Raw genomic sequence first — 115343 nt, forward strand, 5'->3', positions numbered from 1 at the left:
GTGTCCCGGTACCACCCCGTCTTCGACGTTCCGGACCTTCGGACGGGGTTCGGCCGGGACGACCACGTCCATCTCGTCCTCGGGGGGCCGGCCCGACGGCCGTGCGCTGCGGCTCAAGCCGGACGGCTCGGAGCAGACCTTCGCCCGGGTCAGGTACGCGGCGCAGGCGATCACGGCCGACGCGCAGGGCGTGATGGCGACCGCAGACGCCCACTTCCCGCACCGGATCACCTTCCGGGACGTCCACTTCAACGAGCTGGGCAGGGACGAGGGTGCTTTGGGTGCTGCACAGGCTAGGAACTGCTGCAGCGTCGCCCCATGGGGTGTGAACCCATACTTTGATGCCGTCTGGTGGTGCGAAGCGCTGTGGAGTTCGCCCGTTGGAACACCTGTCAGCACGCGTTGTCAGCGTTGGTGACCTGTACCGTGCTGGTTGGGCGGTTCGTGTGGTCGGCGTGGCCCCTTGCCGGAGGAGGGGGAGGTGGGGGCTGTTCGCGACTTCGAAGCGCGTTGCCGGCGATGTCGTCGCGCACGAGCGGCAGGTCGCTGACGCCTCGACTTCGAGTCGCACATGACTGACCGACCTGAGCCGCAGCGACGGCTGATCGGGCGGGTTGGCGAGGTCGCGCTGCGTGTGCTCCGTGCAGTGATGCAAGGGTCTTGTTCGCCGCCGAGGTGCAGCTGAGGGCGGTGGCGCGCACCGATCCGCGTCTGCGGAACGGTCGTTGAGCTGACGGTGCAACGGATGCGTGGCTCGCGTCGGGAGTGGCAGTCACGCGACGGTCCGGGACCTGTTGGCTGGGCTGGATGTCCAGGATGAGGATGGCATCGGATGCACCGGGGTGCCGGCACTGGACGACCGCGAGAAGGAGCAGTGACCAGCCCGTCAGGTCTTCGTTCACACCGCTGCGGGGACGGCGAGGTCGGCCCATACGGTGTGGCCGTCGTTCAGCACCTCGTGCCCCCACTCCGCAGCCAGCGCGTCGACCAGGTGGAGCCCTCGGCCGTGGCACTCGTCGGCATCGGCGAATGGGCTGCGAGGCGCGGCGCCGTCCCACCCGCGCCCGCTGTCGACGACCTCGACCCGGAGGCTCGTCGCGCGGTCCGGGAGAGACGTCAGGCGCAGTGAGTGCCGAACGGGACCTCCCCCGTGCATGATCGCATTGGTGACCAGCTCGGAGACGATCAAGGCGACATCGCTGATCAGAGTCTTCAGGTTCCAGGTCTGGAGTTGCTCAGCGACGTGTCGCCGGGCCATGGCGGGGGCCGCTGTCGCGGTCGCCAGCAGCCATACGCTCTCGGACGGGGCAGCGTCCGGAGATGCAACGCAGGTCAGGGATGTCATGGCGTTCTCGCAAGCATTCAGTCGTGCGTTCGTGCGGCTGTGACGGCCGGGGTGATGACGCGTGTCTGGCGATCCGACCGGGGTTGGTCCGGTTCTCCTTTCGGGGTCATCGCCTTTCGACTTCGATTTCGACGCTAGGTTTCCAAAACGTTTTGCACAATACCCAAAACGTTTTGCATGGAATTTCCACGAAGATCCGGACAGAAGGGTCCACGGCGGGCGGTTTCATTGTGCGGAGTGTCGGCGGATGATTACGCTCACTTGTGTGAGCAAGGGGCCACCGGCTCCGCCGGACAGGGTGGGCGGTGCAGCACCATGACCCCACAGAATGCCGCGCCGAGACGGGCCGCCGGTGGACGCCAGCCGGCGTCCATCAAGGATGTGGCGGCTGCGGCCGGTGTCAGTCCGACGACGGTCTCGCATGTGCTCAGTGGGAACCGGCCGGTCAACGAGCAGACAGCAACCCGGGTCCGGAGTGTGGTCAGCCGCCTCGGGTATGTGCCGGCCTCACTGGCGCGCGGCCTGCAGGCAGGTTCCACTTCGGTGATCGGCCTCCTGATCCCCGACATCAGCAACACGTTCTTCGCCGAGCTCGCCAAGGGCGTTGAGGATGCCGCGCACCATCTCGGTTACGGCGTCATTCTGTGCAACACGGAGTTCGACAGTGACAGGGAGGACCGTTACCTGGGTCTGATCCGCAGCCGTTTCGTCGACGGCGTGGTCTATGCGGCCGGCTCGCCCCCGTCGCGACAGCGGCTGGACGCCCTGGTGGGCCAATTTCCCATTGCCCTTGCCGACGAGGAGGTCGAAGGGCTCGAAGCCACCCTCATCACGACGGCCGATCACGAGGGTGGGGGGCGCCTGGTCGGAGAGCATCTGAGGACACTCGGGCATCGCCGTGCGCTGATGCTGACCGGCCCCAGCGACCTCAGGAGCAGCAGCGCGCGCAGCACCGGGTTCATGCAAGCATTCGAAGGCGAGGTCGTCGAACGAGTCGGCGACTTCAAGGAAGAATCCGGATACCGCCTGATAACGGAAGCTCTCGCGACCGGCCGCCTCGAACAGACAGCTGTCTTCGCCGGTAATGACCTGATGGCCATCGGGGCCCTCGCCGCACTGCGCGAGGCAGGCCTGTCCGTGCCGCAGGACGTGTCGCTGGCGGGTTTCGACGACATCAGGGCAGCCTCGCTGGTCTTCCCACCCCTGACGACCGTCCATCAACCCGCGTACGACGTGGGACACACCGCGACCGCACAACTTCTCAAGTACGTCGCACGGCACCAGGTACCGCCCTCGTCCCGGCACACTCTGCCTGTCGAACTGAAGGTCAGGGAAAGCACGGCGCCGCCCGCCTCCTGACGTGTTCGGCGGCTCTTCCTGCGATGAGCCGCGCCGCGCACGGGCCCCACCGGGAGGCGCCGCAGGGCGGGTCCGCTGCCGCCCTGCCGCCCCCCGGCCATCGGCGGCGCGCTCGTTCCCACGGCCCCCAACTCGCCCGGGCCCACCGCCGATGAAGCCGATACGAGAACTCCGTCAGGCTGTCACGGAAGTTCGGTGACGCGGTCGGTGCCCGGAGGGGTGACCGGGCTGCTGGCCGTGAGGTACTCGGTCAGGGCCGCGATGTCGTCACCGCCACCGACGGTGTTCTCGCCCTGGGCGAAGGTGGTGAAGCCGTCGCCGCCCGCCGCGAGGAAGGTGTTGGCGGCCACCCGGTACGTGGTGTCCGGGTTCAGGGTCTCGCCGTTGAGCTTGATCGACGCCGGGTCGATACGGTCGCCGACCGGGCCGCCGCGGGAGTAGGAGTAGGTCAGGCCCTTGGAGACACCGAGGACGAGCGTGGGCGCCCGGGTGCCGGAGTCGTTGAACTGCTCCTCCAGGATCTTCTCGATCTGCGCTCCGGTCAGGTCCACGGTCACCAGGGACCCGGCGAAGGGCTGCACGGCGAACGCCTCGGCGTAGGTGATCTCACCGGGTGCCTCGCCGCCCGTCGAGGTGGCGTACACCAGGTCCGCCCTGACCCCGCCCGGGTTCATCAGCGCGATCTGGGCCCCGCCCTTGTCCGTCGCCGAGGTCGCCGCGAGCTGGGCGTCGGCGACCAGGTTCGCCAGGTCGGACTCGGCGTCGCGGGTCTCGGAGCGGGTGATGTCGGCGGTGACGCTGCCGACGACCCGGTTGGCCAGGGGTGCCGAGAGGGCCTTCCACTTGGCGATGACCTCGGACTGGTCGGCGTCCTTTGCGCCGGTGCGGGTGACGAGGTGGTTCATCGCGGCGACCCGGTCGCGTACGACGTCGCCGGTGCGGCGGTCGACGGTCAGCCGGGTCTCGGTGACCACCCGGCCGAAGGAGGAGGCCGAGGTGACCATGCGCGGCTTGCCCGCCGGGTCGGGCAGCGAGCAGATGTACGGCTGGTGGGTGTGGCCGGTGACCACGGTGTCGATCGCCGGGTCCAGGTTCTTCGCGATGTCGACGATCGGCCCGGAGATTCCGTCGCACTGGCCGTAGCTGCCGGCCTGGATGCCGCCCTCGTGCAGCAGGACCACGAGGGCCTCGACGCCCTGCTCGCGCAGCTTCCTCGCGGCCGCGTTGGCGGTTTGGACCTCGTCGAGGAAGCGCACGGACTTGATCCCCGACTGGCCGGTGGCCTCGGGGGTGCCCTCCAGGGTCATTCCGATGAAGCCGACCTCGACCCCGTCGACCTTCTTGATCCAGGTGGGGGCGAGGAGTGGTTCACCGGTGGTGCGGTCGATGACGTTGGCGGCGAGCCAGGGGAACGCGGCACCGTCGTACGGCTCGTCCTTGATGTAGCAGCCGTCCTCGGGATGGCAGCCGCCGTGCTGCATGCGCAGCAGTTCCTCGGTGCCCTCGTCGAACTCGTGGTTGCCGACACTGGTGACGTCCAGGTGCAGCTTCTCCATGGACTCGACGGTCGGCTCGTCGTGGAACAGTCCGGAGAGGAAGGGACTGGCGCCGATGACATCGCCGGCGGCGACGGTCAGCGAGGCCTCGGTGCCCTCGCGGAGCTGGTTCAGCCTGGTCGCGAGGTACTCCACGCCCCCGACCGTGGTGGACTTCGGGTCCAGCTTGGAGCCGAGGTTGGCGTCCCGGCCGGTGGGCGGTTCCAGGTTGCCGTGGAAGTCGTTGAAGGACAGCAGTTGGACGTCGACCGTCCGCGCGGGCTTCGGCGCGGTGGGGAAGTCGCGGGTGTACGACGTCCAGAGCTTGCTGTCCTTGCTGTCCGTGCGGCCGTTGCCGTCGAGGTCACCGGCCGGGCCGGCACCGGGGAGGGCCGCCAGGTCCTTGGCGTTCACGGCGTTGTCGCCGTTGACGTCGGGGGTGTGGGCGGCGAGCAGCCCGGGGCGGACGGAGAGCAGGTGGAACTTGGTGGCGCTGCCGTTGAAGCCGAAGTTGTCGTCGGCGACGAGGACGAGGGAGCGGGAGCCGTCGGGCAGGGTCGGGCCCCAGGTGATGCCCTCGACGTTGTCGGCGTCGGTACCGGTGGTGGTGAAGTCGTACAGCAGCTTCTTCGCCATCGGCTTCTCGGAGCCGGACAGCTTCTCCTTGCCGCCGACGTCCGTGGCGCCGATGGTGCTCGTCCAGTACAGGCGGATGGAGAAGCCGACTCCGGAGGCGAAGGAGCGCTCGACGGTGATGTAGTCGGTCTCGTTGATCGCGAGGATCTCGGAGACTCCCCGGTCCGCGGAGTAGGTGCCGACGGGGGCGGGCAGCGGGGCGGTGGGCGCGTCGGAGATCGGGTCGACCTCGTAGACGTGCTCGGCCTCGGCGGCTCCGGTTTCACGGTCCATCACCAGCAGCCGGGACGGGCTCTTGGCCGTCAGCCCTGCTGCGGGGCCGTCCTGGACGAGGGCGTTCTCCGTGACGGTGACGGCCTTGCTGCCGTCCGGGGAGAGGGTCAGGCCTTCCAGGGCCTGGTTGTTGCGGACGCCCGAGATGAGCGTTCCGGAGGCGGACTTCACCGGCGCGTACGCCTTGGGAAGCGGCAGTTCACGTTCGTAGCCGCCGGAGGTGCTCGCCTCGCGGACGAAGGCGGGCTGTCCGGACGAGGAGGCACCCTCGCTCGTCCACAGCAGGCTCTTGCCGCCCGGTGTCCAGCGGATCGCCTCGGGGTCGACCTGCTTGGCCGCGAAGGGCTCGCCGGTGGTGTCGTTCAGCACCGTGAGGCCGTCGAGGTCGGGCTCGTCGTGCGCGAACCCGGTCCCGTCCAGCGGGAGTCGCAGGGTGTAGTAGCGGGCCTTGCCGTTCTCCGAGCGGTCGTCGCTGAGGGCGACGTACGCGTCGGACTTCCTGTCGTAGTCGATGCCGGACAGCCCCCCGAACGGCATGCCGAACTCGCTCGTCCCGGCGGGCACGGTCAGGGTGTCCAGCAGCCGTATGCCGTGCTGCTCGACGGCATCGGTACCACCGGGCTCCGCGGCGAACCCGCCGGCGACGGCCAGGCCGCCGAGGAGCGCGGCTGCGGTGAGACCGGCCACGAGCGTGCGTCTGCGACGCGTTCGAAGTCTGTGTCGCATGGTGGTCCTTCCAGGCTTTCCGAGAGGTGGTCGGGCAGGTCGTGAAGGGCCGACAGACAAGGGTGGGCCCAGCCCTCGGCCGTTGACCGGGGCGGACTGTGTCGGCTGGGGTGTGCGTGGGCCGCTCAGTGGCCCGTTGGAACAGCGTCAGAGCGAGGCGTGGTGTGCGCCGACGGCCGGGCGGGCGTACCGGTCCTCGGGCGCTCGTCCTGGGGTCGGGGCGGACGCCCGCTCATCCATGGCGCACAAGCTAGGTATCCAAAACCCTTTGCACAACCGTCGATCTCACGGACCTCGATCCGCAACGAACTCGTCCAGGCGCCGCGCGTACTGGCGTCGGGCTCGTACCATGCTTGCGGACGTTCGCAGGTGTGGGGACATCCCGAGTGACGTTGCCCGCCCGGTCGCGCTTGGTCGGCCCGCGTCACAGGCGAGGTTGCCCGGAGGCGGAGTCTTTGCGTGGAGTCGGCTGAAAGGGGCGCCGTAGGTGGGCGAGCACGGAACCGGTGATCCTCGGCTCGCCTTCGCGGCGGAACTGACCCGACTGCGTCGCAGGCTGCCGGACGTGCCGGACGAGGCGCTGGCCCGGCGGGCCGGCGCGGTGGTGCTGCCGTCCGGACGCCGGGTCACCGTTGACGCACGTCGGCTCGGCGAATGGACCAGCGGACGGTCGGTGCCCCGTCAGTTCGAGGCCGTGATGGCCCTGGTGCGCGCCGTCGAGCAGGCGACCGGTGGCGTTGCGGCCGACCGGACAGCTGTGGCGCGCTGGCAGGGCCTGTGGCGCGCCGCGCGGGAGCACCGCAGCGACCGCCTCGCCACCGGATTGCGGGAGCGCATCACCGAACGGCCGCAGGGTGTGCAGGCGCCGATCGTCATCGGGCGTCCGCCGAGCGACGCCGCCGCGCTGCGCCGGCGTCAAGAGTTCGCCGAGCGCATCGACGATGGCCTGGCGGACGATTCCGTACGGCGGATCTTGCTCACCGGTGCGGGCGGCGTCGGCAAGTCGCAGCTGGCCGCGGCAGCGTTCCACCGTGCCAAGCGGCGAAGCGAGCTTCTGCTCTGGGTGGCCGCCGACAACCGTGCTTCCGTGCTGGACGGTTATGCCCGCGCCTGGCGCGCGCTCTCGCGGGCGAGCGTCACCGGCGAGGGCGCCACGCCCGGCACCGACCCCGGCAGCGACGACGAGACGCAGGCCGACCTGTTCCTCGCCTGGCTGCGGTCGACCGCGACGTCCTGGCTCGTGGTCCTCGACGACGTCGACGACCTCGGCGAAGTGGCCGGGCTGTGGCCGGAGGGCGACGCCGGCCGGGCCGTGGTCACCACCCGTCGGCGGGACGCCGTACTGCTTCGTCCGGGCGTCCGCGTGATCCCCGTCGGTGTGTTCACCGCTGAGGAGGCCACCGGATACCTGGCCGACCGGCTGTCGCTGGATCCGGACACCGCCGCCGGGCCGGCCGGGCTCCCGGCGCACCGCCCGGAGGACCTGGTCGCCCTCACCTCGGTGCTCGGGCACTTTCCGCTCGCCCTCTCCCAGGCGGCGGCCTTCCTCATCGACACCGGCATGGACCTGCCCTCGTACCTGAACCTCCTGACCGACGAGCGGGAGAACCTCGCCGGTCTGTTCCCGTCGTCGTCCCCCGCCGACGAGCACGGCGGTACGGTGACCAGCACCCTCCAACTCGCCCTGGCGCGAGCGGAGTCACTGGCTCCGCCCGGAGCCGCCCGTGCCCTGCTCGAATTGATCTCGGTGCTGGCGCCCGACGGCATTCCGGAGGGGGTCCTGCTCAGCTCAACAGCCCGCGCATGGCTCGACGGTGACCGCTGCTGCGAGCGAGGCGAACCCCCCGAGCGGGGCGCACTGACTGAGCGGGGCGCCCTCCCCGCACGCAGCAACCTGCTCGCCTTGCGTGCCCTGCACCGGTTGAGTCTCGTCACCCACCAGGAACCGTCCGGCACTGCCGTCGTCGAGGTGCACTCGCTGGTCCAGCGGGTGGTCCGCGACGGCGTACGGCCGGACCGCCGGGCGGCGATCGCCACGGCGGCGGCCGATGCCCTGGAAGAGGTGTGGTCCGCGCCGGACTGCGCGCCCGAAAGCACGGCCGTGCTGTACCGCTGCGCCGAAGCACTGCTGGCCCACGCCGGCGACCACCTCTGGTACGACGCCGGCATGCACCCGTTGCTCCGCAGGCTGGGGACGCACCTGGCCGGCCTGGGCCGTCACGACGCGGCACGGACCATGGCGACGCAGCTCGCCGACCGAGCCCGGCGGCAACTCCCCGCCGACCATCGGGACCTGCTCACGCTTCGCGCGCAAGTGGCACAGGCCGAAGGCGACTTGGGGAACACGACGGAGGCCGTACGGCTGCTGGCGGACCTCCGGCGCGAGGCCGAGGACAGTCTGGGTCCGGCCGATCCGGACACGCTGTCCATACGGCTGCACGAGGCCCGCTGGCGGATGGAGACGGGGCTGATCGTCGCCGCCCTGGCCGACTTCGACGCCCTGGCCGCCGAGGCTCGGGCGGTGCTCGCCCCGCACGATCCGTTGGTGACGGCCGCCGAAGAGCATGTCGCCCTGTGCCGCGGCCTGTCCGGGGACGCTGTCGGCGCCCGCGACGCCTATGCCGCACTCGCCCGCGACCTGGAGCGCAGCCTCGGGCCACGGCACCCGTCGACGCTACGAGTCCTGTCCGACCTCAGCCGGTGGATCGGGGAGACGGGCGACGTGCGGACGGCCGTCGCCACCTACCAGAAGGCGGTCGACGGACTGGTCAGCGTTCTCGGCCGACTGCACCACGACACCCTCATCGCCCGGCACAACCTCGCCTACTGGCACGGGATCGCCGGAGACCACGACCTGGCAGTCGAGCAGTTCGTCACGGCGGCCGACGACGCGGAAGCCGGGCTTGGCACAGAGCACCCCACCACCCTGACCTGCCAGACAAACCTGGCCTTCTGGCGAGGTGTCGCCGGAGACACCGTCGCGGCAGTGGAACAACTCGGGCTGCTTCACCAGACGGTGGAGCGGGTGTTCGGCGCCGACCACCCGCGGTCCCTGCGCATCCGCCAGCAGCGGGCCGAACTGCTGTACAGCGGTGGGGACCACACCACCGCCGTGACCCAACTCACCGCCGTGCTCGCCGACATGGTCCGGGTCCAGGGCACCCACCACCCACGTACCCGCGAGACCGAGCGACTGCTGGCCGACTGGTCCCAGGAACCAACCGCCGCTCCCTAGAACCTCCCCCGACCGGGCGGACTTCGGCAGCCCGCCGGCGACGGACGGACAGGAGCGGCCACGTCAAGTGCCCGCACGATGCTTGGAACTCCACCTGTCGACCCGGGTTCATGCGCGGCCCTCCTGGTATCGCCCTGGTGCGGCCGGATGCCTCCCTGCCGGCGGGCACGTGAGGGTGCCTCGGCAGCGCCTGGATGCGGGAGAACGTACGCGCAGGGCCGGGCCGCCGCCTCCCGCCGAAGCCGGCGGCACGCGGGTCGGCCCGGGTTGGACGCCGGACAGCAGATCCCCGCTCCGGCCCGGTCCGGGAATCCGGGAGTCCCTGGTCGGACGGTGAGGCGCCGACGATCGGCGGATTCGGAGCGGCGCGGCTTCGGGCATGGTGCCCTTGGCTTCGGCCACGAGCGGGGCGCAGTACGCGGTCGCGGACCCGGAAGGCGAGGAGGCAGATGTCGGTGGCCAAGGCCCTGGAAGGGGCCCTCATGCTGGGCCGGTTGCGAGGGTGCGACCCGGTCGAGGCGACCAGCGCGGCCGACGTCGCGTGGTGCGGAAGGATCCTCGGGCGCGGGCGCCCCGTAGCGCCACGTCGTGGAGCGGGCGGCGTCTTGAGCATCAGGCAAGCGAAACGGGCGGATCGACATGGTGACGGACAGCAGGACGTGGGCGCCGGCACGGAGAGCTGCCGCTTCTTTTTGGAGGGCTGGGATGCGTGAAGCACCTACAGAGTCAGGGCGGAGAAGGCATCGTTGGACCGTGCCCCTCCTCGTAGGAGCTCTCGCCGTAGCCGGCTGCTCGACGGCCGGACCCGGTGGCTCTTCGAGTCAGGAGGGTTCGTCGAAGGCCGTGTCCGCTCAGCAGGCGAGCGCGTGTTCGCTGATGGACACGGAAGAGCTACCGGGGATCTTCGGTCGCTATGGCAAGTACGAGGCCTTCGTGGGCACGCGTCCCGACCCCGTCGACGGCAAGCGCCCATGGGGGTGCACGTGGGGCAACCCGACCTCCTATGCGAGCGTCCAGGAAGTCAGTCGAGAGGACTACCGGAACCGCCTGGGGGCACCGGGCGTGCAGTTGATCCCTCAAAACATGGCAAAAGGAGAGTCGTTCGGAGTCCGGCCCGCTGACGACGGACCCATGATGTTCGCTTTCACGGTGGGTGCCCGGCACTTCCTCTTTGACGTGGTCCCTTCCCGCGACGGCGACTACCCGCAGTTCGTGCAGGACGAAATCGGTCAGGACCTGCTCCGACTCCTCATCCCGGCCATGGAAGACGCCCTTACGTGATCTCGTTCCTCCGGCACCGCGAACCACCGACCACGGCGTTGCACTCGTCGAGCGCGTCATTGCGTCCGTCGAGGCCGACCCGCACCTGCGAGGAGCCCGTATGACAGCCCCTTCGGATCAGCTGCGTCCTGCTCTCCTGCCCGCCCGTGAGCGTTCCCGCGCGGTACTGGTCGGCTCCAGCTTCGGCCTGGGCTCTTCTGCGGCGGCGGACGTGACCCGCCGCTTGGCCACGGAGGCGCTCACCAGTGAGGGATCCGGTGGTGGCGCGTTCCGCCGGGAAAACACCACGCTGCTCCTGGACCCGGAGCGCCCAGCCGATGTCCTCGGTGCCGTCCGGCACGCCGCCGAAGCGGCATCAGACGTGCTGCTGTTCCAGTTCGCCGGGAAGGACTTCTACCACGAGGAACGTCTGTTCCTCGGCGTCGGGGGCACCGACCCGTGCCGTCTGGAAGACACCGGTGTCAGCCTGGAAGCGGTTGCCGACATCATGAGTGCCAGTCAGGCGGCCCGCCTCGTCGTCATCCTTGAGTGCGGCTACCCGGACGTAGCCGCGTCGGCGTTGGCCACGACGGCCCCCAGGGTGTCCGTGCTGGCCGGACCGTTGAGTTTCGGGTTCAGCGATGATCCCTTCACCGAGACCCTTGTGCGCGGGCTGGTGAAGGGAGTTCAAGGGGGGCCCGAGGTACTGGACCTGCTCACCCTCAAGAACGCGATGGAGGGTGCCTATGCCGAGACCCGCTATTGCGTGGAGAACGAATACATCGGAGCACCGTCTCGTGTGGTGCTGCGCGGCGGCGGGGACGTTGCCCTGGGCGTCAATCCGGCCTTCGGAGCCCCGAAGGGCAACGGCGCGCTGCCCCCGCATCCGGATGCCGTCGACGACTGGTGGCTGGGAGACTGAAAGACCTGTTGGCGGCAGCGACCCCCGACCCGGCCCTGGTCGGGGCGGCCCGCCGCAGCTACCAGCCGTGCGGCAGCCCGCGGGTGCACGGCGTCCGCCGTGAGCCGGTCATCAGCGCCACTGGTCTCCACTGACGCCGATCCAGCCACCGTCGCCCAGCCTTTGGGCGCATCGCCTGACGCCACGGCGATGAGAGTCGAGAGGTTGACGGTAGGTCAAAAAGCCTTGCTGGTCGGGGCGCCGCTGCTGATCGTCCGCCGCTCTGCCGAGGTGCCGGCTCTTCCCGCCGTCGAGGTCACCGAGGTGGCGGCGGACGGGTCGGGTGAGGCCCCCCGTAAAGGACGCTTCCGCCCCTGGCAAGGCGGCCTTCGCTGCCTCGGCCAGTACGAGGACGGTACGACGTGAGCTCAGGAGGGTTGACCATGCGGGGTGCCGTACGGTGGCTGGCGCGGGGCGCGGCCGCGGTCGGAGGGGTGGTGAGCCTGGCCCTCGCCGGGTGGCTGGTCTGGCTGGTGTCCGGACCGCAGCTGTCCGCGGTGCTCGGCTTCGGGCCCGTGGACGGTGTCGTGTTGATCACCGAGTGCCATGACTCCCACGATGTGGACGGGAACGTGTCCGGCACGGACTGTACGGGCTCGTACGCCTCGCGCGGAGCGGATGAGCCGGCCCGCGGGATCCTGCTGCAGTCGGCCGCCGAAAAATACCCGTCCGGTACGGCCGTGGAGGTCCGGACTGCGAGGGGACGGGCGTACGAACTGTCGGGCTCCGCCGTCCAGGATTTCGGTACCGTCGCCGGGCTCCTGCTTGTCCCGTTCCTCACTCTGTCGGCCTGGCTGTTCGCCTGCGCGCGGCACGCCAGGCTCGAGAACGCGGAGGGATACCTGTTCGCGGGGCTGGGCGGGCTCGTCGCCGTCCTGGTGCTGAGTCTCGTGACCGCCTTGCTGGTGGGCCTCGTCACCGCCGTCCTCTGACGAGTGTCCGGCCTGGCCGATCGACGGCGCGTGGATCGACCCGGATCCTGTCCGATCCGCCTGGAAAGTGATGGGTTGTGCAAAACGTTTTGCATCCCTAGCTTGAGTGCCATGAGCAAGAAAACGGCCGCTGTGTCGGGTGGCCTCGTGGTAACCGGGTGCGATGTGCTGAGCATCCCGGCGGAGGGCGAGTGCGAGATCCTCCGGGCGCACGACATCGTCGTGGCGGACGGCCGTATCCAGGAAGTACGGCCGACCGGCGGCGCGCATCCGAACGACGCCGCCGAGGTGATCGACGGCCGGGGTCTGCTCGCGGTACCGGGCCTGGTCAACGCGCACACGCACAGCCCGATGGTGCTGATGCGGGGCGCCGCTGAGGACGTGACGGTCGAGGGCTGGTTCAACGAGCGGGTCTGGCCGATGGAGTCCAACCTCACCCCCGACGACGTGCAGACCGGGGCGCTGCTGGCCTGCGCGGAGATGATCCGCTCAGGAGTCACGACCTTCGCCGACCACTACTTCTTCCCCGAGCAGATCGCCGAGGCGGTCGCCGAGACCGGCCTGCGGGCCGACATCGCGCCCACCTACTTCAGCAGCCACGGTCAGGAGGCCCTGGAAGCCACCGTGCGGTTCGCGGAGACCCGGCACGGCACGGCCGGGGGCCGAGTCACCGTCTCGCTGGGGCCGCATGCCCCGTACACCGTGGACGACGAGGATCTGCGGACCCTGTCCGGGCACGCCCGGCGACTCGGACTGCGCCTGCACATCCACGCCGCCGAACACCTGGAGCAGACCGAGTCCAGCCTCGCGCGGCGCGGTGCCACACCGATCCGGGTGCTGCACGAGACCGGGGTCCTGGAGGCGGGCGCCCTCATCGCCCACGGCTGCGGCATCGTGGAACAGGACCTGCCGCTGCTGGCCGAGTACGCCAGTACGACCGCCGTGGCCTGCTGTCCCAAGGTGTACCTCAAGCACGCACTGTCCCCGCTCACCCCGGTCCGCGACCTGCTCGACGCCGGAGTCACGGTCGCGGTCGGCACGGACGGCGCCGCCGGGCACAACACGCTTGACGTGTGGGAGGCGCTGCGGCTGGTCGCCCTGACCCAGAAGCAGGCGGTGCGGGACGCCACCTGGATGACGGTCTCCGACACCCTGCGCCTGGCGACGCGCGGCGGGGCCCGTGCCCTCGGTCTGCAGGACCGGATCGGGGCGCTGGAGCCGGGCATGCGCGCCGACATCGTGCTCACGGATCTGTCGGGCTCGCACTGCCGTCCCCTGCACGACCCACGCGCCGCACTCGTCTACAGCGCCCGCGCCAGCGACGTACGCACGGTCGTGGTCGACGGCCGGGTTCTCATGCGTGACGGACGTCTGCTGACCGTGGACGAGCCCGCACTGCTGGCGGAGGCCGATTCCCGGGTGGCGCGGATCCTCGACACCTCCCACGGACGGGTGGTGCAGCACTATGACCCGTGAGCCGTACGGGCAGCGGAGAGACGATGATCGGTCGGCGGTGCGCAGGCCCGCCTCCATCAAGGACGTGGCCGCCGCCGCGGGGGTCAGCCCCACCACCGTCTCCCATGTCCTCAGCGGCAACCGGCCGGTCAACGAACAGACCGCCGCCCGCGTCCGCAGCGTCGTCAACCGGCTCGGATACGTCCCGGCCTCGCTGGCCCGCAGCCTTCAGGCCGGCTCCACCTCCGTCATCGGCCTGCTCATCCCGGACATCAGCAACGCCTTCTTCGCCGAGCTGGCCAAGGGCGCCGAGGACGCCGCCCACGACCTGGGGTACGGGCTGATCCTGTGCAACACCGAGTTCGACGCCGAGCGCGAGGACCGCTACCTCGGCATGATCCGCAGCCGGTTCGTCGACGGCATGGTGTACGCCTCCGGGTCCGCGCCGTCGCGTCGGCGGCTGGAGGCGCTGATGGGCAAGTTCCCCATCGCGCTCGCCGACGAGGAGGTCGACGGCCTCGAACGTGCCCTCATCGCCACCGCCGACCATGAGGCGGGCGGCCGGCTGGTCGGCGAGCATCTGCGGGAGCTCGGCCACCGCCGGGTGCTGATGCTGACCGGTCCGCGCGGGCTGCGCAGCGGCGTCGCACGCGCCACCGGCTTCGTGCGGGCCTTCGGCGGTCACGTCGTCGAACGCGTCGGTGACTTCAAGGAGGCTTCCGGCCACCGCCTGGTCGCCAAACTCCTCGAGGAGGGCGGCCTGGACTGCACGGCCGTCTTCGCGGCCAACGACCTGATGGCCTTCGGTGCCCTCGCCGCCCTCACCGAGGCCGGACTTTCGGTCCCCGGGGACATCTCCGTGGTCGGTTTCGACGACATCCGGGCCGCCTCTCAGATCAACCCGCCCCTGACCACCGTCCATCAGCCGGCCTACGACGTGGGCCGCACCGCCACCGCGCAGCTCCTCCAGTACGTCTCCCGGGGCGAGGTCCCGCCCGCATCCCGGCACACCCTCCCCGTCACCCTCAAGGTGCGCGGCAGCACGGCGCCCGCCGCCCGCTGACCCCTTCCGCCCATCCCGCCCGTCCCGCAGGACGCGGTGTCGCACCACCCCTGTGCCCAAATCCCCCTTCCGAAAGGCGATTTCACCATGCCCAGAGTCCTCGTCGTCGGCGAGTCCTGGTTCACGTACACGGTCCATCAGAAAGGCTTCGACGCCTTCCACACCGCGGAGTACACCGAGGGCGGCCACGTCTTCCTCGAGGCGCTGCGCTCGCGCGGGCACGAGGTGAAGTACGTCCCCGCGCACGAGATAGCCACCCGTGTCCCGGACTCTGCGGACGGCTTCGACGCCTACGACGTCGTGATCATCAGCGACGTCGGAGCCAACAGCTTCCAGCTGCCGCCGCAGACCTTCGGCCACTCCATCCCCTGCCCCGACCGTACCGAGCTGGTCCGGGACTTCGTGGAACAGGGCGGCGGGGTGCTGATGATCGGCGGCTATCTGACCTTCAGCGGCATCGACGCCCGCGCACGCTGGGGGCGTACACCACTGGCCGACGCGCTGCCAGTGGTGATGGTCGACCGGGACGACCGGGTGGAGCTCCCGGCCGGGGCCGTGGCCGAAGTGGTGGCCGATCACGCTGTCGTACGAGGGCTGGAGCGGCTGTGGCCCGCGCTGCTCGGACTCAACGAGGTCACCGTACGGCCGGAGGCGTCCTTGCTGGCCGAGTGCGCCGGGCATCCGCTGCTCGTCGTCGGCGGGCACGGCGCGGGCCGGTCGGCGGCGTTCACCTCCGATGTCGCACCCCACTGGGCCCCGCCGCCGTTCCTGGAATGGGAGGGCTATGCCGAGCTGTGGGACCGGCTGGTGCGCTGGCTCGCCGGAGCGGAGCTGTGATGCCCGCACACGGCACACCGCACATCGCCGCCGCGCCAGGCGACTTCGCCCCCCTCGTGCTGATGCCGGGTGACCCGCGCCGTGCGCGCCGGATCGCCGAGACGTTCCTGGAGGGCGCCCGGCTCGTCACCGACGTGCGCGGAATCTTCGGCTACACCGGCACCCATCAGGGCGAGCCCATGTCGGTCCTCGCCTCCGGCATGGGCATCCCGTCGGTGTCGATCTACGCGACCGAACTGCTGCGCCACTACGGCGTACGCAGGATCGCCCGGGTCGGTACGGCAGGCGCGATCCCGGCATCGGTTGCGCTGCGGGACGTGGTGATCGCCTCCGCCGCGCACACCGACTCGCAGGTCGGCCGGCTGCCGGACAGCGGCGTCACCCTCTCCCTGGCCCCGTCCCATCGGCTGCTGGGCGCCGCCGTTCGGGCCGCGGAACAGGAACAGCCGGACGGCGGGGGAGCCGTGCGCATCGGACCGGTGTTCAGCACCGACCACTTCTACCTGGACAGGCCCGCCGTCTTCGACACGCTGGAACGCAGGGGCACCCTCGCCGTCGAGATGGAGGCCGCGGGGCTTTACGCCGTCGCCGCTGCCGAGGGCGGGGAGGCACTCGCCGTTCTGACCGCGACCGACCACCTCCGCACCGGTGAGCAGCTCACCGCCGCCGAACGGGAGACGTGCTTCGCACGGGCCGTGCGCATCGCGGCCGACGCCCTGCTCGCCGACTGAATTTCTTGCTTCAGAAATCAAACGGAAACCGGACCTCGTAGCCAAAACGTTTTGCACTTCTTAGTGTTCAACGCAATCACTCACCCCTAACCGGCCCACACACGACACATGATCAGGAGAAGGCAGATGAGGAATGGAAAGAGCGCCGCCGCGGCGCTGGTGGCGGGAATGCTCGTACTCGTCGCATGCGGTGGGTCGGACGGGGATTCCGGCTCCACGGGAGCCTCCGGCAAGCCCCGCGTCAAACTGGTGATCAACGGCGGGCTGGGCGACAAGTCGTTCTTCGACTCCGCCCACGAGGGTCTGAAGCGCGCCGCGAAGGACCTCGGCTACGAGCTCAAGGTGGTGGAACTGGGCTCGGACCGCACCAAGTGGGAGCCCGGTTTCGAGGACGCGGCCGCGGCCGACGACTACGACATCCTCGCCGCCGGCACCTTCGACGTCACCGACTACATCGGCGATCTCGCCCCCCAGTACCCGGACAAGAAGTTCTGGGTCTTCGACGCGCCCGTCGACTACAGCGGCAAGAACGGCACCTGCTCCAACAAGTGCGAGAACGTGTACTCCGTGACCTTCAAGCAGAACGAGGGCGGATATCTCGCCGGATTCCTCGCCGAGAAGCTCATCGCCGCGAAATCCCTGAAGGGAGCCGAATCCCTGAACAAGGCCGGCGTCATGGGCGGTGTGAAGATTCCCCTCATCGAGGACTTCGTCGTCGGATTCAAGGCCGGATTCAAGGCGGCCGGCGGCAAGGACTCAAACGTCCTCGTGCAGTACGTCGGCGGCGACAAGCCCTTCGGTGACCCGGCCAAGGGCAAGGAGATCTCCAACGCCATGTACGGCCAGGGTGCCGCGCTGGTGTGGCCGGTCGCCGGGCTCTCCGGGCTCGGCACCTTCGAGTCCGCGGCCGCGGCGAAGCGCTACGCCTTCGGAGTCGACTCCGACCAGTACCAGACCCTCACCGACCCGGCGCAGAAGAACACCGTCGTCACCTCCATCCTCAAGAACGTCGGCAACGCCCTGTACAAGGCGGCGCAGGACGACCAGAAGGGTTCCCTGAAGTACGGCACCGTCGAGACCGTCGGCCTGGCCGAGGACGCCGTCGGCTACGTGAACGACGACCACTTCAAGGAGCTGGTGCCGGAGAAGATCCGTACCGAGCTGGAGGCGGCCGCCGACCAGGTGAAGTCCGGCTCCGTCAAGGTCCCCAGCGCCCTCTAGCCGCCCGAACCGAAACGGTCCCGACGATGAACGAGTCATGGCACGCCGCAGGTCCGGCCGTCGCCGCCCGAGCGGTGACGAAGACCTACGGCAACGGGGTGCGCGCGGTCCGCGGCGTGGACCTGACGGTCCCACCCGGTGAGATCCGGGCGGTGGTCGGTGAGAACGGCGCGGGCAAGTCCACGCTGATGAAGATGTTCTACGGCCTGGAGCAGCCCTCGTCCGGCGAGATCCTGATCGGCGGACGGCCGCGCACCCTGCGCGGCCCGGCCGCAGCGATCGCGCTCGGCGTGGGCATGGTGCACCAGAACCTCATGCTGGTGCCCTCCTTCACCGTCGCCCAGAACGTCGTCCTCGGCGTCGAACCCGGCCGCCGCGGCCTGGTCGACGCGAGGGCGGCGGTCGAGATCACCGCCCGGCTCGCCGAGGAGGCCGGACTCGCCGTCGACCCCAAGGCGCGCATCGACGAGGTGTCCGTCGGAATGCGCCAGCGCACCGAGATCCTCAAGGCCCTGCACCGCCGGGCGAAGGTGCTGATCCTGGACGAGCCGACCGCCGTACTCACCCCACAGGAGACCGAGGACCTCTTCGCCGCCGTACGACGGCTGCGCGACGGCGGGATGACGGTGCTGTTCATCTCGCACAAGCTGCGCGAGGTACGGGAGATCAGCGACCAGGTGAGCGTGATGCGCGCCGGCTCCCTGGTGGGCACCGTCCCCACCGCCGACGCCACCGAGCGCTCCCTGGCCGCGATGATGGTCGGCCGCGACCTGTCCCTGGACGTCGACCGGGCCGCGGCCCGCCGGGGCGAAGTCACCCTCCGTGTACGGAAGTTGGGATACGAGGCGCCCACGGGTCAGTCGCTGCACCGCCTCTCCTTCGACGTCGCGGCCGGGGAGATCGTCGGAGTGGCCGGCATCGAGGGCAACGGCCAGAGTGAACTCGCCGAGATCTTGGCCGGGTTGCGCAGCCCCACCGCCGGCACGATCCACGTCGGCGGCACCGACACCGCCGGGCTCGGCGTCGCCGGTCACCGCAGGGCCGGCGTGGGATACGTCCCCGAGGACCGGTTGCACAACGGCGCCGCACTGGACGAGTCGATCGCCGACAACCTCGTCGTCGACCGCCACGACCGCCCCCCGCTCGCCCGCCGCGGAGTCCTGCATCCCAAGGCCGTGCGCGCCCACGCCGAGCGGCTCATCGACCAGTACGCGATCCGCACCCCCGACCCGTCCGTCCCCATGCGCGCACTGTCCGGCGGCAACGTGCAGAAGGTGATCGTCGCCCGCGAACTCTCCGCCGGACCACGGCTGTTGATCGCCTCCCAGGTCACCCGCGGGGTCGACATCGGCGCCATGCGCTTCATGTACGAGCGTCTCGTCGCCGCGCGGGACGACGGCGCCGCCGTCCTGCTGATCTCCGCCGACCTGACCGAACTGCTCGCGCTCTCGGACCGGTTGCTGGTCCTCAAGGAGGGCCTGCTCGTCGGCCGCTTCGACGACACCGCCGGCCTGACCGAGAAGCACGTCGGCCTCTACATGCTCGGCGTCGAACACCACGACGACAAGCACCTGACGGCAGGTCTCGCCGCCGGTGAGGAGCCCACCCCATGACCAGCACCCTCATCGAGACCGAGGACCGCCGGGAGTACCGGGCGACCCGGCGCCGCGGCCTGGCCGTCGACCTCAGCATGACCCTGGCCACCGTCCTCGCCGCCCTCGCCGTAGGCTTCCTAGTCATCCTCGCCACCGGCAAGGATCCGGTCGCGGCGTACGAGGCCCTGCTCACCGGGCCGCTGGAACGCTCCTTCCGGGTCGGCCGCTGGCTGGAGGACGCCACCACCCTCACTCTGCTCGGCCTGTCGGTCGCCATCCCCTTCCGCGCCCGGCAGATCAGCTTGGGCGCCGAAAGCCAGCTGTACGCCGGTGCCTTGGCGGCCGCCACCGTCGCCATCTTCCTCCCGCTGCCGCCGGTCGCCGCCGTCGTCGTCCCGCTCGTCGCCGCGGCCGCGGCAGGAGCGGGCATGGGCTTCGTACCCGGATCCATGAAGGCGCGCCTCGGCGCCAACGAGATCGTGGCGACACTCATGCTCAACGCCATCGTCGTCCGCGTCTACGACTACCTGGTCAACGGCCCGTTGAAAGAGCCCGGCAGCAGCGCCGTGCACTCCGAGCGCGTCCAGCAGGACTCCGTGCTCACCCCGCTGACGGACTGGTTCGGCATCCCGTTGGGCCGCTCCAACGTCGGCCTCTTCCTGATGCTGCTCACCGCCGTCGCGCTGTGGCTGCTCATCACCCGCACCCCGCTCGGCTACCGCATCCGGATGACCGGCGCCAACTCCGACTTCGCCGAGTACGGCGGCATCCGGGTGCCCCGCGCCATCGAGTGGAGCTTCGTCATCGGCGGCGCCGTCGCGGGCCTCGCCGGAGCCCATCTCGTCCAGGGCGTCTACGGCCGCCTCGAACCCGGCATGGCCGGAAGCCTCGCCTTCGAGGGGATCGTGGTGGCCCTGCTCGCCCGGAACAACCCGCTGGTCGTCGTGATCGCCGGACTCTTCTACTCCTACCTGCGTGCCGGGGGAGACATCATGGAACAACAGACCGACGTCGGCACCGAGATCGTCGTCGTCATCCAGGCGGTCATCGTGCTCCTGGTCACCGCACAGGCCCTGCCGGACCTGCTCAAGCGGCGGATCGCCCGTAAGCAGGCGGCACAGAAGCAGGTGGGCGCCCGATGAGTTCCGTATTCGACGTCGTCTTCAGCAGTGCCTTCCTGGCGGCCGCGCTGCGAGTCGCCACGCCGTACCTGCTCGCCGCCTTCGGCGGACTGGTCGCCGAACGCGCCGGCATCAGCAACATCGCCCTGGAGGGCCAGATGCTGGCCGCCGCCTGCACGGGCGCGCTGGTCGCCGGCTACAGCGGCTCCGTTGCCCTGGGAGCCCTGAGCGGGATCGCCGTGGCCACCCTCCTCGGCCTGCTGCTCGCCGCGCTGCGCCTGGAACTCGGAGCCGACGCGATCATCGCGGGCATCGGCCTCAACCTCCTCGCCTCCGGTGCCACCGCCTACGCCGTCTACACCCTCCTGGACGACAAGGGCGGCACCTCCGGCCTCGACAGCGGCACCCTGCCGACCGTCCCCCTGCCCGGCATCGAGAGCATCCCGGTACTCGGGGACGTGCTCAGCGGCCAGAACCTGATCACCTGGCTGGCCTTCCTGACCGCGCCGTTCGTCGCCTGGCTGTTCTACCGCACGACCTTCGGCTTCCACCTGCGCGCGGTGGGGGAGATGCCGGACGCCGCCGCGTCGGTCGGCATCCCGGTACGACGCGTCCAGTACGCCGGACTCGCCCTCAGCGGCGCGCTCGCCGGACTCGCCGGGGTCTTCCTCAGCATGGGTTATGTGTCCTTCTTCGTACGGGACATGACGGCCGGCCGCGGCTTCATCGCCCTCGCGGCGGTCTTCCTCGGCGGCCTGCGCCCCTGGGGCGTCTTCCTCGCCGCCCTCGGCTTCGGCGCGGCGGAGGCCCTGGCCGTACAGCTCGGCACCCTCGACGTGCCGCCCCAGCTGGTGTCGACGATCCCGTACGCCATGACGCTCGTCGCACTCGCGCTGTACGCATGGCGCCGCAAACGCCGGGGCGTGGGGGAGGCGACTCCGGCCTCGCTCTGACAGCTGTGGCAGTCGCTCACGAAGACACGGTTGGGTCGTGCGGCGCGAGTGCCGCTTCGTCCGCCGTGCGCAGCTCAGCCCTGCCGCAAAGCACTTGCGCAGCGTGACCCGGTCCGGCGCGAGCGCGGTCGTGTCACCCCCAGGGGTATGCGGAGGCGGCGGGCGCATGGTCCTCGCGGCGATCAGCAGGCCTACGGCCAAAGGAGGTCAGCCGAGCACAGCGGCGACGTTGGCACCCTCGCGGACGAAGACGGGAACGCGCTCCAGTGGGGCGTCCACCTCGAGTGGAGTACCGCCCTCCAGCATGTGTCCGGTGACCGGGTCGAGCCAGCGGACGCCGGCCGGCAGGTACACCTGGCGGGTCCGCGCGCCCGCCGCGTACACGGGTGCCACCAGCACGTCGGGTCCGAGCAGGAACTGGTCGTCCACGTCCCACGCATGTTCGTCCTCGGGGAAGTCGAAGAACAGCGGGCGCATCGGTGGGGCGCCGGTGCGGTGGGCGTCCTCGGACAGCCGTGTCAGGTACGGGCGCAGGCGCTCGCGGAGCATCAGGTGGTACCGGAGGATGCCGAATGCCTGCTCCCCGTAGGACCAGACCTCGTTCGGCCCGCCGGTCATGTCCGCGGAGAAGGTCGGGTAGTTGGGCATCCGGTCCCCGTGCAGCCGCATGACGGGGCTGAAGGTGCCGTACTGGAACCACCGGATGAGCAGCTCACGGTACGCGGGGTCGTCCGGGTCGCCGCCGCCGAAGCCGCCGATGTCGGTGTTCCACCAGGGGATACCGCTCATCGCGACGTTCAGCCCGGCCCTGATCTGGCGCGCGAGGGAGTCGAAGGTGGTGGGGATGTCACCGGACCACAGCAGGGCCCCGTGACGCTGGCTGCCCGCCCACGCGGAGCGGACCAGGGACAGCGGGCGGTCCTCGCCCGCCGCGCGCAGGCCGTCGGCCACCGCGCGGGTGTGCAGCACGGGGTAGAGGTGCGCGACCTCGGCGGCGGGTCCGGCCGCGTATACGGCGCGGTCGGCTACCTTCCGGGGCAGATCGGGCTCGCAGGCGTCCAGCCAGAAGCACCCCACGCCCAGCGAGCGGTAGTTGTTGTTCAGTCGCTGCCACAGCGCGGCGCGTGCGCCGGGGTGGGTGGCGTCGTAGTACGCCATCGGGCGGGTCAGCGCGTCCCCGCTGTGCCGGGACGGCCACGGGAAGGTGAGCAGTCCGCCGTCCGCGTCCCGAACGAGGTGTCCGCAGGTGCGCAGCTCGTCGTAGGTGTCGCTGTCGGGTTCGACGGTCGGCCACACCGAGACGGCAAGCTTCACTCCGAGGTCTGTCAGCTCCTTGACCATGGCGGCGGGGTCGGGCCACTCGCTGTGCTCGAAACGCCAGTCGCCCATCCTCGGCCAGTGGAAGAAGTCGCAGACGATGACGGACAGCGGCAGCCCGCGCTCCTTGTACTGCCGTGCCACCGCGAGGAGTTCGTCCTGGGTGCGGTAGCGCAGTTTGGACTGCCAGAAACCTGACGCCCACTCGGGGAGGAGGGGCGGGCGCCCGGTGGCCCCGGTGTACGCGTCGATGATCTGGGCCGGGGTGTCGCCGGCGGTGATCCAGTAGTCGACGCGCCCGCCGGCGTCGGCGGTCCACCGGGTGGTGTCGGCACCCAGTTCGACCCGGCCGGTGGCGGGGTTGTTCCACAGCAGTCCGTAGCCGCGCGAGGAGTGGAGAACTGGGATGGCGGCCACGGTGTTGCCCTGGACGAGGTCGATCACACAGCCCTTCTGGTCCAGGCGCCCGTGCAGATGCTGCCCCAGGCCGAACAGCCGTTCCCCGTCGTACGCCTCGAAGTGCTGCTCCGTCCGGCCGCCCGCCGCATGGACACGGGGGCCGGCATGGTGGCTGTACGGCGCCTTGTCGGCGAGGAGTTCACGGCCCGAGGCGGCGTGCAGGAACCTCAGCCGGCCGTCCGCGGCGGCCTCGACGGCGAGGCGGCCGTTGAGCAGGTGAGCGGACCCGTCGTCCCGTACGGACGGTTCGGCGTGCGGGGAGGGGGAGGGGTTGGAGGGGGAGGGGCTCTCCAGCGCTCCGGGAGCGGCGGGATCGACGGCCCCGGCCGAGGACCGGACCCGCACCGCGTGCGGCCCCCAGGGCTCGATGCGGAGGATCTCTTCGGCGGTGTGGCGCTCCAGGCCGCCCGCGCGGATGCTGTAGGTCAAGAGGTTCCTCTGTTCTTCTCAAGGCCCGGACATGTGCGTCCGTGCGGGCGCCGTGCCACGGTGGCGATACCGTGTGCGGCGGCGCCTGCAGCGGCTTGGGCGGTCTGACGCCTGTCGCCCCACGCGTCGTTTCGCCCGGGGCCTGAGCCCGGCTCAGGCCCCGGGCGCGGGGTTCATCCGGCGGTCAGGGTGGTCCACTTCTGGTTGGAGCCGCCGTTGCAGTCCCACAGCACGAGCTGCGTGCCGTCGGCCGTGGAGGAGCCCGGAACGTCGAGGCAGCGGCCGGAGGCCGGGTTGCGGTAGCCGCCGTTGTAGGGCTGCCAGACCTGGTTGGCGCCGCCGTGGCAGGACCAGATCTGCACCTTGGTGCCGTTGGCGGTGTTGCCGCCGGCGGCGTCGAGGCACTTGCCCAGGGAGCGCAGGGTGCCGTCGGTGTAGGCGGACCAGTACTGGTTGGCACCGTCGCCGCAGCTCCACGTCTGTACGGCGGTCCCGTCGGCGCTGTTGGCGCCGTTGATGTCCATGCACTTGCCGGTGATTCCGGACTGCACGCGTGCGGGGGCGGGGGCGGGGTTCTTCACCCACCCGGCGCTGTCCGCGGACTGGACGCCGCGGTGGAAGGCGTCGGCCATCTTCTGGTAGCCCGAGTCGTTGGGGTGCAGGGGGTCGGCCAGGTCGGCCGTGGTCAAGCCGCTCATGTCGACGAATGCGACGTGTCTGCCCGCGGCCTGTGCGTCGCTGACGATTTGGCGGGTGGCCTGGTTGTACGTGCCCCGCCACCGCTCCTCCGAGCTGCTGGTGGACACGACCAGGGAGGCGACGAGGACGGTTGCGTCGGGGACGTCGGCGGTGATCTGGTTGACCAGCGACCTCAGCCGGGCGATGGCGCTGTCGACCTCGGAGGCCCCTTGGAGGTCGTTGGTACCGATGTGCAGCGTCACCACATTGGGCCGGTAACGGGTCAGCGAGGCGTCGGCGAGGGCGGCGATCTGGTCGATGCGGTACCCGGAGTGGCCCTCGTTGTCGGGGTCGGACATCGAACCGTTCCGCACCGTGCCGACGAAGTCCAGCGGATGGCCGTCCGCCGCAAGCTGGTTCCACAGCGGGCCCCGGTAGCCGTTGCCCGTACTGCTTCCCACGCCCCAGGTTATGGAGTCGCCCAACGGCATGACCCGCAAGGGCGTGTCGGGGGCGGCGGAGGCAGGGGTCACACCTGCCGCTGTCACCCCGAGCGTGGCAGCGACAAGCGTGAACAGGGGTACGATCCAGGACTTTCTCATGCAGGCGTCCTCTTCTGCGAGTGATAGCTGAATCAGCGGGGATGATCGCCGTTCGTGCCCGCAACTCGGCCGCGACGACTTCCCTTCGGCGTCGGCGGCCGCCTGACGTACTGGCAGAACGGGTCGGGTGGGGGAGGGGAGCACGCGCCGAGCGGGTCGGCTCGAACCCGTCTCGCAAGCGCATCCGTATAGATACCACGATCACGGTTGGAACATCCCATGAATGGCGGATATCAGGGATCGGTGCCACGAAGGGGAGTCCTGCGTTGTTTCTTGCCGAGAACGCTGCTGGGGCGACCTGCTCGCCCCTCCGGTCCTCGCTGATATTGACGCGCGAACATCCCATGTCTGACATTGCTCGTGTTCAGTTCGCCGGTTGCGCCCCACTCGGGATCGGCTCCCCGTCGCGCGGGTGGTTCACCGCACCAGAGGTGCCCTGCCCTGCTCGTCCGGCGGAGTCAGGGCAGGGCCACTGGAGCACCCGTCTTGGCATGCTGTCGTGGGACGGCTCTCAACCGATCGGGCGGCTCCCCGCGCGGTGGTAGGGGTGGCGGGTCAAGGGAGCGTGGTCCACTTCTGGTTGTTCTGGCCGTTGCAGGTCCACAGGATGACTGGGGTCCCGTTGGCGGTGCCGGCCCCGTTGGCGTCGAGGCACAGCCCGGCGTGGACGTTGCGGATCGACCCGTCGGCTTGCGTGGTCCACTTCTGGTTGTTCTGGCCGTTGCACGGCCAGATGACGACCGGCGTGCCGTTGGTGGTGCCCTGGTTGGAGGCGTCCAGGCACTTGTCGCCGTAGACGCGGATCTCGCCTCCGGCCCAGGTGGTCCACAGCTGGTTGGCGGCCGTGTGACAGTCCCAGATCAGCGTGGTCGTCCCGGCTGCGGTGGAGGCGCGGTCCACGTCCAGGCAGCGGCCGGACCCGGTGCCGCGTAGGCGTGCGGTGGTGGCGGCCTGCGGGCTGCCCCCGCTCACCCGGAACACGGCGACGCCGTGCGCGGGGACGCTCGCCGAGATCTGCCCGGAGGTGCTGGACGTGCCGCCGGTCCACAGGTCGGTGAGGGTGAACGAGCTGCCGGACAGGCCGACTTGCGCGGCCGTGGTGGTGACCGTCGCGGCACCCTCGCCCCGGTTGAACAGGCCCACCGCGACGGAGCCGTCGGACAGGGGCTTGGCGAACACCTCGGTGCTGCCGTCGTCGCGGACCCGGCGCCCGCCCGCGCCCAGCGAGTCCTGGTTCACCGCGAGCAGGCGGGGGTTGCGCAGGATGGCGCTCACGTCGGCGGACATGGTGCGGATGTCGTTGCCGGCCATGAGCGGGGCGCTCATCAGCGACCACAGGGCGAAGTGGGAGCGGGACTCGGTCAGTGTCAGGCCGGGGCGGCCGACGACCAGCATGTCGGGGTCGTTCCAGTGTCCCGGTCCGGACTGTGCGGCCAGCGGCGCGGTGACGTCGAGGACGTTGCCGACGCCCATGGGATAGCTGTTGGTGTTGTTGTTCTGCCAGATGTCGAGCAGGTCCTCGGTCGTCCGCCACAGGTCGGCGACCTCGCCCCAGTTGTATTTGTCGCCGGTGGGGGCGTGGAAGCTGTTGGGGTTGATGCTGTAGACGATCGGGCGCCCCGTGGCGCGCAGGGCGTCGCGCATGATGGTGAACTGTGCGATCTGCTCGGTGAGGGTGCCGTTGCCGGAGCACCAGTCGTACTTGAGGTAGTCGACGCCCCATGAGGCGAACGTGTTGGCGTCCTGGGCCTCGTGGCCCTTGCTGCCGGTGGAGCCGGGGTAGGTGCCCACGCCCTGGGCGCAGGTTTTCTCGTTGGGGGCCTGGTAGATGCCGAACTTCAGGCCCTTGCCGTGGATGTAGTCCCCGAGCGCCTTCATGCCGCTGGGGAACTTGGTCGGGTTGGCCCGCAGATTGCCCGCCGCGTCGCGCTGCGGGTCGAACCAGCAGTCGTCGACGACGACGTACTGGTAGCCCGCGTCCTTCATGCCGGAGGACACCATGGCGTCGGCGGCCTCGCGGACCTGCGCCTCGGTGATCCCGCATCCGAAGCTGTTCCAGCTGTTCCAGCCCAGCGGCGGGGTGAGCGCGGGGCTGCCGGGTGCGGCCTCGGCGGTCGTGCCTGCTGAGGCGGTGACGCAGGCGGTGAGCGTCAGTGCGGTGGCCGTGAGGAGACGCAGCAGTCGTCTGTGTAGGGGGACCATGGGGGCCTTCCTGGGAGATGAGGCGGAAGCGGCTTGTGACCGTGCCTGTCAGGCACGGTCACAAGCGTTCTGGTCGTGTGCCCGCGGGTCAGCGCTGCAGGGTGAGCAGGCCCGGCCGGTAGGGCAGTTGTATGTAGGAGGTGTTCGGCGGGACGTTGGGGGACAGGCCCTGGTAGAGGAACTGGAGGTTGCAGGGGTCGATGGTCATGGTCTGGTCGGGGTTGTTGCGGACCAGGTCACCGTGGCTGATGTCGTTGGTCCAGGTGGCTCCGCTGTTGGCCTTGCCGGCGAAGGGGTTGCTCTCGGTGGCGGCCTGAGGGGTCCACGGACCGTTCAGGCTGGAGGCCGTGAACGAGCGGAAGAAGCGGTTCTCATTCGCACCCCGAGCCTCGACGATCATGAGGTACTGGTTCTGGCCCTGGACCTTGTAGACCTCCGGCGCCTCGAACAGGTTCTTCACCGTGTCGCTCATGATCGTCGTGTACGACGAGCCGAAGCTGGCCGGGAAGTTCCCGATCGGCATGGTCGACTGGTAGATCTTGCCGTTGTCACCGGCGAAGAACATGTGCATGTTCTGGCCGTCGGCGATCATGGTCGGGTCGATCGCGCTGCCGTCAGGGAGGCTGCCGGTGAACAGCGGCTGCGGCGCGGACCAGCCGGCCGGGTTGGTGGGGTCGCTGGAGGTGCGGTAGACGAAGGGCCATTGGGTGCCCCACCCGTTTGAGGTCAGCACCCAGATGTTCTTGGGCGCGAAGTAGAACAGTTTGGGAGCCACCGCGGACGAGGGCATGGCGATCTGCCCGGCCGAGCCCATGTCCGACCAGTTCGTGAAGGGAGCGAACCCCATCGATTTCCACGACGACCCGTCAGAGTAGGTCGCGTAGACCAGGTGCCGGCCGTTGTGCGTCACGGTGGTGAAGTCCTTCAGTGAGGCCCACCCGTTCGCCGGCTGGGCCAGCGCGCCGGTCGAGCTCCACCGGTACGTCGACGGAAGAGCACACGTGCCGCCCGGCGGCGCGGACAGGCCAGTCCACTTCTGGTTGTTGCTGCCGGTGCAGTTCCAGAGCTGCACCGCCGTGCCGTTGGCCGTGGCGCCGCCACTGACGTCCAGGCACAGCCCGGACTCCACGGCGACGATCGTGCCGTCGGAGTTCACCCGCCACTGCTGGTTCGTACCGCCGTTGCAGGACCAGATCACCGGCCGGGTACCTGCCGTGTTGGCGTGGCCCGGAACATCGAGGCACTTGCCGTACACGGTCAGCTGGTTGTTGTCCGTGAGCGTCCACTGCTGGTTGGTCCCGCCATGGCAGTCCCAGATCTGCAGGTTCGTGCCGTCGGTCTGGTTGGCGCCCGGCACATCGAGACACCGGTCGGAACCAACGCCGCGCAAGGCACCGGTGGTGGCCGCCTGAGCCGGGTTGGCGACGAGCGTCGCCGCCGAAGCGACCAAAGCCGCGAGCAGCACGGACAGATGCCTGCGGCTGAGAGTACGTCTGAGCATGGGGACCTCATTCCTTGGGTGAGCGGTTCCGGTCGGCCCCGTCGGGGGCGGTCCGGACTGATGTACTGCGCTTTTCGTTCGGCATGTCGAACAATGGTCGCAGCGTCGAGCAGAGTGAAGGGCAGAGAGCGACCAAGACCTGGTTCCGGGGCAGATCTCAGTTCCTGACGATGCGCCACCGGTTGTCGGCGGTACCGTCGTCCGAGTCCTGGACTGCGAACGCGCCCACAGCGGTGGAGTTGTCCGCGATGGCGAGCAACTTGCCGCTGTTCTCGTTGCGGATCTTGTAGGTCCCGTCTCCCTGGTCGAGCAGCGTCCATCTGTGGTCGGCGGTGCCGTTGTCCGACCACTGCAGGACGGTCGCGTCGTCCGCCGTGGACATGCTCTGGACGCCGAGCACCTTGCCGCTGTGGGCGTTGCGGAAGCGGAACCCGTTCCCGTCGGTGATCATGTACCAGTCATGGTCGGCGGTGCCGTTGTCCGACCACTGCAGCGCGCGGCCACCGTCGGCCGTGGACATGTTCTGGATCCCCAGCAGGAGCCCGCTGCCCACGTTGACCAGACGGACGCTGCCGCCGGCGTTCCAGTAGACGCTGTAGTTGTGGCCGTGCGCGTCGTGGAACGGGCCCAGGTTGACGGTGGAGCCGTTGGCGGTGGCGGTGAAGGCGAGCGAACTGCTGCTGGTCCGTTTGATCGAGGACGTGTTCAGCGACGGGAGGGAACTGAGCGCGGAGTCACCGTAGTTGCCGGACAGGACCACCGGGCCGTAGGTGACCGCGGAGACGTTCCTGTTGTCGTTGGCCGCTCGCATGACGATCCGCATGGGCAGGCGAACGGTGACCGTGTCGCCGGAGCTCCAGGAGCGGCTCAGGGTGGCGTAGCTGCCGGGGTTGGTGGTGATGTTCTGGGCGACGCCGTTGACGCTGACGGTGGCCCCGGTGGTCCAGCTCGGGATGCGGATGCGCATCGCCCAGGTTCCGCTGACGTTTCCGGTGACCTGCAGGGTCGTGGTGTCGCTGACGGGGTACGACGTGGTCTGGGTGACCGTGATTCCGCGCTCCGACCAGTTGAGCACCGAGGGCACGAACAGGTTCACGATCAGCGTGTTGTCGCTGCGGAAGTAGATGGAGTCCATCAGCCTGGTGTGCATCTCCAGGCCGGTGCCCTGGCAGCACCAGAAGGTGCCGTAGTCGGTGCTCCAGGTACCGCCGCCCCACGCCGGGCCCACACCGCGTCGGCCTCCCGGGTTGAGCGGGGTGAAGTAGGTGACGTGGCCGTGGTTGTCGGCCGGGTTCTGCTGGCCGATCATCTGGTTCAGCCACGCCCGCTCGTAGTAGTCGAACAGGGCGGCCCGGTTCGGGTCCAGCGCGAACAACTCACGGGTGAGGGTGAGCATGTTGAAGGTGTTGCAGCTTTCGCACGTGTCCTTGTTCAGGAAGCCGGCGATGGCGTTCGGAGCGCGGAAATGCTCCGCCTGGCTGTTGCCGCCGATGGCATAGGTGTGCGAGTTGACGGTGATGTTCCAGGCGTTGGTGGCGATGTCCCGGTAGCGGGTGGTGCCGGTCGCCTTGTACTCGCGGGCGGCCCCGATCCACTTGGGTACCTGGGTGTTGGCGTGCAGGCCGCCCAGCTGGTCCTGGTTGGACGCCAGCGGGTCGAACACCGCGGCGTGGTCGAACCGTCGGGCGACGGTGAGCCACCGCGCATCGTTGGTCTGCTGGTAGAGATCGGTCAGCACGGTGTTCATGCCGCCGAACTCGGTTTGCAGCATGGCCTGCATCTGCTGGCTGGTCAGCCGGCCGGTGCGCCAGTCGACCCACCCCGCCAGGGCGAGCAGCACGTCCCGGGCTTGTGTGCTGCCGATGTGGCGCCATACGTCCAGCAGGCCGGCGAGGGTCTTGTGGATGGTGTAGTACGGCACGTTGCCGTTGCTCAGGGTCCGCTGCTCGAGAGCGGTGAAGTCGGACTCGGGGTAGCCGGAGAGGTACCCGGCGTTGAAACCGGCGGCGCTGTTGTTGGCCTGGCACTTGGCCAGCTCCGCAACCATGTAATTTGCCTTGTCCCGGCAGGTGGTGTCCCCGGTCACCGCGTAGAGCTGTGCCCATGCCGTCAGGAAGTGCCCTTGGACGTGGGTGCGGAAGGGGAAGTCCGGCGCGTCCCAACCGCCCGTGGCAGCCGCACCGTTGGTGGACAGCCGGTGGTTGACTCGGAAGTTGTACAGCAACCGGTCGACATCGACGAACCGCAGGTAGTTCTGCGTACGGTTCTGGTTGTCCAGCCACCGGCTTCCGGTGAGCCGGACCTGGCCGAGCTCGAAGGGGTGGGCGGAGACCCCGATGTCGGCCCTTGCGGGGGGAATGGCCGCGTGGGCGGGAGAACTGCCGATGAAGGATCCGGTGGCAGAGGCAGCGGCGGTGGCCCCGGCCATTTGCAGGAGGCGCCGTCTGCTGACGGAGGAAGACATCCTGAACCTTTCGGTGAGGGGGGAGAGCGACTGCTTGGTCGTCAGTGCGTCCGCTCGCATGTCCGACGGCCGGATGCAGTACGTCACGGGCTTGTCTCCCGCCGATGTGGCGTCATACGTGGCAGGCCGACGACATCGCAGCGGAAGCGTTGGGGGCGGCTACTGTCCCGGCCGCCATGCCGGCGAGAACCGAGGCGCGTGAGACTCCTCCGGCATTGCGGCTGGTCCTGTTCGCTCGTCGGAACTCCGCCCGGAGCCGGCGACTGTGAACCGGGCGGCAGCCCTGCTGGGCAACGAGGCCTGGGATTCATGGACAACTCTTCCTCCGGGCCCGGCCGGTCCGCTTGGCCAATCGCCGTGGCGAGGGGCGTCATTGTTCGAAATTGCGAACGATGTACGGCAGTTCGATCAGAAGATAGATTTGGGACGGGGTGCCGTCAATGTTTCCGGCGGGTTCCGTTCCGGTGTATTCCGTGGCGCCTGGATCACGGAAAAGTCGTTACTGCCGCATCAGTTGACTTCCGTGCGGGGCTCCCTCTACGTTCGGCGCCGACCATGTCCGGCAATTCGATCCGCGTTCGAAACACCGGGCCATCGCGGTGCGAGAGCGCTCCCGCCTCCGGAAGGAACCCCTCGCGGACTGCAAGCAGGACGAGGACCGCCCGTGGCCCGGTGGCGCCGTGCGAGGAGGGCGGCGCGGACGACAGTGCCGGAGGAAGACCGTACGGGGCGGAAGGGAAGAGACGACGATGAACGGGCCGCGAGGGAGTTTCTGAGCGCGGTGCGGGAGGCGCTGGCCGGCGTACAGGCTCCGAGAGCTCCGACGACGTACCGCTCCCGCCCCGTCGTCGTTCCGACCACGCGGGGCCGGACTTCGTCACGCTGTTCACCGAGCGCGCCGCCGAGTACCGCACCACGGTGGGCCGTGTTCGAGCGGTCGGCGACTCGGCCGTCGTCGGGCCTGGACGAGCCCTGGTTCCGCCGGAAGACTCCCGCCGCTGACGGTCGGCGGGCTCGACGGGGCGGACGCCGTGGCCGCCTCCGCCGCATCGCCGCCGTCACCGGGGCTGTGGCCCTCGACCACAGCCCCGGCTGGGGAGCGCAGGGTTCTGACCCGGTGATGTACCACTGAGTGCTGAGTGGCAGTCTCGTTCAGCGGCATCAGGAGACGGTGAACATCTGGTGGTCGGCGCCGTCGAACGGGCGTTGCTCCAACTGGTCGCCCTGGGCGCTGCCCGCAGTGAGGTAGAGACCGCTGTGGTGATTGAGAAGCCGGATACGGCCGTTGCCCGCGTCTTCCGCCAGCCATTCGTCGTTGGCGTTCGCGTTGGCTTCGTACGCGTACTGGATGGTCTTCGCGCCTGGGTGTGTCCGTACGACTGACGAACTCGAGTCCGGTAGTGAAGTCGGCCTGGCTGGTCACCAGCCCGATCGGAGCGGGTATCAGGGCTTGGCGGCAGTTCCAGGTCGCGCCGAGCGAGAGGGCGCCGTTCGCATCCGGCGCCACGGTGGCGTGCACGCCGTCACAGCCGGTCTGTGCGACACCGGGCTGGACCGAGGTCCAGCTCCCCGGCGTCGCGGCGGACGCGGGCGCCGCGGTGACCGAGCCCATGACGGTGAGAACGGCGGCGGCCGTACCAACTGGAGGAGATTCTCCGGCGAACGCATCGACCTCCAAGGCGGATCCAGGGGCGGAGGTAGCACGGCCGCTCGGCCGGGCCGGTGGCCCGGAGGGGGCTTCGCGGCGCGGGCCACCTGGCGAGCGACGGTCTGTGGCTCTTTCGGCTCCTGTGAGGCGGCTCTTCGCCTGTGCCGCTGCGGCGTCCTGTTCCCCTACGACTCCCTTTCTCTCTTGTCCGGGCCCGGCGGCCTTCGGAGTGCGGCGAGGTCAGCGGTGGTCGACCAGGTCTCCGCCCCAGGTCCTGACCGCTGGTGGGCCGTACGGTGTGCCTCCCGGCGCTCGGCCCGGGGGAACCTCCGGAGCCAACTGCCTGTCCACCCAAGCGAGTTGTCCGACAAATCGAACGGCATTCGTAAGATCCGCCAGACGTTAAGTGCGGGAAGCAGGAGGCGTCAATACGTCCGGCATGCCTGGCGGGGCAGTGCCCCGCCGGTGCGGAAACGCCTCAAGGGCGCCGTGTCCCTACGCGCCGGCGAAGGAGCCGCTCCGTGCGGCGTGACCGCCGAGCACCGCTCCGACCAGCCGCCTCTCGAAGGACCGCAGTAACTGCTCGAGATCCGTGGCGTCGAACGACGCCGCATCCGTCCCGAGACTGATTCCGGCCGTCTCGGACATGCCCCATACAACGAAGCAGAGCTTTCCGGAGTAGGTGTCGATGTTCTTGGGGAATCGTCCGTACCGGCTGGACGCCATGGCTCGCTCGAAGTCCTGCCGTGCCCTGTCCACGCGAGCCCGGATCAGCGTGCGGGGCGCAATGGGGCGGATGTTGACCATGTACGGGTTGTCCGCGGAGCGGCCCAGTTCGGCGGAGACTTCGTCCAGGGACCTGGCGTAGCGCTCGGGCTCTCGCAGGCTGACGGAGGAGGATTTGACGAGTGCCGCGTCGACGGCACGACACAGCGCCGGGAACCGGTCACTGCCCATGGACGTGTCGACCGGGACCAGGACCCTGCCGGCGATATGGGCCACCGCCTCGCGGGCGAAGGTGGTCTGCCGGTTGGCCATCACGGTGTTGAACACGCACTTCTCGATGCCGAGGTGCTCGGCGAGCACGCAGGCGTATGCGGCTTGCAGGACGGCGGCCACGGATGTCCGGTACTGCTTCGCCAGACCGGCTGCCGCGAGCGCGACCGCCGCCGAGTCGAGGCAAACGAAGTTGTAGAGGGCGCCCCTGTGGCTCGCGGGCACCTGGAGTTCGGGCATGGCGGACTGACGGAGCATGGCCCGGTCGTGGGCGTCGACACGATGGGCGTGCCGCAGCCCCGAGGGACTGGCTTCGAAACCCGCGATCTGCCTCGGCTGCCACCCCCTACCGAGGTCGGCGCCCGGATCGGCGGCCAGTCGGGCCAGGCGTTCGGCCACGATCCGGGCGGCCGTCGTGTCCGCCGAGAAGTGGTGCAATGACAGCGCGATGTGGCGGGGGCTGCCGTCCACGGTGACGACGGCGGCCCGCAACGGCAGGTCGTCCGGGCCGAATCCGGGCTCGGCCAGTCGAAGGGTGAGGGCGCTCAGCTCGTCGCTCGTCGCCGGGGCGTCGGAGGCGTACTCGTCGACCTGGAGCACGCCGGAGGCCACGACGACCGCGCGAGGGTGCCCGTCCGCGTCACGTGGATACAGCGTGCGCAGCGCCTCGAAGTGAGCCATGACCGCGGCGAAGGCATGAAGCACCGCGGCCATGTCGGGTGTGCTGTCGAGTACCCGCGCCATCCGTTGGTTCCTGTTGCGGGGGCCGTGGAGATGGGGGTGGCATCCTTCGCGTTCATGGGCCTTCTGCGACCAGGTCAGTGCATGCTCTCCGGCGGTGCCGGCGACGAAGACGACGTCATGGCGTGCGATCTGTCGCATGTCCGCCCGGCCCCCTCCGGTACGACGACGCGGCCGGAGCGCGGACGCCCCATGTTCGGGCAAAGGATAGTTCCGCGCGGACCACCCGGGTCAATGCTCAGTAGGTGTGGAACGCGACGGCGGACCGTCTTCCTCACCGCGTCCCACCGGTCCTTACCGCGTCCCGCCGGCGATCGCGGCCAGGTGGACACTGCCCCGCAGAACGAGATGCAGATCGTGCACCCCGGTCACCCCCGCCGGGATCGGCGCGCTGACCGTGCGCCAGTCGTACCGGCCGTCGGTGCCGGCGGGGACATGGAGGCCGACGAGCAAGGTGCCGATACCGGGGCCGCCGTCGGCGTAGATCTCGACGGTCGCGTCCTCGGTCGTGCGGGACACCTCGGCCATGATGACGCGCGGTCCGTCTGGCGGTCCGCCCAGGTCGACCGAGCGGTAGCGCAGTCCGCAGTGGAGGGCACCGGTTGCCGGCGTGACCGCCTCCCCCTTCTCCCGGGTTGCGTCGACGAGCGTGCCGCCCACGCACTCGTCGAAGTCGACGGCCTCCAGTCGTCCGCCGATGAGACTGCGTGCGGGGAGGGCCGACGGCCCCGTCACGGTGAGGGGCGCCGTCAGGGCGATGGCTTCGGCCGAGTGCCCTATGAGGATCTCGTACTCGCCCGGGTCCACGGCGAAGGCGCCGGCTGAGACGGACCAATGGGCCAAGGCCGCAACGGGCATGTCGAACTCCAGCCGCCGTCGTTCACCGGCGGCGAGGGAGACCTTGCGGAAGTCCGTCAGTCTGCGTCTGGGCGCACGGTGGCGGGCGGTGAGTGCGCGAGTGTAGAGCTGCACGGTCTCGGTGCCCGAGCGCCCTCCGGTGTTGGTGAGCTCGACGCTCACGGTCAGGGTGTCGTCCTGTGCCGCTTCCCGGGCGGACAGCCGCAGGTCGGAATAGGCGAAGCTGGTGTAGGACAGGCCGTGCCCGAACGGGTAAAGCGGTGCGGCGTCGTGGTACTGGTACGTCCAGCCGGCGCTGATGATGTCGTAGTCGAGGCGGCCGGGCAGCGGGTCGTCGCCGCGGTACCAGGTCTGCGGGAGCCGTCCGGAGGGTTCGGCCTCGCCGAGCAGGAGCCCGGCGAGCGCTCGGCCCGTCTCCTGCCCGCCGTGGGAGGTCCACACCACGGCGGGCAGGTGCTTGTCCGCCCAGTCGACGGCGTACGGGTAACTGCTCATCACGACCAGCACCGACTCAGGGCGCTCGGTGGCGACGGCGCGCAGCAGGGCTTCCTGCGCGGGCGGCAGCGAGATGCCCGTACGATCCTCGGTCTCGCGGCCGTTGATGTGCGGGTCGTTGCCGAGGACGACCACGGCGACGTCCGCCGAGGCGGCGGCCGCGACGGCTTCGGCGATTCCGTCCCTGACGACCCTTCGGGTCCAGCGTTCCGCCTTCTCGGGGGCTTCGGCGCAGAGGGTGACCCGGCCGGTGGCGGGGTCCACGGCGGCGTATCGGCCGTTGCTGATGTTGCGCAGCAGTTCAGTGCCGTCCGGCTGGGGTTCCAGTCGGAAGGTCTCGTGGACGAACCAGCCGTTCGGTTGCGTCTGGTCGGCGGCGAGGGTGAGGTCCCCGTCCTTGAGGGTCACGTAGCGCTCCGTGCGCGCGTTGCGGAGGGTCAGCACTCCTTCACCCCAGTCGAACAGGTCGTGGCAGGCGTTGCCGCCCGCCTCCTGTTCGTCCGACGGAGCACCGGCCACCATGGGCCCGCCGGGGTCGAGCGCCGGGACGCGCAGGAGGCCTCCGGTGGAGGCGGCGCGCAGCGTGATCCGGTCGACTCCCTCCGCGCGGACCACTTCTGTGCCGTGCTCCTTGAGTGCCGCCTCCAGGCCGGTGGCGATGGTGATCCGGTACGGCATGGTGCCGCTGTACCAGTCCTCGAAGAGGGTGTCCGCCAACGGACCGACGAGCGCGACGCGCCCGCCGGGGGCCGGTGACAGCGGCAGTGCGCCGTCGTTCTTCAGCAGCACCACCGACTCCGTGGCGGCGCGCAAGGCGAGCGCCCGGTGTGCGGGGCTGTCCACGACGTCGTCGCGGATGCCGGCGTAGGGGTCGAGGTCCGGATCGAACTCGCCGAGGCGGAAGCGGATCGACAGATGGCGTCGCGCGGCGCGGTCGATGTCGGCCTCGGTGAGCAGTCCGCGGTCGACCGCCGTGCGGAGTCTGCCGAGGGTGAGGCTGCCGTCCTCGCCCATGTCGGTGATGCTGTCGACGCCGGCACGTACCGCCGCCGCGTGGGAGGTGGGGTGGTCGTCGAAGTAGTGCTCCGATTCGACCAGGTTGGTCACGGCTCCGGCGTCGCTGCAGATGAACAGCTCGTGACCGGTGGGCTCGGCCCAGCGCCGTACCTCTGTCTCCAGCAGTGGACTGACGTGGCAGGGACGGCCGTTGATGAGGTTGTAGGCCGGCATGACGCCGGTGGCGGCGCCGGAGGCGATGGCCGGGCGGAAGGCGGCGAGGTCGTATTCGTGCAGCACCCTGGGCGGCACCACGGACGAGGTGAGGTCGCGCTCGTCCTCGTTGTTGTAGGCGAGGAAGTGCTTCAGGAGCGGTGCCGTGCGCAGATAGACCGGGTGGTCCCCGGCCAGCCCGCGGCAGAAGCTGACGGAGAGCCGGCCGGTGAGCACCGGATCCTCCGCATACCCCTCCTCGTTTCTGCCCCAGCGGGGGTCGCGCAACAGGTTCACCACGGGGGCCCACACCTGCAGGCTGTGCCGGTGGCCATCGCCGCAAGGGCGCTGGTGGAAGGCGCGGGACTCGGTACCGACGGCCGTGGCGACCTCGTGCAGCAGCTCCTCGTCCCAGGTGGCCCCCAGCCCTGTCGCCTGCGGGAACACGGTGGCCGGCCCCAGCCAGGACACGCCGTGCAGGCCTTCGGTGCCGGTCTTGAAGGGGGCCAGCCCGAGACGGGGGACTCCTGGTGAGTACTGGTAGAGCAGCTCGATGCGCTCGTCCAGCGTCAGCCGGGAGATCAGGTCGTCGACTCGCTGTGCGAGGGGCAGCGCGGGGTCACGGAACGGCAGGTCGGTGGTGGGCGGCTCGGGGGGTGTGGCGGCAGTACTCACCTGAGAAGTCCCTTGCAGGAGGTCGAAGGAGAACGCGCGGGAAGCGTGGGTGACTGCGGACCGGGCGGCGTACGGCTTTCCTCGATCGCAGATCGTGCAGTCGAAGCGCTTCGACGTTGGCATGACGCTGAGTCGTGTGTCAATCACAGGTCGCTCAGCCGCCGCAAGTCGCTTTCCCGGCGTCGCCGCTTCCCTCTGAGGGTTTGCCTGGAAGGCCAGCTCACCTGAGGTGAAGCCGTATGGAGGGCGGGGCGCGCCGTCACTCTCGACCATGTCTGTTACCGAAAAGTGACCTGGGTGGCCCGTTGTCGCCCAGGAAACACAGCCTTAGTGTCACCGAAACGTCGAAGCGCATCGACTTGGATTCCTCCCGCCCTCCCGCCCTCCTGACTTCAGGCCACCGGCCGACGCAGGTCGGCCAGCCCGTCGGTCGGATCCACGAAAACGAAGGGCCGCAACGACATGAGCATGGAGATGAACCGCCGAGCCGTCCTGCGAACGGCCGCCGGCGTAGCGGGCGCCGCCTCTCTCTCACCTCTGCTGGCCGCCTGCGGCGGCAGCGGCTCCGGTGCCGGCAAGGGCGGCACCAGCAGCAAGAAGGGCCTGGCCGCCGCGCTGCCCGCCTATGTGCCCAGCACGGTCGGCAAGCCGGACATAGCATCCGTCAGATTCCCCAACGGAGCGGTCACGGAGCCGGGTTACCTCACATTTCCCGCCGAGCCGGTCGTCACGGTGAAGAAGATCCCGAGATTCATGAACGGGCAGGCCCAGACCGGTGGCCTGGTGGGTCGGCACCTGGCCGACCTGACGCCCTACCTGTCGGGCGACAACGCCAAGGAGTACCCCCACCTGGCGGCCATCCCCAGTAGTGGCTGGATGTCGGGTGCCTGGGAGAACAAGCTCTACGGCATCCCGTCCTCCAGAAGCATCTGGCCAAGGGCATGCTCACCGGCGCGATCAAGGGCTAGGGACGCACATGATGCAGCGCATCACCGAACGCCTCCCCGAGCACCAGGACAAGCACGCCTCGAGTTCGGTTTCGGTGGCCACGACCTGCTCACGCGGAGCCGGTCGGCACGGACGGGCTGACGCTCTCCGCCCGTGCGCGGCGGTACTGCGCCAGGGCTGACACCGTCCACCCACCCTTCTCCGACCACACCGGAGCCGACGGGACCGCTGCTTTGTGCGCAGCCCCGTACGGACCCGCACCCGAAAGGCAAGGACCCGTCATGAGTGATGTCCCGCACCTCTCCCGGCGAGGACTGCTGGCCGCCGGCGCGGCCGCAGCCGCTCTCCCTGTGTTCGCCCCCTCCGCTGCCTCCGCCGCGTCCGCCCACGCGGCCGGGAAGGCCCGACGCGTGCCCTACACCTTCCGCAACGCGGAGATAGTCGGCGGCGGCTTCGTCACCGGCATCATCTTCAACCAGAGCGAGTCCGGACTGGTGTACGCCCGTACCGACATCGGCGGCGCCTACCGCCTCGACAAGGCGTCCCGGCGGTGGATCCCCCTCACCGACTGGATCGGCTGGGACGAGTACGGACACACCGGCATCATCAGCATCGCCACCGACGAGGTCGACCCCGACCGCGTCTACCTGGCGGCGGGCACCTACACCATGCCCGAATGGGATCCGAGCATGGCGGCGATCCTGCGCTCGAACGACCGCGGCCGCACCTGGAAGACCACCCCGCTGCCGTTCCGGCTGGGCGGCAACATGCCCGGCCGGGGCATCGGCGAGCGGCTGGTGATCGACCCCAACCGCAACAGGATCCTCTACTTGGGAGTGCGCGGGGGCCACGGGCTGTGGCGCAGCACCGACCACGGCAAGACCTTCGCGAAGGTGACCAGCTTCCCCAACCCGGGCAACTTCGTCATCGACCCCACCGACCCCGACGGCTACAACGGCGACAACCTGGGCGTGCTGCAAGTCGTCTTCGACAAGCGCACCGGCAGAGCGGGCAGGGCCACCCGGACTCTCTACGTCACCGTCGCCGACAAGGACAACATCCTCTACCGGTCGACCGACGCGGGAGCGACGTGGGAACGCGTACCCGGGCAGCCCACCGGCTTCATCCCGCACCACGCGCTCTTCGACCACGTCGGCGGCCACCTGTACCTGGCGACCAGCGACACCGCCGGCCCCTACGACGGCTCCAAGGGCGACGTGTGGAAGCTGGACACCGCCACCGACACCTGGTCCCGCATCAGCCCGGTGCCGTCCACCAGCGACGACAACGCCTACGGTTACAGCGGCTTGACCATCGACCGGCAGAACCCGGACACCCTGATGGTGTCCACCCAGGTCAAGTGGTACCCCGACTGCATCCTCTTCCGCTCCACCGACGGCGGCGCGAGCTGGACCCGCGCATGGGACCAGGGCCCGAACTCCGAGCGCACCCTGCGCTACGACATCGACATCTCCGCCGCCCCCTGGCTGACCTGGAACGCCTCGCCATCGCTGCCCGAGATCGCACCGAAGCTGGGCTGGATGATGGAGTCCGTCCAGATCGACCCCTTCGACTCCGACCACTTCATGTACGGGACCGGAGCGACGATCTACGGCGCCGACAACCTGACCGACTGGGACAGCGGCGGCACGGTCCACCTGTCCGTGCGCGCCCAGGGCCTGGAGGAAACCTCTGTCCTGTGTGTGATCAGCCCGCCCGCCGGTGCAGCACACCTCTTCTCGGGCGTGGGCGATGTCGGAGGCTTCCGGCACACGGATTTCCACAAGGCACCGAAGATGTACGACAGCCCGACCTTCGGCGGCACCACGACCCTGGACTACGCGGAACTGGCGCCCCACACCATCGTGCGGGTCGGCCACCCCACCAGCGGCTGGACCCAGCACTTCGCCGTCTCCACCGACAGCGGCGACACCTGGAAGCCGTCGGGCAGTGAGCCGTCCGGAGTCACCGGGCCCGGAGACGCAGACCAGGCCGTCGCGATCAGCGCCGACGGCAGGCGGATCGTCTGGTCCCCGGCCGGCGCGCCGGTCAGCTGGTCCGACGACCACGGATCCACCTGGACGGCGTCGAAGGGGCTGCCGACCGGGGCCCTCGTGCGCTCCGACCGGGTGAACCCGGCGAAGTTCTACGCCTACAACTCCGGCGTCTTCTACCGCAGCACGGACGGCGGCAAGAGCTTCACGGCCACGGCGGCGACCGGTCTGCCCACCGCGGGAAACGTCCGGTTCAAGCCGGTCCCGGGCCACGAGGGCGACATCTGGCTGGCCGGCGGCACCACCAAGCCCACCACCCCCACACCGTACGGGCTGTGGCGGTCGACCGACTCCGGAACGTCCTTCACCAGGTTCAAGGCGGTGGACGAGGGCGACGTCGTCGGATTCGGCAAGGCCGCGCCCGGCGCCACCTACCCCGCCGTCTACACCAGCTCCAAGATCCACGGCGTGCGCGGCATCTTCCGGTCCGACAACGCGGGCCGGACCTGGGCCCGCATCAACGACGACCGGCACCAGTACGCCTGGACCGGCAACACCATGACCGGAGACCCCCGGGTCCACGGTCGCGTCTACTTCGGGACCAACGGACGCGGAGTCATCTACGGCGACCCGAAGTGAGGTCCGCCTCCCGGTCGCCTCGCTCCGCACCTGGCGTCCCGAAGAGGAGAGCGACGAGGCCCTGCCGCCAGGGCAGGACGACCGACTTCTTCTCTCCTGTGTGATCCCCCCACTCAGCACACATTCCGGAGGGCTGATGAAATTCCGTATCGGATGGGCCGCGCTTCTCGCGGCTCTGGTTCTCGTCTTCACTCTGCCGAACTCGGCAGTGGCAGCGTCACAGACGTACTGGTTCAAGCACTACTCAACCGGCGGCAACGCCTCGACGTGGTACGCCAACGACAACTCCTGGGGTGTGAACTCCCCGACCGGCACTGGCTTCGTCGCCATGGTCAACGGCAAGGACTGGGGCTGGTCTTCCCCGGTGACCACGCTCCCCAAGAAGATCGGCGCCGTCAGCCCCAACAACAACACGTGGTTCAGCCAGTCGGCCTGGCCGAAGTCAGGCTCGCGCTACAACGCCACGTACGACATCTTCATCGACCCCTACCCCGAGCCGAACAACCGCAACTCCAAGACCGAGCTGATGATCTGGCTCAACTGGTTCAACACCCAGCCGCTGGCCGACCGCTACGACGGGAACGGCAACGCGATCCCGACCGTGACCAACGTCAGCCTGGGCGGCCGCAGCTGGGACATCTACGACTACAACTGGCCGAACGGCGACCACACCCTCAGCTTCCTGGACAGGAGCAGGTCCGGCTGGTGGTCCGGCAGCCTCACCCCGTTCTTCAACTACGGCCTGAGCAAGGGCCTCTACACCAACGACCACTACCTCAACAGCGTCATGGCCGGCTGGGAATTCGGGCCGGGTGACTACACCGCCCACTCCTGGGGCGCCGTGGGCTTCTGACGCCGCCACAAGCAGAAGGGCGGACCAGTGACCTGCCGCCCTCTGCCCGGAAGCAGCGCCCCGACTCTCCGCAGGGAGCCCCGCCATGACGGCACGTAGCGTCACCGACCGCTTGGGCGGGCTCGCCTTCGGCGGGGACTACAACCCGGAGCAGTGGGACGAGCCGGTCTGGAAGGAGGACGAGGAGGGCAGGCCGTCCGCCTCCAGCGCCCACAACGGAGGAGCGGATCACCCTGTCGGACGGTTCGCACGGCACCGTCTGGAGCGAGTCCCTGCGCGCCGAGCGCGGAAACCGTCGCCGTCTGCACCCACGGCATGCTCACCGACAGTCCCGCGCTCACCCGGCACCGCTTCGGCACCGGTGAGGGCTGGTACCTCTCCACCCGCCTGGAGGACGCCGACTACGCCGCCCTGGTCCGCCGGCTGCTCGACGAGGCCGGTATCGAGCCCGAACCGCCGGGTCTGCCGACCGGTGTCGAAGCCGTCACCCGGCAGGCGCCCGACGGCCGCCGCCGGCACGTCCTGATCAACCACGGCGCCACCACCCTGCGCCTGCCGGAGCCCGCCCACGACCTGCTCACCGGGGCCGTCGCACACGAAGTGCCGCCCGGTGGCTGCGCGGTGCTGCGCAAGCCCTGACCTGGAAAGGCCACCATGAGCAAGGAACAGCGGAACTTCCGCTGGGGGCACGAGGCCCTTTGTCTGGAGATCGTCATCAATGACGACGGCAGCACGCGCCTGACACACCTCGGACTGCCCGGCGAGGCGGACAGCAGCCCCGGTACACCCCTGCCCCTGGTGGAGGTGACGGCCGCGGGCCACGGCCGCGGCTGGTCGGGGAGCCGTCTCGTCGACACCGGTCTCGGCGGGCGGCTGCGCCACCGGGCCCACCAGGTGACCCGCGACGGCGACTGGCACATGCTGACCGTTCACCTCCACGACCTGGAAACCGGGTTGTCCGCGGAGGTGACCTACCGGTCGCCGGACGGCCTGGCCGCACTCCGCAGCGAGGTGACCCTGCGCAACGAAGGGCAGGCCACGCTGCACCTGGAGTCGGTCAGCTCGCTCGTGGTGGGCTGCCTCACCCCGGACGGGCCCGCGGCCATCGACGGGGCGGACCTGCTGTGGGCGGAGAACGACTGGCTGGCCGAGTGCCGCTGGCAGCGACAGCCGATGCGCCTGACCACACCCGCCCTCAGCGGACGCGTGCACTACGGGCACGGCAAGGCCGGCTTCGCCCTGAACGGCCAGGGCAGCTGGTCCAGTTGCGGGCACCTGCCCATGGGCGGCCTCACGGACCGGCGCACCGGCCGCACCTGGGTGTGGCAGATCGAGCACAACGGCGGGGGCTGGCGCTGGGAGTGCCAGGAGCACGACCAGACCGCCTACGCGGCACTGTTCGGGCCCACCGACACCCACCACGGCTGGCGGCACCCCCTGGAACCCGGCGCCACCTTCCGCACCGTACCCGCCGCCCTGTCCTTCAGCCCCGACGGCGGCCCCGACGCCGCGTTCGCCGCGCTGACCCGCTACCGACGCGCCCAGCGCCGCCCGCACCCCGACCACCAGCGCCTGCCCGTCATCTTCAACGACTACATGAACTGCCTGATGGGCGAGCCCACCACCGACAAGCTCCTGCCGCTCATCGACGCGGCCGCCGACGCGGGCGCGGAGTACTTCGTCATCGACGCCGGCTGGTACGACGACGGTGACGGCTGGTGGACCACCGTCGGCGCCTGGGAGCCGTCCGCCTCCCGCTTCCCCGGCGAGAAGGGCATCCACGAGGTCCTGGACCGCATCCGGGAGCGCGGCATGGTGCCCGGCCTGTGGCTGGAGCCCGAGGTGATCGGCGTACGCAGCCCCATGGCCAAGTCCCTGCCCGACGAGGCGTTCTTCCGCCGCGACGGCGTCCGCGTCACCGAGTCCGGGCGGTACCACCTGGACCTGCGCCACCCCGCCGCCCGCGCCCACCTGGACCAGGTCGTGGACCGGCTGGTCGGCGAATGGGGCGTCGGCTACCTCAAGCTCGACCACAACATCGACCCCGGCTCCGGCACCAGCGCCCACCCCGGCGAGAGTCCGGCCGCGGGCCTGCTCGGCCACAACCGGGCCCACCTGGACTGGCTCGACGGCATCCTGGACCGTTATCCGCACCTGGTCGTGGAGAACTGCGCCTCGGGCGGCATGCGCTGGGACGACGCGATGCTGTCGCGGCTGCAACTGCAGTCCACCAGCGACCAGCAGAACCTGGACCGCTACGCGCCCATCGCGGCCGCCGCACCCACCGCCGTCACCCCCGAGCAGGGCGCCGTGTGGGCCTATCCGCAGCCGGACGACTCACTCGACGAGGTCGCCTTCACCATGGCGAGCGCTCTGCTGGGCCGTATCCATCTCTCCGGCGGCCTGCTGGAGTTGGGGCCCGAGGCCCGCGCCCTGGTCCACGAGGCGGTGGCCGTGTACAAGGCCATCCGCGCCGACCTGCCGCAAGCCGTGCCCTCCTGGCCCTTCGGCCTCCCCGCCTGGGACGACCCCTGGATCGCTCTCGCCCTGCACGCCACCACCACCACCTACCTCACCACCTGGCGCCGCCCCGGCGGCGAGGCCACCGCCACCCTGCACCTGCCCCACCTGCGCGGCTCCCACCTCCACGCGGACCTGCTCTACCCGTCCACCAGCAAGGCCACCACCACCTGGAACCCCGGCACCGGCGACCTCTCCCTGACCCTGCCCACCGCCCCTTCTGCCGTCCTTCTCCGTCTCGCCTGCAGGGAGACGAGCGCCGCTTAGCGGGGCACACCTCGGCGGGCTCCTTACAGGGGCCGGGCCTCCGCCCTGCCGAGCACCACCGTCCACCGGATCATGCGCATCGGCTCGGCGGTCCGGTACATCCGCACCGCACGCTCACGCAACTCCAGCGGGTACCTCCTCGGGGCAGGCATGCTCTGGGCGCCTCTCGAACGAGCGGCGCCTCCCGCGCACCAGTGTGGGCACACGGGCTCCGCCGACAGGTTGGTGGAGGCCGGCCGGTCGGTCCGGGCCTGTCGGTGCGGCACCAAGAGCATCAGCGGTCACAGTGCCGAGGGCAACAGCCGACAGCCGATCTAGCACAGTGGAACCATCCCAGCCCTCTGACGTGCAGATACTTGGGGTGCCATCGCGCGCGACTTCCCGATCGTCATCCCGGCCATCCGGAGGGCCGCGCATGTCCACGCGCGGGGATGGGGCGCCCCACCGAACCCGGCCTGACCGACCGTCTGTTCGGCGGTCGCGGCGGAGCCTACCTCCTGACGGCCCTCGGCGTGGTCGGTCTCGTGCACGTCCGGGCGGGGCGGTCGGTATGGTTGCGCCTCGTCGATGATCGACGGACTGTGCGCGGCCGGGGCCGTGGGGGAGGGATGGGGCGTGGGCAGGTTGCCTGACGTGTTCGCGGTGCCTCGGATGATGCGGCATTTCGCGGCCACCGGCGAGGGACTGCCGCCCGACGGCACAGTGGAGCTGGACGCGCCGGATTCCGCTCTGCGGGCAGCGCTCTCCTCGGCCCGGTCAGGTGCCTGGGCACCGGCGGCGGAACTGTTGGCACAGGCGCGCATCGCGCGCGACTGGGAACGGCGCGGTGAGTACAGCTCCGCCCTTGCCGAACTCGCCCTGCACCACACCGGATGGCTCGAGGACTGGCGTCAGGAGAGGCCCTTCGATGCCGATCTCGGCCTGGTGGCGGCCGAGTTGGAGATCGACCGTGCCTGGCAGATACGTACCGCCGCGCGCGCCCGCCACGTGTCGCAGGAGCAGTTCCGGGCGTTCCACACCGTCCTGCGCGACGCGGAACCGGTGCTGCGGACGGCCGCCGACCTCAACCCCGAAGACCCCGTCCCCTGGCGGATCCTCATCGCCCACGCCATGGGGCTCGGAGCTCCTCGCGAGGTGTTCGACGAGTATCTGGTCCGGGGGCGCGAAGCCGACCCGCATCACGTGGGGCTGCATGCCCGCGCGGTTCAGTACCTGGCACAGAAGTGGTACGGCTCGCACGCGGAGATGTTCGAGTTCGCCGAGTCGGCCGCCGCGGCGTCCCCTGAGGGTTCACCGCTGCGTGGACTGCCTCTGCACGCGGTCACCGAGTACGCGCTGGAGCACGAGGCGGGGATCGGACAGGGGCCGCTGGCGTGGTCCAGGATCGAGGGGCTCGTCGAGTCGGGCCTGGAGCTGTCCGCCGCGTTCGGGCCGGGCGACCGGCGGGCGGCGGGCTTCCGCAATCACCTCGCGCTCGCGCTGATCCGCTCGGGGCGCGAGGCCGAAGCCCTGGAGGTCTTCCGCCTCATCGGCACCGACGCGCGCACATTCCCCTGGGCGTACCTGGGCGATCCGCGGGAGATCTTCCTCCTCATGCGCCAGGGAGTTCGCGCCCATGTCGCCCGTCGGACACCGTACTTCGGCGGCTCCGCATCAGCGCCGACCGCCGTCGCCCCGTCGAACGCGGCGAACACCGCGAGCACGGCGGATACGACGGACGCAGACACGACGGATGCAGCGGATACGGCCCGAGCGACGCCCCCGCCCCCGCCCGCGGCCATGGCCATCGCTCTGGCCGGCGCACCACTGCGGGACGTCCGCGAGGCAATTCTGATCACCGGCACGACCATGCGTCTCGTCCCGGTACCCGGCAATGCGACTTTCGTCGAGACTGCGCCCTCAGCGGAACCTCCGGGCCGCCGCAAGGGTACGCGCACGACCCTGCTCGGCGAGGGCAGCTTGCCCCGGCTGGCCCGTACCTTCAGCCGGGGTGAGAGGTGGCCGGTCCTGGTGGCGGCCAAGGAGGGCGCTGACTACACCCTCCACCTGTACCGCGACGGCCGCCTGGTGACCGCTCACGCCTGGTGGGCCGACCCCGCCGGGATGCCGACGCAGGAAGAGGCACTGGACCGGGCGACCGCGCTGGCGGCTGCCTACGGCTTGAAGGACCATCGACCCCTCACCGCGGTACTGCGCGGTACCGGTGATCCACGACAGCACCTCGACGAGGCGTTCGCCACGCTCGGGCTCCCCTCACTCCCGGCCGGCTTCGGGTATCGCCCCGAGCCCCTGGCCGAGGTGCGGGGTGCCCAACTGGTCGAGCGGCGGTCCTTCTTCCGCGCGATCAAGGAGTCGCTGTCCTCCGAGCGCGACCGAGCCTCTGACGGGGAGCTACCCCCACTGACCTGACCTGACCTGACCGGACCTGATCGCGCCGCGTGGAGCGCGTGCGCGATCAGCGGCGCCGTCGTCAGCCGTACGACCTGCCGCCACGCGTCGTCTGTCGCGAGCCTGCCGATGGTGGACCTCGGTCACCGAATGGAACAATCCCGGCGGGATCGCGCCGTACGCACGCCACGGTCCTGTGAGGTTCCGGTCAGGAATCGAGAAGCGCAGTTCTCGTGGTCGTAGCTAGCGTCTGTGTCATGACTTCCATCGCATCCGTCACCCTTGAGGTGGCCGACCCCACAGCCGCCGACCGCTTCTACACCACCGCGTTCGAGCTGGGACGCCAGGTACGCCTGCGGGCGTCGGAGACACCGTCGGCCGGCTTCCGAGGTTTCACGCTGTCGCTCGTGGTGTCCCAGCCGGCCAACGTCAACGCCCTCATCGACGCAGCCGTCGAGGCCGGTGCCGCGACGCTGAAGCCCGCCAGCAAGTCGCTCTGGGGCTATGGGGGCGTCGTACAGGCACCGGACGGGACGATCTGGCAGGTCGCGTCGTCGTCGAAGAAGGACACCGGCCCGGCCACCCGGCAGTTCGACGAGCTCGTGCTCCTGCTCGGCGTCGAGGACGTGAAGGCCAGCAAGAAGTTCTACGTCGAGCACGGCCTCACCGTGGCGAAGAGCTTCGGCGGCAAGTACGTCGAGTTCGCCGCCGAGGCCGATCCCGTCAAGCTCGCGCTGTACAAGCGCAGTGGCCTGGCCAAGGTCGCCGGCATCTCTCCCGACGGCACCGGATCGCACCGGCTCACGATCGGCAGCGATGCCGAGCCTTTCACCGACCCGGACGGCTTCGCGTGGACCACCGCGTCGGAGACCGCCTCACTGTGAACCGGGTGACGCGGCTGGCTGCGGCCCGACGGTGAAGAGCAGGACCACCAGCTTGGACTGGCTGTACGTGGGAATCCTGTCGTACTCGACGGTCAGCTCGAGGTTCTCGAAGTGGATACGTGGTCAACGCGCGAACCAGAGTTTCAGTGGGACCCGCGCGACCCTCGCCCGGCTCAGAGCCGCTCCAACGCCCCGGTGACCATGCTGCGATTCAACCCGGGTGCAACCACCGTCCACGATGTCCCCGGACGTCGCCAAGCGACCACTCCCGCAGAAGCCGCCGCGCACTTCTCATTCGTCTGACACGTCCGACGTGTATCGGTCCCGCGCCGCTTCCGACTGACCGTCTGTATCAGGCGGGCCTGCTCGACGGCAGAACCCTCAAAAACCGCCGACATTCGATCACAAGCGACCAAAGTCCGTCCTACAATTCCCTCTTGCACCCACACGCCACCGACGCCGCATCGCGTTCCGGTCCGTGTGGTGGAAAACGGGGGGTTTGGTGAGGCAACGAGCCGTGCCTGCGGGCGTGTTGCGATTAGTCGTGCTGCGAGCGTGGGCGTATCGCGCGCTTCTCGGTGCCGTGCTGCTGACCGTGCTGCTGACCACGGTCGTGCTGGCCGCGCTCACCGCGTACTCGGGCGCGATAGGCGATGCGGCGCTGCGGAGGTCGCTCGCGGAGCAGCGCAACGCTGCCCAGGCCGCTCTGGTGGTCAAGGCCGACGTGCCGGCCGACGAGCGGGAGGCGGCCGACGACGCCGTGCGGGCGGGGGCCCGCACCATCTTCGACGGGCTGCCCGTGCGGGTACGTACCCTGCTGCGGTCGGGGCCCTACGCCCTGCCGGGGGCGCTGCGGCCGCCCTCCGAGCGGGACGGAAACCCGAACCTCACCTACTTCGCGGCCCTGGACCGCACACAGGTGCGGACCGTCGCCGGGCGGCTCCCCCGTGAGGCGGTGACCGCCGGGCCCATCGAGGCCGCACTGCCGCAGAGCGCCGCCCGGCGGCTCGGTGTGGCGCCCGGTTCCCGGCTGACCGTCACCGACCGGCTGGACGGCCCGGCGGTGCGCGTGCTGATCACCGGCGTGTACCAGCCGGTGGACGTCCGGGCACCCTACTGGCAGTTGGACGACCTGGGCGGCCGCGGCGTGCAGGCGTCGAATTTCATGACGTACGGTCCTCTGCTCACCGCCGCAGGCGTGCCGGCGTCGGGCCGGGTGAGTGTCGGCGCGTCGGGCTGGCTGGTCTCGGCCGACTACTCCTCGCTGACGACGGAGCGGATCGGCCCGCTGCGCGAGGCTGCCCGCTCGGGGAGCGCGGAACTGCGCGAGCGCCCGGCGCTCAGCAGTGCGACCAAAGCGGACACCGGGTTGCCCGAGGTACTGGACCGCGTCGAACGCTCCTTGCTCGTCACGCGTTCCAGCATGCTGATCGTCGCCGGTCAGCTCGGACTGCTCGCGGCATGCGCCCTGTTGCTCATCGCACGGTTGCTCGACTCCGAGCGCATGGCCGAGACCGGGTTGCTGCGTGCGCGCGGCGCCACCCGGGCACGGCTGGCGGGCTTGGCCGCGTTGGAGGCCCTGCTGATCTCCGTGCCGGCGGTGGTGGTGGCGCCGCTGGTGTCGGGGCCGTTGACGCGACTGCTGGCCGGGCAGGGTGCCCTGGGCCGGACCGGGGTGCGTGTCGACGTGTCGGCCGAGGGCCGACTCGAGGTGTGGGCGGTCGCCGCGGGCGTGGCCGCGCTGTGTGCGCTGACCGTGGCTGTCCCGGCGTGGCGGGCGACCTTCGCGGGCACGTTCGCGGTGCGGGCGGGAGCGCTCCCCGCACCGCTGCGTGCCGGGGCGGATGTCGGGTTGCTCGCTGTGGCCGGTGCCGCTTTCTGGCTGCTCGGCAGCCAGCAGTCCGGTGCTGTCACCGCCGACCGTGAGGGGGTCCTCGGCGTCGACCCGCTTCTGGTGGTGGCGCCCGCTCTGGTGCTGCTCGCCGGAACGGTTCTGGTGCTGCGGCTGCTGCCCTTGCTGGCGCGTGTCGGCGAGCGACTGCTGACCCGCGAGCCCGGGCTGACCGCGGCCATGGTCGGCTGGCAGTTCAGTCGCCGACCGATGCGGGGAGCGGGTCCGGTGCTGCTCCTGGTCATCTCCGTGGCGCTGGGTGTGGTGGCGATCGGGCAGGACGCGTCCTGGCACCGTTCCCAGGCCGACCAGGCCGACTTCCGCGCGGGTGCCGAGGTGCGCGTCCTGTCCTCCGGGGGCGGCGGCGTGGGCCGTACAGATGTCTACGCGGACCTCCCACACGTGGACGCGGTCGCCCCCGCCGTACGTGACACGGTGTCGCTCTCCGGGAGCCGCGAGGCGACCGTTGTGGCCCTGAACACGACGGAGGCCGCCGGGACGGTGCTGGCGCGGCGCGATCTGACGGACGGTCCGTTACTCGCCGGGCTCGCGCCGCGCGGGGCACCCGCGGGCATCGAGGTACCGAAGGGCACCACCCGGCTCACGCTGACCGCTGCCCTGCACAGCACCACTCCAGGGTCGGAGGCGGACGTCACGCTCACGGTGCGGGACCGCCACGGCACCCCCTACGAGATACCGTCCGGCAGCCTCGCCGCCGACGGCCGCCCGCACCGGCTGATCCCCGATCTGAACGGCGCCCGGGGCCCGCTGGCCTTGACCGGGCTCCTACTGAGTACGCCACAGCCGACCGACCGCCCCCACCGGCACCGCCTGGTCCTCGGCGCGCTCACGGCGACAGCCGGCGACGGTGACGTCCGTCAGTTGACCCTGCCGACGAGGTGGACGACCGCGGTCAAGGCCGACGCGGACGCCGCACCGCCCGACGACGACGCCCGGCCGACCCGTCCCCGGCTCACGTCGACGGCACCCGTCACCATGACGTACAGCACCGGGTACCAGATGCCCGGCCTCTCGCCGCCCGCCCTGCCGCTGGAGGTCCGGCTGAAGGTCGCCCAGCCCGCCGCGCCTGAGATCGCCGCGGTCGCCACCGACCGGTTCCTCGCCGCGTCCGGGGCGCGCCAAGGCCAGCGCGTGCAGGTGACGTTCGGCGGCCGTTCCCTGCCCGTACGCATCGTCCGCACCGCGAGCGCCCTGCCCACGACGGAAGCCACCACGCACGACGGCGGGGCCCTGCTGGTCGATCTCCGGGCCGTCAACCAGGTGCTGCAGGCCCGCGACGGAACCAGCCTTGAGCCCACCGAGTGGTGGCTGAGCACGGCCGCGCCCGGCGCCACCGCGGCGGCCGTGCGCGCCCTGCCCGACGTCGATCCGGAGCAGGTGACGGTGCGCGACGAGATAGCGGCGGAACTGCGCGACGACCCGTTCGGGGCCGCCCCGGAAGCAGCGCTGATCGCGGCGGCAGCGGTGACGGTGCTCTTCGCCGCGCTCGGCTTCGCGGTGAGCGCGGCAGGGGCGATGCGCACCCGGGACGGTGAGTTCGCCGTGCTGCGCGCCCTGGGAACACCGCGCCGTCGGCTGGCCCGCCTGGTCGCCGTGGAGCACGGCGTACTGGTGGCCCTGGCGCTGCTGGTCGGCACGGTCCTGGGCACGGTGCTGACACACGCGCTGGTTCCCCTCGTCGTCCTGACCGGGCAGGCCACCCGACCGCTCCCACCGGTCCTGGTCGAACTCCCGCTCCCGCGTCTGACCGCCCTGCTGGCGGCCCTCGCGGCGGGCCCCGCCCTCGTGACCGTGGCCCTCGCCCTGCGGCGGGCGAAGCCCGTGATGGCTCTCAGGGACGAGGTGACACAGTGACCACGCAGCCGGTGCCCCCGCAGGACGGGGGGACGAAGGCGGTGCCACCGCATGTACACGCCGGCTTACGGACCCGGCTGAGAGCCTTCGCCGGTACGTCCGTGGCCCTCGCGCTCCTGGTGGCCGTGACCGCCGCGCTGGCCGCGGCGTACCCCCGTGCCGTCGACCGGTACGGGGACGCGGGGCTGCGCCGGGCGGTCGAGCAGGCCCAACCCGACCGGACGACCGTGCAGTTGGAGGTCCCGCTGCCCTGGATGGACACGGTCGAGGAGATGGAGGCTGCCCTGCGCGTCGGTCCGCTGACCGCGGCCCGGGCCAAAATTCTCGCCACCGCCGAGGCGCCGCTGGTTCCCGACCCCGCGCAGTCGGCCTACGGCGTGCGCACGACCGTCCCCCTGGAAGCGTCCGATCCCTGGCTTCCCCGGCCCGCCGGCCTGCCCACTCAACTGGTGCTCGCCGCCCAGCAGGACCTGGCCTCCCACGCCCGGCTCAGTGCGGGCCGTCTGCCGCGCACCACGGGCGCACCGGTGACCGCGGCGACCGCGCAGCTCGAGGCAGCCGTCACCGTGGACACCGCCCGCACGCTCGACATCCGGGTGGGCTCGGTGATCCACGTACCGGGCTCGGAGCACGCCCCGCTCGCCGTCCGGGTCACCGGAATCGTCGTGCCGCGCGCCCCCGAGGGCGCCTACTGGTCGGCACTGCCGGTGCTGCGCACCCCCTCGCTGAGCCGCGATCCCGAGCTTTTGCCGACGGACGTCCACTGGCTCGGTGGCCTGCTGCTCGCCGCCGATGCCGGCCCGGCCCTCCTGGGCACCCCCGGCCGCCCGCACCGGTACTGGAATGTGGCCCCCGACGTCGCCGGCCTGCGCGGCCACGATCTCGACCGTCTGGCGTCCGCCGTAGCCGCCCTGGAGTCGGGGCCTGGAGTGCAGCGGCTGCGGGAGGTCGTCGACGGGAGCCTGGATGCCCAGACGCATCTCGACGAGGTTCTCGCGGACCATGCCCGACTACGGTCGGGGATCGACTCGTTGCTTCTCCTCGCCGCCGTCGGGACCGGCAGCCTCGCCCTGATCGTCCTGGCGATGGCCGGCGGCGTGGCAGCCGATCGCCGACACGCGGAGCTGGCCCTGCTGCGTGCCCGCGGCGCCTCACTGTCCGGCCTGGCCGTTCGGCTGCTGGCGGAGACGGCGGTGGTGGCCGTGCCGGCCGGCGCCCTCGGACTGACCGCCGCACTGCTCGTCCTGCCCGATGCCCGCACCGCACCCGCCCTCGCCGCCGCCCTCGCCGTCACCCTGTTCGCCTGTGGCGCGCTCCCGCTGCGCGCCGTGGTGGCGCACCGCACGGTACGGATGCACGACGGGCGGGAGGACCTCACCACCGCCCGGCCGTCGCGGCGCCGAACGGTGGCGGAACTGACGGTCGTGGTCATCGCGTCGGGGGCGGTCGCCGTACTGCGCCGACAGGGATCCGGCAGCACCGGGCTGGTGGCCGCCGCCCCCCTGCTGACGGGCATGGTCGCGGCTCTGCTGCTGGCACGCCTGCACCCCCTGCCGCTGCGTGCGCTGAGCAAGGCGACCACCCGCATGCGGGGCCTGGTGATTCCGCTGTCGCTCGCCCAGGTGGCTCGTGCCCCCGGCTTCGCCGTGCTGCCCCTGCTCGCCCTGCTCAGCGCCCTGACCACGGCCGCGTTCGGCGGCTCGGTCCTGGCAGGGGTCACGGCGGCCCGCGACCAGGCCGCGCTCCTCCACGTCGGCGCCGACGGCCGCATCGAGGCCACCACCGCTGAACTCCCTCGTGCCCTGCCCGACCGAGTACGCCGACTGCCCGGCGTACGGGACATGACGGAAGTAAGCGTCACCGACGAGGCGCAGCCCTCACTGGGCAGCCAGCCGGTACCGCTGGCGGGTGTGGACCCTGACGCCTATGCGGACCTGTCGCACCACACGGGACTGGGTCCGTTCGACGCGGCGAGCCTCCGGCAGGCGGACGCCGGTACGACGGGCAGCGCCGACCGGCCCCTGCCCGCGCTGGCCTCAACTCGCGTGGCCGACGAGTACGGCACCGAGCCCTACCCCGTCCTGCTCCCGGACGGCACCTCCGTCACTGTCCGGATCGTCCTGGTCCGAGACCACACCCCGGCAGTGCTCGGTGACGACTTCCTGATCGTGGACCGCGCCGGCCTTCCCCGCGGCGCGGCGCGTACGACGACCCTGCTGCTGACCGGTGACGCCTTGAACGGCCGGGCGCTGCGCTCGGCGGCGGAAAGCACGGCGGCGGCCGTCCAACTGCGCGCCGAGGAACGCACGCGGCACGTCGAATCACCGCTGCAGTCCGGCGCGGAACGCCTGTACGGTGTCGCGGTCGCCGCGGGCGCCGGGTTCGCGGTCCTCGCGCTCGTGCTGACCGTGCTGCGCACCGCGCCCGAACGCGGCGCTCTGCTCGCCCGGTTGCGCACGATGGGCATGACCCGGGCCCAGGGCCGCCGACTTCTGGTCCTCACCGCCCTCCCACAGGCGTTCCTGGCCGCGGCCGGCGGCATGCTGACCGGCTGGGTCGGCATTCACCTGCTCTCGCCCGGCATCGACCTCACGACCATCGCCCTGGCCTCCCCGTCCGCTCTCGAGGGGGCCGTGCTGCGCACCGATCCGCTCTCGCTCGCGGTTCCGGCGCTCACCGTGCTGCTCCTGTCCATCGGTGTGCCCGCCGGCCAGGCCTGGTGGACCAGCCGACGTGGCTCGGTGCGCGAACTGAGGCTGGGTGACAACTAGACAGTGAGCAGAGTCCTGAGACCAAGCCCTCTCCGGCACCGGCCCGTGCCCCTCCGACCGCCCAGGAGCAGCCGATGACCAGCAGCCCGACCTTCCACGAGCTCGCCGACCGTGCCCTCGCCGCGCGCAACGCCGCTGCCTACGGTCACGACGCCCTGATCACCTGCGACCGGCTGGTACGGATCTTCGCTGCGGACGGCGTGGAGGTCCAGGCACTGCAAGGCCTCGATCTCCTCGTCCGCAAGGGCGAGCTCATGGCCCTGGTCGGCGCCTCCGGCAGCGGCAAGTCCACCCTCATGAACATCCTGGCCGGACTGGACAAACCCACCGCCGGCGCGACCCGTGTCGCCGACCACGACCTGGTCACGATGTCCTCCAAGGAACGACTCGCCTACCGTCGCAAGACCGTCGGCTTCGTCCGGCAGCAGACCTCCCACAATCTCCTGCCCTATCTCACCGCCGCACAGAACGTAGCCCTGCCCCTGCAGTTGGCTCGCGCCCGAGGCCGGCGCCGAACCTGGGGCAATCGCGTCATGGAACTCCTCGACCTGCTGGACGTAGCCGATTGCCGCGACCGTCGGCCGCACCAGATGTCCGGCGGCCAGCAGCAGCGCGTCGCCCTCGCCGTCGCCCTCGCCAACGATCCCGCGGTCCTGCTCGCCGATGAGCCCACCGGCGAACTCGACTCCCACACCGCCGAACAGGTCTTCGCCGCGTTCCGCACCGCCAACGAGGAGTTGGGGACCACCATCGTGATCGTCACGCACGATCAGTCCGTTGCCGGAGAGGTCCGCCGTACGGTCGCCATCCGGGACGGCCGCACGGCGACGGAAGTCCTGCGCCACAGCGAAGTCGACTCCGCCACCGGCCAGGAGAACCTTGTAGCCCGCGAATACGCCATGCTCGACCGGGCCGGCCGCCTCCAACTCCCCGCCGAGTACACCCGGGCCCTGGGGATGCGCGACCGCGTCGCTCTGGAACTGGAACCCGACCACATCGCCGTCCGCCCGGACGACGCCCGCAACGGCCGTCACGGCCAGGGCTCAGCCGAGGAACAGCCGAGGATCTGAGAGGAACCGAGTACGTCCGGTCCGCCTACTCCGACGTGGCCTGATGCCGGATCCCGCGTCTGCGGTGTGATGGGGACGACTGGCCTAGGATTCGGCGATCTCGCCGTCCTTCAGCTCCAGCACACGATCGGCGAGGTCGAGAAGTGTCGTGTCATGGGTGGCCACGAGAGCCGTGATCCGCTCGCTGCGGACGACGGCGCGCAGCAGTTCCATCACGGAGTGCCCGGTCTCCGCGTCCAACTGGCCGGTCGGCTCGTCGGCGATGAGAATCGAGGGACTGTTGGCCAAGGCGCGGGCGATGGCGACCCGCTGGCGCTGCCCGCCCGACAACTCACCCGGGCGCTGCGCGGCATGGTCCGCGAGCCCCACGAGGGACAGCAGCAGTTCGACGCGCTCCCGCCGCTCGCGCGGGTCCGCCCTGCGCAACCGCAGTGGTACGCCCACGTTTTCGGCAGCCGTGAGGATGGGGATGAGCCCGAACGACTGGAAGACGAAGCCGATGCGCTCCCGTCGCAGCGCGAGGAGGGCGTCCTCACCCTGGTCCCGAAGGTGCAGCCCGTCGATGGTGACACGTCCGCTGTCCGGTTCGTCCAGACCACCCACGATGTTGAGCAAAGTGGTCTTGCCCGAGCCCGAGCGTCCCTTGAGAGCGACGAGTTCCCCCCGAGGGACCTCGAAGGAAACGCCCCGCAGGGCATGAACGGCGCTGACGCCTCGACCGTACGACTTGTGCACGTCCGCCACCCGCAGCATGGCTGCGGTCATCGCCTGGCCCATCACGCCCCCGTATGCTCCGCTGTTTCCGCAGTGCGCCAGCATCTCACCCGGCAGAACAACCGGCAAAGCATGATGCGCTGCGGCGCTTCCGTTCTCACGTGTCGGATTCTCCGGCGAGTGACGGTGTGTCAAGGAAGCGGGTGCCTCGGTGGGGCATGTCGACGACGGCCTCTCGGCCGCAGGCGCTTGGGAGTTGTGCCAGGGCGAGTTGGACGGTCGCGATGTGTGAGCGGGTGAGGCCGAAGGCCTTGTTCCAGGCCGCGATGGCCTCCTGCTTCTCGGAGGGGGCGAGCACCGGTACAACGCCGAAGCCGACGATGCCGCTGCTCTCGGCGACCGGACCGGCTCTCGCCGGCCAGGTCGCACTCGATGGTGGTGACGGTTCGGGGGCGCTGCGCATCCAGATGAGCCGCTTCTGCAAAGCTGGAATCCCGCTATTTCCTCAAGCGCGCCCAGACCCCGCTTCGCTAAGATTCCACAGGGAAAATCTCAGTGCGAATCCCCGCGTGTGCGAATGCAGCGCCATCCGGAGTAGAGCACCCCGAGCGCTCCTCCAGCCGCACCAACCCAAGCTACTACGATTGCCCACATGGCCTCGGTTGACGTGAGCCAGAGCAGGCTCAGCACGACCAGCGCTACGGCGACCGCGAATCGCTCTCCATAGCTCCAGTCGTAGCGACCGATCAGTCTCCGGTTGCTGTGCATGTGTAAGTCACGCCCCTCATTTTGATATCCGTCCAGCCTATCCTCGTGTTGAGAGGGGCGGCATCAGTACCGCCGCCACCGCCGCCACTGTCCTTCTTGCGGCAGTAATATCCGAGCGCATCAAGCTTCTTGAGATCGCTCATCGCCTGGTACTTCTTGTACGACGCGATCATGACGGCCCGCTTTTGCGCAGGCGTGGACTGCTTCGCCAGCGTGTACGCATAGCACCCAACGGCAGCGCCGATTCCTGCCCACGACGCACCCTTGGCCAGCGCCTTGGCAAAACCTGCCGCTCCAGTGCCGACCCCCAGGACAAAGCAGATGTCATCGGCAGCGGCGCGAGATTGCCCCGCTGTTGCCGACTGCGTGACTTTCGCAGCGCTCCCGCCTTCCGGGGAGGCTGCATGTGCGGCGTTGGCGCTGATGCCGCACATTGTGCCGGTCATAGCGACGGCAATCGCGGCAGAAATTCCCTTGCTTCGCATACTCACGAAGTCAATCCCCTTACGTTCGCAACCGCTGGTCAGGCAATTGCTTGATCACCATACGAGGGGACGCTACCAGCGAGAACATGCGTACACAATGGCGAACTTTGCTTATGAGGATTCATTAACGACTTCTTACTCAGGTCGTCTTCGCCAAACCGAATAAATCTCACCTAGCGTCATAGGTCAGGCATATCGGCCGCCGCAGACATAAGTACCTCACCCTGGAGTCCGCCGACCGATGGCTACCGTCCTGAACGCCCCGCTCGACCGCATCCGCGACCTCGAAGGCGAGGTGCGCGAGAACGCCGGCCGCGCGCTCGACGGCTCGTACGCGCTGACCGTCGAGGGCGAGGTCGAAGACCGCGGCACCTGACGCCTGTGGTCACGCGACCTCGCCGAGCCCGACCGCATCCTCGTCATGGACGACATGCACTCGCCGCGCCATCTCGTCCACCCGTGGCTGCCGCTCCAACTCCACCCCACCGCGAGGCAGTCCACGGCCAGCACCGAGTAGGCACACGCATACTGTTCTCCGCCTACAGCCGCAACACGTTCAGCGCGGCCGAGCTCCCCGCCGCACCCTGCGCACACGTGTGGACCGTGATCGGTCTCGCCGCCGTAACCTGGCTCAACAACGGCATCCCACCCGCCCAGGTCGTCGCGAGGGCCGGCAACAGCGTCCCCGTCCTGCTCGCCACCTACGCCCGCTGCATCACAGGCCAGCTCGCCGAGCTCCAGCAGCGCATCGAAGGCCTCCAGGGACTGCCCGCCAATCCGGCCCTGAGCATGCCCTGCCCAAGCCGGGATCCACGCCCGCACCGCGTCGCCGGGCCTGACCTGGACGCAGAGACGCGCGGCTCTCCGCTTCCGGCGCCGGCGTTCAGTCGGCGATGTCGACGCCGTATCCGCGTGCGAGGGCGTCGAGGCCGTGGTCGTAGCCCTGGCCGACGGCGCGTAGGCGCCACACCGGGCCTCTGCGGTAGATCTCGGCGAGCAGCATGGTGCGTTCGGTGGTGGCGGCGTCCAGGGTGGCCCGGGCAAGCGGTGCCCCGCTGCTGCCGGGGGCCGCACCGATCTGGATCGCACCGACCGTCCCGAAGGTGGCGGCGCCGTCGATGGCGGCGGCGATGACGACCTTGCGCGTCGCGGGCGGCAGGGAGGCCAGGTTGAGGGCGATGGTCTGTTCGGCGGGGCCGCCGGTGAGCAGTCGCACGGTTCCGGCGGGGCTCTCCGGAGCGCCGTAGAAGATGAAGTCCTCGTCGAAGGTGACCTGTTCGTCCTCGTCGAGGAGGAAGGCGACGACGTCGATCTCGTAGTCGGCCTGCGGGGCCCAGCCGGCGGTGACGTACCACTCCGGCGAGGGCCTGCTGTGAGGCATGGGCAGGTCGATGACACCACCTCTCGGCATCACGTGCGGTTCCTGAGGTCGCAGCGCCGCCGCGGCCGGGGCGGTGGCGGTCGGAGAGGTCAGCCAGTGGAGGTCGTGCACGGGGAGTTCGAGGGCGGTGATGCGGCTCATGCGCCGGTCGCCCTGCCCTCCCTCCAGGAGTACGACGTCGGTGACACTGGCGGACAGATTGACCGCCGCCGACCCGCCCAGCTCGACGATGCGGGTACGGGCCGCCGCGGCATCGGCATGGACACCACCGAGCACCAGCACCCGACGCCCCGCCAGAGGCTTGTCCGACGTGCCGACGGAGGGCACCGGTTGGCGCGGAGCGGGTACCCCTGCACCGGGGGCGGCCGGGGTGAGGGCTGCGGCTTCCCGGACGGGTGCGGCAGAGGTCGTGGTGGGCGCCGACAACACGGGGCCGACGACGGGTTCTGCTTCCGGCTCGGCCGGCGGGGCGACAGCGACGGCCGTCGCCTCATGCGCTGTCCCCGGTCGTACGTCGGTCAGCATCCGCACGAAGGTGTGCTCGTCGATGAGCGGCACGCCTTCGGCGAGTGCGCGTCGGGCCTTTGCCGAGCCGGACGCCGGTTCATTGGTGACCAGCACGCTGGTGTGCCGGCTGACGGAGGTCATCATGTTCAGCCCGGCGGCGACCGCCCGCCCGACCAGCTCCGCACGGGCATGGGCGGTCTCACCGGTGATCGCGACCTTCATCCCCTGCTGGAGAGGTTCGCCCGGCGTCAGCCGTCCCGGATTGCGGTAGGCGCAGGGGGTCTTCGGCGGCTGTGGCGTGAACTGCGATTCCGCCCGGGGCGGGCAGGTCACCAGCGGCAGGGGCAGATCGAGCCGCGCTGCCTCGCGCAGTGACGCCCGCAGGATCCCGGCCAGCACACGGGTGTCGTCCAGCGCATCGTGCGCATGCTGCTGGGGGACGCCGTAATGGGCGGCGAGGGTGCCGAGCTTCATGTCGTCCGTCGGCGGATCCACCTGGCGATTCAGAGCCAGGGTGCACAGCCGCTGCGACACCGGCAGCCACATCCGCGCACGGGCGAACTCGTAGGCCAGGAAGTCGTAGTCGAACTGGGCGTTGTGGGCGACCAGGACCCGCTCCTGCAGCATCGCCCCGATCCGCCCGGCGACCTGGTCGAAGGTCGGCGCACCGCGCAGTCGCTCGACGGTCAGCCCGTGCACCTGCACCGGTCCCGGATCGCAGCCCGGATTGAGCAGCGTCGAGAACTCCCCGGTCTGCTCGCCGTCCGGACCGATCGTGATCACCGCGACGGACAGCACGCGATCTCGCCGGGCCATGAGGCCCGACGTCTCCACATCGACCAAGGCCCAGTCGCGCGCGTAGTCGCCCATGTCGGGCACATCGAAGGAGGCGGAGACGAGACTCATGGCGGCAAGGATGATCTGAAATCCAGTGCTCCTTCAACCTGTATGCCGATTTGCCCTTGTCCATTCGGTTGTGGCGAGGTGGTCGAACTGCGGTGACTGAAGGGGGACCGCACCGGGACGAGCGCTTGGAACGCGCCAGTCAGAGGTGGCTAGCGGGTTCACAGCCGTACCACTGCAGTGCCCGGCTGGTGACGGCGGCGATGCCCATCCCGGTCGAGGTGCTGAGGGGCAGACCCGCACTGCGGAGGCTCACAACAGGCCGAGGTCCCGGGCACGGAGCGCCGCCTGGGTGCGGTCGCGCAGGGCGAGGTGTTTGAGGATGCGGGAGACGTGGTTCTTGACCGTGCCCTCGCTGAGGTACAGCCGTGCGGCGATCTCCCTGTTGGTGTGCCCGTGTGCCACGAGCCGGAGGATGTCCGTCTCGCGCGGGCTGAGGGAGACAGCGGGAGCCTCGGCGGCGGGGCCGGGATGCGGCAGGGAGGCGGCCAGACGGCGGGCGACGGACGAGTCGAGCTGGGTGACGCCCGCGTGCGCGAGGCGGACCGCGTGGGCGAGTTCCTCGGCCGGCAGATCCTTCAGCAGGTAGCCGTGCGCCCCGGCCCGCAGTGCCTGCACTACGTACTCCTCGTCGTCGAACGTCGTCAGCATCACCACCCGGCACGACGGCGCCCGGTCGCGCAGGACGGCGACCGCCTCGACACCGTCCATCTCCGGCATCCGGACGTCCATGAGCACGACGTCCGGCCCCAGTTCCAGGGTCTTCGCCACGGCATCCCGGCCGTCCACGGCGGTGCCGACGACGTCGATGCCCGACCGGATGGAAAGCAGGGAGGCGATGCCGTCCCGGATGAGCCGCTGGTCGTCAACCACCAGCACCCGCACAGGCAGTGCCTGCTCCGGTTCCTCGTCGTTCATGTCACTGCCTCCCGTCCACCGAGGACTTCGCCGCCGTCCCGCGCGGGACTGTCACCGTCACCTGAGTGCCGGCGCCCGGGCTGCTGTCGACCTCGACGCTCCCCGCCACCAGATGTACCCGCTCCCTCATGCCGAGCAGCCCGAACCCGGCGACCGCCGCGTCCGGTGCGAAGCCACGGCCGTCGTCCGTCACCTCCAGCCGCGCGGCGCCCCCGGCCAACCGGACCACAACGGTCACCTGCGAGGCCCGCGCATGGCGGCGCGCGTTGGTGACGGCCTCCTGCGCGGCCCGGTACAGCGCGGTCAGCTCGACCGCGCCGTAGCCGTCCTCATCGCCGCTCACCTCGACAGTGACCCGCGGCCCGGCCGCGCCGTCCTGCGCCAGCGCGGCGAGCGCCGCAGCCAGCGTGGGGCGCGTCGCCTCGTCCCGCAGAGCGCGTACCGACTGCCGTACGTCGCCCAGCGCGAGCCGCACCGATCGCCGTGCCTCGTTCAGCGCCCGCTGAGCCGCGTCGGGGTCCAGCGTCTGGAAGTCCGAGGCCATCTCCAACTGGACGGACATCGCGGTGAGATGGTGACCGAGGCTGTCATGGATGTCCCGCGCCAGCCGGTTGCGCTCGGTGGCGGCGGACAATTCGGCGACCCGCGCGGCGTACGCCTCCAGTTCGAGCCGTGCGCGCTGCTCGCCGACTGCCACCGCTGCCATCGAGATCGCCAGCACCAGCCCGACGCAGAGCATCAACAGGTCGGCCACGCGCTCCTGGTCGCGGTACCAGCCGGGCACGGTCAGCAGGAAGGCGGTGAGTAACCCGGCCGGACACAGCGCGCCCAGCGCCAGCGCGGCGGTGCGGCCGAAAGCGAAGTAGGCGGTGAACGGCACCAGCACGAACAGCACTTGGGACAGTCCCGAGACGTCCAGCAGCACCACCGCTCCGATCAGGGCGCAGCGGGCCAGGAGCAGCGGCACCCGGGCGTCCGGGCGACGGTGTCCGGCCGCCTCCAGGGCGAACAGCGCGCCGATCGCGATGACGAAGCCGGCCGTCCGCCAGGCCGTCGGCCCGAGACGGCTGTCCAGGCCGACCGCCGCGGAGTACAGACCACCGACCAGTACGACGCCGTACAGCAGTGGCGAAACCCATCGCACGGGCACATACGCCGCCATGCGCACCCCCCTCCACCCGCTGGCGCCAGGCTAGGCCGATCACGACCGTCCTGGGGCATCGGCGAGCACATCCCGGCCGGATCGAGCCCAACGGCATGTGCCGAACGGCCCGGCGCCGACCGGAAGACGGTGACTTCCGGCCGCCGATGCACGACGTCCTTCACCTCCCCACGCCGGCCGGCCGCTTCCTACGGTTGCGACCCGGACCCGCTGTCAGCGCGGCACTCACCGTTCGCACCAGCAGCCAACCGTCTGAGCAACCATCCACCGTCCGAGCAACCGGAGCAGCCCCATGCCCTCATCCGTCACCTCATCGACATTTCGCGCCGGCGCCCTGTGCGGGGCGCTGTCCGGCCTGCTGATCGCCGTGCCCGGCCTGGTCGAGGCGTTCACCGGAGAGACCTCGGCGACCAGCGTCCCGCTCGCCCTCGCCCCCGCGCTCGCCCTGCCGCTGCTCACCGCACTGCATCAGCGCCAGGCCCCGGCCGCCGGGAGCCTCGGAAGGACCGCCGCCATCATGAACCTCATCGGCCTCGGCCTGTTCGGCGGCGCCGCGTTCGCGTCGAACCTGGTGCTCTTCTACTTGGACGAGGACGTAGTCGACGCGGCCCTGACCGGCCCCACCGTCCCCGCGCTCATAGGTTCCGCGGCCGTCTTCGCCGTGGGCTGCGCCCTGTTCGGGGCGGCCATGATCCGCGCCCGGGTCTTCCCGAGGGTCCCGTCGTGGGGGTACGCCGTGGTTCTGCCGCTGTTCGCGTTCCTGACCGCGCTGCCGGACTCCCTGCTCACCAGCGCGCTGCACGTCCTGGTCGGCGTCATCCTGATGTGGCTCTCGGCCGCACTGTGGCGCACGGCCCCAGGCGTCGAGCACACCACGGACCCGAAGCGGGTACCGGTCTGAGACGACGTGCGCCGCCGGCGCACAGGCAATGGACTGGCTGTGGGCGGCGGGGCTCGGCCAGGGCGCCACCGCCTCGGCGTTCTCCCCCTCGGCCTGCGCACCGGTCGCCCGGCTCAACCCGGCCGCCAAGCAGGGCCGGGCGTTCGGCGGTTACGGCCTCTACAAGTCCATCGCAAGTCCATCGGCTACACCCTCGGCCCGCTCCTGGGCGGCGTCCTGGTCTGGGCCGGCGGACTGCGCCTGCTGTTCACCGTCCTGGCCGTCCTGGCGGCTGTCGTCGCCGTGTGGGGCACGCTCGCCGTCCCCGCCGTGGCGCCGCTGCCCAAGTCCCGGAAGACCGCGCCCGACCTGGCCCGTCGCCTCGCCTCCCGCACCTTCCTCGCCCCCCACTGCGGCCTGGCCGGCGCGACTGCCGTACTCTCCGCCGGCGTCGGCTTTCTGCCCGTCTCCGGAGCCGCCGCCGCACTCGGCACGGTGGCCACCGGCGCGGCGGTCTCCGTCCTCGCCGCCACCGCCACCATCGTCCAGCCGTACGCGGGCCGTGCCCTGGACAGCGGACGCGTCACAACCCCTGGCGGCCTGGCCGCCGGATTCGCCGTCACCGGCGCAGGTCCGGGCCGCGCCATTCTCTCCGGCCCGACCGGCATCCTCACCGGCGCGGCCCTGATCGGCGCCGGAACCGGCTGATCACCCCGCTCGGCTTCGCGGCGCCGGCCGCCACCACCCCGCCCGAACGGCTCGGCCAGCCCTTGGATCGGCCGAGCTCGGCCGTGAACTCGGCGACGCCGGAGGCTCCCTCCTCGTTGCCGCCGTCGCCACGGCGTCCACCCTCGTCGACGGATTCGCCGCCCTCGCCGCTCTCCTGGCCATCGGCCCCTCCTCACGCCCGTCGTGCGGAGCCGCACCGTGCCCTACCCCAAGCAGGCCGGTCCCGGGACCGACGGCACAGCGCCGGTCCCGAGACCGATCCTGAACAACGCCCCCCCCGACCACTGCGGCACCCGGCGCCGATGGCCGCTATCGCACGGCCCTTGCTCAACCCGCCGGCACCGACAGCGCCGGCCAGAGGGCCGCGAGGCCCAGGAACGCGTCCTGCCAACCGTGTTGCAGGGCCGACGCGCCAGCGGGATATCGGAGCCGGTGATGGCGCCGGTCACGCGGGTTCGCGGCCCAGGAGTGTGGCTCGGCGGTAGTACTCGTACAGTCCGTCGAAGACCGGATTGGTGACGGCCATGGTGTGCTCGTCGTCGCCGATCATGGACAGGCCGCGCAGGACGACGTCGAGGCCGGGGGCCTCGGGGGCGTCGAAGCGTTCGTCGTCGAGGTCGGCCTCGTGGACGATCTCGGCGATGCGCTTGAGGGCGGGGTCGGCGGTGAGGTCGTAGCGGCGCAGGATGGTTTCGAAGCTGCAGTCGCCGTGGTGGTGGCCGAGTTCGACGCCGCGCATGTCGAAGGGGGTGGCATCGGCAGGGACTGCGGCCGGATCGGTGACGAAGACGAACTCGGCGTCGGTGTCGACGAAGCGGCGGATCAGCCAGGCGCAGGCGGCGCGGTCGATGTGGATGCCGGCGCGGGTGGCCCACTTCATGCGGGGTGCTCCTCGGAGGCGGGGGTTGTGTTGGCGGGGTGCAGGGCGGCCACCGCGGCTTCGGCGGTGCGGCGTTGCGGTGGGGGGAAGTAGTCGCGGCGGTTGATGCGGCGCAGTTCGGCACGGAGCCGGCGCAGGGTGCGCTGCCGTTCGTCGTCCGGTTGGTGGCGGGCCTGTTCGGCCTGGGCGCGGACCTGCTCGTACTCGGCGGAGCGGGCGTCGGCCATGGCCTGTGCCAGCTTGCGTTCCTCGGCGAGGGCGGCAGGCTGGGCGATCCACAAGGTGGCGGTGCCGCCGAAGTCGGTGACCTCCTCGGCGATCCATTCCAGTTGCTCGCGGGTGCGGGCGTCGGCGGGCAGGGCGATCAGGCCGTCGCTGATCTGGGCCACGCCGAGCCGCTTGAGCTTGCGCCAGACGGTGATGCGCGGTGTCGAGGGCTCGCGGGGCAGACGGTAGGACAGCAGGACCCACTGGCCGGGGCTGACGGGTGGAGCCGGGGGCGGCTGTTCGTCGTCGGTCACGCGGGCGGTCCCGGGCGGCGCTGGATTCGCATCGCCACGAGAGTACGAGGCGCACACAGAGCGGCCGTGGCCGACGGCCGCAACAAACTCTTCATCCGCACAGGAACCGCGCTCCCTTCCACAGCACCACATCATGATGTAACCATGGTTGCACTTTACGAGCCAGGGACGGAGACCGCCGCGGATGACCGCCACCGACCAACCGGCCCCGCACCAGCCACAGGCCGAGCCCGACCGCGGCGATCCCATACCGTTCCGCCAGGCGCTTCGGACCTGGTTCGCGATCTCCCTGCAGACCTTCGGCGGCCCGGCCGGACAGATCGCCGTGATGCAGCGGGCCCTGGTGGAGGAGAAGCGCTGGATCGGCCAGCAGCGGTTCAACCACGCGCTCAGCTACTGCATGCTGCTGCCCGGCCCAGAGGCCCAACAGCTCGCGATCTACACCGGCTGGCTGCTCAACGGCACCCGCGGAGGTCTGGCCGCCGGCACCCTCTTCGTGCTGCCAGGCGTCGTGGCGCTGCTCGCACTGTCCGCGCTGTACGTCGGCTTCGGTACGACCGTGGCGGTCACCGGACTGTTCGCCGGGCTCGCCCCTGCCGTGGTCGCCATCGTCGCCCAGGCCGTGTGGCGGGTCGGCCGCCGCTCACTCACCCACCCCCTGCTGGTCGGCTTGGCGGTGGCCTCCTTCGCGGCGCTGGCCATTCTCCAGGTGCCGTTCCCGGTGGTGATCGTCGTCGCCGGTGCGGCCGGGTGGCTGATCGCCCGCTGGGCGCCCGGCGTCTTCAAGCCCGCCGCGCACGGCTCCGGCGACGACGGCCCGGCCCCGCTGATCCCCGACGACGCGCTGCACCACGAGCGCCCGAGTCGGCGCCGTACTTCACGGATCCTGCTGGTCGGCCTGCTGCTGTGGGCCGTCCCGGTGGCCGCCGTCGCCGTCCTCACCGGCACGGGAAGCGTCTTCACCACCCAGGGCCTGTTCTTCTCCGGCACCGCGCTCGTCACCTTCGGCGGCGCCTACGCGGTCCTCGCCTACGTCGCCCAACAGGCCGTGCAGACGTACGGCTGGCTGAGCGCGGGGGAGATGGTGCGCGGCCTGGCGCTGGCCGAGACCACGCCGGGGCCGCTGATCATGGTGGTGCAGTTCGTCGCGTTCCTCGGCGCCTACCGCGACCCGGGTGCCCTCACCCCCTGGGCGGCCGCCCTGCTGGGTGCGCTGCTGACCACCTGGGTCACCTTCGTGCCCTGCTTCCTGTTCATCTTCCTCGGCGCCCCCTACATCGAGCGCCTGCGCGGAAACCGGCATGTCTCCACCGCGCTCAGCGGCATCACCGCGGCCGTCGTCGGCGTCATCGCCAACCTCGCGCTCTACTTCGCCGAGCACACCCTCTTCACCACCGTCGACGACCACACGTTCGGCCCGCTGCACCTCGCGGTGCCCGACTTCGCCACCTTCCGCCCCGTCACCCTCGGTATCGCGCTTGTCGCCGTCGTATTGATCTTCAAGGCGAGATGGAGTGTCCTGCGCACCCTGAGCTTCTGCGCGGCCCTCGGCCTGGCCGCCGCACTCGCCGGTGCGCCCGGCATCTGAGATCGCCTGCCGAACACAGGCGTGTGGCCGGAGTCGAGGTCATCTCGGAGCTGGACCGGAACGAGGCAGGGTTCTTTCGCATCGATCCTGAGCCGGTCCGGCACATCCGGGACGTCGTTACCTCCCTGGACAGCAGGGATTGCTGGGGCGCCCTTCCCCATCGATCGCGGTGAAAGTCGCCCGCCAGGGAGTTCACGGGTCGTCGTTCCGCAGGACAGGTACCGCCCCACGGCGGTGCGCGAGGCGACCTCGCCGTATCGCCTGCACGGCGTATGCGGTTGGCCGGTGGTCACCGGTCGTGCGGTCGCGGCGTCAGGCCGTCGGCCAGGAGCTGGACGCGGGCCCGGATGTCGTCGCGGATGGCCCGTACGCCGTCCAGGTCCTTGCCCGCCACGTCCTCCACAGGCCAGTCCACATGCCGTTGGCCGGGCAGCGTGGCGCAGGCGTCCGCGCCGCTGGTGGTCACCACGACCTCGCTGGCGCCGACGGTCTCCTCGGTCAGTTGCCGCGGGGTGCGGCCGGACAGGTCGATACCGACCTCGGCCATCGCCTGCACCACCAGCGGGTTGACCCGCTCGCCCGGCTCCGGCCCCGCGGAACGCACCTGCACGCGGTCACCGGCCAGCTCCTCCAGGAAGGCGGCGGCGATCTGCGAGCGCCCGGCGTTGTGGGCGCACACGAACAACACACTGGGCTGGGACTGCGGCTCGCTCATGGGATCGGTCCTTCGGGTCCTGGTGCGTGGACGACGACGCTACTGACCTGGCTGCCGTCCGGCGACCGGGTGGCGGATCATTTCGCACACCGTTCATGGGAGGAGGAGCAGACGTTCGGTGCTTCTCGGCATGGTCCTTTCCGGCGGATCAGGCCGGCTCCACGAACCAGTGCCGAGCACTCCTGCCCAGGGGTGCTGCGGCGATGCCCCATCTGCCCACAACGGTGAGGAGGTTGATGGCCCGGCGCTTCTGGGTTTGCCCTGCTCGTGGTGGCTGCGCGAGCGCGTCGACCTTCAGGCCAGGTCGTTCGGGGCGACTTCGCGACCTCGAGAGGATGCGCCAGGCGTGAGCCCTGTGAGGCGTGCGGCCCTGCTGTGTGCGCAACCGGTGGCACGGCCCTCGTGAGAGGGTCACGCCCGCTCACCGCCCCAGGGCGACGACGAGAAGGGTACGGGCGGCTTCGTCCCCGACGAGGCGGCAGCGGTGCGGAACGTCGCCGCGGTGGTGGGCGCTCTGCCCGGCCCGCAGGCGGATCGGCTCCTGGCCGCGCAGTTCCAGGGCGACCTCGCCTTCGAGGACGTAGATGAAGTCCTCCCCGGTGTGCTCGAACCAGCCGCGCTCGCCCTGCCCGGGCGTGAAGTGCTGCTCGTACGCCTCCATGACGTCGCTCTGTCCGCCGGGGATGAGGACGTGGGCGAACTGTCCGGTTCCTTCGGTGACCCGGATGACCTGGGGGTCCTCCTCGTGGGCCACGGTGTCGGAAGTGCTGGAGGGACGCAGGAAGATGCCCGGCGGCAGGCCGAGTGCCTCGGCGATCTTGTAGATGGAGGCGAGGCTCGGGGTGGTCAGGCCGCGCTCCAGCTGGCTGAGGAAGGGCTGGGACAGGCCCGAGCGGGTGGCGAGTTCGGCCATCGGGACACCGAGTCGCTTGCGGTGTCCTCGGATCACGGATCCGACGGCCACGGCCTCGGGGGTCGGGTCGGGTCTGCGCACGGGACCGACGGTAGCGCAGGGGCGGGTGAGTCGGAGGAGCGGGCCGGTGGGCCCGGATGAGGCTTCATGGTGCCGACACGCTGCGGCAATAAACCACGCGAATTATTGACGTCGTCAATATCACTGCCCCGGGAACCCCGGGGACCCGTCATGAGGAGCCGCGCCATGGCTCGCACACCACCGTCGCCGGTCCATCCGGGACGGCCCCCGGACACCCCGAACGCGGTCGCGCCGGCCCGTCTGCCGAGAGGCGGAATCAGAAAGGTTCTCGGTCCCGGGGGGGGCACCGCTCGCGTCGGCGGTCCTCGGGCTCGCCCTGTGGTGGGCGGCCGCCCGGGTCGGCGTGCTCGGCGAGGGGCTTGTCCCCACCCCCTGGCAGACTCTGCGCGCGGCGTACGCGATGTGGGCCGACGGCACGATGACCACCGACCTGCAAGCCAGCCTGGCGCGCGCCGGACAGGGCTTCGCAGCCGGAGCGTCGACCGGGATCGCGCTCGGGTTCGTCACCGGCCACCGCCCCCGCGTCGCGGCGCTCGTCGGCCCCGTGATGTCGTTCCTGCGCCCCATCCCGGCCATCGCCCTCGTGCCGCTGGTCACCGCCTGGTTCGGCATCGGAGAGCGGGCCAAGCACCTGGTCATCGCCTACGCCGTGTTCCTGGCCGTATGGCTGTACGTCCACGACGGCGTCGCCCGCGTCCCCGCCGACCACCTCCGCGCGGCCCGCACCCTCGGTGTGCCGGCCTGGCGGAGGCTGATCGAGGTCCTGCTGCCGGCGGCCGCCCTGTCGGTCGTGGCGGCACTCCGCTACGGCGCCTCACTCGCCTTCCTGGCCCTGGTCGCCGCCGAGTTGGGCGGCGCGCAGAGCGGGATCGCCTACCGCCTCCAGATCGACGGCCAGTTCCTGCGTACCGACCACATGTTCGTCGGCCTGATCGAACTCCGCCTGCTGGGCCTCCTCGCCGACGCGCTGATCAGCGCGGCCGGCCGCCGCCTCGTCCACTGGAGCAGCAGCTGATGAGCACCCTCGTCCAACTCGACGGCATCGAGGTCGACCACGACGGCAAGCGCGCCGTCGCCACCACCGACCTGGAATTCCCGGAGGGCTCGTTCACGTCCCTCCTCGGCCCGACCGGTTGCGGCAAGTCCACGCTGTTGAACACGATCGCCGGGTTCGTGACGCCGAGTTCCGGGCGCGTGCTGATGGACGGCGCCCCGGTCACCGGACCCGGCCCCGACCGGGGCATGGTCTTCCAGCACTACGCGCTGCTGCCCTGGTTCACCGCCCGCGGAAACGTCGAGTTCGCCCTCAAACGCTTCGGCCTGCCCCGCGCCGAGCGGCGTGAGCGAGCCCTGGAGTCACTGGATGCGGTCGGCCTCGCCGACGCCGCCGAGAAGTACCCCACGCAGCTGTCCGGTGGCATGCGGCAACGCGTCGCGCTGGCAAGGGCGTTGGCGGCCGAACCCCGAGTCCTGCTGATGGACGAGCCGTTCGGGGCGCTCGACGCCATCACCCGGGCGCGGATGCAGCGACTGCTGACCCAGCTGTGGCAACGCACCTGCACCACCGTCGTCTTCGTCACCCACGACGTCGCCGAGGCCCTCGCCCTGTCCCAGCGGGTGGTCGTCATGGCCGCGGACCCCGGACGCGTGATCGCGGACCACCGGCTCGCCGACGACCCGGCGTCGGACCGGACCGCCCCGCACCCCCTGCACGCACGCATCGTCGCCCAACTAGGCACCGACTCCTGAGGAAACCCCATGCGCAGAACATCTCCCGGCCTCCTGGCCGCCGTACTGGCCCTGACCGCCCTCCTCACCGCCTGCGGCAGCGGCACGAAGAGCACCTCGACCGGCACAACCCAGGTCACCATCGCCGGCAGCGACCACCTCGGCGGCGCCCCCGTCCACACGGCCACCGAGAACAACCAATGGGCGGCGAACCACCTCACTCCCAAACTCCAGTCCTTCACCACCGGCCGCGACGCCCTCAACGCCGTCCTCGGCGGCCAGGCCCAGTACGCGGTGGTCGGCGACCTCCCCGCCGTATCCGCGATACTCGCCGACCGGAAGATCAAGATCCTCGCCGCCCTGTCCGGCTTCACCGACTGGCGCCTGCTGACCGCCACCTCCTCCGGCATCACGAGCTTCGCCGACCTCAAGGGCAGGAAGATCGGCCTGCCCGAGGGCACCAACGTCCAGTACGCGCTCAGCGGCATGCTCACCCGGGCGGGCCTGAAACCGGCCGACGTCACCCTCGTCAACCTTGCCCCGAACCAGGTCACCGCGTCCCTCGCCCGGGGCGACATCGACGCGGGCCTGACCTTCCCCAGCTTCTACGACGCCACGAAGGCAACGCTCGGCTCGAAGTACCGCGAACTCCGCTACGGCGGTTACACCTACCGCACGCTGCTGATCACCGCCGCCGGCACGAGCACCGCCACGTCCACCGCCGTCCTGCGCACCCTGATCACCGCGACGAAGACCATGGCCCAGGACCCGGCCGCAGCCCGCAAGGAGGTCGTGTCCCAGGCCGAGGGCGCCGTGCAGCCCGGCTTCGTCAATCGCCACTACACGTCGTACGCATACGAAGTCGCCCTCGACGAGCCCCTGTTGAAGCTCCTCCTCGCCGAGGGCGCCTGGGCGAAGTCGGCGCAGAAGCTGTCGGGAACGCCCGACCGGGCCACCTTCCTCCAGCACATCGACCGCGAGCCGCTCACGGCGGCCGCCTCCACCGCCGTAACTCTCCACTGAAGGACGCCATGACGACCGTCGACCAGAACACCCTGCGCCGCCGGGGCACCGGCCTGCGCGCGTACGACCCCGCCCGCAGCTACGGCGGCCACACCCTCTACACCCCCATCGCGGGCACAGGCGACGTCTACCTGGTGGACATCGACGGCGAGGTGGCCCACCAGTGGAGCCTGCCGCACCCGCCCGGCCGCCACGCCCGACTCCTCCCGGACGGAACGCTGTTCTACCAGGGCAAGGACACACAGACCGGGGACCCGCTCTTCCCGATCTGGGAGGTCTACCACGGCGGCATCCTTCAACTCGTCGCCCCCGACGGCACATTGCTGCGCGAGTCCCGCCACCCCTACCACCACCACGACGCGAGCCTGCTCGCCAACGGCAATCTGATCCTCCTCGCCGTCGAGCCGGTCCCGCCCGCCCTCGCGGCCCGCATCCCCGGCGGAATCCCCGGCACGGAGGCACCGGACGGCCGCATCTGGGGAGACGTCGTCTACGAGATGACGTGGACCGGCGAAATCCTATGGCGCTGGGCGTCGTTCGAGCACCTGCCGATCGACGACACCCCCCTGAACCCCCACTTCGCCCGCGAGCACTGGCCGATGGCCAACACCGTCAACGAACTGCGCGACGGGAGCATCATGGTCGGCTTCCGCAGCGCCTCGACGGTGGTCGTGATCGACCGCGCCACGTCACAGGTCACCTGGCGACTGGGCCCGGACACACTGGCCCAACAGCACTACCCCCACGAACTGGACTGCGGCACGATCCTGATCTTCGACAACGGTTCCTACCGCGACGACACGTCCGTCCCGTACTCCCGGGTGATCGAGGTCGACCGGGCGACCGGCGAGTTGGTCTGGTCGTACGAGGACAACCCACCCCAGAACTTCTACAGCCCCTACATGTCCAGCGCCCAGCGCCTCCCGAACGGCAACACCTTCATCGCCGAGGGCTCCTTCGGCCGCCTCTTCGAGATCACCCCCGACGGCGACGTCGTCTGGGAGTACGTCGTCCCGCACTTCGCCACGTTCGGCACCGGCGTCGGCCTGGAGTCCTCCCGAGGCGCTCAGAACGCGGTCTTTCGCGCCTATCGCTACGGGCCGGACCACACCGCCAGTCTTCGGTCTCACCTGCGGCGATGAGGGCTCACTCACCGGGCCGGAAACAGGCGGTACACGTCCGGCAACAATCAACCCCCAGGTCCTTGACCCGGGTTCACATCACCAGATGCGTATCTGACCCTCTGTGATCATTCGCAGGGTGGAGGGTCTCGCTTGAGGGGGGTGGGTGGGGGAATCCGCCCGCCCGCCGGCGACACCCGCACCGGCCCGCGCCGGACGAGGCTCCACCCCCCCGGGCAGCGCGGTCGAGGGCACCGCACCATTCCGCCATGGACAGCACCCTGGCCGCCGCGATCATCGGCACGCTCGGCGGCGGCCTGGTCACCGGGGCCGCGCCGTGTTCCGTGGCGTCGAACTTCGCGGAGCGCATGGCACTTCGGAGAGAAATTCCCACTTGCCCTTCCTCCAGGCCGTGTGGTGCATCAATGTGGCGTTCAGGAGGAACGTCCAGTCGGTTTCCAGGAACATCGCAGCCATCGGTGAGATGCGCCAGGTGTGCCACCACGGGGCGGTCGTCGTGCCACCTTTCGTCGCCCGGGAGGACGCCCTCCGGGAGCTCAGGGCGGGGGAGTTCGCCGTCGTGATGATGACCGTCTCGGGGTCGGTGGCGTTGCGCCGACGGCGCTTCGATCAGAGGCGCGGCGCGTGCCCGCAACGTGCTGTTCCAGACCCACTGGGGTTCGGACCTGACCCCTACATTCCCGGACATCGCCCCGGTGGCCGGCAGCGAGGGCTTGGTTGTCAGTGGTGCACCCTATTCTCCGGCAGGTGAGTGGACATCAAATAGAGGCACAGGCTCTTGAAGCTGCCAAGCTAGATGCACACCAAGCACTCGCCGTCTACGACGGCGCGTTGGACTGGATGCGCCGACCCGACGCTGTCATGAAGGGGCCCCTCGCAACTGAGGTGTGGGCCTTCGACCGCACCTTGACCCATGTCCTGCTCGTCAATCACCGATGGCGTGGATGGGTGGCGCCAGGCGGCAAAGTCGATCCCGGCGAAACGCCACGCCAGGCAGCTCGTCGAGAACTGTTCGAGGAGACCGGGGTGCAGGCGGAACTGAACGCGACCCCGGCAGCCGCCACAGTGCGCTCCTATCACCCCACCTGGTCGGCAACCGCAGGCATTTCCTATCTGGCAGTCGTCGACCAACGGACGCAGCTGACGTCTGAAAGCGGTCAGCCAACTGCCTGGCATCGCCTGGATGAGCCCTGGCAAGGGTGGTTCTCTGACGATCGTCTCCGCATGAAGCAATGCGCGCTATGGCTCGGAGAAGGCATAAAGGACCCCTGAATTCATCCAAGGCTCAGAGACAGCACCCCTCTCGCCCAGCGTCACAGATCAACGGGATCGAGCACAGCTACTCATGGCGAACTCCGCCGATCTTCTGGATCGCGCGGTAGCCCACGTCGCCGGCGAGGCGGGTCGGTATTCCCTGGTCGAGAACGGCGAGTTGCTGGTCGAGGCTGGTTACGGCAATGGGTGCGCAGATGCCGGCTTGCGCCGACCACGCACCAGCTCCCGCAGCTCACGAGTTCCGGGAGGTGCCGGCCAGGACTCCGGCAGCCGCCCCAGCCGGCGCAGGCCTGCCCGAACGGCGGCGTCTCGTACGGCGGCCGGTTTCCTCAGCAGGGCCGGAGGGTCGCGGCTCCCGCCCTGGAGGTGTCTGGAGACGGTCAGCCGCGGGCCCCGGTCCGACATGGTCCCGTCCCTGCCCGACGGATACGCCGCCCACGCCTTCCTGCTCAGCTCCACCGCCGCTGACGCCGTCCTGCTGATCGCAACTGGCGGCAGGCGGGGCTGCCAGCCGGTGCGCGACGCCTACCCGCTGCCGGTCCGGACGGCGCGACCCTGGCGGTCCGCTCGACCGCGGCACCGTAGATGGCACGTGACCACGGTGGTCACGCGCCATCGGCCGGGCCCTCGGCGGGTGTTCAGCACGGCCACGGGCCACCAGGGTCACGACCTTGAGCTCCTGCGAGGTGAGGCGCCGCGCCGCGGTCGCCCCCCACGCTCCTGATGGCCCTGAGTTCTGACCGCTCTAGTCCTGGTAGACCTTGTCGGTGCCCGGACCGCCGGAGAGCGTGTCCGTGCCCGTGCCTCCGTGCAGCAGGTCGTTGCCGCTGTTGCCGTAGATCTTGTCGTTGCCGCTGTCGCCGTACAGCTTGTCGTGACCCTTGCCGCCGTGGACGAGGTCAGCACCGGAGCCGCCGTGGATGACGTCGTTGCCGTCGTCCCCGTACAGGCCGAAGTCCTGCCCTGAGGCGGTGCCTGTGAGGCTGTCGTTGCCGGGGCCGCCGTGGCACTCGGCGTCGCAGTTGGTGATGGTGTCATTGCCCGCACCGCCGAACGGACCCATGGCCCAGACGCCCCCGCCGCCGTCGAGGCGGTCGTTGCCGTCGTCGCCGTAGAACACGGCGGCGGCGCTGCCCTTGAGGACGTCGTTGCCCGTGCCGCCGTGGATCGAGGTGTACGCGGAGCCGGTGACCGTCGCGGTGTCGTTGCCGTCACCGAGGTCGACGTCGTAGTCGTCCGAGTCGTCGGAGCCCAGGGGGATGGCCACCGTGCACTCGGCGACCTTGTGGTCGGTCGGCGAAGGGTAGCTGCACGCGTTCGTGGAGATGGTGATGTCGAACTTGTCGCGGAAGGTGAGGAGGTAGTCCTCACCGAACTGTGAGGGGTCGACGTCGACGACCTTCGCGGTGACTGTCAGGTTGTTGGCCTGTCCGGCGCCGGCCTTGTACCAGAGCTCGCCATCGGCGTGGACGAGGGAAGCCGAACTCACGGCGGCTGCCTGGGCGGTGGCAGCTGCGAACACGCCTCCACCGAGAGCGAGAGCCAGGGCGCCGGTGGCGGCAATGGTCCTTAACGTGCGCATGCAGAAATAACCCTTCGCGGAATCATTGGAAATTTCGTCGCCACCGCTGCCGCCGTCGTCACGACGGTCAGCGATCGACGCGTGAGGCCGCACCTAAGTGCGGGGTTGCTACTCACGATCACACGTTTAGACACCGCAACCCGGGCGGGGGTTGCGCCGGCATTTCACTCAGTTCTCGCAGGCAACCCGGCTTTCTCTGCTATTAACCCGCAGGACACTGGCATGTGGCATTTTCTTCGGCTCAGCCGGGGGCGGATGATGGACGAGTTCGCTGGTCCACGGGGGCGGATCGATCAGCAGACGATGTACATGCTCCTCCAGCCGAACCCGGTGCTCTGCTCCGTGTTCTGGTCGCAGTCGCTGCCCGGACGCCGCCGACGACAGGGTCGACACCGCGTAGTCCGCCTACTCCGCCAGTTTCCGGTACGGCAGATCGCCCGCGTTCTGCCGCAGTTGCCGCAGTCCTGCGGCGAACTCCAGCAACGGACCGCCTTCTGTGTCCAGCGGTCGCTCCCTGCGCGGCATCGCCACCCCCGTAGCTTCCCGGTTTCACGCTCATGCACCGACTGGCCACGCTGTCCGAAGCCACGCCCGCCTCAGAAGGCGCTTTCCGGACAGGCGTACACGCACGGCGGAGAACGCCGTTGCCGGGACGCCCTGGGGACGGCTGGGGTGCGGACAGGTCTTGTGCGGTGCGGATGGCCGAGCCGGTGTCGCAGCGCGCAAGTGGCGGCGGTGCCGGCCGGTCGGGCCCACGGACCGGATCAGGAAGGAACGTTCCGGTGCCACCAAGTGGCGTGCGCCGTGGTCACAGTGCGTTGTGGCCAGGGGTGGTGCGGATGCGGTGGTCTGGCCCATCGGCGGGTTGAACGCGTCTGGGCAGCGATATCCCGGTCCTGGACGCTCACGGCGGTGACCAGCATCAGCACCATCGGCAAGCCGGCCCGGGCGGGCCACGACCTGCCCTTGCGGCCCTCACCTTCCTCCCGCCGCCGGCGTGCGCCTGGAGCGTACACTGCTGAGCAAATCCTAGTATTTGACTATTTGCCCTTGTCATTCCGGCGCGAGCGTAGCCAGAACCGTCGGATCTGGTGTCTGATATGCCCGGAAGGTACGCAGTGCGAGTGGCCGTCGGCAGTGGGAGGGCGCGGGCGGACCGCACAGGCGCCAGGAGGAAGATCTCTCGATGACCCGGCCCGATGACCCGCGTACCGCGGCGGCCCGGATGTTCGCCGAGGCCGGCGCTTTCGGCGAGCTTCTGGCCGGGATCGAGTGGGCGGCGACGCCGCTCGGGCCCCCCGAGTCCTGGCCGGGGCCCCTGGTGGACACCCTGCGCCTCATGCTCACCTCTGAGCACGGGATGGCCCTGTACTGGGGCACCGAATTCGCCACGCTGTACAACCTGGGCTCCTCACCCATCGTCGGCGCCAAACACCCCTGGGCTCTCGGCAGGCCGTACAAGGACATATTCCCCGAAGTCTGGGCCCATCCCGTCAGCTCCCACTTCCACTATGTGATCGACACCCGCAAGTCCCTGCTGATCCCCGATGAGCCGCTCATCATGGAGCGCCACGGCTTTCCGGAACAGTGCTACTTCGACTCCTCCTTCCAGCCCGTACTGCTGGACGACGGCACCGCCGGCGGGGTATTCCAGATCATCACCGAGACCACCGGCCGGGTACTGGGCGAGCGCCGACTGCGCCTGCTGAGCGAGACCGGCGCCCGCACCGCCGGGCTGCCCACCCCGGACGAGGTCGCCCGCGTCGTCGCGGAGGTGCTGGGTTCGTATCCCGAGGAGATCCCGTTCATGGGCCTGTACCTGGCCTCCGAGCCGGGGAAGCTGCGGCCGGCGGCCTCCGCCGGGCTCCAGCGGGCGCCCGAGCAGGTCTCGCGGAGCACGGCGGACGCGTCGCAGATCGCGGCCCGGCTGGCGCAGGTGGCCGCCGACGGCGTCTCCGCCACACTGCCCGCCGCCGCGCTCACCGGCGGCACCACGGCCGGGCAGCACACCGCGGCCTCCTGGCTCCCCGTCGAGCAGGCGCTGGCTCTGCCGCTGGACTGCGCGGGCCAGGTGGGAGGCGTCCTGGTGGTGGGCGTCAACCCCTGCTTCCCGCCGGCCGGGGCCTACCGGGACTTTCTGGAGGTGCTCGCCGCCGCCGTGGCCGGGGCGCTGACGGCCGCGCTCGCCCACGACGAGCAGCGCAGGCGGGCGGAGGCGCTGGCCGAGCTGGACCGGGCCAAGACCACCTTCTTCGCCAACGTCAGCCATGAGTTGCGCACCCCGCTCACCCTGCTCCTGGGCCCGCTCCAGGAGGCTCTGGCCGACGAGGACCGGCCCGGGCGGCGCGAGCAGCTGGAACTGGCCGAGCGCGGTGCCCTGCGCCTGCTGAAGCAGGTCAACACCCTCCTGGACGTCGCCAGGGCCGAGGCCGGGCAGATACGCCCGGCCCTCGAGCCGGTCGACCTCGCCGGTGCCACGGCCGAGCTGGCGGGCGTGTTCCGCTCAGCCTTCGAGGCGGCCGGGCTGACGCTGGAGGTGGACTGCCCGCCGCTGCCCAGGCCGGTGTCCCTGGACCGGGACATGTGGGAGAAGATCATCCTCAACCTGCTCAGCAACGCCCTGAAGTTCACCTTCACCGGCGGTGCCCGGGTGCGGGTGGCCGCGGCCGGCCACCGGGCCCGCCTGACCGTGACCGACACCGGCACCGGCATCCCCGCGGACGAGCTGCCGCGCCTGTTCGAGCGCTTCCACCGGGTCCGCGGCGCCCGCTCCCGCTCCCACGAGGGCAGCGGCCTCGGCCTGGTGCTGGTGAAGGACCTCGTGGAAGCGCACGGCGGCACCGTCGGCGTGGACAGCCGGCTCGGCCAGGGCACCAGCGTCACTGTGGACCTCCCGTTCACCCCCGCCCACCGGCCCCGCCCGGCCCCGCCTGCGGCCGGCGCCGGACCACCCGGGGAGCCCTCCAGCGAGGGCGAAGGCGAAGGCGAAGGTGAAGGCGGAGGTGAAGGCGGAGGTGGAGGCGGCCGGTCCCGCCGGTCCGCGGCCTATGTCGACGAGGCACTGGGCTGGCTGGCGGCTGACCCCGCCCCCGCCACGGCCACCCCTGCGGCGCGCACCCCGCACGCCCCCGCGTCCCACGAGGCCCCCCGCGGCCCCGGTCCGCACGAAACCGGCCGCCCCCACCAGGCCCGCCTGCTGGTCGTCGACGACAACGCCGACATGCGCGCCTATCTCACCCAGCTCCTGCAGCCCGACTACGAGGTCCTGCTCGCCGCCGACGGTCGGGCCGCCCTGGAGATGGCCCTGGCGCAGCCGGTGGAGCTGGTGCTCAGCGACGTGATGATGCCCCGCATGGACGGCTTCGAGCTGGTCCGGGCGCTGCGCGCCGACCCGCGCACCGCCCGCCTGCCCATCGTCCTGCTCACCGCCCGCGCAGGCGAGGAGGAATCCGTGCAGGGCCGGCAGGCCGGCGCCGACGACTACCTGGCGAAACCCTTCTCCGCGCGTCAGCTGCTGGCGCGTGTCCGCACCGGGTTGGAGCTGTCCCGGCTGCGCGAACAGGTCCTGACCGAGACCCGCAACCAGCTGGCCGTGCTGGCCTCCCTGGCCGACGCGGGCCTTCGGCTGTCCGCCACTCTCGACCCGGACCAGACACTGCGGACCGCCGTCGAGATCCTGCTGCCCGACTTCGCCGACCAGATCAGCATCCACCTCAGCGCCGCAAGACCCGCCCCGGCGCAGTCGCCTCCGGCGTACATCGCCGGCACGCCCCTCCTTGCCCGCGAGGCCCTGGCCACGGCCGCCACTCACGCGATCAACGGCACCGTCCCGGCCCCCGCCGGCGCGCCCCCGCCGCCCGCCGCAGTCCTGGCCCTGCCGCTGCACGCCCACGACCGGACACTGGGGGCCCTGGTCCTGGTCCGGCACACCGACTACTCCGCGGTCGAACGCAAGTATCTGGAGAACCTCGCCCACCGCCTGGCCCTGGCCTACGACAACGCCACCCGGTACCACAACGAGCGCCACCTCGCCCTGACCCTGCAGCGCGCCCTGCTGCCCCACCGCCTCCCGCAGGTGCCCGGGGTCCGCCTGGCCACCCACTACCGGGCCAGCAACCGCGGCGCCGAGGTCGGCGGCGACTGGTACGACGTGCTCGCACTGCCCGACGGTGCCGTGGGGCTGGCCATCGGCGACGTCATGGGCCACGACGTGGAAGCCGCCATCGTGATGGGCCAACTCCGCTCCGCCCTGCACAGCCTCGCGATGGAGGGCGCCGACCCGGCCCAGGTGCTGGCCAGGCTGGACGCCTACCTGCAGTCGCTCGCCACCGAACGCTTCGCCACCTGCCTGTACGCGGTCTACGACCCACGCCGCCACCGCCTGCGCTACGCCGCCGGCGGGCACCTGCCGCCCCTGCTGATAGCCACTGACACCGCCTATCTGGAACTGCCCCCGGCGCCTCCGCTGGGACTGGGCAGCACCCCGGTCGACCGCGAGGTTGCGTTCCCGCCCGGCACCAGCCTGCTGCTGTACACCGACGGACTGGTGGAAAACCGCTCACTGTCCCTGGACAGCTGCCTGGCGGCCCTGTGCCAGACCTGCGCCGCGCTGCCCGCCGCCGCCCGCACCGACCCCCAGCAGATCACCGAACGGGCCCTGGAACTGCTGAACACCCCCCACCGGGTCGACGACGACACCGCCCTGCTCGCCGCCACCGCCGAACCATCGGTGTCGAACCGGCGACCCGCAGGCTGACGGAAGAGCCACACGACCGACCGCTACTGCTCGGAGTCATTGCTGAGGAAGCTGCGGATTGGTTAATGCACTGCTGACGAACTGTCTTCATTGCTGGCGGAGTCGCGGAACTCGGACGGATCCTGGAGGGCGAGAACCGTGAGCCGGCTGCGTCCGTATTTCCACGCATGCTGTCGAGCGCGGAGCGGCGGAGCCGCCGCGATCGAGGCCGGCGCTGTGGGCTGCCTGCTCAAGGACAGCGGTCGACACGAGCTGTGCGAGACGCCCGTACCGCCGCCCGGGAGCTGGAGGGCCTGTCGGCCGTCGCCCGCGGGCAGAGCAACCTCCGTACAGGACGGTTCGCGTCCTGTACGGAAGCGACCCGCATGGACTGAAGGCCTCGCTGGGGCGCTGCAAAGCCGCGGGCGTCCGCGTACAGGGCCTGGGGCAGTTTGGTGGTGGAGAGGTCGAGGTGTTTCGTCAGCCGCTCGTCGACCGGGTAGAACGTGCCGTCGGCGTGGGTCTCGGTGAGGCCGTCGGTGGTCAGCAGCAGCGTCGAACCGGCCCGAGATGACGAGCGCGGTCACGAACCGCCCGTCATCGCTGTTCTGTTCGGCGTATGCGTTGTGCCGGACGACCGAGGCGTCCAGGGCGTCGACGAGTGCGGTGAGCGTGGGCTCCCGGTGGGCCGCCTCGCGGAAGGCACCGATGACGGCGAACGCGGCCCCCACGGCGGCGAGTGTGGACGCTCGGCCTTTACCTGACGCAGGCGAATCCCAGCGAGTGGCACCTCCGATGGGCGCGTTGCTGTCCGTCGGAGCTGTGGGGGGCACTCGGATGCTCCGGCAGATGCTGGGTGTCGCCATCGCTCTCATGTGACTGGCGTCACGCGTCATGCTCTTCCGCTCCCCAGTCCCACAGGGCTTGGAGGCCTGGGCCTGAGCTGCTGCCCTGCTGGCCTGGGAAGCAGAGTCTGGACCTGGTCCTCGGGGACGCGGTCCGGCTCGGGCCGTCGGCTCGCGCCGGCAGCGTCGTCGCCCTCGGCCGCCTTACCTCGGCCTGTCTTCGACGGTCCGATCAAGACTGGGGCCGGTCCTGTCACGGCACGTCGGGGCTCTGTCCCGCGACGACTTTCACCGAGGAGTACTTACGGCGTAGTTCCTTCAGGGGCTGGTACTCCGGCGAGTCCCAGAACTCCTGCAGCGCGGCCTTGGACGCGAACTCGTGGATGACCAGGGTGGCGGGCTCCCAGTCTCCTTCCAGGACGACGGCATTGTCGTCGATCAGCAGGTTGCGGGCGCCGGACTGCTCGATGAGCGGAGTCACACCGTCGATGTACTGCTGGAAACCGGCGGGATCGGAAACATCAAGGTCTATGACGACGTATGCGGGCACGATCGATGCTCCTGCGGGTCGAGGTCGGAATCTGTCGATCTCGACGATACGGAGCCTCAACTGGCCGTTCCCATACGTGTGATGGACCAGAACATGCGTCATCGTCCCGATCTGGGGCGGACCGGTAGTGTCGTCGCGTGGACGTTGTCAGCGATGTGATCGCCACGATGAGGGTCGGCCGTGCCAAGTTCACCCACTCCCGCCGTGTCGGCGAGTGGGGCAAGCGGTTCGGTCCCTACCCGGGCGCCGGGTTCCACATCGTGCTGCACGGCAGTTGCTGGCTCCTGCCGCCCGACGGCGCGGCGTTGCTGCTGACCGCAGGCGATGTGGTCTTCCTGCCGCACGGGGCCATGCACGGCGTCAGCAGTGATCCCAACCAGGTTCCGGCCCTCCTGCCACTCGACGCGGACCCGGAACGCAGGGACGTCGTCGCAAATGACGCGTGGGCAGAACACGGCACGGGCGGGGCCGTTCTGCTGTGCGGTGCGTACCGGCTCGACCGGGGACAGGTGCACCCTTTCCTGCGGGCGCTGCCCGAGGTGATCCACATCCCCGCGGGACCGGGCCGCCACCCGGCGCTGCGGGCCGCTGTCGATCTGCTCGGCGCGGACGTGCGGGACTCAAGGCCGGGAGCGGACGCCGCTATGCCTGCCCTGCTGGACCTGCTGCTGGTGTACGTCCTGCGTGCGTGGCTGGATGAGGAGACCTCTCGTAACCCCTCCGCCGGCTGGTGTGCCGCGTTGACCGATCCGGCGATCGCCGCTGCGCTCAACCACATTCACCGCCACACGGCGCACCCGTGGACGGTGCAGGAACTCGCCCATCGCGTCGGCATGTCGAGGACGGCTTTCGCGAGGCGGTTCACCCACTTGGTGGGACAGGCGCCGATGACGTATGTGACCTGGTGGCGGCTGAGCACCGCGGCTCGGATCCTGCGCGATGGAGACGATCCACTCGCGGCGGTGGCCCAACAGGTCGGGTACACCTCCGAGTTCGCCTTCGCCAACGCCTTCAAGCGCGCTTTCGGCGTCGCTCCCGGACGCTTCAGGCGCGCACAACACGCGCCACAACCAGTGCCGTAAGCGCCTGGCGGGGCCTCACCAAGGGCCCGGCCCCACCAAGGGCCCGGCCCCACCCCCGTCGGCATCGCCGACCAGCAGTCGGTCATCACCGGCTCATCCTGTCGCCGGTCAGCCGGTACTGCTGTCCGGCGACGCCTCCGGCCCTGTGGGTGTCAGGCCGCATACAGAGTGGTTGATCAGGGGCAGTTGATGGCCGTGTCCCCGGTGTCACGGTTGCAGGTGTCGAAGCCGAGGCCGCCGTCGAGGCTGTCGTTGGCGATCACGTTGTCCGCGGCGTTGAGGGTGTCGTTGCCCTCGCCGCCGTTGTGCGTGTCGTTGCCGCGGCCCCCGTTGAGGGTGTCGTTGCCCTGGTCACCACCGAGGGTGTCGTTGCCGTCGTCGCCGTTGAGGGTGTCATTACCGGCATTGCCGGTGATGGTGTCGTTGCCGGCCAGCCCGGAGATCGTGTCGTTGCCGGGGCCGCCGTTGATGGTGTCGTTGCCCGGCGTCGCCCGCAGCCCGGTGGCAGCCGGGTCGTCGCCGACGAGCCGGTCCGCCCGGGGGCCGCCGTTGAGGCGGTCGTCACCCGCACCGCCGATCACCGTTCCGGCGGCCTCCAGGTTCGGGGAGATGGTGACACTGTCGTCGGCGTCGTCGGCGTTGACCCGTATCGACGTGACGGGGAGCGGGCACTCTGCCGTGTGTGTCCCCGTCGACTGGCACGGGGCGACGGCGGCCACGGTGTCCCCCCTGTCCGTCACCACGACAACGTTGCCCTGACGCCGGATGGTGATGTCGTTAGCCACGCCCTGGTCGGCCGTGACGACCAGGGCTTCGCCCACCTCCTGCACGACCGTGGTGCCGGCCAGGCTTTTGCCGGGGGCCGCACCGGGTGCGGCGGAGGCGGCGGTCAGTGGGGCGCAGGTGAGTGCGCCGATCGCCACCACCGTGGTGCAGATGCTTCGTGTTCTCATCGGTGCCCGCCTTTCGTGTTGTCTCGCCGTGTACGGGGTGCTTGCGTACTGCTCGCTCATGCCGGTCAGGGGCATCCGCTGACGTTGTCGCCCAAGTCGGCGCGGCAGTTGTCCACGTCGGCGCCGCCTTCGACGTAGTCGTTGCCGCCGACGTTGTCCACGGCGTCGATGGTGTCCCGGCCGTTGCCGCCCTCGGCGTAGTCGTTGCCGGCGCCGGCGACGATCTGCTCGTTGCCGTTGCCGCCGTAGATCACGTCGTTGCCGGCACCGCCGTCCACGCTGTCCGAGCCGCCGCGTCCCTCGATGGAGTCATTGCCGGAGCCACCGAAGATCCTGTCCGCCTCGGCTCCTGCGGTCAGCGTGTCGTTGCCCGCGCCGCCGGAGAGGAAGTCGGATCCCTCGTCGCCTTCGAGGGTGTCGTTGGCGGATCCGCCGTAGAGGTTGTCGCTGCCGGCACCGCCGATGAGGGTGACGCCGAGGGCCGCCAGCGAGGACGTGACGTTGTCGTCCTGGTCGCCGGCGTTGACCACGAGTTCGGTGGTGTCGGCGGCCCTGCAGGCTACTTCGGTCGTGCTGATGGCGTAGCAGTCGCCGGACGGTGCGACCGTGTCCCCGGTGTCTCTGATTCTGATGCTGCCGCCCGACTGCCAGACACTGATCGTGTTGCCCCGTCCGACTCCGGCGGTGACCGTGATGGTGGTGCCGGTCTTGTTCACCAGCGTCGTCGCGAGAATGTGGGGCGTCGGTGCGTCGGCCGCGCGGGCCACGCCCGTGAGGCACAGAGTGAAACCGCACACCGTGGCCAGAAGTCCCGCGGTGTGATGACGCGTTCTCTGCATGAGCTGCTCCTGACGATAGGGCACTGAATTTCGATCTCGCAGCCGTGCACATTTCCTTTTTCGCTTCGATCGCCTTGCTTCGATCACCGGGCCAAGCGGGGAGGCAGGTATTGCCGGCTCCGGCGCGTGGTCTGCCGACCGCAGCCGGGACCCAATAGCCGGCCTACGTGGAGTGCGAGGGAAAACGGGGAAATGGTGTGGCCGCAAGCGCTGAACGTGCGGCTGCGCCCATCCCGGCGCGACGCCCGGATGTCCTTGCCGCTTTCAACAGTCCTCAGTCCTCGAAGTCCCCTCCCAACGCGCCATGGCAGACGGCAGACGCCTGCTCGACCGGTGATCGGCCCTGGCGCCTGGGCACCCAGAGCATGCCGGGATGCGAAGCCGTGCTGAAGCCGAATTAGCGCCATTGCCGAATACACGGTCTCCGCGCGTGGATCGTCGCCCTGACCGGGGATGGGTGAACTGCGCGCATACCTGCGCTTGATTTTCATCAGTCCCGGCTGCGTCAATTCACGATTCACCCGTACCGAATTCAATTAGTCGTGGGGTGAGCTGATTCGGCCCGTACGGTCGAGCCAAAAGGGCTCGTGAACTGGGCTTTCCGCCGGCATGTCCAAGCGGCTTCGGGATCTGCGCCGGCGGCCCCGGGTATCCGGGCCTGCCGCGGTGCGAAAGGTGGACGTCGAGGGGCGTCCAGCGGCGGCGTGTCGCCACTGCGTCAGAGCACGTCGGGCACCTGCACGAGCCTCCTGGCGCGGCTCTGGCTGGTTCGTGACCTTCAAGGGGACGGAGGTCTCTGCCTGCTCCCACTGCGTCCGCACCCTTGTCCCGGCTAGCGGGCCCCCTTTACGGTGATGCAGCACATGCCGACCAGTTGGTATGCCAGAGCCGGGTGGAGGCCGTCGTGGCGGACAACGCGCGCGTGGAGGAGTACTTGGCCGACGTACGGGCCCGCCGGCAGCGCGTGTGGCCGGCCTCGATGCCGAGGGAGGCGGTGTACCCGCTCGGGCAGCGGCCGCTCACCGACCACCTGCGGCACTGGGCCCGGCGCCATCCCGACCGCGTCGCGATCACCTTCTACGGCGAGCAGATCACGTACGCGGCGCTGGAGGACCTGACGGCGCGGCTGTGCGGCTGGCTGCAGCGCAGCGGCGTACGCCCCGGAGACCGTGTCGGGGTGTTCCTGCCCAACTGCCCGCAGTTCATCGTCGCCATGCTCGGCATCCTGCGCGCCGGAGCCGTGCACGTCCCGGTGAACCCGATGTTCCGGGAGCACGAGCTACGGCACGAGCTGGCCGACGCCGGGGTGGAGCTCCTGATCACTCTCGACACCCTGCGGCCGCTGGTCGAGGCGGTGCGGTCCGACACAGCCGTACGGAGCGTGCTCGTCACGAGCCTCGCCGACATGCTCCCCTCCGACCCGGTGCTGCCGCTGCCGTCCGGCCTGGTGAGGGCCGGCCCGACCGGCACGGGGTGGGGCCAGGCCGTCGGCGGCGCCCGCGGGCAGGACGAGCCGGCCGACCTGGACGCGCTCGCCGCCCTCAACTACACCGGAGGCACCACCGGCCTGCCCAAGGGATGCGAACACACCCAGCGGCACATGCTCTACACCGCGGCGACGGCGGCGGCCGCCGGCGGCATGGACCTCACTGGCGACAACCCCGACGTGCTGCTGATCTACGTGCCCGTCTTCTGGATCGCGGGCGAGGACTTCGGCATCCTGCTGCCGCTGCTCACCGGCAGCGGCATCGTGCTGCTCACCCGGTGGGACCCGGAGGCCGTGCTGCAGGCGATCGAGCGGTACCACGTGACGCTGATGCTGGGCACGGTCGACAACTACGTCGAGCTGATGGAGCATCCCGGCCTGCCCGGCACCGACCTGTCCAGCCTGGCGCAGCCGCGGGCCATGTCGTTCGTACGCAAGCTGACGCCGGCGATCCGGGCCCGGTGGAGCTCCCTGGTCGGCGAGCACAGCGTGCTGCAGGAGGCGGCGTACGGCATGACCGAGACGCACACCGCGGACTCCTTCACCACCGGGTTCCAGGACGGGGACCACGACCTGCTGACCGAGCCGGTTTTCTGTGGACTGCCCGTGCCGGGAACCGAGTTCATGGTGGCCGACGGGCAGAGTGCCGAACCGCTGCCGCTGGGCGAGCATGGCGAGATCCTCGTACGCTCCCCCTCCCTGCTCACCGGATACTGGCGGCAGCCGGAGGCCACCGCCCGGGTCCTGCGCGACGGATGGCTGCACACCGGCGACATCGGAATGATCGACGACGACGGGTGCCTGCACTACCTCGGCCGCACCAAGGAGATGATCAAGGTCTCGGGTATGAGCGTCTTTCCATCCGAGCTGGAGGCGCTGCTGGCCCGGCACCCAGATGTGCTCACCGCGGCGGTGGTACCGATGGACGATCCCCAACGGGGCCAGGTGCCGCTCGCGTTCGTCCAGGCCCGCCCCGGCGCCACGCTCGACGCCGAGGACGTGCGCGCCTGGGCGCGGGCGAACATGGCTCCGTACAAGGTGCCCGTGGTGAGGTGCGTCGACGTCCTCCCCATGACCACCACCGGCAAGGTGAAGAAGGGCGAGCTGCTGGAGCGGGCCGCGCACATCGCCGTGTCTCCGGCATCCCCGGCCGCTGCCGATGCTGACGAAAAGGAACGGTGACGATGGGTCTGGCCAAGCTGCTGGTCGCCAACCGCGGCGAGATCGCGGTACGGGTGATCCGCGCCGCCCGCGAACTGGACCTGCTGACGGTGGCGCTGCGCTCCCGCGACGAGGCGCACGCGCTGCACACCCGGATGGCGGACGAGGTCGTGGTGCTCGACGGCGAAGGCCCGGGGGCGTTCTTGGACGCGGCGGCCCTGGTCGGCGCGGCGGTGCGCACCGGCTGCGACGCGGTCCACCCCGGCTACGGGCTGCTGGCCGAGAACGCCGACTTCGCACAGCGGTGCACCGACGCCGGACTCACCTGGGTCGGGCCGCGCCCCGAGGTGCTGCGCACGCTCGGCGACAAGACCGCGGCCCGTGAACTCGCCGCCCGCCTCGGCGTGCCGGTGCTGCCGGCGACGTACGGCGACACCGGCATCGAGGAGGCGCGTGCGTTCATGGCCGGCCTCGGCGCGGGGGCTGCGGTGATGGTCAAGGCGGTCGCCGGCGGCGGCGGGCGCGGCATGCGGGCGGTGTACGAGGCAGGGCAGTTGGAGGAGGCCGTCCGGCGCTGCCGTTCGGAGGCCTCGCACGCCTTCGGTGACGGCGCGGTCTACGTCGAGCGGTTGCTGCGGCGTGCCCGCCATGTCGAGGTGCAGGTGCTCGGCGACGGCACGGGCGCCGTCGTCGGCTACGGCGACCGCGACTGCAGCCTGCAGCGGCACCGGCAGAAGATCGTGGAGATCGCGCCGGCGCCCGGCCTCGACGAGGCGGTGCGGGCCGGGTTGCACGATGCGGCGCTGCGCATGGCCCGGGAGGTCGCCTATGCGGGTCTGGGCACCTTCGAGTTCCTCGTGGACACGGGCGACGGCTCCGTCTCCCCGGGTTTCTACTTCCTCGAGGCCAACCCGCGTATCCAGGTCGAACACACCGTCACCGAGGAGGTCACCGGCATCGATCTGGTCAAGGCCCAGCTGCGGGTGGCCTCCGGCGAGAGCCTCGACCGCGTCGGGGCGGGGCAGGCTCCCGTTCCCCGCGGCTGCGCGGTGCAGGTGCGGGTCAACGCCGAGACGGTCCGCCCCGACGGGACGGTGCTGCCCTCCGCCGGAACGCTGGACGTCTTCTGGCCGCCGGCCGGGCCGGGTGTGCGCGTCGACACCGCCGCGTTCCCCGGCGGCCGGGTCAGCCCGCGCTTCGACTCGCTGCTGGCCAAGCTCGTCGCCCACGACGGCTCCGGCAGCCTGCCCGACACACTCGCCCGCGCCCGCCGCGCCCTGGCGGAGCTGAGAGTCGAGGGAGTCGCCACCAACACCGGGGTGCTGCGGCGGCTGTTGGAGGCACCCGAGGTCGTCGCCGGGCGGCTGCACACGGCGCTCGTCGACGAACTCCTGCCCGCACTTGTCCCGCAGGAGACAGACCCGGAGAAGGGCGCGGAGGTCCCCGACGCCAGGGACGCGGAGGTCCCCGACGCTTTCGAGCCACAGGGCACGCTCACCGTCACCGCCCCCATGACGGCCACCGTCGTCGATGTCGCCGTCGCCGAAGGAGAGCGCGTTCGGGCCGGAAGCACCCTGGTGGTCCTGGAGTCCATGAAAATGGAACACCTGCTCCAGGCGCCGGGCGATGGCGTGGTCGTCGCCGTACGGGCGGAGCCGGGCGATCTTGCCGAGCACGGTCAGCCGCTGGTGGTGATGGAGGCCACCGGCGCGGCGGACGGTGAGCCGCACCCCGAGGAACGGCCGGATCCGGACGCCCCACGCGCCGATCTGGAGGAGGTGCGGGCACGCAAGCGGTTCGGCGACGACGCCGAGCGCCCCGAGATGGTCGCCCGGCGGCACGCCGAGGGTCGGCGCACCGCCCGCGAGAACATCGCCGACCTGTGCGACCCGGGCAGTTTCGTCGAGTACGGCGGCCTGGCCATCGCCGCCCAGCGCAGCCGCCGGTCCCTGGACGACCTCATCCGCCGCACGCCAGCCGACGGCCTGGTCGGCGGCGTGGGCACGGTGGGGGCCGACCGGTTCGGCCCCGGCTCCGCCCGCGTGGTGGCGATGTCGTACGACTACAGCGTGATGGCCGGCACCCAGGGCATGACGGGCCACCGCAAGAAGGACCGGCTCTTCGCGTTGGCCGAACAGGCGCATCTGCCCGTCGTCCTGTTCGCCGAAGGGGGCGGCGGCCGGCCGGGAGATGTGGACGGCACGGTGGTCTCCGGCCTGGACTGCACGGCATTCGCGCTGTTCGCGTCCCTGAACGGGAAGGTGCCGCTGGTCGGCATCGGCTCGGGGCGCTGCTTCGCCGGCAACGCCGCGCTGCTCGGCTGCTGCGACGTCATCATCGCCACGCCCGAGGCCACCATCGGCATGGGCGGCCCCGCGATGATCGAGGGCGGGGGCCTGGGCAGCTTCGCCCCGGAGGACATCGGGCCGGTCGAGGTCCAGCGGGCGAACGGCGTCATCGACATCGAGGCCGCGGACGACGCGGATGCCGTCCGACTGGCGCGCACGTATCTGTCGTACTTCCAGGGCCCGGTGACGGAATGGGAGTGCCCCGACCAGCGCCGACTGCGCCATCTCATTCCCGAGAACCGGCGGCGGGCGTACGACGTGCGTGCGGTCGTCGCCACCCTCGCCGACGCGGACTCCGTCCTGGAGCTGCGACAGCACTTCGGGCGCGGGGTCGTCACCGCGCTGGCCCGGGTGGAGGGCTGGCCGTGCGGCATCCTCGCCAACGACCCGCGGCATCTGGGCGGCGCCATCGACTCCGACGCGGCCGACAAGGCGAGCCGCTTCCTGCAGCTGTGCGACGCGTTCGGGCTGCCGGTGGTCTCCCTGTGCGACACACCCGGGTTCATGGTCGGCCCCGAAGCGGAGAAGACCGCGACCGTCCGGCATGTCAGCCGCATGTTCGTACACGCCTCGGCGCTCACGGTGCCCTTCGGGGTGATCGTGCTGCGCAAGGGCTACGGGCTGGGTGCCCAGGCCATGGCCGGCGGCGGCTTCCGGATCCCCCGGTTCACGGTGGCGTGGCCCACGGGCGAGTTCGGGCCGATGGGCATCGAGGGTGCGGTGCGGCTGGGCTACCGCCGGGAGCTGGCGGCCATCGAGGACGTGGACGAGCGCGAGCGGGAGTTCGCCCGCAGGGTCGCGGCCGCCTACGAGCACGGCAAGGCCCTCAACGTCGCATCGGTCTTCGAGATCGACGACGTCATCGACCCGGCCGAGTCCCGACGCTGGATCAGCACACTGCTGCATGACCCTGCCCCTGAGCCCGGACAGCGCGGGTCGCGCCGCTTCGTCGACACCTGGTGAAGGCCCGCCGACGCCCGGGACACGGCGCGTGCTGCCATGGTCGCCTGTGAGTGAGGCTCTTGACCCTCACGTGGCGTCAGACTGCATAGTCGGTGCCGTGGAGGATCACTGGACCGTGGGACGCGTGGCCGAGCTGGCCGGCGTGAGCGTCCGCACGCTGCATCACTACGACGAGATCGGACTCGTTCGGCCGTCGGCGCGGACCGCGGCCGGGTACCGGGCCTATTCGGCGGCCGACGTGGAGCGGCTGCGGGAGGTGCTGGCCTATCGGCGGTTGGGCTTCGGGCTGCGGGAGGTCGCGGAACTGGTCGACGACCCTGCCACGGACGCGGTCGCGCACCTGCGCCGACTGCGCGGCCTGCTGCTGGAACGGCGTGATCGCGCTGACGCCATGGTGACGGCGATCGAAAGGGAACTTGAGGCACGGGCGAGGGGACAGCGGGTGACACCGGAGGAGCAACTGAAGATGCTCGGCACACGGTTGTACGACGCGATCGGCGGCGCTTACCCCGCGACACGGCGTACCGAGCCGCGGATCGCCGCGCAGATCTGGGACGCGCTCGGGGACGCGCAGACGGTGCTGAACGTCGGGGCCGGAACTGGCTCCTACGAGCCCGCGGATCGCCACGTGACCGCAGTGGAGCCATCGGCGGTCATGCGGAGGCAGCGGCCGGCCGGCTCGGCGCCGTGCGTGGCCGCCGCCGCGGAGAGCCTGCCGTTCGAGGACCGGTCCTTCGACGTCGCGATGGCCGTCTCCACCGTTCACCACTGGGGGGACCCGATAGCGGGGCTGCGTGAGATGCGGCGCGTGGCCCGCCGCGTGGTGGTGCTCACGTTCGATACCGACGAGCCCGGATGGCAGGACCGGTTCTGGCTTACCCGCGACTACCTGCCCGAGTTCGCCGCCGTCCTCGCGGAATTCCCCTCGCTCGCCGGGATGGCCGACGCGATCGGCGCCCGCGCTGAGCCGGTGCCCGTCCCGTGGGACTGCGCCGACGGCCTGTTCGAGGCGTACTGGCGCCGACCCGGGGCCTATGTGGAGGATCACGTGCGCCGTGCGATGTCGGTGTGGACGAGAGTCGGGCCGAAGGCCGAGCAGCGGGCGGTGCGAAGCCTGAGCGAAGACCTCGAGTCCGGCCGGTGGGCCGAGCGCAACAGCGATCTCGCCGGTCTCGACGCGGCAGATCTCGGCCTCCGCCTGCTCATAGCTTGAACCGCCTAGCAGCGCCAGCTGGAGTTCGTGCGTGTTCGCCCTTAGGTCGACCGTTCGTGCTGGCGCGTGCCTGGGCCCCTGACCTCCATGGACCTCCGTGGTGCGGGCGGGATCAGCGGGCCTTGGAACGCATCTCCCGGGGGCTCACCCCGAAGCGCCGACGGAAGGCCGTGCTCATCGCACTCGCCGAGGAGAAGCCCGAGGCGTACGTCAGGTCCGTGATCGTCATGTGCGCGCAGTCGGCCCGCAGGAGACGCTCGCGGACCAGACGCAGGCGCTCCTCGCGGATCAGGTCGCGAGGCGTGGTGCCCACCTGTTGGAGCGCGAGCTGGATCTGGCGGAGGGACCAGCCGAGGGCACGGGCCATGGAGGCGCCGGACAGGCCGGGGTCGGCCGCGTGCTCGCGCGCATGGCGGCGGACCACCGCCTCCACCTCGGTCAGCTGCCCCGGGACGTCGGGACGGTCGTCCCCGCAGGCGAGCATGCACAGCAGCTCGACGACGCGGTCGCAGACGGCGTCGAACTGCGGGGTGGTGAGATGGCCACGCTCGTCGTTCAGGCCGCGCACCATGGAGTGCACCACACGGCCCAGCCCCTTGGTCAGATCGAGCCCGGTGGCCAGCGGTGCCTTCCGGTTGAGAGGGCCGTCGACCTCCTGGGCCGGGATCGACATGATGACACCGCGCAGGGACGCGCCGTGCACGATCTCGAAGGGCGCACCGAGTGTGATCAGGCTGCCCGTGCCCGGCGTCAGCCGCACCTCCTGGTCGTCCTGTCGTAGCACCAGTTCGCCCGCGAGCGGGAAGAGGAGCCGGTAGTCGGGGTCGGGCATCTGACGGATCAGGCCCGGTGTGCGGGCGTACTCGATCTGGTCGCTGTACCAGGTGACGACCTGGTAGCTGTCGCTGCACTGCCGGATCATCTCGCCGCGGAAGCCCTCGGCGCGGGCGTACTTGTAGTCCATTCTGGTCTGGTACGCCGCGACGCGCTCACTCCACAGATCGGTCCGCTCGCGGGCTCCGACCTCGGCGGTCCTCGTCGTCTCCACGACGTAGCTTCCCGTGGGCAACGCATCCCCTTTGCTGCGCCGTCTCCCGACAGCCTCGAGACCAGCCTCGAACGCTCCTGTGTTCGAGGACTGTTGTGCGGCGCAGCCTAGGGACCAGCAATCGGTTTCCGGAACACGTATAGGCCTCATCGGCCTGCGTCGGAGCCGAGCCGCTCGCGATCTGCCGGTCTCACGAACGGGCGTGCGTCCTGCGGCAAGTTCCTTGCGCGCACGGACAAGTCCGGATGCGGACGCGCCACTACCGTCGTGCGCTGCCCGTCGACCCGCCACCCGCTGTGAGGACTTGATGACGGAATAGATACCGGAGGCGGTGTTCTGGTGCCTGGCCGTGGGCCTGTTCGCCGTCACCGTGCTGCTGGTGCGCGAACGCGGCATCACCGCACGCCAGCGCAGACGGAACGCCGAACTGGGGGACGGACTTCGGGCCCGGGACGAGGAACTGCGGCACCTCGTCTCGGCCCGGCTGCCCGCCCTGGAGGACGCGCCCCACCAGCAGGTCCCGGCCGTCGGCCTGCTCGACACCCGGCTCGCCGACACGGACTTCGCGAAGTGTCTCGACGGTGTCGTGGAGCGATTCGCGGGTGCGGTCGAGCACGCCCGGTCGAGCGCCGACCAGTCGGCGAAGGCCGCCCTGAAGGCGTCGATGCGCTCCCTCCAGGCCTTGGCCAACGAACAGCAGGTGTCCATCTCCGAGATGCAGGACCGGCACGACAATCCCGGCGTACTGAGCGACCTGCTCGAAATCGACCACGCCAACGCCCAGTTCGGCCGCCGTGCCCAGGTCATCGCCGTGCTGTGCGGCTCGTGGCCGGGCCGCCAGCGTGCCACCTCCGCGCTCGTGGAGGTCGTACGCGGCGCCACCTCCCGCATCCGCGACTACCGGCGCATCCGCATCAACGGCGAGGTCGACATCGCCGTGCGGAGCCGGGCCGTCGAACCGGTGGTCCTGGCGGTCGCCGAACTGCTCGACAACGCGGCGCGCCACTCGCAACCGGGCACGACCGTCGAGGTCACCGTCCAGACGGTGCACAACGGCGCCTGCGTGGTGATCGACGACGCCGGGGTCGGCATGGACGGCCAGGCGGCCGAGCACGCCGCCGAACTGCTCGCCCGCACACACGACGTGGACATCGTCCGACTCGGTGACCCGCCCCGCTTCGGCTTCGCCGTCATCGGGGCGCTCACCGAGCGCTACGGGTTCAACGTCTCCGTGGACACGCTCTCCCCGTACGGCGGTGTACGCGCGGTGGTGTTCCTGCCGGCCGCCCTGCTCACCCACCTGGACCCCGCCGACCAGGCGCCCGTTCCGCCCGCCGAACCACCCGCGCCCGCGCATGTCCCTGCCCCTGCCCCTGCGCATACGCACTCGACCGACACGGCGCCCACCGCCGATCCGGCCGCACCCGTCCCCGATCCCCATGCCGCCTCAGCTCCCGCCTCCGCCCCCGATCCCCACGCCGCCTCAGCTCCCGCCTCCGCACCCGAACCCACGGAGGCGACGACGCCGGGCGGCCTGCCCAAGCGACGTCGCCGCACCCCACGGCAACCGGCCCCGCAGCCCGTAGCGGCCGAGGAGGTCGGCGGCCGCTCGGCCGAGGAGAACGCCCGGCGCATGGGCGCCTTCGCACGCGGCACCCGCTCCGGCCGGGACGCCCGGCACACACTCCACGACGACGAAGGGAACAGCCACGAATGACCGGGCCCACCAACAACACGTTGGGCTGGATGCTGGACGAGGTGCTGAAGGTGCCGCACGCGCGTCACGCGATCCTGCTCTCCGCCGAAGGCATGCTCCGCGCCTTCTCCAAGGACATCGACCGCGACGACGCCGAACGGCTGGCCGCGGGACTGTCCGGCGTCCAGTCGATCAGCCGCGGCACGGCCGAGTTCTGCGGCTCCGCGCACACCCCGTGGCGGCAGACCATGATCGAGTTCGCACACGGCTACGTCTTCCTGGTCGCGGCCGGAGAGGGCGCCTACCTCGCGGTCTCCACCAGCGAGGACGTCGACATGGAGGCGGTCACCTACCGCATGCACAAACTCGTCGACCGGCTCGGCAAGGAGCTGACCAGCCCCGCCCGGCAGGACACCGGCAGCCCGGCATGACAACCCGGCGCCGCCCCGCAGACAGGCTGGTGCGGTCGTACGTCGTCACGGACGGCCGCGCCCACCCGACCCGCAACACCCTGGACCTGGTCACGCTGCTGATCGCCACCGACGATCTGCCGCTGACCGGACTCAACCCGGAAAAGCGCAGGCTCATGGAGCTGTGCCGGCCCGGAGCCCTGTCGGTCGCCGAGGTGGCCGGCCACCTGTCGCTGCCGGTCGGCGTGGCCAAAGTGCTGATCGCCGATCTCATGGACAGCGGCCACATCGTCACCCGCGCACCGATCCCCGCCGCCCGGCCGACCGACGCCACAATCCTCCAGGAGGTGCTCGATGGACTCCGCGCCCGCCTCTGACGACGTCTACCTGCGGCCCAGCGTGCAGACGGCGGTCAAGCTGCTGATCGTGGGCCACTTCGCGGTCGGCAAGACCACGTTCGTCGGCTCGCTCTCCGAGATCCGGCCCCTGTGCACCGAGGAGGTCATGACCGAGGCCGGCGCCCTCGTCGACGACCTGGCCGGCCTTCGGGACAAGACGACCACCACGGTCGCCCTCGACTTCGGCCGGCTCACCCTCAACGACCGTCTGGTGCTGTACCTCTTCGGCACCCCGGGCCAGCAGCGCTTCACCCGGCTGTGGCAGGACATGACCCAGGGCGCGCTCGGCGCGCTCGTCCTTGCCGACAGCCGCCGCCTCAGCCAGTCGTTCGAGGTCATGGGCGTACTGGAGGAGCACGGACTGCCGTACGCGGTCGCCCTGAACCAGTTCCACGACGCCCCCGCGTACGAGCTCGACGAGGTGCGCGAGGCCCTAGACCTGCTGCCCGAAACTCCTCTCGTCCGCTGCGACGCCCGCGACCGGGTCTCGGCCACGCGGGCACTCATCCGTCTCGTCGAGTACCTCCTCACCCGCACCGGCCAACTGGAGCATGCGTGACCTCCGTACCCCACGTACCGCCTTTCCCGCCGCCGGGCTGCCCAGCGCACCCCGCGCACGAGTCCCTGCACGGTCCCGAGTTCGCGACCGACCCGGCAGCCGTCTACCGGCGGCTGCGCGACCTCGGCCCGATCGCGCCGGTCGAACTGGCCCCCGGCGTGCGGGCCTCGCTCGTCGTCGGATACGACGCCGCCCTGCACGTGCTGCGCAGCACCGAGACGTTCTCCAAGGACGCCCGCCGCTGGAAGGACCTCGCGGACGGCACCGTGGGCCCGGACAGCCCGGTCGTGCCGATGATGATGTACCGGCCGAACGCGCTGTGGGCCGACGGCGCGGAACACCGCAGGCTGCGCGGCGCTATCACGGACAGCGTGGCCCGGGTGGCTCCTAGCACCCTGCGCTCCTACGTCGAGGCGAGCGCGGACACGCTCATCGACCGCATCGCCCCGGCCGGGCAGGCCGATCTGCTCGGCGAGTACGCCCAGGTGCTGCCCCTGCTGGTGTTCAACCGCCTGTTCGGCTGCCCGGCGGACTACGGAGAGCGGCTAGTGCAGGGGATGTCCGGGATCTTCGACGGAGTGGACGCCGAGAAGGCGAACGAACTGCTCGCGACGACGCTGCTGGACCTCGTCACACTGAAGCGCCGGCGGCCCGGGCCGGATGTGACGTCCTGGCTCATGGCCCATCCCGCCCAGCTCACGGACGAGGAGATGGTGCACACCCTCGTCCTGCTCATGGGCGCGGGTACCGAGCCCCAGCAGAACCTGATCGCCAACGCCCTGCGGCTGTTGCTGTCCGACGACCGGTTCGCGGGCAGCCTCTCGGGCGGCAGCCTGCCGGTGGACGACGCCCTCGACGAGGTGTTGTGGACCGACCCGCCCATGGCCAACTACGCCGTGCACTACCCGATCCATGACGTCGTCCACGAAGGGGTGCTGCTGCGGGCGGGGCATCCGCTGGTGGTCAGTCTCGCCGCGGCGAACACCGACCCGTCCCTGACGGCGGATCAGCGTGCGGGCAACCGCGCCCACCTGGCGTGGAGCGCGGGCCCGCACAACTGCCCGGCGCAGGGTCCGGCCCGGCTGATCGCGGCGGTCGCGGTGGAGAAACTGCTCGACCGTCTTCCGGACGTCGAACTCGCCGTACCGGTGGAGGAATTGGCCTGGCGGCCGGGTCCCTTCCACCGTGCGCTGGCCGCGCTGCCGGTGACGTACCCGCCGACCGCCGTCACCTCCTCCACCCCCTCCACCGCCTCCGCCCCCTCCGCCGTCGGCGACGAGTCGCCCGTGCGGCGCACCGCGCCGACGTCCCGGCCGTCCGCGGGGCCCGAGGCCGGCCGCGTGCGGCGAGGATGGGGCGCCCGACTACTGGCGTGGTGGCGTGGCGAGTGATCAGGACAGGCGCACCGGAAGGGAGCGGTGGCCGTTGGAGATGAACGAGTCGACCGGCTCCAACTCACCCTGAGAAGCGGCGAGTCGGAGTCCGGGGAAGCGGTCGAAGAGTGCCTGGAGCGCGATGCGGGCCTCCAGCCGCCCCAGCGGGGCGCCCAGGCAGAAGTGCACGCCGTGGCCGAAGGCGAGGTGCTCCTTGTCGGCGCGGGCGACGTCGAAGCGGTCGGCGTCCTCGCCGTACTTCCCGGGGTGCCGTCCGGCGGCCGCGTAGGCGGCGAGGATGGCCTCACCCTTGCCGATCACCACGCCGTCCGGACCGCCGAACTCGCTCATCACGAGGTCCTCGACGGCATACCGCAGCGGCAGGCTGGCGACGGGCGCCTCCACGCGCAGTGCCTCCTCGACCACGTCCTCCCAGGAGACGCGGCCGGAGCGGACGTGGGCGAGCTGGTCCAGATGGGTCAGCAGGAGGTGAATGGCGTTGTCGATCAGGTTGACCGTGGTCTCGTGGCCGGCGCTGACCATGAGCACCAGGGTGTCGAGCAGTTCCTGCTCGCTCAGCCCGGTGTCGCCGTCGTCGCGGGCCGCGATGAGCGCCGAGGTCAGGTCGTCACCCGGCGACCGCCGCTTGAGAGCGACGAGTTCGCCCATCGCCGCGTAGAACCGCGCATAGATGTCGGTGACTTCCTCCGGGGTGGCGGAGGTGTGGAAGACGCCGTCCACGACGGCCCGTAGCTCCGCACCCTGTTCCTCGGGCAGGCCGAAGAGTTCGCTGATCACCTGGATCGGCAGCGGATAGCAGAACTCCTCGCGCAGATCGACGACTTGGCCGTCCCGTCCGGTCGCCTCGACCCGCTCCAGCAGGGCTGTGGCGATCTCCTCGATGCGGGGTCGGAGCGCCATGGTGCGGCGTGCGGTGAACGCCTTGGAGACCAGGGCGCGCAGCCGCTTGTGCTCGCTTCCGTAGGCGGTGAACATGTTCTGCACCGCGACCCAGGTGAACAGCGGCCATTCCGGGGAGATCTCGCCGTTGATCCATCGGGGCCAGTGTTGGCGCGGGTCCTTGGAGACGCGTGGGTCGGTCAGCAGGCGCTTGAGGAGGTCGGGACTGCTGACGGCCCAGGCCCGCACACGATCGGGCAGTTCGACGAGGGTCACCGGTCCGCGTTCGCGTATCCGGGCGGCCTCGCCGTGGATGTCGCGGCCGGTCGGGTCGATCACTAAGGGGCGGGGGTGTCCCACAGAGGCCTCCTGACGCTCGCTCATCAATACGACCCGTAAAGCTACTTGAACGTAGCGTGTCCGGGTGAGGGCCGTGTCCGAACGCTGCGCGTGGGGACAACTTCCCTGCGCGCGGACGCAAGTCGGCGGTTCGTCTCCGCCTTACGGTGCGGGGTGTCGGATCGGAGAGCCGGTGAGTGCGATGACTGTCGACGAGGTCCCGTGGTGGATGCACCCGGGCAGTGTCGAGGTGCGGATCGTGGCCGCGGGTGGCTGGTGGGACGCCGTACGCGTACCGCTCGACCCCGGGACCGACGCACTGCGCAACCTCGGGGACGAGACGGGAGCCGTGATCGGGGACGGCTTCGGCGGACGCCTGTACTGGCTGATTCCTCCTGGCTCCGCCGCCGACTGGGAGCTGCCGCAGGTGCGCGTCCTGGGCCGGGGCTGCCACGTGGCGATCCCCCCGCTGCACCGCGTCACGCGCCCCGGACTGTACTGGCGGGTCTCCCCGTCGCGCGACCACGAGTGGACGAACACACCCCGCCTGCACTCCGCCCTCCGCACGGCCCTCCTCCGCGGAAAGCCGCCCACCATCTGACACCCGCCCCGGCCGAACCTGAGCCCGGCCGGGGCGGGATCCACGGGGTGCAATGCGGGCGCGGTCTGCGAGTCCAAGCCGGGATCAGCAAGTGATGCCGCGCACATACTGCCTGGTGGCGTGCCTGGTGCGTGTTAACTTCCGGCCGTGACTTCCCCGGCTCTGGATTCCCTCGCACCCGGTTCCGGAGCAGCCGGGTGGGGCCCGGCGGCCGGCTCCGAACCCACCGACACCCGTGACCCACTGGGTCTGCTCGACCTGTTCGGTGACCCTTTCGTCCGCGACCCCTACCCCTGGCTGGACCTCCTGCGGTCCGAGTCTCCCGTCCACCATGACCCCGCTACCGGGCTGTGGCTGGTCAGCCGCCACCAAGACGTACGCCGGGTCCTGCTCGACTCGGAGCGGTTCCACCCGGACAACGCCCAGCACGCTGTCACCCCGCTGCCCATCGCCGTACTCAGGGTCCTGGCCCGCGTCGGCTTCACGCTCCCGCCCGCCCTGGCGAACAACGGCACCCCGAGCCACTCCGGACTGCGCCGCGTGGTCACACGGTTCTTCAACGCACAGCGTGTCGCGGCGGCCGTGCCGGTGATCGAGAGCATCGCCGACGAACTGCTCGACGGGGTACGGTCCCAACTCGACACCACTGACGGCTGCGACCTGTTCACCTCATTCGCGCAGGTCCTTCCGTGCAGGGTGCTGATGGAGGTCCTCGGCATCCGGGGCGTCGAACCGGCCACTCTGATCCGCTGGAGTGACGCCTCGCTGGAGCTGTTCTGGGGCAGGCCGCCACTCGAACGGCAACTGGAACTGGCAGAGCTCGTCGCCGAATTCCATCAGTGGCTCACCGCGACCGTGCGCAGCGACACGGTCCCTGCCGACTCGTTCATCGGGGCACTCGCCCGCCACCGCCTCCCCGACGGCAGGCCACTGGACGCCGAGACCGCGGTGGCCGCGTGCTTCTTCGTCTTCATCGCCGGCCAGTCCACCACCGGACAACTCATCGCCACCGTGCTGCGCCGGGCACTGGAGGAGCCCGGCAGGTGGCCGCGCATGGCCGGGGCAGCGGGCCCGGCCGAGGCCTGGGTGGAAGAGGTCCTGCGACGTGAGCCGCCGGTGACCACCTGGCGCCGGGTGACCCCGCAGGCCACCCGACTGGGCGGAGTCGCACTGCCGGCCGGTGCCCAGTTGCTGCTGATGCTCATGGGCAGCGGATCCGACCCGGAGGTCTTCCCGAAACCGGAACAGATGTGCCCGAACCGGGCGAACATCCGCCACCACCTGGCGTTCGGTGCCGGTCGCCACCGCTGCCCGGGTGCGTCCCTGGCGCGCACGGAGGCGGCGGTGGCCCTGCGGGCAGCGGCACGCAGACTTCCGGACATCCGACCGGCCGCCGGGGCGGGGGAGCCGCCCATGCTCGGCCTGCTGTCGTTCAGAGCACCGTCGAAGGTGGCGGTGGAACGGGCATAGGCGGCACCGCGGCGACGCCCCTTCGGCGTTGCTCAGCCCGGGACACGGGCTCGGTCAGCCGAGCTTGAGAAGGCCGGCGTCGAGGACGGCGCGGCCGAAGGCGCCGGCGAGTTCGGCGAGGCGTTCGCAGCCGGCGTCACCCAGGGCGGCGTAGGCGGGAAGGGCCAGACGGTCGGTGCGGTCCTCGATGTGCCGACGCAGGTGTACGCCTTCCGGGCTGAGGGAGTCGCCGTCGAGGAGACCTCGCTTGCGCAGGCGCTCCCGCGTATCGGCCCACTCCTCCTCGGGCCATGCGCGGCTGGCCTTGAGGAAGTCGACGGGAACATCACCGGTGGCGGCGTGCAGAACCAGGGCTTCCAGGGCCCCGATGCCCTCGCTCAGCAGGCAGGCCACATGGCCGTCCCCACGGAACTCCCGGAGCAACGTCTGGGCGTGCCACAGCTGCAGTACCGGATCCTCCGGCCAGGGCAGTGCGGCGTGCGCGGCGAACAGCGGGCGACCCTGCGCGTGTTCGCGGGCCGCCTCGGCGGCCCGGCGGGTCAGCGCCAGGACCTCGTCCAGGGTGGGCAGTTCGTGAATTCCCGCCCGCCGCAGGGCTTCGCCCGCCGCGGCATACCGCGCGTCCAGCACCTGCTGCGGCGTCGTCGCGTCCCAGGCCCCGTCGAGCGCCTGCCGTACGAGAGCGGGGTTGAAGTTGTAGAAGGTCGCGATGACCAGCTCGGCGGAGGCCCGGCCGAACGCGGCGCTGCGAGAGGTGAAGTAGCCGGCGCGTCCGCTCAGTCCGAGGTCCGCGTACCGGCGCCTGGCTTCGGGGACGAAGTAGATCATGCCGTGCACGGGTTCGAGTCCGCGCCAGGCCGCACGCGCTGTCTCCACGGTCACCTCTTCGGAGAGTCGGGGGACGGGGTGTGCGCCGCGGGTCCGTACTGGCCGTGCGCTCGCAGGTGTTCGAGCAGCAAACGGTTCAGGGTTTCGGGCGCTTCCTCGGGGACCCAGTGGGTGACGTCCGGGATGGTCTCGAAGCGGTACGGCCCGTCGACCCACCGCTCGGTTTCCCGTGCCGCCGCCGGGCCGAAGGCACTGTCGTTCGTGCTCCAGACGTACAGCGTGGGCAGGTCGACGGTGCCGATCTTGCCGTCGGGGCGGCCTGCCCGGTACCAGTTCAGCGCGGCGGTGAGAGCCCCTGGCCGGGACAGGTGCCGTACATAGGCCTCGACGCTGTCCTGCGGAACCTTTCCGGCGTACAGGGCGCGCAGCAGCTCGGCGTCGTGGGCCAGCATGCGCTCCTCGGTCGCGGGAGTTTCACGCCAGTGGATCATGTACTGCGAGCGGCTGCGCTGGTCGTCGTCGGTACGCAGGGCGGTGGCCAGGGCGCCGGGGTGCGGGGTCGAGACAACCGTCAGGGTGCGTATGCGGCCGGGGTGGGCGTCAGCGGTCCACCAGGCCACCGCGCCTCCCCAGTCGTGGCCGACCAGGTCGAACGCCGCCCAGCCCAGTTCCTCTGTGATCGCGACGACGTCGTCGACGAGAAGGCTCATGCGATAGTCCTCGGGCCGCTGGGGGCGAGCGCCGGGGGAGTACCCACGCTGGTCGGGCGCCACCACCCGATAGCCCTGCTCGGCCAACTCGGCGATCTGCCGTTGCCACGCCAGCGCCGTCTGGGGAAAGCCGTGCAGCAGCAGCACCGGGCGGCCCTCGGGCGGACCCGCAGCGATCGCGTCGAACACGCCTGCACCGGTGGAGATGCTCAGCTCGGTCACGACTCACCCCTTCATACCAACTGGTCGGTAGCCTTCAGGCGGAGGGGCACGCTGTCAAGACCGCGGGCCGGTTGAACATGACGCCGGATTCAACTATAACCAGGGCCCGGAGGCAGACCCCCGTACCCCTTGCGGCCGTGGCTCGTGTCAGGGAATCCCGGTCTCGAAGATCCCGGGACGAACCGCACCAACAGGAAACAGTGAGGCGACATGAGGGAAGCAGTCATCGTTTCGACGGCACGGACGCCGATCGGAAAAGCTTACCGCGGCGCGTTCAACGACACCCAGTCGCAGGAACTCGCCGCCCATGCCCTGTCCCACGCCGTACAACGCGCCGGACTCGAGGGCGGCGAGGTCGAGGACGTGATCTTCGGCTGCGCCGCGCAGCAGGGGGCATCCGGTTTCAACGTCGCGCGCCAGGCCGCTCTGCGCGCCGGGCTTCCGGACACCGTGTCGGGGATGACGGTCGACCGGCAGTGCTCGTCGGGCCTGATGGCCATTGCGACGGCCGCCAAGCAGATCGTCTCGGACGGCATGCAGATCGCTGTCGGCGGCGGTGTCGAGTCGATCTCCCTGGTGCAGAACGAGCACATGAACACCCACCGGATGACGGATCCCTGGCTGGTCGAGCACAAGCCGAGCATCTACCTGCCGATGTTGCAGACGGCGGAGATCGTCGCCGAACGCTACGGCGTGAGCCGGGAACGCCAGGACGAGTTCGCACTGGTGTCACAGCAGCGCACCGCGGCGGCGCAGGAAGCCGGCCGGTTCGACCAGGAGATCGCCGCGCTCGACAGCGTCAAGAAGGTGCTCGACAAGCAGTCCGGGGAGGTGCGGGCCGAGGAGGTCACCCTGACCCGGGACGAGGGCAACCGCGCGTCGACGACGCTCGAGGGCCTGGCCGGGCTGGCGCCGGTGCTGCCCGACGGCCAGGTGAGCGCGCATTCCAGCGTGACGGCGGGCAACTCCTCGCAGTTGTCGGACGGGGCTTCGGCGTCGGTGTTGATGGAGGCGAGGGAGGCCGAGCGCCGCGGACTGGAACCGCTGGGCGTGTACCGCGGTATGACCGTTGCCGGCTGTGCACCGGACGAGATGGGCATCGGGCCGGTGTTCGCCATTCCGAAGCTGCTGAAGCAGCACAACCTCACCGTCGACGACATCGGCCTGTGGGAGCTCAACGAGGCGTTCGCTTCCCAGGCGGTGTACTGCCGCGACGAACTGCACATCGACCCGGAGCGGTTCAACGTGAACGGTGGCGCGATCTCGGTAGGCCACCCCTACGGAATGACCGGTGCCCGGCTGGTGGGGCATGCCCTCATCGAGGGCAAGCGCCGGGGTGTGCGGTATGTGGTGATCTCGATGTGCGTCGGCGGCGGAATGGGCGCGGCCGGACTGTTCGAGGTCATCTGAGCGTGGATGCCTTGTCGAACGGCGCGGAAAAGACCCGAACCGCGGTCCTGGTGGACTTCGGCGGTGTCATCACCTCAAGTGTGCTGCAGGCGTTCACCGACTTCGGCGCCTCCCTCGGCGGCGACCCTCGCCTGCCGCTGGACCTCCTCAGCCGGGACCAGCCGTCACGCGCACTCCTGGCCGACCACGAGTGCGGCCGAATCGACGCCGAAGCCTTCGAGCGAGGATTCGCCGAACGTCTCCGTGCCCACGGCGCGGACGTATCGGCCGAGGGGCTCACGGCCCGAATGCAGGCGGGCATGTCGATCGACCAGGACATGCTCGCGCTGCTCGGGGATCTTCGAGTCGCGGGCCATCCCGTCGCGCTCGTGTCGAACTCGTTCGGTGCCGGTACCTACGACGGCGTCGACCTCGCCGCTCTCGCGGACGTGGTCGTCATCTCCGCCGTGGTCGGGATCCGCAAGCCCTCCCGACGGATCTACTCGATCGCATGTGAACGTCTCTGCGTCGCCCCGGAGGAGGCAGTCATGATCGACGATCTCCAGCAGAACCTCGACGGAGCGGCACGGATCGGAATCGGCGGCGTACTGCACACCAGCGCCGCCGACACCCGTCGCCAACTCGCCGAACGCTTCGGGATCAGCGCCTGACCGATCGAGAACATCCCTTCTGCGGCGGAGGCGGATTTGTGACCATGGCATCGGATTCAAGTACTGTTCCCGCGATGAACACCACAGCGGCCGACGAGATGGACGGCGAGAAGGCACCCCCCATGGCGCCTCTCTCGCACCTTCGCGAGCCACCCGCGACGAAGCGCGGAGCGCGCACACGGGCCGCTCTGGTGAAGGCAGCGCGCAAGGTGTTCGAACGGGACGGCTACCTCGACACCCGCCTGACCGACATCACCAAAGAGGCGCAGTGCGCGGCGGGATCGTTCTACACCTACTTCGCCAACAAGGAAGAGGTGCTGGCCGCCGTCCTCCTGGAGGCGCAGGAGGACATGCTCCACCCCGGGATGGCCCGGGTGGAGGATGCCGACGATCCCTACGCGGTACTCGAGGCGAGCAATCGCGCGTACCTCCAGGCGTACAAGCGCAACGCGAAGCTGATGGCACTGCTTGAGCAGGTCGCGCAGGTGGAGCCGGAGTTCCGTACGTTCCGAAGCCGGCGCGCCGACGCGTTCATCCGCCGCAACGCGCGCGGCATCGCCGACCTGCAGGCGCGCGGTGTCGCAGACCGTGAGGTCGATCCGCTGCTGGCCTCCCGTGCGCTGTCAGGCATGGTCAGCGTCATGGCCTACAACGCCTTTGTGCTCGGCGAGCAGCAAGAAGAAGGCGCACCGGTGGACTTCGAGGAACTCGTCTCGACGGTCACCCGGCTCTGGGCGAACGCCCTGCGGTTCCCTGATCAAAGCTGATCGAGCAGGCGTGACCGGTCCGCCGGGGTGAACTCGTCCCCGTCGAACACAGCGGGCCCGTTCCGCTGCCTAACGGCACACGATGAAGCGCCGGGCCACCCCGTCCAGCTCGGGACCGTCAAGCGATGCTGTTCGCGACCGGTAGACCACTCCACTGGGGTCGGTGACATAAGACAGGGCGCCGCCGTTCGAGCCGATGACCAAGCCACCGGCCGCCTGGCCTGCGCTGCCGTCGACAGCGCCGTACTCCTTGCCATCGGCTGCGGCGCCACAGCGGACGCAAGGGCCGATCGTGCTCGTGTGGGGCCGCCTGAACACCCACGTTTCCCACAGGGTGCGCGACCTGATCGACGCACACGCCTGGCTGACGGTGTTCACCCGGCCCGCCCACGCGCCCTCGACCGACTGGCCGTGCTCGTGCTCAGCCGACTCAAGCGCCTCCAGTACCGACCCGACGTCCTCGGCGGCTCCCTCGCCGGGGCCGGACTCGCCATCGACGTCCCGCCACCATCACCTTGAAGTGCCTGGTCAGTTAATCGGTTGCACGCCACCGGGACCGGGTGTCTGATCCCGGCTATGACTATTGTGCTGAGGACGCCGACGGCCGACGGAGTGCGTGAGGCTGTTGCGGCGCTGCGGGAGTGGCAGCACGACGAAGCGCCGATGCAGTTGCATCCCGGGGACATCGGCTGGAACTACCGGTTCGGAACGGCCGAGGCGGCCGCGGCGGTCCGGACCTGGAGCCGGAACGGACGGATCCTCGCTGTCGGGATGCTGGATACGCCGACGCTCGTGCGGATGACGGTCGCTTCCGACGCTTTCCATGACGAGGACTTGGCGCGGCGGCTCGTCGAGGACTTCTCGCTGCCCGAGCGCGGCGTGCTGCCGGAAGGCGCGGTGTCCATCGAGGCACCGCAGGGCCTGCTGCTCCACGACCTGTTGACCAAGGAGGGCTGGGGCGTCGACGAGCCGTGGACGCCGCTCTTCCGGGACCTCTCCGACGAGGTGGAGGACCCGGGCGTGCGGATCAAGGAGATCGGCCTGGAGCAGGCACAGGGCTTCGCCGACGTCCTGCGGTCCGCATTCGACACCACGAAGCCCACGCGCGAGTACCGGCACAGGATGTCTGCGGCACCGTTCTATGCCGACGCCCGCTGCCTGGGTGTTTACGACGACCAAGGCAACCCCGCGGCGGTGGTGACGGTCTGGTCGGCCGGCCCGGGGAAGCCGGGACTGGTCGAGCCGATGGGCGTCCACGCGGACCACCGCGGCCGCGGCTATGGCCGGGCGATCACCGTCGCCGGGGCGGCCGCACTGCGGGAGATGGGCGCGTCGAGCGTGCGCGTCTGCACGCCGAGCTCCAACGTCGGCGGCGTCGCCACGTACAAGGCGGCGGGGCTCACGGCGAGGCCGGAGATCGCCGACCGGATCCGGAAGGTCTGACGCCGGGGGCTGCGGTCCTTCTCACCATGCCGCAGCGCCTCGTACGTCAATCGGTCCGGGTGCGCAGGCTCCGCGCCAGGGTGGGGATCATCACCGTCGCAGGGACGAGGTGCAGCCCGAGGAGGGCGGTGGTGGTGGCCGTGTTTGCCCCGGAGAGGAGGGGCGGGACCAACGAGATCGCGGTCAGCGACACCGCCGTCCACATGAATCGCTTGGCGGGGTGATCGCTCCAACGAAGAAGAGCGAGGGCCATGACGATGCCCACGACCGAGAAGAAGCCGGTCACCACGGCGAACCCGGACAAGGGGATCGTCTCGCCACCATCGGGGACCTCGAAGTCGACGCCAACGGCCAGGGCAAGCGCAGCGGCGAGGGTGGTGGCCGTCATCGCGGCGAGCGTGGCGATGAAGCCGGTGCCGGCGAGCCCGCGGAATCGGTGGGTGCGGCTGGTCCGGCCTGATGCCGGGTCTGCGACGACCTCGGTGTCCTTCATGCTGTTCATGTCGTTCCTCCATCATTCGGTAACCGGCGTACGGGGTGTATCGACTGGCATGCGGCGGTCCTGGCCCTGGGCTGACGATGTGCGCTCTCGCCGTGCGACGGCCGGGGTTCCGCTGGGCGCCGATGCCGGTGCCGCGGAGCCATAACCCGGCGCCGCGTCCGAGGACCGCCCCGGCTCGGCGTCGCGCAGCTCCAGCTCCATCTGCACCCGCCCGCGGGTGGCGACGCCGAACGCGTCGCACCACTCCGCCGCGACCACCGCGACCAGCGCGACGCGCGCGCCATCCCGCAGCGCGAGCGTCACACCGGGACTACTCCGTGCCGTCCGCCGGCAGGCGCTCCGGCAGCCCGAGCCGCGGGAACTGGTCGTCGTGGAAGGTGATGATCTCGGTGATCGCCCCGCCGGTTACACGCAGGACGTCGATCGTCAGCGGCAGGTACGCGCCCTCCCGGTCCCGCCAGAGGTAGAAGGCGACGGCGGGCTGCCGGTTCACCGAGGTGAGGACGGCGCGCAGGCCCTTCATGCCCTCGAAGCCGTCCTCGACCCAGTCGTTCACCACCGCGTCGCGCCCGATGTACAGGCCCGGCGTGGGCGGCATCGAGGAGCGGACGTCGTCCCGCAGCATCGAGGCGAGCGCCGGGACGTCCGTGGCCACGCTGGCGTCGGTGAAGCGGCGTACCAGCTCGCGCGTGCCGGCGTCCTGTTCGCCGCCGGTCCAGTCCTGCCGCTCGGCGGGCAGGTGCTCCCGCATGCCGGCACGGGCCCGCTGCAGCGCGCTGTTCACGGAGTTGACGGAGTCCCCGAGGGCCTCCGCGACGTCCTTCGCCGGCCAGCCGAGCACATCCCGCAGGATCAGCACGGCCCGCGGGCGCGGCGCGAGGTGCTGGACCGCGACCAGGTACGCCAGCTCGATCGTCTCCCGCGCGACGGCGACGGTCTCCGGCTCGTCCGCGTCGTCCGCGGGCAGCTCGTCGAGCAGCCGGTCCGGGTAGGGCTGCAGCCACAGCACCTCACCGCCGGTCGCAGGCTTCGGGCGGCACTTGGCGAGCAGGTCCAGGCAGGCGTTGGTGGCGATCCGGTACAGCCAGGCCCGGAACGTCGACCGCCCCTCGAAGGTCTCCCGCCGCCGCCAGGCACGCAGGAACGTCTCCTGCACGGCGTCCTCGGCGTCCTCGAACGACCCGAGCATCCGGTAGCAGTGCACGTGCAGCTCCCGCCGGTGCCGCTCCGCCAGCCCCGAGAACGCCTGCTCGTCGACCTCTCCCAGCCCGCTCACGCCCAGCTCCTCCAGCCGCGTGTCCGCACTCATCACGTCATCCTTCCGCCTCGTCGTGTCCCGTCGTAGGTGTGACGGGTGCGGACGCGAAAACTCATCACCTGGGTCGGTCGGCATGGCTGAGCGCTTCTCATCCTTGGTGGGTCGGGTTCTCGACGTGGTGGAGCGTGGTGGGACGAGGATGGCCCGCACCATTGCGGTCGTCCCGGGAGGGGCTGCAGCGCGGTCCCAGAGCCTTAAGGGCTCGCCGTCAGGCAGGTGATTGAGCGTCAAAGGCCGTTGTCAGTGCCTCCCCATAGAGTGGAGACATCACTTGAGGAGAGCCTCAGAGGGGGAGCACAAACATGTCCGCAAACAGGATCCAGCACAAGGTGAATCACGTCGCGCTGGTGGTGGACTGTTCGGGTTCAATGCGCCCGCACCAGAGTCAACTCATTCGAGTTGTGGACGAGTTCGTCGCAGGTTTGAAGGCGGAGTCGGACAGCCTCGGACACGAGACCCGGATCAGCCTCTATTCCTTCGACCACAGGGTGGAGAATCTGGTCTGGGACATGGACGTGAAGCATCTGCCGTCCATGCGGGGGCTGTACCAGGTCAACAACGGCGCTACGGCCCTTATCGAGGCTTCTCTGAAGTCCCTCGACGACCTGGGCCACATCTGGGAGGAATACGGCGAGCACAGCTTCCTCCAGATCGTCGTGACGGACGGCGAGGAGAACGCCTCCGGCGGCGACCGGCGGCACGACGGCGACATGGCCATCCTCGGCCCCTGGCTCGACAGGATCACGGCGAAGATGGGCGGGCTTCCGGGCCATTGGACCTCCGCGATCCTCGTCCCGAACTCCCTGGCCAAGCGGACCGCCCAGAACTACGGCTTCCCGGCCGGGAACATCGCCATCTGGGACGCGGATTCCCAGAAGGGCGTCGAGGAGGCGATCGGCACCGTGCGTGCCGCCGCCACCAGCTTCCTCCGCGGGCGTGAGCACGGGGTGCGCGGCACGAAGAACCTGTTCGCCGTCGGTCAGGACATATCGGTTGACGAGGTGCGGGCCAACCTCGAACCGATTCCGGCCGACAAGTACCGGCTCCTGAAAGTCGACAAGGAGGTCGAGATCCGCCCCTTCGTCAACTCGCATCCGGGCGTGACGTACGAACGTGGTTCGTGCTACTACCAGCTGGGCGCCCGGGCTCAGGTTCAGCAGAACAAGGGAGTTATCGTGGTCGAAAAGGACACCGACCGAGCCTATACGGGCGACGCGGCACGCAGCCTTCTTTTCGGCTCGGGCGTCCAGGGGACCGTCTCCGTGAAAGCGGGGAACAACCCCAAGTTGGAGGTATACGTACAGAGTCGTTCGGTGAACAGGAAGCTCAAGCCGAATACACGTCTGCTCATCATGCTCTGAAATCAATGAGTGAAGAGCGGGGTGGCGGTCCGGGAGCAACTCACTCCCGTTGCTGGAGACCGCCTGAGTAGCAGATGTTCGCCCCGTGCGGTCACTGGCGGCACGGGGCGGCAAGAAGACCGGGGGTCGGTTCACGGACGGCATGGCGTTGACCCAACGCTGCGTCAGCCGCGCGAGGTGGTGTCCCTGACCCAGGGCAGCGCCAAGCGTTCCAACAGCACCAAAGCGAAGTAGAGCAGGATGCTCATCAACCCGATCAGGATGATCGCGGCCCAGGCGGTGGCGGTGTCGCCGACCCCACCCGCCTGCACGATCAGATAGCCCAGCCCGCTCTCACCGGCCTGGAACTCGCCGATGACCGCGCCGATCGCGGCGAGAGGCATGGCCACCTTGAGCCCGACGAAGATCTGCGGCAGTGCGGCGGGCAACCGCACCTTCCGGAACGCCTGCCAGCGCGAGGCGTCCAGCGAGCGCGCCAACTCGGCCAGGTCCGCCGGGGTCGACGTGAGGCCGGCTGCGGTGGACAGCACGATCGGGAAGAAGCAGAGCAGGAAGACCATGGTCAGGACCGGCTTCTGCCCCCAGCCGAGCGCTCCCACCAACAGCGGCCCCAGCGCGATCTTCGGAACCGCGTTGACTGCGACCAGCAGCGGCGTGAACATTCGCTCCAGTACCCGCGAAGCGGCCAGTGACAGTCCGATCAGAACACCGCAGGCGCTGGAGAGGACGAACCCGACAACCGTCTCCACGGTGGTGTCGCCGGTGTGTTCCAGGAACCGGTCCGGGGTTGCGGCGAACGCCGAGAGCACGGCACCTGGTGGGGGCAGCACAGCCGGGTGGATCACCTTCAGCGCCGAGGTGAGAAGCCACCACACGCCGAGCGCGACCAGAAGTCCGGCCAAGGGCAGCAGCAGGACGCCGAGGCCGGTCCCGCGCCGTGGACCGACTCGCGGCACGGGCACCGGCATCGGCTCCGGGCACGCCGTCGAGGCCTGCTGCCGCTTCGAGAGTTCGGCCATCCCATCCTTCTCCCAGCGAGGCCCTTCTCAGCGAGGCCCTTCTCCCAGCCAGGCCCTTCTCCGGCGCGACGCGATCAGGCTTTCGGCACCAGGTCGAAGTCGATGATCTGCTCAGGGGTCATTCCCTGCCGCAGCGCGCCCGCTCGCTCCAGGATCGCGATGCTCCTCGCGACACGTGCGGAGTCCAGCGTCCCGAGTCTCGTGCCGGAACCGCCCGGCGTGACGTACTCGGCCATCAACTCCAACTCGGCGGCCGCGGCGGTCGGATTCGTGGCGTCCACATTCCGCGCAAGGATCTCGGCGGCCTCCTTCGAGTGGGCGAGGCTGTACTGCAAGCCCTTGAGCAGCGCCGCGGAGAACCGCTTCACCGTCTCCGGATCCTGCTCGGCGAGCTTCTTGGACGTGATCAGCACGTTTCCGTAGAGGTCGGGTATCACGTCGCTGTACGGCAGCAGGACCGCCTTCTTCTTGGTCACCGCCTCGATGGTCGGCTCACCCACCACGAACTGGCCGATGCCATCCACCGAGCCGCCGGCGAGGGTGCCCATCAAGGTCTGTGCCTCGCCGTTGACCCAGGTCACCTTGTCGGCGTCCACGCCGGCCAGCCGGGCGTACGTCGGGAAGAGGTTGCGTACGACAGAGCCGGGCGTGTCGGCGAGCCGTTTGCCCTCGAGGTCCTTCGGAGTGGCGATGCCGTTGCCCTCGGTGGTGGCGATCGCGGCCATGGTGCGCTGCTGGATGGCGGCCACCGCGACGAAGTCCTTCGCCTGACCGCTGCCCATGTGCAGCAGTCCTCCCGTCAGGTCGATCGGGCCGAACTGCGCCTGGCCACTCACGACGGCCGGGATCACACCGCCGGTGCCCTGGCCCGGCTTGATGTCCACGTCGAAGCCGGCCTCTTCGAAGTACCCCTTGTCCTTCGCGACCCAGGCGTACGAGTCCCGGCCGAAGTTTCCGAACGAGGTCAGGTAGGTCACCTTCTTCAGCGCCTTGCCTTCTTCACCGGAACCTGCGTCGGAATCCGAGCCACCACATCCCGCCACCAGCGCCAGCGCCGTGGTCAGGGCCACCGCGGCGACCGTACGGGCGAACCTGATCATGCGCACAGTGTTGTCCTTTCGACCGCCGACTGCGCGCCGGCGGAGGGGCGTCGAGACGGACGAGACAGAACGGCTTGGAATCGTCTGGGGCATGACACTTGGTGCGGGCAACAGCGTACGAGCGATGGGTAGTTGTGGGCCAGGTGTGGGGCATTGGGGCATGCGCCGACAGGACGACAGGTACCGCCGAGCGGCCTGCTGCGGGTAGCCTGACCGGGCGTCACGAACCGGCCTGCATGGCGATCGCCAGTGGATGGGGAGACCGCCGGATGATCAGACTCACCGGTGTGTCCCGGAGCTTCACCAGCCGGTCCGGTTCGACGGTGGCGCTCCAGGACATCGGCCTTCACATCGCCGAGGGTGAGTTCGTGGCGGTGGTGGGCCGGTCCGGGTGCGGCAAGTCCACACTGCTCCGGCTGATCGCCGGGCTGCTGCCGGTCACCGAGGGCGAGATCACCATCGGCGGCGAGCGAGTCACCGGAGCCCGGCGGGATGTCGCCATGCTGTTCCAGCGGCCGGCACTGCTGCCCTGGCGGTCCGTCCTCGACAACGTGCTGCTGCCCGTGGAGATCTTCGGCTGGAACAGGGCCGAGTACCGCGACCGGGCGAAGCGGTTGCTGGAGACGGCAGGGCTGAGCGGCTTCGAGAAGCACCGGCCGCACGAGCTCTCCGGCGGTATGCAGCAACGCGTCGCGCTGTGCCGGTCGCTGATGGGTGAGCCCCGGGTGATGCTCATGGACGAACCATTCTCCGCACTGGACGCGCTGACCCGCGCGGACCTCGCGGTGGAGCTGCAGCGCATCCACATCGAGAACTCGTCGACAGTCGTCTTCGTCACCCACTCCATAGACGAGGCCGTGGTGCTCGCCGACCGGGTGGTGGTGCTCAGCCCGCGCCCGGGCCGGATCCGCAAGATCGTCGACGTCGCCATTCCCCGGCCGAGGACGCTGGGCCGAACCGCGCACCTGGGCGAAGTGGCGCGGTGCAGCGCCGATCTGCATGAGCTGCTGATGGAACGGGACACATCCACGTCGGCCGAAACGGAGGGGCGATGAGCCTGCGGATCTGTGTCTTCACCGAGCCGCACCGCGGCGCCGACTACGAGGATCAGCTGCGCTTCGCCCGACTCGTCGAAGCCGGCGGGTTCGAGGGCTTCTTCCGGGCCGACCACTTCCAGGCGATGGGCGCCGATCCCGGGCTGCCAGGCCCCACCGACGCGTGGCTCACGCTGGGCGCGCTCGCCCGGGAGACCTCCCGGATCCGGCTGGGCACCCTGGTCACCTCGGTCACCTTCCGGCTGCCGGGTCCGCTCGCCGTGATGGTGGCGCAGGTCGACCGGATGAGCGGGGGGCGAGTCGAGCTGGGCCTCGGCGCAGGATGGTACGAGCGGGAACACACCTCGTACGGCATCCCGTTCCCGCCCGCCGCGGAGCGCTTCGATCGGCTGGAGGAACAGCTGGCGGTGATCACCGGCCTGTGGCGGACACCGGTCGGCGAGAGCTTCAGCCATCGCGGCGACCACTACCAACTGGTCGACGCGCCCGCCCTGCCCAAGCCCGTGCAGGTGCCGACGCCGCCGATCATCGTCGGGGGCCGCGGCCCCAAGCGCACCCCGGAGCTGGCCGCTCGGTACGCCGACGAATTCAACATGCCCTTCAAGTCGGTGGCGGAGACGGCCCGGGCGTACCGGCGGGTTGCCGAGGCGTGCGACCGGATCGGACGGGCCGACACCCACCAGCCACCGCTGGTGCTCTCGGCCGGGGTCGTGGTCGCCATCGGCCGTACGGGCGCGGAGGCGCGACGGCGGGCCGCCCCGCTGCATGTCAAGAGCGCGCTGCCACCGGAGGATCCGGTGGTCGGATCCCCGGCCCAGCTCGTGGAGCGGCTCGGCGAGTTCTCCGCGATCGGCGCAAGCCGTATCCATCTGCGACTGATCGATTTCAATGACCTCGACCACCTGGAACTCATCGCCGGTGAGGTGCTCCCGCAGCTGTAGAGGGTGGAGGCCGACGCAGGCTGTGCCGCAGGAAGTGGCCGACGTCGGCTACGTCCTGGCCGTGCCCCGTCCCCGGGTCAGGAGCCGGCCCAACAGTGCCTCGAACGCACCCGGCTGCCCGCTCAAGGTGACGCCTGACGCCACCGCATGTGCGTAGACGGTGAAGAAATCGGCACAGATAATCCTGGACCGTTCCTTGGTGATTCAACCAGCGTTCAGTGCTGCACATTTGCGCTCGGGTTGCTTCGAATGTGCGTGAATCCCGTGGAGGTCGGCCATTCGTCGGGCGTCGGGGGCACCTGGAGAGATTGATCTGCCCGCGACAAGTCGGCACTCTCCTGAGCACGCGCAGCGCTGCGTTCGAACGCAAATCCCCCCACTTCACGAGGAGACCCCTCTTGACGGCGCATCACAAACGCTCAGGCAAGGCCAAGATCGTCACCGCGATCGCGGCTGTCGCTACCGTCGTCGGCACCGGCCTTTACGTGTCCCCCCTCGCTCAGGCGGGACAGCCCGCGGAGGGCACCGTCTACGGTCTGAATGCCGAAGGAGCCGTGGCCGGAAGCTACATAGTCCTGCTGGACCAGAAGGCGTCCACGGCCGAGAAGCGGGACCTGGCCGCCGAGTACGGTGGCAAGATCAGCCGTACCTACGGCTCGGCGGTCAACGGCTTCTCCGCCGGCAGCCTGACCGAGACGGAGGCCAAGCGCCTCGCGGCCGACCCCACGGTGTCCAAGGTGGTCCAGAACAAGAGATTCCACATCAATGCCACCCAGGACAACCCGCCGTCCTGGGGCCTGGACCGCATAGACCAGCAGGACACGGCCGGCGACAGTAAGTACACCTACCCGGACAAGGCCGGGGAAGGCGTCACCGCGTACGTCATCGACACCGGCGTACGCATCAGCCACAAGGACTTCGAGGGCCGCGCCGCCTCCGGGTTCGACGCCATCGACAACGACGACACGGCCGACGACGGCAACGGCCACGGCACCCACGTGGCCGGAACCATCGCCGGCGCCTCCCATGGGGTGGCCAAGAAGGCCAAGATCGTCGCGGTCCGCGTGCTCGACGACAACGGCTCGGGCACCACCGAGCAGGTCGTCGCCGGCATCGACTGGGTGACCAAGAACCACCAGGGTCCCTCGGTGGCCAACATGAGCCTCGGCGGCGGCGCCGACCCCGCTCTCGACGAGGCGGTCAAGAAGGCCATCGCCGCGGGTGTCACCTTCGCGGTCGCCGCCGGCAACGAGTCGGCGGACGCGGGGCAGGGTTCACCTGCCAGGGTCCCCGAGGCCATCACGGTCGCGTCCAGCACCAAGGACGACGCCCAGTCGGACTTCTCCAACTTCGGCTCGATCGTGGACCTGTACGCGCCGGGTTCGGACATCACCTCCGCCTGGAACGACAGCGACCAGGGAACCAAGACGATCTCCGGCACCTCCATGGCCACCCCCCACGTCGCTGGAGCCGCCGCCGTCTACCTGGCCGGTCACCCGGACGCCACTCCCGATCAGGTCGCCACCGCGCTCACCGGCGCG

89 protein-coding genes and 2 pseudogenes (1 of these 91 only partly in view) are annotated in these 115343 nt (G+C 70.3%); 55 read left to right on the forward strand and 36 right to left on the reverse strand.

What is annotated here, in order from left to right; genetic code table 11:
• Positions 1-898: 898 nt before the first annotated feature.
• Positions 899-1258, reverse strand: coding sequence for an ATP-binding protein (locus EJ357_RS42115; RefSeq protein WP_188142315.1), 360 nt, complete (start codon positions 1256-1258; stop codon positions 899-901).
• A gap of 402 nt (positions 1259-1660) precedes the next feature.
• Between EJ357_RS42115 and EJ357_RS42120 the strand changes: the two genes are divergently transcribed.
• Entirely contained in the window at positions 1661-2704 is a 1044-nt protein-coding gene (locus tag EJ357_RS42120; RefSeq protein ID WP_126397291.1) for a LacI family DNA-binding transcriptional regulator, read from the forward strand.
• Between the two features lie 182 nt (positions 2705-2886).
• On the opposite strand, the gene EJ357_RS42125 is transcribed toward EJ357_RS42120, so the two are convergent.
• On the reverse strand, positions 2887-5874 hold the full coding sequence (locus EJ357_RS42125; RefSeq protein WP_126397297.1) for an esterase-like activity of phytase family protein: 2988 nt from the start codon (positions 5872-5874) through the stop codon (positions 2887-2889).
• A 487-nt stretch (positions 5875-6361) separates the two neighbouring features.
• Here EJ357_RS42125 and EJ357_RS42130 point away from each other — a divergent pair, with 487 nt between their 5' ends.
• The 14 genes from EJ357_RS42130 to EJ357_RS42190 all read left to right on the forward strand — a co-directional run bounded on the left by EJ357_RS42130 (position 6362) and on the right by EJ357_RS42190 (position 21238).
• Positions 6362-9109, forward strand: coding sequence for a tetratricopeptide repeat protein (locus tag EJ357_RS42130; protein ID WP_126397299.1), 2748 nt, complete (start codon positions 6362-6364; stop codon positions 9107-9109).
• An 843-nt stretch (positions 9110-9952) separates the two neighbouring features.
• A complete protein-coding gene (locus tag EJ357_RS42135; RefSeq protein ID WP_126397301.1) occupies positions 9953-10390 on the forward strand; it encodes a hypothetical protein in 438 nt (145 codons plus the stop codon).
• A gap of 100 nt (positions 10391-10490) precedes the next feature.
• The gene (locus EJ357_RS42140; protein WP_126397303.1) at positions 10491-11291 is read left to right on the forward strand and encodes a hypothetical protein; all 801 of its coding nucleotides are present in this window, start codon (positions 10491-10493) and stop codon (positions 11289-11291) included.
• An 8-nt stretch (positions 11292-11299) separates the two neighbouring features.
• Positions 11300-11425: a hypothetical protein gene (locus tag EJ357_RS50345; protein WP_267132881.1), complete on the forward strand. Its 126-nt coding sequence runs from the start codon at positions 11300-11302 to the stop codon at positions 11423-11425.
• A gap of 70 nt (positions 11426-11495) precedes the next feature.
• Complete coding sequence (locus EJ357_RS42145; RefSeq protein WP_126397305.1) at positions 11496-11696, forward strand: hypothetical protein; 201 nt, start codon at positions 11496-11498, stop codon at positions 11694-11696.
• Between the two features lie 71 nt (positions 11697-11767).
• A complete protein-coding gene (locus tag EJ357_RS42150) occupies positions 11768-12262 on the forward strand; it encodes a hypothetical protein (RefSeq protein WP_126397307.1) in 495 nt (164 codons plus the stop codon).
• 111 nt (positions 12263-12373) lie between these two features.
• Complete coding sequence (locus EJ357_RS42155) at positions 12374-13738, forward strand: amidohydrolase (RefSeq protein ID WP_175647722.1); 1365 nt, start codon at positions 12374-12376, stop codon at positions 13736-13738.
• Positions 13728-14780: a LacI family DNA-binding transcriptional regulator gene (locus tag EJ357_RS42160; protein ID WP_126397309.1), complete on the forward strand. Its 1053-nt coding sequence runs from the start codon at positions 13728-13730 to the stop codon at positions 14778-14780. Before EJ357_RS42155 ends, EJ357_RS42160 begins: the two co-directional genes overlap by 11 nt.
• 87 nt (positions 14781-14867) lie before the next feature.
• Positions 14868-15617 (forward strand): glutamine amidotransferase, encoded by a 750-nt coding sequence (locus tag EJ357_RS42165; protein WP_126397311.1) that lies wholly within the window; start codon positions 14868-14870, stop codon positions 15615-15617.
• Positions 15617-16348: a purine-nucleoside phosphorylase gene (gene deoD, locus EJ357_RS42170; RefSeq protein ID WP_126397313.1), complete on the forward strand. Its 732-nt coding sequence runs from the start codon at positions 15617-15619 to the stop codon at positions 16346-16348. Before EJ357_RS42165 ends, deoD begins: the two co-directional genes overlap by 1 nt.
• A gap of 126 nt (positions 16349-16474) precedes the next feature.
• Entirely contained in the window at positions 16475-17569 is a 1095-nt protein-coding gene (locus EJ357_RS42175) for a BMP family lipoprotein (protein WP_126397315.1), read from the forward strand.
• A gap of 26 nt (positions 17570-17595) precedes the next feature.
• Entirely contained in the window at positions 17596-19182 is a 1587-nt protein-coding gene (locus EJ357_RS42180; protein WP_126397317.1) for an ABC transporter ATP-binding protein, read from the forward strand.
• The gene (locus tag EJ357_RS42185) at positions 19179-20306 is read left to right on the forward strand and encodes an ABC transporter permease (protein WP_126397319.1); all 1128 of its coding nucleotides are present in this window, start codon (positions 19179-19181) and stop codon (positions 20304-20306) included. Before EJ357_RS42180 ends, EJ357_RS42185 begins: the two co-directional genes overlap by 4 nt.
• Positions 20303-21238, forward strand: coding sequence for an ABC transporter permease (locus EJ357_RS42190; protein ID WP_126397321.1), 936 nt, complete (start codon positions 20303-20305; stop codon positions 21236-21238). Before EJ357_RS42185 ends, EJ357_RS42190 begins: the two co-directional genes overlap by 4 nt.
• 207 nt (positions 21239-21445) lie before the next feature.
• On the opposite strand, the gene EJ357_RS42195 is transcribed toward EJ357_RS42190, so the two are convergent.
• The 7 genes from EJ357_RS42195 to EJ357_RS42235 form a co-directional block, all read right to left on the reverse strand.
• Complete coding sequence (locus EJ357_RS42195; RefSeq protein WP_126397323.1) at positions 21446-23443, reverse strand: glycoside hydrolase family 31 protein; 1998 nt, start codon at positions 23441-23443, stop codon at positions 21446-21448.
• A gap of 173 nt (positions 23444-23616) precedes the next feature.
• Positions 23617-24723, reverse strand: coding sequence for a ricin-type beta-trefoil lectin domain protein (locus tag EJ357_RS42200; RefSeq protein WP_126397325.1), 1107 nt, complete (start codon positions 24721-24723; stop codon positions 23617-23619).
• Between the two features lie 555 nt (positions 24724-25278).
• Positions 25279-26925 (reverse strand): glycoside hydrolase family 27 protein, encoded by a 1647-nt coding sequence (locus EJ357_RS42205; RefSeq protein WP_126397327.1) that lies wholly within the window; start codon positions 26923-26925, stop codon positions 25279-25281.
• Between the two features lie 88 nt (positions 26926-27013).
• The gene (locus EJ357_RS42210) at positions 27014-28426 is read right to left on the reverse strand and encodes a non-reducing end alpha-L-arabinofuranosidase family hydrolase (protein WP_126397329.1); all 1413 of its coding nucleotides are present in this window, start codon (positions 28424-28426) and stop codon (positions 27014-27016) included.
• Positions 28427-28583: 157 nt separating this feature from the next.
• On the reverse strand, positions 28584-30890 hold the full coding sequence (locus EJ357_RS42215; RefSeq protein WP_126397331.1) for a beta-L-arabinofuranosidase domain-containing protein: 2307 nt from the start codon (positions 30888-30890) through the stop codon (positions 28584-28586).
• 2143 nt (positions 30891-33033) lie between these two features.
• Positions 33034-34416: a condensation domain-containing protein gene (locus tag EJ357_RS42230; RefSeq protein WP_126397333.1), complete on the reverse strand. Its 1383-nt coding sequence runs from the start codon at positions 34414-34416 to the stop codon at positions 33034-33036.
• A 153-nt stretch (positions 34417-34569) separates the two neighbouring features.
• Positions 34570-37512: a glycoside hydrolase family 3 protein gene (locus EJ357_RS42235; protein WP_126397335.1), complete on the reverse strand. Its 2943-nt coding sequence runs from the start codon at positions 37510-37512 to the stop codon at positions 34570-34572.
• A gap of 462 nt (positions 37513-37974) precedes the next feature.
• Here EJ357_RS42235 and EJ357_RS42240 point away from each other — a divergent pair, with 462 nt between their 5' ends.
• The 5 genes from EJ357_RS42240 to EJ357_RS42260 all read left to right on the forward strand — a co-directional run bounded on the left by EJ357_RS42240 (position 37975) and on the right by EJ357_RS42260 (position 44733).
• Complete coding sequence (locus EJ357_RS42240) at positions 37975-38601, forward strand: hypothetical protein (protein ID WP_126397337.1); 627 nt, start codon at positions 37975-37977, stop codon at positions 38599-38601.
• A gap of 140 nt (positions 38602-38741) precedes the next feature.
• Positions 38742-41093: a sialidase family protein gene (locus EJ357_RS42245; RefSeq protein ID WP_126397339.1), complete on the forward strand. Its 2352-nt coding sequence runs from the start codon at positions 38742-38744 to the stop codon at positions 41091-41093.
• A gap of 136 nt (positions 41094-41229) precedes the next feature.
• On the forward strand, positions 41230-41946 hold the full coding sequence (locus EJ357_RS42250; protein ID WP_126397341.1) for a GH12 family glycosyl hydrolase domain-containing protein: 717 nt from the start codon (positions 41230-41232) through the stop codon (positions 41944-41946).
• Positions 41947-42261: 315 nt separating this feature from the next.
• Positions 42262-42585 carry a beta-galactosidase trimerization domain-containing protein gene (locus EJ357_RS42255; RefSeq protein ID WP_267132826.1) on the forward strand — a complete coding sequence of 108 codons (324 nt, stop codon included), beginning with the start codon at positions 42262-42264 and terminating at the stop codon, positions 42583-42585.
• A 15-nt stretch (positions 42586-42600) separates the two neighbouring features.
• On the forward strand, positions 42601-44733 hold the full coding sequence (locus EJ357_RS42260) for an alpha-galactosidase (RefSeq protein WP_126397343.1): 2133 nt from the start codon (positions 42601-42603) through the stop codon (positions 44731-44733).
• A gap of 23 nt (positions 44734-44756) precedes the next feature.
• Here EJ357_RS42260 and EJ357_RS50350 read toward each other — a convergent pair whose 3' ends face one another.
• Entirely contained in the window at positions 44757-44885 is a 129-nt protein-coding gene (locus EJ357_RS50350; RefSeq protein WP_267132827.1) for a hypothetical protein, read from the reverse strand.
• A gap of 463 nt (positions 44886-45348) precedes the next feature.
• Between EJ357_RS50350 and EJ357_RS42265 the strand changes: the two genes are divergently transcribed.
• The 5 genes from EJ357_RS42265 (at position 45349) to EJ357_RS42290 (ending at position 55612) form a co-directional block, all read left to right on the forward strand.
• Positions 45349-47142 (forward strand): hypothetical protein, encoded by a 1794-nt coding sequence (locus tag EJ357_RS42265; protein WP_126397345.1) that lies wholly within the window; start codon positions 45349-45351, stop codon positions 47140-47142.
• A 236-nt stretch (positions 47143-47378) separates the two neighbouring features.
• Positions 47379-48005: a VOC family protein gene (locus EJ357_RS42270; RefSeq protein ID WP_126397347.1), complete on the forward strand. Its 627-nt coding sequence runs from the start codon at positions 47379-47381 to the stop codon at positions 48003-48005.
• Between the two features lie 529 nt (positions 48006-48534).
• Complete coding sequence (locus tag EJ357_RS42280) at positions 48535-51771, forward strand: FtsX-like permease family protein (RefSeq protein ID WP_228472774.1); 3237 nt, start codon at positions 48535-48537, stop codon at positions 51769-51771.
• Positions 51772-51872: 101 nt separating this feature from the next.
• Positions 51873-54542 (forward strand): FtsX-like permease family protein, encoded by a 2670-nt coding sequence (locus EJ357_RS42285; RefSeq protein ID WP_323377692.1) that lies wholly within the window; start codon positions 51873-51875, stop codon positions 54540-54542.
• A gap of 74 nt (positions 54543-54616) precedes the next feature.
• Positions 54617-55612, forward strand: a complete 996-nt coding sequence (locus tag EJ357_RS42290) for an ABC transporter ATP-binding protein (RefSeq protein ID WP_126397351.1) — start codon at positions 54617-54619, stop codon at positions 55610-55612.
• 84 nt (positions 55613-55696) lie between these two features.
• Here the strand turns inward: EJ357_RS42290 and EJ357_RS42295 are convergent, their stop codons facing one another.
• The 3 genes from EJ357_RS42295 to EJ357_RS42310 form a co-directional block, all read right to left on the reverse strand.
• The gene (locus EJ357_RS42295; RefSeq protein WP_126397352.1) at positions 55697-56389 is read right to left on the reverse strand and encodes an ABC transporter ATP-binding protein; all 693 of its coding nucleotides are present in this window, start codon (positions 56387-56389) and stop codon (positions 55697-55699) included.
• A 94-nt stretch (positions 56390-56483) separates the two neighbouring features.
• Positions 56484-56810, reverse strand: a complete 327-nt coding sequence (locus EJ357_RS42300; protein WP_126397354.1) for a hypothetical protein — start codon at positions 56808-56810, stop codon at positions 56484-56486.
• 262 nt (positions 56811-57072) lie between these two features.
• The gene (locus EJ357_RS42310) at positions 57073-57579 is read right to left on the reverse strand and encodes a hypothetical protein (RefSeq protein ID WP_126400777.1); all 507 of its coding nucleotides are present in this window, start codon (positions 57577-57579) and stop codon (positions 57073-57075) included.
• Positions 57580-57820: 241 nt separating this feature from the next.
• On the opposite strand from EJ357_RS42310, the gene EJ357_RS50355 reads away from it, so the two are divergent.
• The gene (locus EJ357_RS50355; protein ID WP_267132828.1) at positions 57821-57955 is read left to right on the forward strand and encodes a hypothetical protein; all 135 of its coding nucleotides are present in this window, start codon (positions 57821-57823) and stop codon (positions 57953-57955) included.
• 507 nt (positions 57956-58462) lie between these two features.
• On the opposite strand, the gene EJ357_RS42320 is transcribed toward EJ357_RS50355, so the two are convergent.
• The 3 genes from EJ357_RS42320 to EJ357_RS42330 form a co-directional block, all read right to left on the reverse strand.
• Positions 58463-60373 carry a TerD family protein gene (locus tag EJ357_RS42320; protein ID WP_126397358.1) on the reverse strand — a complete coding sequence of 637 codons (1911 nt, stop codon included), beginning with the start codon at positions 60371-60373 and terminating at the stop codon, positions 58463-58465.
• Positions 60374-60622: 249 nt separating this feature from the next.
• Positions 60623-61288 carry a response regulator gene (locus EJ357_RS42325; protein WP_126397360.1) on the reverse strand — a complete coding sequence of 222 codons (666 nt, stop codon included), beginning with the start codon at positions 61286-61288 and terminating at the stop codon, positions 60623-60625.
• A 1-nt stretch (position 61289) separates the two neighbouring features.
• Positions 61290-62450: a sensor histidine kinase gene (locus EJ357_RS42330; RefSeq protein WP_126397362.1), complete on the reverse strand. Its 1161-nt coding sequence runs from the start codon at positions 62448-62450 to the stop codon at positions 61290-61292.
• A 292-nt stretch (positions 62451-62742) separates the two neighbouring features.
• Here EJ357_RS42330 and EJ357_RS42335 point away from each other — a divergent pair, with 292 nt between their 5' ends.
• A complete protein-coding gene (locus EJ357_RS42335) occupies positions 62743-63351 on the forward strand; it encodes a hypothetical protein (RefSeq protein ID WP_126397364.1) in 609 nt (202 codons plus the stop codon).
• Positions 63352-63390: 39 nt separating this feature from the next.
• Complete coding sequence (locus EJ357_RS42340; protein WP_228472775.1) at positions 63391-64038, forward strand: MFS transporter; 648 nt, start codon at positions 63391-63393, stop codon at positions 64036-64038.
• Positions 64039-64504: 466 nt separating this feature from the next.
• Here the strand turns inward: EJ357_RS42340 and EJ357_RS42345 are convergent, their stop codons facing one another.
• A complete protein-coding gene (locus EJ357_RS42345; protein WP_126397366.1) occupies positions 64505-64939 on the reverse strand; it encodes a chromate resistance protein ChrB domain-containing protein in 435 nt (144 codons plus the stop codon).
• Positions 64936-65460: a Chromate resistance protein ChrB gene (locus EJ357_RS42350; protein WP_126397368.1), complete on the reverse strand. Its 525-nt coding sequence runs from the start codon at positions 65458-65460 to the stop codon at positions 64936-64938. The genes EJ357_RS42345 and EJ357_RS42350 overlap by 4 nt, the downstream gene beginning before the upstream one ends.
• Positions 65461-65644: 184 nt before the next feature.
• Here EJ357_RS42350 and chrA point away from each other — a divergent pair, with 184 nt between their 5' ends.
• The gene (gene chrA, locus EJ357_RS42355; RefSeq protein ID WP_126397370.1) at positions 65645-67048 is read left to right on the forward strand and encodes a chromate efflux transporter; all 1404 of its coding nucleotides are present in this window, start codon (positions 65645-65647) and stop codon (positions 67046-67048) included.
• Positions 67049-67337: 289 nt separating this feature from the next.
• On the opposite strand, the gene EJ357_RS42360 is transcribed toward chrA, so the two are convergent.
• Complete coding sequence (locus EJ357_RS42360) at positions 67338-67763, reverse strand: arsenate-mycothiol transferase ArsC (protein WP_126397372.1); 426 nt, start codon at positions 67761-67763, stop codon at positions 67338-67340.
• 421 nt (positions 67764-68184) lie between these two features.
• Positions 68185-68757, reverse strand: coding sequence for a helix-turn-helix domain-containing protein (locus tag EJ357_RS42365; RefSeq protein ID WP_126397374.1), 573 nt, complete (start codon positions 68755-68757; stop codon positions 68185-68187).
• A gap of 343 nt (positions 68758-69100) precedes the next feature.
• Between EJ357_RS42365 and EJ357_RS42370 the strand changes: the two genes are divergently transcribed.
• From EJ357_RS42370 to EJ357_RS42385, 4 genes are read left to right on the forward strand one after another with little or no spacing between them, the layout of a single operon-like run.
• On the forward strand, positions 69101-69772 hold the full coding sequence (locus EJ357_RS42370; RefSeq protein WP_228472776.1) for an ABC transporter permease: 672 nt from the start codon (positions 69101-69103) through the stop codon (positions 69770-69772).
• Positions 69772-70506: an ABC transporter ATP-binding protein gene (locus tag EJ357_RS42375; protein WP_126397378.1), complete on the forward strand. Its 735-nt coding sequence runs from the start codon at positions 69772-69774 to the stop codon at positions 70504-70506. Before EJ357_RS42370 ends, EJ357_RS42375 begins: the two co-directional genes overlap by 1 nt.
• Positions 70507-70515: 9 nt before the next feature.
• Positions 70516-71508, forward strand: a complete 993-nt coding sequence (locus tag EJ357_RS42380; RefSeq protein WP_126397380.1) for an ABC transporter substrate-binding protein — start codon at positions 70516-70518, stop codon at positions 71506-71508.
• A gap of 8 nt (positions 71509-71516) precedes the next feature.
• Positions 71517-72650, forward strand: a complete 1134-nt coding sequence (locus tag EJ357_RS42385) for an aryl-sulfate sulfotransferase (protein ID WP_126397382.1) — start codon at positions 71517-71519, stop codon at positions 72648-72650.
• Positions 72651-72950: 300 nt separating this feature from the next.
• On the opposite strand, the gene EJ357_RS51015 is transcribed toward EJ357_RS42385, so the two are convergent.
• Positions 72951-73217 (reverse strand): phage terminase small subunit, encoded by a 267-nt coding sequence (locus EJ357_RS51015; RefSeq protein WP_456114841.1) that lies wholly within the window; start codon positions 73215-73217, stop codon positions 72951-72953.
• Positions 73218-73397: 180 nt separating this feature from the next.
• Between EJ357_RS51015 and EJ357_RS42390 the strand changes: the two genes are divergently transcribed.
• On the forward strand, positions 73398-73922 hold the full coding sequence (locus tag EJ357_RS42390; protein ID WP_323377694.1) for an NUDIX hydrolase: 525 nt from the start codon (positions 73398-73400) through the stop codon (positions 73920-73922).
• Positions 73923-74670: 748 nt separating this feature from the next.
• On the opposite strand, the gene EJ357_RS42395 is transcribed toward EJ357_RS42390, so the two are convergent.
• Both EJ357_RS42395 and EJ357_RS50360 read right to left on the reverse strand, forming a co-directional pair.
• Positions 74671-75447, reverse strand: a complete 777-nt coding sequence (locus tag EJ357_RS42395) for a calcium-binding protein (RefSeq protein WP_228472777.1) — start codon at positions 75445-75447, stop codon at positions 74671-74673.
• Positions 75448-75912: 465 nt separating this feature from the next.
• Positions 75913-76038, reverse strand: coding sequence for a hypothetical protein (locus EJ357_RS50360; protein WP_267132829.1), 126 nt, complete (start codon positions 76036-76038; stop codon positions 75913-75915).
• 655 nt (positions 76039-76693) lie between these two features.
• Between EJ357_RS50360 and EJ357_RS50365 the strand changes: the two genes are divergently transcribed.
• Positions 76694-80263: a SpoIIE family protein phosphatase gene (locus EJ357_RS50365; protein WP_267132830.1), complete on the forward strand. Its 3570-nt coding sequence runs from the start codon at positions 76694-76696 to the stop codon at positions 80261-80263.
• Positions 80264-80492: 229 nt separating this feature from the next.
• Here the strand turns inward: EJ357_RS50365 and EJ357_RS42405 are convergent.
• Positions 80493-81003 (reverse strand): annotated as a pseudogene (locus tag EJ357_RS42405) (hypothetical protein); the annotation flags it as partial.
• A gap of 337 nt (positions 81004-81340) precedes the next feature.
• On the reverse strand, positions 81341-81637 hold the full coding sequence (locus EJ357_RS42410; RefSeq protein WP_175647723.1) for a DUF1330 domain-containing protein: 297 nt from the start codon (positions 81635-81637) through the stop codon (positions 81341-81343).
• Between the two features lie 137 nt (positions 81638-81774).
• Between EJ357_RS42410 and EJ357_RS42415 the strand changes: the two genes are divergently transcribed.
• Complete coding sequence (locus EJ357_RS42415; RefSeq protein WP_126397388.1) at positions 81775-82719, forward strand: AraC family transcriptional regulator; 945 nt, start codon at positions 81775-81777, stop codon at positions 82717-82719.
• 176 nt (positions 82720-82895) lie between these two features.
• On the opposite strand, the gene EJ357_RS48680 is transcribed toward EJ357_RS42415, so the two are convergent.
• Entirely contained in the window at positions 82896-83672 is a 777-nt protein-coding gene (locus tag EJ357_RS48680) for a calcium-binding protein (protein ID WP_188142316.1), read from the reverse strand.
• Between the two features lie 65 nt (positions 83673-83737).
• Positions 83738-84511 carry a calcium-binding protein gene (locus EJ357_RS42425; protein WP_126397390.1) on the reverse strand — a complete coding sequence of 258 codons (774 nt, stop codon included), beginning with the start codon at positions 84509-84511 and terminating at the stop codon, positions 83738-83740.
• Positions 84512-85415: 904 nt separating this feature from the next.
• Here EJ357_RS42425 and EJ357_RS42430 point away from each other — a divergent pair.
• The 3 genes from EJ357_RS42430 (at position 85416) to EJ357_RS42440 (ending at position 91682) form a co-directional block, all read left to right on the forward strand.
• The gene (locus EJ357_RS42430; RefSeq protein WP_126397392.1) at positions 85416-87179 is read left to right on the forward strand and encodes an AMP-binding protein; all 1764 of its coding nucleotides are present in this window, start codon (positions 85416-85418) and stop codon (positions 87177-87179) included.
• A 2-nt stretch (positions 87180-87181) separates the two neighbouring features.
• On the forward strand, positions 87182-90469 hold the full coding sequence (locus EJ357_RS42435; RefSeq protein ID WP_175647725.1) for a carboxyl transferase domain-containing protein: 3288 nt from the start codon (positions 87182-87184) through the stop codon (positions 90467-90469).
• 115 nt (positions 90470-90584) lie between these two features.
• Positions 90585-91682 (forward strand): MerR family transcriptional regulator, encoded by a 1098-nt coding sequence (locus tag EJ357_RS42440; RefSeq protein WP_175647886.1) that lies wholly within the window; start codon positions 90585-90587, stop codon positions 91680-91682.
• A gap of 112 nt (positions 91683-91794) precedes the next feature.
• Here the strand turns inward: EJ357_RS42440 and EJ357_RS42445 are convergent, their stop codons facing one another.
• Positions 91795-92751 carry an AraC-like ligand-binding domain-containing protein gene (locus tag EJ357_RS42445; protein WP_323377696.1) on the reverse strand — a complete coding sequence of 319 codons (957 nt, stop codon included), beginning with the start codon at positions 92749-92751 and terminating at the stop codon, positions 91795-91797.
• Between the two features lie 328 nt (positions 92752-93079).
• On the opposite strand from EJ357_RS42445, the gene EJ357_RS42450 reads away from it, so the two are divergent.
• From EJ357_RS42450 to EJ357_RS42470, 5 genes are read left to right on the forward strand one after another with little or no spacing between them, the layout of a single operon-like run.
• A complete protein-coding gene (locus EJ357_RS42450; RefSeq protein WP_407698448.1) occupies positions 93080-94447 on the forward strand; it encodes an ATP-binding protein in 1368 nt (455 codons plus the stop codon).
• Positions 94444-94857 carry a roadblock/LC7 domain-containing protein gene (locus EJ357_RS42455; RefSeq protein WP_126397398.1) on the forward strand — a complete coding sequence of 138 codons (414 nt, stop codon included), beginning with the start codon at positions 94444-94446 and terminating at the stop codon, positions 94855-94857. The genes EJ357_RS42450 and EJ357_RS42455 overlap by 4 nt, the downstream gene beginning before the upstream one ends.
• The gene (locus EJ357_RS42460; protein ID WP_126397400.1) at positions 94854-95213 is read left to right on the forward strand and encodes a DUF742 domain-containing protein; all 360 of its coding nucleotides are present in this window, start codon (positions 94854-94856) and stop codon (positions 95211-95213) included. The genes EJ357_RS42455 and EJ357_RS42460 overlap by 4 nt, the downstream gene beginning before the upstream one ends.
• A complete protein-coding gene (locus tag EJ357_RS42465) occupies positions 95191-95793 on the forward strand; it encodes a GTP-binding protein (protein ID WP_126397402.1) in 603 nt (200 codons plus the stop codon). The genes EJ357_RS42460 and EJ357_RS42465 overlap by 23 nt, the downstream gene beginning before the upstream one ends.
• Entirely contained in the window at positions 95790-97184 is a 1395-nt protein-coding gene (locus tag EJ357_RS42470) for a cytochrome P450 (protein ID WP_126397404.1), read from the forward strand. The genes EJ357_RS42465 and EJ357_RS42470 overlap by 4 nt, the downstream gene beginning before the upstream one ends.
• Here the strand turns inward: EJ357_RS42470 and EJ357_RS42475 are convergent, their stop codons facing one another.
• On the reverse strand, positions 97185-98426 hold the full coding sequence (locus tag EJ357_RS42475; protein WP_126397406.1) for a cytochrome P450 family protein: 1242 nt from the start codon (positions 98424-98426) through the stop codon (positions 97185-97187). It lies immediately after the preceding gene.
• A 181-nt stretch (positions 98427-98607) separates the two neighbouring features.
• Here EJ357_RS42475 and EJ357_RS42480 point away from each other — a divergent pair, with 181 nt between their 5' ends.
• Complete coding sequence (locus EJ357_RS42480; RefSeq protein WP_126400788.1) at positions 98608-99006, forward strand: hypothetical protein; 399 nt, start codon at positions 98608-98610, stop codon at positions 99004-99006.
• Between the two features lie 147 nt (positions 99007-99153).
• Complete coding sequence (locus EJ357_RS42485) at positions 99154-100476, forward strand: cytochrome P450 (RefSeq protein ID WP_228472778.1); 1323 nt, start codon at positions 99154-99156, stop codon at positions 100474-100476.
• A gap of 54 nt (positions 100477-100530) precedes the next feature.
• On the opposite strand, the gene EJ357_RS42490 is transcribed toward EJ357_RS42485, so the two are convergent.
• Positions 100531-101352 carry an SCO6745 family protein gene (locus EJ357_RS42490; protein WP_126397408.1) on the reverse strand — a complete coding sequence of 274 codons (822 nt, stop codon included), beginning with the start codon at positions 101350-101352 and terminating at the stop codon, positions 100531-100533.
• A gap of 2 nt (positions 101353-101354) precedes the next feature.
• A complete protein-coding gene (locus EJ357_RS42495; protein WP_323377699.1) occupies positions 101355-102236 on the reverse strand; it encodes an alpha/beta fold hydrolase in 882 nt (293 codons plus the stop codon).
• A gap of 210 nt (positions 102237-102446) precedes the next feature.
• On the opposite strand from EJ357_RS42495, the gene EJ357_RS42500 reads away from it, so the two are divergent.
• The 5 genes and pseudogenes from EJ357_RS42500 to EJ357_RS42520 all read left to right on the forward strand — a co-directional run bounded on the left by EJ357_RS42500 (position 102447) and on the right by EJ357_RS42520 (position 106506).
• Entirely contained in the window at positions 102447-103646 is a 1200-nt protein-coding gene (locus tag EJ357_RS42500) for an acetyl-CoA C-acyltransferase (RefSeq protein ID WP_126397410.1), read from the forward strand.
• Positions 103647-103648: 2 nt separating this feature from the next.
• Positions 103649-104296: an HAD family hydrolase gene (locus tag EJ357_RS42505; protein ID WP_126397412.1), complete on the forward strand. Its 648-nt coding sequence runs from the start codon at positions 103649-103651 to the stop codon at positions 104294-104296.
• Positions 104297-104370: 74 nt separating this feature from the next.
• Entirely contained in the window at positions 104371-105063 is a 693-nt protein-coding gene (locus tag EJ357_RS42510; RefSeq protein WP_126397414.1) for a TetR/AcrR family transcriptional regulator, read from the forward strand.
• A gap of 271 nt (positions 105064-105334) precedes the next feature.
• Positions 105335-105582: pseudogene (locus EJ357_RS51020) on the forward strand (IS630 family transposase); the annotation flags it as partial.
• A 57-nt stretch (positions 105583-105639) separates the two neighbouring features.
• Positions 105640-106506, forward strand: a complete 867-nt coding sequence (locus EJ357_RS42520; RefSeq protein ID WP_126397416.1) for a GNAT family N-acetyltransferase — start codon at positions 105640-105642, stop codon at positions 106504-106506.
• 46 nt (positions 106507-106552) lie between these two features.
• On the opposite strand, the gene EJ357_RS42525 is transcribed toward EJ357_RS42520, so the two are convergent.
• Genes EJ357_RS42525 through EJ357_RS42535 form a run of 3 tightly spaced genes read right to left on the reverse strand, consistent with a single transcriptional unit; the run spans position 106553 to position 108317 of the window.
• A complete protein-coding gene (locus tag EJ357_RS42525; protein WP_126397418.1) occupies positions 106553-107008 on the reverse strand; it encodes a DUF6069 family protein in 456 nt (151 codons plus the stop codon).
• Positions 107009-107020: 12 nt separating this feature from the next.
• The gene (locus EJ357_RS42530) at positions 107021-107311 is read right to left on the reverse strand and encodes a hypothetical protein (protein ID WP_126397420.1); all 291 of its coding nucleotides are present in this window, start codon (positions 107309-107311) and stop codon (positions 107021-107023) included.
• 7 nt (positions 107312-107318) lie between these two features.
• Complete coding sequence (locus EJ357_RS42535) at positions 107319-108317, reverse strand: RNA polymerase subunit sigma-70 (protein ID WP_126397422.1); 999 nt, start codon at positions 108315-108317, stop codon at positions 107319-107321.
• Between the two features lie 311 nt (positions 108318-108628).
• Here EJ357_RS42535 and EJ357_RS42540 point away from each other — a divergent pair, with 311 nt between their 5' ends.
• Positions 108629-109687 (forward strand): vWA domain-containing protein, encoded by a 1059-nt coding sequence (locus EJ357_RS42540; protein ID WP_126397424.1) that lies wholly within the window; start codon positions 108629-108631, stop codon positions 109685-109687.
• 164 nt (positions 109688-109851) lie between these two features.
• On the opposite strand, the gene EJ357_RS42545 is transcribed toward EJ357_RS42540, so the two are convergent.
• Together EJ357_RS42545 and EJ357_RS42550 are read right to left on the reverse strand one after the other, a co-directional pair.
• A complete protein-coding gene (locus EJ357_RS42545) occupies positions 109852-110706 on the reverse strand; it encodes an ABC transporter permease (RefSeq protein ID WP_126397426.1) in 855 nt (284 codons plus the stop codon).
• A gap of 74 nt (positions 110707-110780) precedes the next feature.
• Positions 110781-111806, reverse strand: a complete 1026-nt coding sequence (locus tag EJ357_RS42550; protein WP_126397428.1) for an ABC transporter substrate-binding protein — start codon at positions 111804-111806, stop codon at positions 110781-110783.
• 269 nt (positions 111807-112075) lie between these two features.
• Between EJ357_RS42550 and EJ357_RS42555 the strand changes: the two genes are divergently transcribed.
• The 3 genes from EJ357_RS42555 to EJ357_RS42565 form a co-directional block, all read left to right on the forward strand.
• Positions 112076-112861, forward strand: coding sequence for an ABC transporter ATP-binding protein (locus EJ357_RS42555; protein WP_126397430.1), 786 nt, complete (start codon positions 112076-112078; stop codon positions 112859-112861).
• Positions 112858-113802 carry an LLM class F420-dependent oxidoreductase gene (locus EJ357_RS42560; protein ID WP_228472779.1) on the forward strand — a complete coding sequence of 315 codons (945 nt, stop codon included), beginning with the start codon at positions 112858-112860 and terminating at the stop codon, positions 113800-113802. The genes EJ357_RS42555 and EJ357_RS42560 overlap by 4 nt, the downstream gene beginning before the upstream one ends.
• A 398-nt stretch (positions 113803-114200) precedes the next feature.
• Positions 114201-115343: the 5' portion of a S8 family peptidase gene (locus EJ357_RS42565; protein ID WP_126397432.1), read on the forward strand. The gene runs 69 nt beyond the window's last position; only the first 1143 of its 1212 coding nucleotides appear in the window; the start codon lies at positions 114201-114203; its stop codon lies beyond the right edge, outside the window.

This window comes from Streptomyces cyaneochromogenes (genome assembly GCF_003963535.1).
Taxonomy (GTDB): domain Bacteria; phylum Actinomycetota; class Actinomycetes; order Streptomycetales; family Streptomycetaceae; genus Streptomyces; species Streptomyces shaanxiensis.

Excerpts from the sequence above, each read along its gene's own strand:
- EJ357_RS50350 (WP_267132827.1), bottom strand. The coding sequence starts at position 44,885 with ATGCCTGCCCCGAGGAGGTACCCGCTGGAGTTGCGTGAGCGTGCGGTG.
- EJ357_RS42155 (WP_175647722.1), top strand. The coding sequence starts at position 12,374 with ATGAGCAAGAAAACGGCCGCTGTGTCGGGTGGCCTCGTGGTAACCGGG.
- EJ357_RS42320 (WP_126397358.1), bottom strand. The coding sequence starts at position 60,373 with ATGAGTCTCGTCTCCGCCTCCTTCGATGTGCCCGACATGGGCGACTAC.
- EJ357_RS42425 (WP_126397390.1), bottom strand. The coding sequence starts at position 84,511 with ATGCAGAGAACGCGTCATCACACCGCGGGACTTCTGGCCACGGTGTGC.
- EJ357_RS42510 (WP_126397414.1), top strand. The coding sequence starts at position 104,371 with ATGAACACCACAGCGGCCGACGAGATGGACGGCGAGAAGGCACCCCCC.
- EJ357_RS42140 (WP_126397303.1), top strand. The coding sequence starts at position 10,491 with ATGACAGCCCCTTCGGATCAGCTGCGTCCTGCTCTCCTGCCCGCCCGT.
- EJ357_RS42330 (WP_126397362.1), bottom strand. The coding sequence starts at position 62,450 with ATGGCGGCGTATGTGCCCGTGCGATGGGTTTCGCCACTGCTGTACGGC.
- EJ357_RS42125 (WP_126397297.1), bottom strand. The coding sequence starts at position 5,874 with ATGCGACACAGACTTCGAACGCGTCGCAGACGCACGCTCGTGGCCGGT.
- EJ357_RS42175 (WP_126397315.1), top strand. The coding sequence starts at position 16,475 with ATGAGGAATGGAAAGAGCGCCGCCGCGGCGCTGGTGGCGGGAATGCTC.
- EJ357_RS42290 (WP_126397351.1), top strand. The coding sequence starts at position 54,617 with ATGACCAGCAGCCCGACCTTCCACGAGCTCGCCGACCGTGCCCTCGCC.
- EJ357_RS42160 (WP_126397309.1), top strand. The coding sequence starts at position 13,728 with ATGACCCGTGAGCCGTACGGGCAGCGGAGAGACGATGATCGGTCGGCG.
- EJ357_RS42550 (WP_126397428.1), bottom strand. The coding sequence starts at position 111,806 with ATGATCAGGTTCGCCCGTACGGTCGCCGCGGTGGCCCTGACCACGGCG.
- EJ357_RS42375 (WP_126397378.1), top strand. The coding sequence starts at position 69,772 with ATGAGCACCCTCGTCCAACTCGACGGCATCGAGGTCGACCACGACGGC.
- EJ357_RS42345 (WP_126397366.1), bottom strand. The coding sequence starts at position 64,939 with ATGAAGTGGGCCACCCGCGCCGGCATCCACATCGACCGCGCCGCCTGC.
- EJ357_RS42200 (WP_126397325.1), bottom strand. The coding sequence starts at position 24,723 with ATGAGAAAGTCCTGGATCGTACCCCTGTTCACGCTTGTCGCTGCCACG.
- EJ357_RS42560 (WP_228472779.1), top strand. The coding sequence starts at position 112,858 with ATGAGCCTGCGGATCTGTGTCTTCACCGAGCCGCACCGCGGCGCCGAC.
- EJ357_RS42205 (WP_126397327.1), bottom strand. The coding sequence starts at position 26,925 with ATGGTCCCCCTACACAGACGACTGCTGCGTCTCCTCACGGCCACCGCA.
- EJ357_RS42255 (WP_267132826.1), top strand. The coding sequence starts at position 42,262 with ATGCTCACCGACAGTCCCGCGCTCACCCGGCACCGCTTCGGCACCGGT.
- EJ357_RS42360 (WP_126397372.1), bottom strand. The coding sequence starts at position 67,763 with ATGAGCGAGCCGCAGTCCCAGCCCAGTGTGTTGTTCGTGTGCGCCCAC.
- EJ357_RS42325 (WP_126397360.1), bottom strand. The coding sequence starts at position 61,288 with ATGAACGACGAGGAACCGGAGCAGGCACTGCCTGTGCGGGTGCTGGTG.
- EJ357_RS42250 (WP_126397341.1), top strand. The coding sequence starts at position 41,230 with ATGAAATTCCGTATCGGATGGGCCGCGCTTCTCGCGGCTCTGGTTCTC.
- EJ357_RS42455 (WP_126397398.1), top strand. The coding sequence starts at position 94,444 with ATGACCGGGCCCACCAACAACACGTTGGGCTGGATGCTGGACGAGGTG.
- EJ357_RS50365 (WP_267132830.1), top strand. The coding sequence starts at position 76,694 with ATGACCCGGCCCGATGACCCGCGTACCGCGGCGGCCCGGATGTTCGCC.
- EJ357_RS42185 (WP_126397319.1), top strand. The coding sequence starts at position 19,179 with ATGACCAGCACCCTCATCGAGACCGAGGACCGCCGGGAGTACCGGGCG.
- EJ357_RS42535 (WP_126397422.1), bottom strand. The coding sequence starts at position 108,317 with ATGAGTGCGGACACGCGGCTGGAGGAGCTGGGCGTGAGCGGGCTGGGA.
- EJ357_RS42500 (WP_126397410.1), top strand. The coding sequence starts at position 102,447 with ATGAGGGAAGCAGTCATCGTTTCGACGGCACGGACGCCGATCGGAAAA.
- chrA (WP_126397370.1), top strand. The coding sequence starts at position 65,645 with ATGACCGCCACCGACCAACCGGCCCCGCACCAGCCACAGGCCGAGCCC.
- deoD (WP_126397313.1), top strand. The coding sequence starts at position 15,617 with ATGCCCGCACACGGCACACCGCACATCGCCGCCGCGCCAGGCGACTTC.
- EJ357_RS42115 (WP_188142315.1), bottom strand. The coding sequence starts at position 1,258 with ATGGCCCGGCGACACGTCGCTGAGCAACTCCAGACCTGGAACCTGAAG.
- EJ357_RS42540 (WP_126397424.1), top strand. The coding sequence starts at position 108,629 with ATGTCCGCAAACAGGATCCAGCACAAGGTGAATCACGTCGCGCTGGTG.
- EJ357_RS42435 (WP_175647725.1), top strand. The coding sequence starts at position 87,182 with ATGGGTCTGGCCAAGCTGCTGGTCGCCAACCGCGGCGAGATCGCGGTA.
- EJ357_RS42525 (WP_126397418.1), bottom strand. The coding sequence starts at position 107,008 with ATGAACAGCATGAAGGACACCGAGGTCGTCGCAGACCCGGCATCAGGC.
- EJ357_RS42310 (WP_126400777.1), bottom strand. The coding sequence starts at position 57,579 with ATGCGAAGCAAGGGAATTTCTGCCGCGATTGCCGTCGCTATGACCGGC.
- EJ357_RS42230 (WP_126397333.1), bottom strand. The coding sequence starts at position 34,416 with ATGCGACAGATCGCACGCCATGACGTCGTCTTCGTCGCCGGCACCGCC.
- EJ357_RS42210 (WP_126397329.1), bottom strand. The coding sequence starts at position 28,426 with ATGCTCAGACGTACTCTCAGCCGCAGGCATCTGTCCGTGCTGCTCGCG.
- EJ357_RS42180 (WP_126397317.1), top strand. The coding sequence starts at position 17,596 with ATGAACGAGTCATGGCACGCCGCAGGTCCGGCCGTCGCCGCCCGAGCG.
- EJ357_RS42385 (WP_126397382.1), top strand. The coding sequence starts at position 71,517 with ATGACGACCGTCGACCAGAACACCCTGCGCCGCCGGGGCACCGGCCTG.
- EJ357_RS42295 (WP_126397352.1), bottom strand. The coding sequence starts at position 56,389 with ATGGGCCAGGCGATGACCGCAGCCATGCTGCGGGTGGCGGACGTGCAC.
- EJ357_RS50355 (WP_267132828.1), top strand. The coding sequence starts at position 57,821 with ATGGCTACCGTCCTGAACGCCCCGCTCGACCGCATCCGCGACCTCGAA.
- EJ357_RS42335 (WP_126397364.1), top strand. The coding sequence starts at position 62,743 with ATGCCCTCATCCGTCACCTCATCGACATTTCGCGCCGGCGCCCTGTGC.
- EJ357_RS42465 (WP_126397402.1), top strand. The coding sequence starts at position 95,191 with ATGGACTCCGCGCCCGCCTCTGACGACGTCTACCTGCGGCCCAGCGTG.
- EJ357_RS42480 (WP_126400788.1), top strand. The coding sequence starts at position 98,608 with ATGACTGTCGACGAGGTCCCGTGGTGGATGCACCCGGGCAGTGTCGAG.
- EJ357_RS42215 (WP_126397331.1), bottom strand. The coding sequence starts at position 30,890 with ATGTCTTCCTCCGTCAGCAGACGGCGCCTCCTGCAAATGGCCGGGGCC.
- EJ357_RS42165 (WP_126397311.1), top strand. The coding sequence starts at position 14,868 with ATGCCCAGAGTCCTCGTCGTCGGCGAGTCCTGGTTCACGTACACGGTC.
- EJ357_RS42545 (WP_126397426.1), bottom strand. The coding sequence starts at position 110,706 with ATGGCCGAACTCTCGAAGCGGCAGCAGGCCTCGACGGCGTGCCCGGAG.
- EJ357_RS48680 (WP_188142316.1), bottom strand. The coding sequence starts at position 83,672 with ATGAGAACACGAAGCATCTGCACCACGGTGGTGGCGATCGGCGCACTC.
- EJ357_RS42260 (WP_126397343.1), top strand. The coding sequence starts at position 42,601 with ATGAGCAAGGAACAGCGGAACTTCCGCTGGGGGCACGAGGCCCTTTGT.
- EJ357_RS42240 (WP_126397337.1), top strand. The coding sequence starts at position 37,975 with ATGAGCATGGAGATGAACCGCCGAGCCGTCCTGCGAACGGCCGCCGGC.
- EJ357_RS42120 (WP_126397291.1), top strand. The coding sequence starts at position 1,661 with ATGACCCCACAGAATGCCGCGCCGAGACGGGCCGCCGGTGGACGCCAG.
- EJ357_RS42520 (WP_126397416.1), top strand. The coding sequence starts at position 105,640 with ATGACTATTGTGCTGAGGACGCCGACGGCCGACGGAGTGCGTGAGGCT.
- EJ357_RS42190 (WP_126397321.1), top strand. The coding sequence starts at position 20,303 with ATGAGTTCCGTATTCGACGTCGTCTTCAGCAGTGCCTTCCTGGCGGCC.
- EJ357_RS42460 (WP_126397400.1), top strand. The coding sequence starts at position 94,854 with ATGACAACCCGGCGCCGCCCCGCAGACAGGCTGGTGCGGTCGTACGTC.
- EJ357_RS42245 (WP_126397339.1), top strand. The coding sequence starts at position 38,742 with ATGAGTGATGTCCCGCACCTCTCCCGGCGAGGACTGCTGGCCGCCGGC.
- EJ357_RS42270 (WP_126397347.1), top strand. The coding sequence starts at position 47,379 with ATGACTTCCATCGCATCCGTCACCCTTGAGGTGGCCGACCCCACAGCC.
- EJ357_RS42380 (WP_126397380.1), top strand. The coding sequence starts at position 70,516 with ATGCGCAGAACATCTCCCGGCCTCCTGGCCGCCGTACTGGCCCTGACC.
- EJ357_RS42555 (WP_126397430.1), top strand. The coding sequence starts at position 112,076 with ATGATCAGACTCACCGGTGTGTCCCGGAGCTTCACCAGCCGGTCCGGT.